At 68.3% G+C, this 115,343-nt stretch carries 91 protein-coding genes and 1 pseudogene (1 of these 92 running past the window's edge); 46 read left to right on the top strand and 46 right to left on the bottom strand.

What is annotated here, in order from left to right:
• Positions 1-1,192, bottom strand: the start of a protein-coding gene (gene metH, locus AUL32_RS06380) for a methionine synthase (RefSeq protein WP_062112784.1). 2,582 nt of this gene lie to the left of the window's left edge; only the first 1,192 of its 3,774 coding nucleotides appear in the window; its start codon is at positions 1,190-1,192; the stop codon falls past the left edge of the window.
• Positions 1,193-1,485: 293 nt separating this feature from the next.
• Here metH and AUL32_RS06370 point away from each other — a divergent pair, with 293 nt between their 5' ends.
• Positions 1,486-2,307 (top strand): cyclase family protein, encoded by an 822-nt coding sequence (locus AUL32_RS06370; RefSeq protein WP_062112779.1) that lies wholly within the window; start codon positions 1,486-1,488, stop codon positions 2,305-2,307.
• 168 nt (positions 2,308-2,475) lie between these two features.
• The gene (locus tag AUL32_RS06365; protein WP_062112776.1) at positions 2,476-3,906 is read left to right on the top strand and encodes a dicarboxylate/amino acid:cation symporter; all 1,431 of its coding nucleotides are present in this window, start codon (positions 2,476-2,478) and stop codon (positions 3,904-3,906) included.
• A gap of 207 nt (positions 3,907-4,113) precedes the next feature.
• On the opposite strand, the gene AUL32_RS06360 is transcribed toward AUL32_RS06365, so the two are convergent.
• From AUL32_RS06360 to tkt, 3 genes are all read right to left on the bottom strand, one after another.
• Positions 4,114-4,941, bottom strand: a complete 828-nt coding sequence (locus AUL32_RS06360) for a Cof-type HAD-IIB family hydrolase (protein WP_062112773.1) — start codon at positions 4,939-4,941, stop codon at positions 4,114-4,116.
• A 75-nt stretch (positions 4,942-5,016) separates the two neighbouring features.
• The gene (gnd, locus tag AUL32_RS06355) at positions 5,017-5,994 is read right to left on the bottom strand and encodes a phosphogluconate dehydrogenase (NAD(+)-dependent, decarboxylating) (RefSeq protein WP_062112769.1); all 978 of its coding nucleotides are present in this window, start codon (positions 5,992-5,994) and stop codon (positions 5,017-5,019) included.
• A gap of 119 nt (positions 5,995-6,113) precedes the next feature.
• Positions 6,114-8,213 carry a transketolase gene (gene tkt, locus AUL32_RS06350; protein ID WP_062112766.1) on the bottom strand — a complete coding sequence of 700 codons (2,100 nt, stop codon included), beginning with the start codon at positions 8,211-8,213 and terminating at the stop codon, positions 6,114-6,116.
• 289 nt (positions 8,214-8,502) lie between these two features.
• On the opposite strand from tkt, the gene exbB reads away from it, so the two are divergent.
• The 3 genes from exbB to AUL32_RS06335 are packed head-to-tail and all read left to right on the top strand — an operon-like array spanning position 8,503 to position 11,053.
• Positions 8,503-9,627, top strand: coding sequence for a tonB-system energizer ExbB (gene exbB / locus AUL32_RS06345; RefSeq protein ID WP_062112763.1), 1,125 nt, complete (start codon positions 8,503-8,505; stop codon positions 9,625-9,627).
• A gap of 5 nt (positions 9,628-9,632) precedes the next feature.
• Positions 9,633-10,088 (top strand): TonB system transport protein ExbD, encoded by a 456-nt coding sequence (gene exbD / locus AUL32_RS06340; protein WP_062112759.1) that lies wholly within the window; start codon positions 9,633-9,635, stop codon positions 10,086-10,088.
• On the top strand, positions 10,085-11,053 hold the full coding sequence (locus AUL32_RS06335; RefSeq protein WP_062112756.1) for an energy transducer TonB: 969 nt from the start codon (positions 10,085-10,087) through the stop codon (positions 11,051-11,053). Before exbD ends, AUL32_RS06335 begins: the two co-directional genes overlap by 4 nt.
• Positions 11,054-11,059: 6 nt before the next feature.
• Here AUL32_RS06335 and AUL32_RS06330 read toward each other — a convergent pair whose 3' ends face one another.
• From AUL32_RS06330 to AUL32_RS06320, 4 genes and pseudogenes are all read right to left on the bottom strand, one after another.
• Complete coding sequence (locus AUL32_RS06330) at positions 11,060-11,596, bottom strand: GNAT family N-acetyltransferase (protein WP_062112753.1); 537 nt, start codon at positions 11,594-11,596, stop codon at positions 11,060-11,062.
• Positions 11,597-11,600: 4 nt separating this feature from the next.
• Positions 11,601-12,155: a helix-turn-helix domain-containing protein gene (locus tag AUL32_RS06325; protein WP_374700929.1), complete on the bottom strand. Its 555-nt coding sequence runs from the start codon at positions 12,153-12,155 to the stop codon at positions 11,601-11,603.
• A 43-nt stretch (positions 12,156-12,198) separates the two neighbouring features.
• A pseudogene (locus tag AUL32_RS26410) lies at positions 12,199-12,471 on the bottom strand (VOC family protein); the annotation flags it as partial.
• Between the two features lie 133 nt (positions 12,472-12,604).
• Positions 12,605-13,936, bottom strand: coding sequence for an NAD(P)H-dependent oxidoreductase (locus AUL32_RS06320; protein ID WP_062112747.1), 1,332 nt, complete (start codon positions 13,934-13,936; stop codon positions 12,605-12,607).
• 218 nt (positions 13,937-14,154) lie between these two features.
• Between AUL32_RS06320 and AUL32_RS06315 the strand changes: the two genes are divergently transcribed.
• The 5 genes from AUL32_RS06315 to AUL32_RS06295 all read left to right on the top strand — a co-directional run bounded on the left by AUL32_RS06315 (position 14,155) and on the right by AUL32_RS06295 (position 20,994).
• Positions 14,155-14,871: a response regulator transcription factor gene (locus AUL32_RS06315; protein ID WP_062112744.1), complete on the top strand. Its 717-nt coding sequence runs from the start codon at positions 14,155-14,157 to the stop codon at positions 14,869-14,871.
• The gene (locus AUL32_RS06310) at positions 14,871-17,408 is read left to right on the top strand and encodes a sensor histidine kinase (protein WP_082659334.1); all 2,538 of its coding nucleotides are present in this window, start codon (positions 14,871-14,873) and stop codon (positions 17,406-17,408) included. Before AUL32_RS06315 ends, AUL32_RS06310 begins: the two co-directional genes overlap by 1 nt.
• A gap of 318 nt (positions 17,409-17,726) precedes the next feature.
• Positions 17,727-18,677, top strand: a complete 951-nt coding sequence (locus tag AUL32_RS06305; RefSeq protein ID WP_187301337.1) for a Bug family tripartite tricarboxylate transporter substrate binding protein — start codon at positions 17,727-17,729, stop codon at positions 18,675-18,677.
• Entirely contained in the window at positions 18,674-19,153 is a 480-nt protein-coding gene (locus AUL32_RS06300) for a tripartite tricarboxylate transporter TctB family protein (protein WP_062112741.1), read from the top strand. Before AUL32_RS06305 ends, AUL32_RS06300 begins: the two co-directional genes overlap by 4 nt.
• A gap of 230 nt (positions 19,154-19,383) precedes the next feature.
• The gene (locus AUL32_RS06295) at positions 19,384-20,994 is read left to right on the top strand and encodes a tripartite tricarboxylate transporter permease (RefSeq protein ID WP_062112738.1); all 1,611 of its coding nucleotides are present in this window, start codon (positions 19,384-19,386) and stop codon (positions 20,992-20,994) included.
• Positions 20,995-21,097: 103 nt separating this feature from the next.
• On the opposite strand, the gene AUL32_RS25055 is transcribed toward AUL32_RS06295, so the two are convergent.
• Positions 21,098-21,274, bottom strand: a complete 177-nt coding sequence (locus AUL32_RS25055; protein WP_156421125.1) for a hypothetical protein — start codon at positions 21,272-21,274, stop codon at positions 21,098-21,100.
• A 355-nt stretch (positions 21,275-21,629) separates the two neighbouring features.
• Here AUL32_RS25055 and AUL32_RS06290 point away from each other — a divergent pair, with 355 nt between their 5' ends.
• Positions 21,630-23,597 (top strand): AI-2E family transporter, encoded by a 1,968-nt coding sequence (locus AUL32_RS06290; RefSeq protein ID WP_244497692.1) that lies wholly within the window; start codon positions 21,630-21,632, stop codon positions 23,595-23,597.
• A 423-nt stretch (positions 23,598-24,020) separates the two neighbouring features.
• Here AUL32_RS06290 and glgX read toward each other — a convergent pair whose 3' ends face one another.
• A complete protein-coding gene (gene glgX, locus AUL32_RS06285; protein WP_082659340.1) occupies positions 24,021-26,294 on the bottom strand; it encodes a glycogen debranching protein GlgX in 2,274 nt (757 codons plus the stop codon).
• A 196-nt stretch (positions 26,295-26,490) separates the two neighbouring features.
• Here glgX and AUL32_RS06280 point away from each other — a divergent pair, with 196 nt between their 5' ends.
• Positions 26,491-26,919 (top strand): CBS domain-containing protein, encoded by a 429-nt coding sequence (locus tag AUL32_RS06280; RefSeq protein WP_062112732.1) that lies wholly within the window; start codon positions 26,491-26,493, stop codon positions 26,917-26,919.
• Here the strand turns inward: AUL32_RS06280 and AUL32_RS06275 are convergent.
• Genes AUL32_RS06275 through AUL32_RS06265 form a run of 3 tightly spaced genes read right to left on the bottom strand, consistent with a single transcriptional unit; the run spans position 26,897 to position 31,256 of the window.
• Positions 26,897-27,490, bottom strand: coding sequence for a DUF533 domain-containing protein (locus tag AUL32_RS06275; RefSeq protein WP_062112729.1), 594 nt, complete (start codon positions 27,488-27,490; stop codon positions 26,897-26,899). The two genes, AUL32_RS06280 and AUL32_RS06275, sit on opposite strands and share 23 nt — an antisense overlap.
• The gene (locus AUL32_RS06270) at positions 27,490-27,879 is read right to left on the bottom strand and encodes a response regulator (protein WP_061977386.1); all 390 of its coding nucleotides are present in this window, start codon (positions 27,877-27,879) and stop codon (positions 27,490-27,492) included. The genes AUL32_RS06275 and AUL32_RS06270 overlap by 1 nt, the downstream gene beginning before the upstream one ends.
• The gene (locus tag AUL32_RS06265) at positions 27,876-31,256 is read right to left on the bottom strand and encodes a response regulator (protein ID WP_061977388.1); all 3,381 of its coding nucleotides are present in this window, start codon (positions 31,254-31,256) and stop codon (positions 27,876-27,878) included. The genes AUL32_RS06270 and AUL32_RS06265 overlap by 4 nt, the downstream gene beginning before the upstream one ends.
• A 116-nt stretch (positions 31,257-31,372) precedes the next feature.
• Here AUL32_RS06265 and AUL32_RS06260 point away from each other — a divergent pair, with 116 nt between their 5' ends.
• Both AUL32_RS06260 and AUL32_RS06255 read left to right on the top strand, forming a co-directional pair.
• Entirely contained in the window at positions 31,373-33,145 is a 1,773-nt protein-coding gene (locus tag AUL32_RS06260) for an SLC13 family permease (RefSeq protein ID WP_062112726.1), read from the top strand.
• 149 nt (positions 33,146-33,294) lie between these two features.
• Entirely contained in the window at positions 33,295-33,924 is a 630-nt protein-coding gene (locus AUL32_RS06255; RefSeq protein ID WP_062112722.1) for an RBBP9/YdeN family alpha/beta hydrolase, read from the top strand.
• Between the two features lie 36 nt (positions 33,925-33,960).
• Here the strand turns inward: AUL32_RS06255 and AUL32_RS06250 are convergent, their stop codons facing one another.
• The 9 genes from AUL32_RS06250 to fni form a co-directional block, all read right to left on the bottom strand.
• Positions 33,961-35,415, bottom strand: a complete 1,455-nt coding sequence (locus AUL32_RS06250; protein WP_062112719.1) for an alkaline phosphatase D family protein — start codon at positions 35,413-35,415, stop codon at positions 33,961-33,963.
• 161 nt (positions 35,416-35,576) lie between these two features.
• The gene (locus AUL32_RS06245; RefSeq protein WP_062112716.1) at positions 35,577-36,704 is read right to left on the bottom strand and encodes an ABC transporter ATP-binding protein; all 1,128 of its coding nucleotides are present in this window, start codon (positions 36,702-36,704) and stop codon (positions 35,577-35,579) included.
• The gene (locus AUL32_RS06240) at positions 36,701-37,525 is read right to left on the bottom strand and encodes an ABC transporter permease (protein WP_062112713.1); all 825 of its coding nucleotides are present in this window, start codon (positions 37,523-37,525) and stop codon (positions 36,701-36,703) included. Before AUL32_RS06240 ends, AUL32_RS06245 begins: the two co-directional genes overlap by 4 nt.
• Positions 37,522-38,355 (bottom strand): ABC transporter permease, encoded by an 834-nt coding sequence (locus tag AUL32_RS06235; RefSeq protein WP_061977911.1) that lies wholly within the window; start codon positions 38,353-38,355, stop codon positions 37,522-37,524. Before AUL32_RS06235 ends, AUL32_RS06240 begins: the two co-directional genes overlap by 4 nt.
• A gap of 305 nt (positions 38,356-38,660) precedes the next feature.
• Positions 38,661-39,722 carry an ABC transporter substrate-binding protein gene (locus AUL32_RS06230; protein WP_374700930.1) on the bottom strand — a complete coding sequence of 354 codons (1,062 nt, stop codon included), beginning with the start codon at positions 39,720-39,722 and terminating at the stop codon, positions 38,661-38,663.
• A gap of 341 nt (positions 39,723-40,063) precedes the next feature.
• Entirely contained in the window at positions 40,064-41,119 is a 1,056-nt protein-coding gene (locus tag AUL32_RS06225) for a TerC family protein (RefSeq protein WP_244493206.1), read from the bottom strand.
• A gap of 379 nt (positions 41,120-41,498) precedes the next feature.
• Positions 41,499-42,170, bottom strand: coding sequence for a ribulose-phosphate 3-epimerase (rpe, locus tag AUL32_RS06220; RefSeq protein WP_061977402.1), 672 nt, complete (start codon positions 42,168-42,170; stop codon positions 41,499-41,501).
• Positions 42,171-42,173: 3 nt separating this feature from the next.
• The gene (locus AUL32_RS06215; protein ID WP_062112709.1) at positions 42,174-43,220 is read right to left on the bottom strand and encodes a class 1 fructose-bisphosphatase; all 1,047 of its coding nucleotides are present in this window, start codon (positions 43,218-43,220) and stop codon (positions 42,174-42,176) included.
• Between the two features lie 103 nt (positions 43,221-43,323).
• Entirely contained in the window at positions 43,324-44,364 is a 1,041-nt protein-coding gene (gene fni / locus AUL32_RS06210; protein WP_062112706.1) for a type 2 isopentenyl-diphosphate Delta-isomerase, read from the bottom strand.
• A gap of 228 nt (positions 44,365-44,592) precedes the next feature.
• On the opposite strand from fni, the gene AUL32_RS06205 reads away from it, so the two are divergent.
• Both AUL32_RS06205 and AUL32_RS06200 read left to right on the top strand, forming a co-directional pair.
• Positions 44,593-45,531 (top strand): polyprenyl synthetase family protein, encoded by a 939-nt coding sequence (locus AUL32_RS06205; protein WP_062112881.1) that lies wholly within the window; start codon positions 44,593-44,595, stop codon positions 45,529-45,531.
• Between the two features lie 48 nt (positions 45,532-45,579).
• Positions 45,580-46,092: a sterol desaturase family protein gene (locus tag AUL32_RS06200; RefSeq protein ID WP_062112704.1), complete on the top strand. Its 513-nt coding sequence runs from the start codon at positions 45,580-45,582 to the stop codon at positions 46,090-46,092.
• Between the two features lie 8 nt (positions 46,093-46,100).
• On the opposite strand, the gene AUL32_RS06195 is transcribed toward AUL32_RS06200, so the two are convergent.
• The 5 genes from AUL32_RS06195 to AUL32_RS06175 form a co-directional block, all read right to left on the bottom strand.
• Positions 46,101-46,772, bottom strand: coding sequence for an O-methyltransferase (locus AUL32_RS06195; RefSeq protein ID WP_062112702.1), 672 nt, complete (start codon positions 46,770-46,772; stop codon positions 46,101-46,103).
• Positions 46,773-46,860: 88 nt separating this feature from the next.
• Positions 46,861-47,814, bottom strand: coding sequence for a phytoene/squalene synthase family protein (locus tag AUL32_RS06190; protein ID WP_062112700.1), 954 nt, complete (start codon positions 47,812-47,814; stop codon positions 46,861-46,863).
• A complete protein-coding gene (locus AUL32_RS06185) occupies positions 47,811-49,328 on the bottom strand; it encodes a phytoene desaturase (RefSeq protein WP_062112697.1) in 1,518 nt (505 codons plus the stop codon). The genes AUL32_RS06190 and AUL32_RS06185 overlap by 4 nt, the downstream gene beginning before the upstream one ends.
• Positions 49,325-50,482, bottom strand: a complete 1,158-nt coding sequence (crtY, locus tag AUL32_RS06180; RefSeq protein ID WP_244497688.1) for a lycopene beta-cyclase CrtY — start codon at positions 50,480-50,482, stop codon at positions 49,325-49,327. Before crtY ends, AUL32_RS06185 begins: the two co-directional genes overlap by 4 nt.
• A gap of 8 nt (positions 50,483-50,490) precedes the next feature.
• The gene (locus AUL32_RS06175) at positions 50,491-51,750 is read right to left on the bottom strand and encodes a glycosyltransferase (RefSeq protein WP_062112691.1); all 1,260 of its coding nucleotides are present in this window, start codon (positions 51,748-51,750) and stop codon (positions 50,491-50,493) included.
• Between the two features lie 745 nt (positions 51,751-52,495).
• On the opposite strand from AUL32_RS06175, the gene AUL32_RS06170 reads away from it, so the two are divergent.
• Positions 52,496-53,077, top strand: a complete 582-nt coding sequence (locus AUL32_RS06170) for a DUF2585 family protein (protein ID WP_062112688.1) — start codon at positions 52,496-52,498, stop codon at positions 53,075-53,077.
• A 4-nt stretch (positions 53,078-53,081) separates the two neighbouring features.
• On the opposite strand, the gene AUL32_RS06165 is transcribed toward AUL32_RS06170, so the two are convergent.
• The gene (locus tag AUL32_RS06165) at positions 53,082-53,417 is read right to left on the bottom strand and encodes a DUF1476 domain-containing protein (RefSeq protein WP_061977422.1); all 336 of its coding nucleotides are present in this window, start codon (positions 53,415-53,417) and stop codon (positions 53,082-53,084) included.
• A 176-nt stretch (positions 53,418-53,593) separates the two neighbouring features.
• Positions 53,594-55,114 carry a helicase HerA domain-containing protein gene (locus AUL32_RS06160; protein WP_156421344.1) on the bottom strand — a complete coding sequence of 507 codons (1,521 nt, stop codon included), beginning with the start codon at positions 55,112-55,114 and terminating at the stop codon, positions 53,594-53,596.
• 419 nt (positions 55,115-55,533) lie between these two features.
• On the opposite strand from AUL32_RS06160, the gene AUL32_RS06155 reads away from it, so the two are divergent.
• Positions 55,534-57,690 carry a HAMP domain-containing methyl-accepting chemotaxis protein gene (locus tag AUL32_RS06155; protein ID WP_062112685.1) on the top strand — a complete coding sequence of 719 codons (2,157 nt, stop codon included), beginning with the start codon at positions 55,534-55,536 and terminating at the stop codon, positions 57,688-57,690.
• A 111-nt stretch (positions 57,691-57,801) separates the two neighbouring features.
• Here the strand turns inward: AUL32_RS06155 and AUL32_RS06150 are convergent, their stop codons facing one another.
• The 5 genes from AUL32_RS06150 to AUL32_RS06130 all read right to left on the bottom strand — a co-directional run bounded on the left by AUL32_RS06150 (position 57,802) and on the right by AUL32_RS06130 (position 63,248).
• A complete protein-coding gene (locus tag AUL32_RS06150) occupies positions 57,802-59,277 on the bottom strand; it encodes a UdgX family uracil-DNA binding protein (protein ID WP_062112682.1) in 1,476 nt (491 codons plus the stop codon).
• Positions 59,278-59,426: 149 nt separating this feature from the next.
• Positions 59,427-59,723 (bottom strand): hypothetical protein, encoded by a 297-nt coding sequence (locus AUL32_RS06145; protein WP_061977428.1) that lies wholly within the window; start codon positions 59,721-59,723, stop codon positions 59,427-59,429.
• Between the two features lie 201 nt (positions 59,724-59,924).
• A complete protein-coding gene (locus AUL32_RS06140; protein ID WP_062112679.1) occupies positions 59,925-60,596 on the bottom strand; it encodes a recombinase family protein in 672 nt (223 codons plus the stop codon).
• Positions 60,597-60,748: 152 nt separating this feature from the next.
• The gene (xylA, locus tag AUL32_RS06135; protein ID WP_061977432.1) at positions 60,749-62,071 is read right to left on the bottom strand and encodes a xylose isomerase; all 1,323 of its coding nucleotides are present in this window, start codon (positions 62,069-62,071) and stop codon (positions 60,749-60,751) included.
• 103 nt (positions 62,072-62,174) lie between these two features.
• A complete protein-coding gene (locus AUL32_RS06130; RefSeq protein WP_062112677.1) occupies positions 62,175-63,248 on the bottom strand; it encodes a LacI family DNA-binding transcriptional regulator in 1,074 nt (357 codons plus the stop codon).
• Between the two features lie 143 nt (positions 63,249-63,391).
• Here AUL32_RS06130 and aroQ point away from each other — a divergent pair, with 143 nt between their 5' ends.
• Positions 63,392-63,841: a type II 3-dehydroquinate dehydratase gene (aroQ, locus tag AUL32_RS06125; protein WP_062112674.1), complete on the top strand. Its 450-nt coding sequence runs from the start codon at positions 63,392-63,394 to the stop codon at positions 63,839-63,841.
• 237 nt (positions 63,842-64,078) lie between these two features.
• Positions 64,079-64,723, top strand: a complete 645-nt coding sequence (locus tag AUL32_RS06120) for a hypothetical protein (RefSeq protein ID WP_062112671.1) — start codon at positions 64,079-64,081, stop codon at positions 64,721-64,723.
• 42 nt (positions 64,724-64,765) lie between these two features.
• Here AUL32_RS06120 and AUL32_RS06115 read toward each other — a convergent pair whose 3' ends face one another.
• From AUL32_RS06115 to AUL32_RS06095, 5 genes are all read right to left on the bottom strand, one after another.
• Positions 64,766-65,104 carry a helix-turn-helix domain-containing protein gene (locus tag AUL32_RS06115; RefSeq protein WP_061977440.1) on the bottom strand — a complete coding sequence of 113 codons (339 nt, stop codon included), beginning with the start codon at positions 65,102-65,104 and terminating at the stop codon, positions 64,766-64,768.
• Between the two features lie 193 nt (positions 65,105-65,297).
• Positions 65,298-66,665 (bottom strand): HlyD family type I secretion periplasmic adaptor subunit, encoded by a 1,368-nt coding sequence (locus tag AUL32_RS06110; RefSeq protein WP_061977442.1) that lies wholly within the window; start codon positions 66,663-66,665, stop codon positions 65,298-65,300.
• A complete protein-coding gene (locus AUL32_RS06105) occupies positions 66,662-68,920 on the bottom strand; it encodes a type I secretion system permease/ATPase (RefSeq protein ID WP_062112668.1) in 2,259 nt (752 codons plus the stop codon). The genes AUL32_RS06110 and AUL32_RS06105 overlap by 4 nt, the downstream gene beginning before the upstream one ends.
• 87 nt (positions 68,921-69,007) lie before the next feature.
• Positions 69,008-70,960, bottom strand: a complete 1,953-nt coding sequence (locus AUL32_RS06100) for a hypothetical protein (RefSeq protein ID WP_062112665.1) — start codon at positions 70,958-70,960, stop codon at positions 69,008-69,010.
• Between the two features lie 143 nt (positions 70,961-71,103).
• Positions 71,104-72,174 (bottom strand): hypothetical protein, encoded by a 1,071-nt coding sequence (locus AUL32_RS06095; RefSeq protein WP_062112662.1) that lies wholly within the window; start codon positions 72,172-72,174, stop codon positions 71,104-71,106.
• A gap of 453 nt (positions 72,175-72,627) precedes the next feature.
• Between AUL32_RS06095 and AUL32_RS06090 the strand changes: the two genes are divergently transcribed.
• On the top strand, positions 72,628-73,227 hold the full coding sequence (locus AUL32_RS06090) for a hypothetical protein (protein ID WP_062112659.1): 600 nt from the start codon (positions 72,628-72,630) through the stop codon (positions 73,225-73,227).
• Positions 73,228-73,559: 332 nt separating this feature from the next.
• Here the strand turns inward: AUL32_RS06090 and AUL32_RS06085 are convergent, their stop codons facing one another.
• A complete protein-coding gene (locus AUL32_RS06085) occupies positions 73,560-74,264 on the bottom strand; it encodes a LuxR C-terminal-related transcriptional regulator (RefSeq protein WP_062112657.1) in 705 nt (234 codons plus the stop codon).
• Between the two features lie 642 nt (positions 74,265-74,906).
• Between AUL32_RS06085 and AUL32_RS06080 the strand changes: the two genes are divergently transcribed.
• The 4 genes from AUL32_RS06080 to AUL32_RS06065 are packed head-to-tail and all read left to right on the top strand — an operon-like array spanning position 74,907 to position 80,208.
• Positions 74,907-75,992, top strand: a complete 1,086-nt coding sequence (locus tag AUL32_RS06080; RefSeq protein WP_062112654.1) for a UDP-glucuronic acid decarboxylase family protein — start codon at positions 74,907-74,909, stop codon at positions 75,990-75,992.
• Positions 75,989-77,497, top strand: coding sequence for a UDP-glucose dehydrogenase family protein (locus AUL32_RS06075; protein ID WP_062112651.1), 1,509 nt, complete (start codon positions 75,989-75,991; stop codon positions 77,495-77,497). Before AUL32_RS06080 ends, AUL32_RS06075 begins: the two co-directional genes overlap by 4 nt.
• Positions 77,498-77,516: 19 nt before the next feature.
• On the top strand, positions 77,517-79,046 hold the full coding sequence (locus AUL32_RS06070) for a glycosyltransferase family 2 protein (RefSeq protein WP_062112648.1): 1,530 nt from the start codon (positions 77,517-77,519) through the stop codon (positions 79,044-79,046).
• 25 nt (positions 79,047-79,071) lie between these two features.
• Positions 79,072-80,208: an NAD-dependent epimerase/dehydratase family protein gene (locus tag AUL32_RS06065; RefSeq protein ID WP_061977458.1), complete on the top strand. Its 1,137-nt coding sequence runs from the start codon at positions 79,072-79,074 to the stop codon at positions 80,206-80,208.
• 2 nt (positions 80,209-80,210) lie between these two features.
• Here the strand turns inward: AUL32_RS06065 and AUL32_RS06060 are convergent, their stop codons facing one another.
• Both AUL32_RS06060 and AUL32_RS06055 read right to left on the bottom strand, forming a co-directional pair.
• The gene (locus tag AUL32_RS06060; protein WP_061977460.1) at positions 80,211-81,332 is read right to left on the bottom strand and encodes an endo-1,4-beta-xylanase; all 1,122 of its coding nucleotides are present in this window, start codon (positions 81,330-81,332) and stop codon (positions 80,211-80,213) included.
• A 126-nt stretch (positions 81,333-81,458) separates the two neighbouring features.
• A complete protein-coding gene (locus AUL32_RS06055) occupies positions 81,459-82,109 on the bottom strand; it encodes a tetratricopeptide repeat protein (protein WP_192847434.1) in 651 nt (216 codons plus the stop codon).
• 365 nt (positions 82,110-82,474) lie between these two features.
• Here AUL32_RS06055 and rpsT point away from each other — a divergent pair, with 365 nt between their 5' ends.
• The 6 genes from rpsT (at position 82,475) to moeB (ending at position 88,735) form a co-directional block, all read left to right on the top strand.
• Positions 82,475-82,744 carry a 30S ribosomal protein S20 gene (gene rpsT, locus AUL32_RS06050; RefSeq protein ID WP_061977464.1) on the top strand — a complete coding sequence of 90 codons (270 nt, stop codon included), beginning with the start codon at positions 82,475-82,477 and terminating at the stop codon, positions 82,742-82,744.
• Between the two features lie 781 nt (positions 82,745-83,525).
• Positions 83,526-83,960 carry a rhodanese-like domain-containing protein gene (locus AUL32_RS06045; RefSeq protein ID WP_061972639.1) on the top strand — a complete coding sequence of 145 codons (435 nt, stop codon included), beginning with the start codon at positions 83,526-83,528 and terminating at the stop codon, positions 83,958-83,960.
• Between the two features lie 116 nt (positions 83,961-84,076).
• Positions 84,077-85,534, top strand: a complete 1,458-nt coding sequence (gene dnaA / locus AUL32_RS06040; RefSeq protein ID WP_062112875.1) for a chromosomal replication initiator protein DnaA — start codon at positions 84,077-84,079, stop codon at positions 85,532-85,534.
• 143 nt (positions 85,535-85,677) lie between these two features.
• Entirely contained in the window at positions 85,678-86,796 is a 1,119-nt protein-coding gene (dnaN, locus tag AUL32_RS06035; RefSeq protein ID WP_061972640.1) for a DNA polymerase III subunit beta, read from the top strand.
• A 20-nt stretch (positions 86,797-86,816) separates the two neighbouring features.
• A complete protein-coding gene (recF, locus tag AUL32_RS06030; RefSeq protein ID WP_062112642.1) occupies positions 86,817-87,968 on the top strand; it encodes a DNA replication/repair protein RecF in 1,152 nt (383 codons plus the stop codon).
• Complete coding sequence (gene moeB / locus AUL32_RS06025) at positions 87,965-88,735, top strand: molybdopterin-synthase adenylyltransferase MoeB (RefSeq protein ID WP_062112640.1); 771 nt, start codon at positions 87,965-87,967, stop codon at positions 88,733-88,735. Before recF ends, moeB begins: the two co-directional genes overlap by 4 nt.
• Positions 88,736-88,756: 21 nt before the next feature.
• Here the strand turns inward: moeB and AUL32_RS06020 are convergent, their stop codons facing one another.
• Positions 88,757-90,349, bottom strand: a complete 1,593-nt coding sequence (locus tag AUL32_RS06020) for a methyl-accepting chemotaxis protein (RefSeq protein WP_062112637.1) — start codon at positions 90,347-90,349, stop codon at positions 88,757-88,759.
• A 200-nt stretch (positions 90,350-90,549) separates the two neighbouring features.
• On the opposite strand from AUL32_RS06020, the gene AUL32_RS06015 reads away from it, so the two are divergent.
• Positions 90,550-91,131, top strand: coding sequence for an SH3 domain-containing protein (locus AUL32_RS06015; RefSeq protein ID WP_062112634.1), 582 nt, complete (start codon positions 90,550-90,552; stop codon positions 91,129-91,131).
• A gap of 193 nt (positions 91,132-91,324) precedes the next feature.
• Here AUL32_RS06015 and irrA read toward each other — a convergent pair whose 3' ends face one another.
• Both irrA and AUL32_RS06005 read right to left on the bottom strand, forming a co-directional pair.
• The gene (irrA, locus tag AUL32_RS06010) at positions 91,325-91,801 is read right to left on the bottom strand and encodes an iron response transcriptional regulator IrrA (RefSeq protein ID WP_082639086.1); all 477 of its coding nucleotides are present in this window, start codon (positions 91,799-91,801) and stop codon (positions 91,325-91,327) included.
• Positions 91,802-91,928: 127 nt separating this feature from the next.
• Positions 91,929-92,393, bottom strand: coding sequence for a hypothetical protein (locus AUL32_RS06005; RefSeq protein WP_062112631.1), 465 nt, complete (start codon positions 92,391-92,393; stop codon positions 91,929-91,931).
• Positions 92,394-92,587: 194 nt separating this feature from the next.
• On the opposite strand from AUL32_RS06005, the gene fabA reads away from it, so the two are divergent.
• Genes fabA through fabI form a run of 3 tightly spaced genes read left to right on the top strand, consistent with a single transcriptional unit; the run spans position 92,588 to position 95,255 of the window.
• Positions 92,588-93,121 (top strand): 3-hydroxyacyl-[acyl-carrier-protein] dehydratase FabA, encoded by a 534-nt coding sequence (fabA, locus tag AUL32_RS06000; RefSeq protein ID WP_061972650.1) that lies wholly within the window; start codon positions 92,588-92,590, stop codon positions 93,119-93,121.
• Positions 93,122-93,181: 60 nt separating this feature from the next.
• Positions 93,182-94,405, top strand: a complete 1,224-nt coding sequence (gene fabB, locus AUL32_RS05995) for a beta-ketoacyl-ACP synthase I (protein ID WP_062112628.1) — start codon at positions 93,182-93,184, stop codon at positions 94,403-94,405.
• 13 nt (positions 94,406-94,418) lie between these two features.
• Positions 94,419-95,255 (top strand): enoyl-ACP reductase FabI, encoded by an 837-nt coding sequence (gene fabI / locus AUL32_RS05990; RefSeq protein ID WP_062112625.1) that lies wholly within the window; start codon positions 94,419-94,421, stop codon positions 95,253-95,255.
• A gap of 228 nt (positions 95,256-95,483) precedes the next feature.
• Here the strand turns inward: fabI and AUL32_RS05985 are convergent, their stop codons facing one another.
• Complete coding sequence (locus tag AUL32_RS05985) at positions 95,484-95,924, bottom strand: Lrp/AsnC family transcriptional regulator (RefSeq protein WP_062112622.1); 441 nt, start codon at positions 95,922-95,924, stop codon at positions 95,484-95,486.
• A 125-nt stretch (positions 95,925-96,049) separates the two neighbouring features.
• On the opposite strand from AUL32_RS05985, the gene alr reads away from it, so the two are divergent.
• The 11 genes from alr to addA all read left to right on the top strand — a co-directional run.
• The gene (alr, locus tag AUL32_RS05980; RefSeq protein ID WP_062112619.1) at positions 96,050-97,198 is read left to right on the top strand and encodes an alanine racemase; all 1,149 of its coding nucleotides are present in this window, start codon (positions 96,050-96,052) and stop codon (positions 97,196-97,198) included.
• Positions 97,195-98,448 carry a D-amino acid dehydrogenase gene (locus AUL32_RS05975; protein ID WP_062112616.1) on the top strand — a complete coding sequence of 418 codons (1,254 nt, stop codon included), beginning with the start codon at positions 97,195-97,197 and terminating at the stop codon, positions 98,446-98,448. Before alr ends, AUL32_RS05975 begins: the two co-directional genes overlap by 4 nt.
• 261 nt (positions 98,449-98,709) lie before the next feature.
• Positions 98,710-101,055 (top strand): diguanylate cyclase domain-containing protein, encoded by a 2,346-nt coding sequence (locus tag AUL32_RS05970; protein ID WP_062112614.1) that lies wholly within the window; start codon positions 98,710-98,712, stop codon positions 101,053-101,055.
• Positions 101,056-101,411: 356 nt separating this feature from the next.
• Entirely contained in the window at positions 101,412-101,813 is a 402-nt protein-coding gene (locus AUL32_RS05965) for a PTS sugar transporter subunit IIA (protein WP_061972662.1), read from the top strand.
• Between the two features lie 82 nt (positions 101,814-101,895).
• Complete coding sequence (locus AUL32_RS05960; RefSeq protein ID WP_148640111.1) at positions 101,896-102,168, top strand: HPr family phosphocarrier protein; 273 nt, start codon at positions 101,896-101,898, stop codon at positions 102,166-102,168.
• Between the two features lie 224 nt (positions 102,169-102,392).
• Positions 102,393-103,793, top strand: a complete 1,401-nt coding sequence (ahcY, locus tag AUL32_RS05955; RefSeq protein WP_062112611.1) for an adenosylhomocysteinase — start codon at positions 102,393-102,395, stop codon at positions 103,791-103,793.
• A 230-nt stretch (positions 103,794-104,023) separates the two neighbouring features.
• Positions 104,024-106,699, top strand: a complete 2,676-nt coding sequence (locus tag AUL32_RS05950) for a sensor histidine kinase (protein WP_244497686.1) — start codon at positions 104,024-104,026, stop codon at positions 106,697-106,699.
• The gene (gene tsaE, locus AUL32_RS05945) at positions 106,696-108,258 is read left to right on the top strand and encodes a tRNA (adenosine(37)-N6)-threonylcarbamoyltransferase complex ATPase subunit type 1 TsaE (protein ID WP_062112608.1); all 1,563 of its coding nucleotides are present in this window, start codon (positions 106,696-106,698) and stop codon (positions 108,256-108,258) included. The genes AUL32_RS05950 and tsaE overlap by 4 nt, the downstream gene beginning before the upstream one ends.
• Positions 108,255-109,043, top strand: a complete 789-nt coding sequence (locus AUL32_RS05940) for a nucleotidyltransferase family protein (protein ID WP_061972666.1) — start codon at positions 108,255-108,257, stop codon at positions 109,041-109,043. Before tsaE ends, AUL32_RS05940 begins: the two co-directional genes overlap by 4 nt.
• Before the next feature lie 249 nt (positions 109,044-109,292).
• Complete coding sequence (gene addB, locus AUL32_RS05935; protein ID WP_062112605.1) at positions 109,293-112,403, top strand: double-strand break repair protein AddB; 3,111 nt, start codon at positions 109,293-109,295, stop codon at positions 112,401-112,403.
• A partial coding sequence (addA, locus tag AUL32_RS05930) for a double-strand break repair helicase AddA (protein WP_062112602.1) occupies positions 112,400-115,343 on the top strand: 2,944 nt, incomplete at its 3' end. The genes addB and addA, both read left to right, overlap by 4 nt.

Here is a 115,343-nt window from a genome sequence, read left to right as displayed (position 1 = left end):
CGGCGGCATAGTCGCCGGCGGTGATCAGCTTGCGAAACTTGGCCGAGCCGGTGACGTTCGTGCGCTCGCCGACGTTGACGAAGGGAATGTCCTTGGTCAGCACGAAGGGCTCGAGGCCCGACAGGCGCATCAGCGGGGCGGGCTTGGGGATGGCGCGGGGCTTCAGGCCGGCGACCGCCTCGGCGATGGCGCGGATGTGCTCCGGCGTCGAGCCGCAGCAGCCACCGACGACGTTGATCAGCCCTTCCTCGGCAAAGCCGCGCACCTGTGCGGCCATGGCCTCGGGCGTCTCGTCGTACTGGCCGAATTCGTTGGGCAGGCCGGCATTGGGATAGGCGCAGACGAACGTGTCCGCGACGCCGGACATCTCGGACAGATGCGGGCGCATCGCCTCGGCGCCGAGCGCACAGTTCAGCCCGATCGTGAAGGGCTTGGCATGGCGCACCGAATGCCAGAAGGCCGTCGGCGTCTGGCCCGAGAGCGTGCGGCCGGAAAGATCGGTGATCGTGCCGGAGATCATCACCGGCAGCCAAAGGCCCTTCTCGGCAAACACCTCCTCGGCCGCGAAGATCGCCGCCTTGGCGTTCAGCGTGTCGAAGATCGTCTCGATCAGGATGATGTCGGAGCCGCCGTCCACGAGGCCTCTGACCTGCTCGGCATAGGCGACGCGCAGATCGTCGAAGGAAACGGCGCGGTAGCCGGGATTGTTCACGTCCGGCGAGATCGAGGCGGTGCGGTTGGTCGGGCCGATGGCGCCGGCGACGAAGCGGCGGCGTCCGTCCGCCTCCTCAGCGCGCAGGGCGGCACGGCGGGCGACGGCCGCGCCCTCGCGGTTGAGGTCGTAGACCACCGCTTCCATTGCGTAGTCGGCCTGCGCGATCGTCGTGCCGGAGAACGTGTTGGTCTCGACGATGTCCGCCCCGGCCATGAGATAGGCGAAGTGGATATCCTCGATGGCTTTTGGCTGGGTCAGCACCAGAAGGTCGTTGTTGCCCTTCAGATGACAGGCGCAGTTCTGGAACAGGTCGCCCCGGAAATGCTCCTCCTCCAGCCCCAGGCCCTGGATCTGCGTGCCCATGGCGCCGTCGAGGATCAGGATGCGCTCGGAAGCCGCCCGGCGCAGCGCGGTTCCCACATCCTCGCGCGGGGCGGCGGGGCGGGCGGCGAAGAGCGTGTCGGACGCGGAACTCATGGGGCACCTAACGGCAGGACTTGAACGGGTCGGCGTTCCGGCCATCAGGGGGCCGAACCATATAAGGACATCCTTATATGGTTTCGCAAGGCTTGGCGAGACACGGGTTTTCCACGGTCCCGACGGAGGCGAATGCGCCCGGCTTGCCAGGGGGCGCGCGCTCGGCCAAGCTTTGCGCTCGGCCAAGCTTGGCCTTGGCCCCGCTTCGCCCTCGGCCCTTGCCGGGCGGCGGTTCGCTGGAGGCCGGATGCGCCTTCGCCAGGATGGAATTTTCGGAAAGCGGGAGTTCGAGCATGTGCCATGCCTGCGTCATCGACAGCGTCAAGCATTCCATGCTGTCGCGCCGGTCCTTCTTCACGGCGGCCTCCGCTTCTGCGGGCGCGGCGGTCGTGGCCCCTCTCGCCATGGCCCGCCCGGCCCTGGCCGAGGTCACCCACGGCGGGCGGGTCGTGGATCTCACCCATGCCTATGACAGCGCCTTTCCGACCTTCGACGGCGTGCCGGGCATCACGCAGGAGGAGGCGGCGAATTTCGACAAGAGCGGCTACCAGCTCTACAAGCTGACGATCTTCGAGCACACCGGCACCCATATCGACGCGCCGCTCCATTTCAGCCGCGACGGGTTGAGCGTCGACGAGCTGGAGCCCTCGCGCCTCGTCTGCCCGCTCTGCATCGTCGACATCACGGCCAAGGCCAAGGACGATCCGAACGCCACGCTGGAGGCCGAGGACATCGAGCGCTTCGTCTCCGCCCATGGAGAGATTCCGGCCGGGGCCTGCGTCGCGCTGCGCTCGGGCTGGGCCGCCAAGCTCGGCACGCCGGCCTTCCGCAACGACGCGGCGGGGAATTTCGCCTTTCCCGGCTTCGCCAAGAGCGCGACCGATCTTCTGGCCGAGCGGGATGTCAGCGCCATCGGCGTCGACACGCTGTCGCTCGATCCCGGCAATTCGGCCGACTTCGCCGTCCACTCGTCCTGGCTGCCGAGCGGGCGCTACGGGATCGAGGGGCTGGCCAATCTGGAAGCCCTTCCCGTGACCGGCGCCACGATCGTCGTCGGCGCGCCCAAGCACAAGGGCGGCACAGGTGGTCCAGCGCGGGTGCTGGCGTTGGTCTAGCTCCGGCTAATGCTCCGAAACAGCCCTTCTGAGGAATGGTTTTCTCCGCGCGGGGCCGTGCGCGCAATCCACCGTCTCGGCGACTCTCCTGCACCCGCCTAGATAGAAGGCAAGACAGAACGAAGGCGCCCGGCCCTCCAGTGGCGGGCGCCGATCAGGACCTTGCCCATGGCCCCTCCCCGCTCCGCACCTTCTCGCTCCACACGTCGCCCCGCCCCTGGACGCCCCGTCTCGGCCGCCCCCAGGCCTCCCAAGCCGTTCTATCGCTCCTTCGGATTCCAGGTTCTCGTCGCGCTGGTGATCGGCCTCGCGCTCGGGCTCCTCGCCCGCGAGATGGGGCCGGCCCCTTCGGGCGGGCCGAACTGGCTGGTGCAGACGCTGGCGACCGTCGGCTCCTCCTTCGTTTCGCTTCTGCGCACCGTCGTGCCGGTGCTGATCTTCACCGCCATCGTCGCCTCGATCGCCAATCTGCGGGAGTTGAACAACGCCGCGCGGCTGGTCTGGCAGACGCTTCTCTGGTTCGCCGTGACGGCGCTGATCGCGGTTCTGATCGGCATCGCGCTCGGCCTCGTGCTGCAGCCGGGCCTTAACACCTCGGTGACGCAGGCCGCCGCCCATGCGCCTTCGCGCTCGGGCTCATGGCTCGACTTCCTGACCGGGCTCATTCCCTCCAACATTCTCGGCCTGCAAGCCTCCACCAGCCTGAAGGACGGCGCGGCGACGACGAGCCTCAACTTCAACGTCCTGCAGATCCTCGTCATCTCCATCGCGGTCGGCGTCGCCGCGCTGAAGGTCGGCGAGGCCGCCGAGCCCTTCCTCGCCTTCAACCGATCCTTCCTGCAAATCGTGCACAAGGTGCTCTGGTGGATCATCCGCTTGACGCCGATCGCCACCGTCGGCCTGCTCGGCAACGCGGTCGCGGTCTATGGCTGGACGACGCTGGCACAGCTCGGCACCTATGCGGTCGCGATCTATCTCGGCCTCGCCCTGGTGCTCCTCGTGGTCTACCCCGCGCTGCTTCTGGCGCATGGGCTCAGCCCCGTGCGCTTCTTCCAGAGCGCCTGGCCGGCCATCCAGTTCGCCTTCGTGTCGCGCTCCTCCATCGGCACGCTGCCGATCACCGAGCGCGTCACGGAAAAGGGCCTCGGCGTGCCGCGCGAATATGCCAGCTTCGCCGTGCCGCTCGGCGCCACCACCAAGATGGACGGCTGCGCCTCGATCTATCCCGCCATCTCGGCGATCTTCGTGGCGCAATTCTTCGGCCTGCAACTCGGGCTTACCGAATATGTGCTGATCGTCTTCGTGGCCGTGGTCGGCTCGGCCGCGACGGCGGGCCTTACCGGCGCCACCGTCATGCTGACGCTGACGCTCTCCACGCTCGGCCTGCCGCTGGAAGGCGTCGGCCTGCTGCTCGCTATCGACCCCATCCTCGACATGGGCCGCACGGCGGTCAACGTCGCCGGACAGGCGCTGGTGCCGACGATCGTCGCCAAGCGGCAGGGCATGCTGGATGAGGCGGTCTACAACCGGATCGGCGACATCGACGCGCTGGATGCCGGACCGGAGCCGCTGGGCGCAAAACGCGTCCCGGCCGAATAAGAGCGCCTAACAAAAACTCTGGGCGGAGGATGGTCGAGGGATTTTCGTCCGGGGACGAGGAGCGAAGCGCAGTCGATGCCGGCGGCATCGGCGAGCATTCGCAACGACGTGCACGGCGAAAAGACCCGACCAGCTGACCCCACGAGGCCTTGTTAGGTGCTCTAAGACCAGAAACGAAGAAGGGCGCCCCGAGCGCCCTTTTTTACGTCAAGAACGAGCGGCGATCAGTTGATCGAGAAACGCGGCCACGCCGTCCGCCTCGTTCGTGTCCGTCACATGCCGGGCGGCGCGGCGAACCTCGTCCGGCGCCTGCCCCATGGCGACCGAAAGGCCGACAGGCCCGAACATCGGCACGTCGTTGGGCATGTCCCCGATCGCGGCCGTCTCGCTCATGGGAATGCCGGCCGCCCCGGCCAGCGCCTTGACGCCCGCGCCCTTGTTGGCGACCGCCGTGGTCACGTCGAGAAAATAGGGCTGCGAGCGCACGACATTGGCGCTTGTGCCCAGCGCCTGCCCGATCTCGCGCTCCATCCGGGCGATCAGCGCGTGGTCGTCGCTGACGCCGACGACCTTGTCGGCGCGCGGAAGCCAGGTCTCGAAATCGGGCGCGATGGTCGGCTCCTGCCGCGCGGCGCGGCGCTCCAGATCACTGTGCGGCGAGTGGTCGTCGCGCGCGATCCAGAGCCCGTCGGCGAAAAGCCAGACCGGCACCTCGGCCTCGTCCAGAAGGGCGATGGCGCGGCGCGCGTCGTTTTCCTCCAGGCGATGCGCCTCGACGATCCGCCCGCCCGGCTCGAACAAGGTGCCGCCGTTGAAGGCGCCGACCGCGCCGGTGAGGCCCAGTCGATCCACGAGTTCGCCGAGGCCGCTCGGCGGGCGGGCGCTGATCAGCGTGAAGGCGATCCCCGCCTGCCCGGCGCGGCGCACGGCCTCCATTGTGCGCTCCGACAGCGTCTTGTCGTTGCGCACCAGCGTCCCGTCGATATCGGACACGACGAGGCGGATGGAGGCGGCGAGAGCCGGATCAAGGGTCATGGGAGCCTTTGTGCGGGGGATGGGCGCGGAAGGAAGGAGGGGCGCGGCAAGGAGAGCCGCGCCCGAGATCGGTTGCTACTGCGGGATTTCGACGTGGCCGCCGAAGCCGAAGCGCATGGCGGACAGCATCTTGTCGCCGAAGGTCGCGTCCTGACGCGAGCGATAGCGGGCATAGAGCGCGGCGGACAGGACGTTGACCGGCACCGCCTCTTCCATCGCCGCTTCCAGGGTCCAGCGCCCTTCGCCGCTATCGGCGACATGGCCGGAGAAGCGGGCGAGGTCCTTGTCGCCCGCCAGCGCGATGGCGGTGAGGTCGAGCAGCCAGGAGGAGATCACCGAGCCGCGCCGCCAGACTTCCGCGATGTCGGGCATGTTCAGGTCGAACCGCTCGTCCTCGGGAAGCTGGGGCGAGTTCTTGGACTTCAGGATGTCGAAGCCCTCGGCATAGGCCTGCATCAGGCCGTACTCGATGCCGTTGTGGACCATCTTGACGAAATGGCCCGCACCTGCCGGGCCGGCATGGATATAGCCGCGCTCGGCGCGATCGTCCGGCGCGTTGCGCCCATGGGTGCGCTCGATGTCGCCATAGCCCGGCGCCAGCGCGTCGAACACGGGGTCGAGATCGCGCACCGTGTCCTCCGGGCCGCCGATCATCATGCAATAGCCGCGCTCCAGGCCCCAGACGCCGCCCGAGGTGCCGACATCGACATAGCGGATGCCGTGCGGCGCCAGTTCCTTGGAGCGGCGCATGTCGTCCTTGTAGAACGTGTTGCCGCCGTCGATGATGACGTCGCCCTCGCCGCAGAGCGGGGTGAGGTCGCGGATCGTCGCCTCGGTCGGCTCGCCGGCCGGCAGCATGACCCAGAAGACGCGGCGCCCGCTAAAGCGCCCAGCCAACTCCTCCAGCGAAGCGGCGCCCGTCGCCCCGTCGCCGGACAGGGCCGAGACGGCCTCGGCGTTGCGGTCGAACACCAGGGCCTCGTGGCCGTGCTTCATCAGGCGGCGGGCGATATTGCCGCCCATTCGGCCAAGGCCGATGATCGCGATCTGCATGGAACTCTCTTCGACATCAGGGTTGCTTGGGAAGTCCCGGCCGCCCTCCCCTTCGGCCGAAGCTCTGTGGCTCCCTCCGCCCGGCGCGCTGAAAGGCGCCGGGCGGAGGGAGCGGATGGTCAGCTCTTGCGGGCTTCGATCTGCTCGCGCGCCTTCGCCACGACCGCATCCGGCGTGAAGCCGAACTTCTCCTGCAGCTTGGCGAGCGGCGCGGAGGCGCCGAAGGTCGACATCGTGACCTTGGCGCCCTTGGCGCCGACATAGCGGTCCCAGCCCATGGAGCCGGCCTGCTCCACGACGACGCGGGCCATGACGTCCGGCGGCAGCACGCTGTCGCGATAGCTGTCGTCCTGCTTCTCGTAGAGCTCCCAGGAGGGCAGCGACACGACGCGCGCCTTGACGCCCTCGGCCACCAGCTTCTCGTAGGCGGCAAGGCAGAGCGAAACCTCCGAGCCCGTGCCGATCAGGATCACGTCGGGCGTCTCGCCGGGGTCGCCGGCGAGGACATATCCGCCGCGCTTCAAGCCAGAGGCCGGGGCGTATTTCGTGCGGTCGAGCGTCGGCAGCGGCTGGCGGGACAGGATCAGCGCGGTCGGCTCGTGCGTCTGCTCCATGGCGATGCGCCAGGCTTCTGCCGTCTCGTTGGCGTCGCAGGGGCGGATCGTGTTGAGGCCGGGAATGGCGCGCAGGCTCGCCAGATGCTCGATCGGCTGGTGGGTCGGCCCGTCCTCGCCGACGCCGATCGAATCATGGGTGAAGACCCAGACCACGGGAATTTCCATGATCGCCGACAGGCGCACCGGCGCGCGCATATAATCGGAAAAGACCAGGAAGGTGGAGGCGTAGGGCCGAACGTAAGTCAGCGCCATGCCGTTGGCGATCGAGCCCATCGCATGTTCGCGAATGCCGAAATGCAGGTTGCGACCGGCGTAATTGTCGCTTTCGAACGAGCCCGCGCCCTCGAAGCCGAGCTTGGTCTTGTTGGAGGGGGCAAGGTCGGCCGAGCCGCCGATGAGATAGGGCACCTTCTCGGCGATGGCGTTCAGCACTTTGCCGCCGGAATCGCGCGTGGCGAGGCCCTTGGCGTCCGGCTCGAAGCTCGGGATCGATCCGTCCCAGCCGGCGACGAGCTTGCCCGAGCGCATGGCGTCGATCTCCGCGGCGAGTTCGGGATAGGCGGCGCGATAGCGCGCGAAGGCCGCTTCCCATTCCTCACGGGCCGGGCGGCCGCGCCCCTCGACGGCGGCGCGGAAGCTTTTGGCCGCCGCGTCCGGCACGAGGAAGTCCTTGTCCTCCGGCCAGCCGTAGAAGCGCTTGGCGCCCTTCACGTCGTCGGCGTCGAAGGCCTCGCCATGGGCCGAGGCCGTACCCTGCTGCTTCTGCAGGCCGTAGCCGATCACCGTGTCGACCACGATCAGCGTCGGCCGGTCGTCCGTCTGCCGGAACTCGGCGACGGCCTTCTCGATGGCGGCGAGATCGTTGCCGTCCGCGACATGCAGCGTCTTCCAGCCATAGCCCCGGAAGCGCTCGGCGACATCCTCGGAAAAGGCGAGGCTGGTGAAGCCTTCGATCGACACCTTGTTGTTGTCGTAGATCCAGCAGAGGTTGGAGAGCTTGAGGTGGCCGGCGATCGAGGCCGCCTCGGAGGACACGCCCTCCATCATGTCGCCGTCGCCGCACAGGACGATGACGTCGTGGTCGAAGACCTTCGCTTCCGGCTTGTTATAGCGCGCGGCGAGCCAGCGCTCGGCCAGCGCCATGCCGACCGAATTGCCGCAGCCCTGGCCAAGCGGGCCGGTCGTGGTCTCGACGCCCGTGGTCATCCGATATTCCGGGTGGCCCGGCGTCTTGGAGGAGAGCTGGCGAAACTGCTTGATGTCGTCGAGCGAGACGGCGGGCTTGCCGGTCTTGCGGCCATCGGCGTCGATCTCCTCGACGCCGGCCAGATGCAGAACGGAGTAGAGCAGCATGGAGCCGTGGCCGACCGAGAGCACGAACCGGTCGCGATTGGGCCAGTCGGGCGCGGTCGGGTCGTAGCGCAGAAACTGCGTCCACAGCGAATAGGCGACCGGCGCAAGGCCGAGCGGCGCGCCGACATGGCCGGAATGGGCCTTCAGAACCGCGTCCATCGACAGGGTGCGGATCGTGTCGATCACCAGTTGGGGCGAGCCGTTCTCGCCGGTGCGGGTCTCGGACGGGGTTTTGGGCAGGGCGCTCATGGGCGAAATCCTTCGTCGTTCGGGACGAAACGTTTCCACGGCGAATTCGGCTGCTTCCTCCTGAAAGGCGACAACCGGCAGGCCGGAAACTCGTGGCCTGAGATGGAGCGCGAAGGCCGCGCGTCGATGGGCGGCAACGCGAAAATCCGTGCGCAAAAAGGGGCTTGATGCGGGGACGGCGCTTGCCTAATGAAAACATGACATATGAAATCATGTATTGGCGCTTGCGCGACGGCTTCTCCCGGCTTCGTCGCCGCGCCCCCGCTTCAACAGACCGGAAGGCCCCGCCATGATCGGACCTCGACACACCGCGACGCCGGCGATGGCCGCCGCGAAAACGAGCCGACGCCTCGCCGCCCCAGCCCTTCTCGCCACGCTGCTGATGATGGCGCCCGCCCTGGCGCAGGACGGCGCCTCCCCAGCGCCGACCACTGCAACGCCCGCAGCCGGCGGCACGCCGAGCGCGCTCCCCGCTGCATCTTCCTCCCCCGCGCCTGCCGCCCCCGCATCGACCTCGCCTGCGCCCGGCCCTTCGGCGGCCCCGGCGGCGCCCGCAACCGCGCCAGTGCAATCCGCGCCCATGACGCCGGCACCCGAAGCGTCCGCCCCCGCCTCTCCGGCGGCCGAGGCCGGCGGGCAGACGACGCTGCCGGCCTTCGTCAGCGAAAACGAGGGCACGCTGCCGGCGGAACCCGCCAATGCCACGGGCCACGACCTGTCCCCCTGGGGCATGTTCATGGCGGCCGACATCGTGGTGAAGGCGGTCATGTCCGGCCTCGCCTTCGCCTCCGTCGTCACCTGGACGATCTGGCTCGCCAAGGTCCTGGAACTGATCGGCGCGCGTCGCCGGGCCCAGTCGGGCGTCCGGCGCCTTGCCGAGGTCAGCGGCCTGCCGCAGGGCGAGGGCGTCGAGGCCGCCGGCTGGCGCGGCGGCCCGGTGGCGGCCATGGTGCGCACGGCGAGCGCCGAGCGCGAGCGCTCGGCCGGCCTGCCCTCCGAGGGCGTGAAGGAGCGTGTCGCCACCGCGCTGCAGCGCATCGAGGCGCGCGCCGGCCGGCGCATGGCGCGCGGCACGGGCCTTCTCGCCACGATCGGCTCAACCGCGCCCTTCGTCGGCCTGTTCGGCACCGTCTGGGGCATCATGAATTCGTTCATTGGCATCTCGAAGGCCAACACGACCAATCTCGCCGTGGTGGCGCCGGGCATCGCGGAGGCGCTGCTCGCCACTGCGATCGGCCTCGTGGCGGCCATTCCCGCCGTCATCATCTACAATGTCTTCGCCAGGGCCATCGCCGGCTACAAGGCGGTGCTGGCCGATGCCTCGGCCGGCGTTCTCCAGCACCTCTCGCGCGATCTCGACCGCGCCAAGGCGGGGGCCACGCTGCGCGGCCCGGCCCGCATGGCGGCGGAGTAAGCGGCATGGGGGTCAGCCTTCGCTCCGGCGACGACGACGACACCGGCGAAGTCGCCGACATCAACGTCACGCCCTTCATCGACGTCGTCCTAGTTCTGCTCATCATCTTCATGGTGGCCGCGCCGCTTTCCACGGTGGACGTGCAGGTGGACCTGCCAGTTTCCAACGCGCAGCCGCAGGAGCGGCCGGACGAGCCGCTCTTCCTCACCGTGTCGAACGATCTCGACCTCGTCATGGGCGAAGCGCCGGTGGAGCGCGGCGCTCTCCAGGCCGCGCTGGACGCCAAGACCGGGGGCAAGCGCGACGAGCGCATCTTCCTGCGCGCCGACGAGAAGGTGGCCTATGGCGACCTGATGGAGGTGATGAACCTCCTGCGCACGGCGGGCTATCTCAAGATCGCGCTGGTGGGGCTGGAATCGGCCCCCGCCCCGAGCGAAGCGGCGCCCGCTCTCCAGCCATGACCCTCGTTTACGACAAGACAGCGGAGCGCGGCGGCTCGCTGCTCGGCGCGATGCGCTGGGGCACGGCCGCCCTTGCCGTCGCCGCGCTACACGCGGGCGCGGCCTTCTACGTTTCCAACATGCCCGCGCCGGAAGCGCCCCCGCAGGGCACGCCCGAGGCAGCCGTGCTGATCGACCTCGCGCCGCCCGCCCCGCCGCCGAGCGCGCCGGCCGTCGAGGCGCCGCCGGTCGAAGCGCCGCCCGAGGCGGTGCCGCCGGAGCCCCAGCCAGAGCCGACACCCGAGCCGGTTCCGCCGCCGCCCGAGCCGGTGGCCCCGCCGCCCGAACCCGCGCCCCCCGAGCCGCCGCCCCCGGAGCCCGTGGCCGAGCCGGAGCCTCCTCCGCCTGAGCCGATCCCGGAACCCGAGACTTTGCCCGAACCGCCTCCGCCGGAGCCGGTGGTAACGCCCGAGGTGCCGAAGATGGAAGCGCCGCCGGAGGTCGCCGAGCGCGCGCCCGTACCGCTGCCGCGCCCGACGCCCCCTCGCCCGCGCGTGGCCGAAAAGCCGCCCGAGCGCCCGACGCCGCCCAAGCCACGCCGGGAGCGCCCGCGCGAGGAGGCGCGTCCGCGCACGCCGCCGCGCGCCGCGCCGCCGCCCTCCCGCGCCTCGCAGGCGTCCAGCGCTCCCACGACGCAAGGGGCAGCAGTGTCCTCGTCCGCGGTGGCGCGCTGGAAGTCGCAGGTTCAGTCGCGCCTCAACCGCTTCAAGCGCACGCCGCCCGGCGGCGCAGTGGGTATGCCGAGCGTGACCTTCACCATCGGCCCATCGGGCGCCGCGTCCAACATCCGCATCGCGCGGTCCTCGGGCAATCCTATCCTGGATCAGGCGGCGCTCGATCTCGTGCGCCGAGCCAGCCCCTTTCCAGCGCCGCCCTCCGGAGAAAGCGTGTCGATCCCGCCGTTTGCGATCAACTACAAGCGGTAGGCGCCCTCAGGGATGGTCCGGCAGCGGCGCGATCTGCTTCCATAACAGAACCGTGCCGGTCAGCCCGCCCTGCGGCTTGAAGGCGTAATGCGGGATCAGGCCAGCCCGGACATAGCCGAGGCGCTCGTAGAGCGAGGCGGCCCCCTCCTCCTCGGCGGTGTCGAGAACGAGAAGGCTCTTGCCGCGCTCGCGCGCCAGGGCTTCGGCCGCCGCCATCAGGGTGCTGGCAATGCCCCGGCCGCGATGCGAGACGGCGGTCATCAGCTTGCCGATCTCGCCGCGATGCGGCTGGTTCGGCGGCAGCGCGAGAAACACCGTCACCGTGCCGACGATCCGCTCCCCGTCGAAAGCGCCGAGCACTATGCGCTCGCCGCTTGCCGCCGCCGCCAGCGCGCCGGTCCAGAACGCCTTGGCCCGCCCCTCGTCCAGCGGATGGAGAAAGCTGACCGACCCGCCGCTCGCCACCGTCTCGATCAGGAGATCGGACAGGTCGTTGAGCGACCGGGGCGAGGCGTCCACGGGGCGGATCACGGCATCGGGCATAGCTTCAACTCCTTGTGAGGGCGACGAGATAGAAGCAGGGGGCGTCGCTCTCGTTGGAGAAGGTGACCTCGCCCGGCGCGCCGAAGCCGAGGCAATCGCCCGGGCCGAGATCGAACAGCTCGCCCCCTTCCGAAAGGCGCAGCCGCCCTTGCGTGACGCGCACGACCTGCCGGATGCGGCTGTAGGAAGAGGCGGGCAGCACCACACGCCCGCCGGGCGGCAACTCGACATCGACGATCTCGACGGGATGCCAGGACCGGGCGAAGGCTTGGCGCCGCCGATAGCCGGTTTCCGGATCGGTCCACCAACACTGGTCCCCGCTCCTCTGAAGACGCGCCTCGTCGCCTTCGGCCCGAACGAGCAGGCCCGCCAGCGTCAGCCCGAAGGCCTCGGCCAGCCGCACCAGCACGCCGGCCGTCGGGCTCACTTCGCCGCGCTCGATCTTGCTGATCGCCGCCTTCGACACGTCCGAGCGCGCGGCCAATTCGCTCAGCGACCACCCCCGCGCCTCCCGCTCGCGCCGGATATGCTGCGCCAGCCGCCGCTCCGAATCATCCACTAAAATATCCATTCGTCTTTTTTAAGAGACGAACGCTCTTTCGTCAAACGACGTCCAGCAGAGGCCCCACCGCGACGAACTCAACCTTGGTCCGGTCGGGGTCCTCGACGAAGAGCGCATAATAGTCCTCGCCGCCATTCGCGAAGGGATAGCAATCGTCGTAGAGACAGAGGATGCCCCGCGCCTCGCAATGAGCCCATAAGGCATCGACGGCCGCCCGGCTGTCGAGCGTGAAAGCGAGATGGTTTAGCCCGACGCCCGCGCGGTGATAGGGGCGATCGGCATGGTCCGGCCGGACCTGAACGAACGTGAGATAGGCGTCCTGCCCGTTGGCGAGCGTGAAGCCTTCGCCCTAGCATGACAGACCCTGCCGAGAGACCACGGTTCGCCCAGTTCGATCAGTCCCCGACGCGCTCTTGCCGCGGGCCGCGTCGGGGAACTTGCAGCGATCAGGCGGCGGCGGTCAGAAACCGCGCATCCGCCTCGTCCAGCAGCTTGCGGATTTGCGTCACCTCCTGCGCGGCGTCGGGGGTGCAGTTGGCGTAGGTGATCTTTTCGCCGGCCTTGATCGCCGCCGTCACCACCCCGCCCTCGGCAAGGCCCAGCGGCAGGCCGCCGGCCAGGCGCGCGTCTTCCCAGGTCATGGCGAAGCCGCGATATTGCGTTTCGCCGATGCGCCCGAGCACCTCGCCCACGGCGAGGTCCCGCTTGGCCACCGCGATGCATTCGCCGACCGGCCGGTCCAGCGGCTCCAAATGCGGCGCGCCTCGCATGACGGCGTGGATGGCGGACAGCGGCACTTCGATCGAGGTGAGGTGGAAGGGGCGGAACAGGGCGAAGCACGGGCCGGGGCCGACCTTCAGATCGGCGATCCGCTCCAGAACGCGGGGATGCTTGGGCTTCACGATGCAGAAGACGCCGGGCGCGACGCCCTTACCGATGGAATAATCGACGCAGCCCGAGCGCGACAGGATGCCCCCGTCCTCGCGCGTGCAGAGAACCTGCGCCAGATCCTCTGCCGTGGCGTTCGGCCCGTGCATGCCGGGAACGTCGGGGCGCAGCCCCGTGGCGTTGGCGATGGCGGTCATCTCCACCATGGTCTTGGAGCCGTCCACGAACTCCACCAGCATCCGGGCGTTCATGTTGCGTCGGGCGGCCTCTTCCTCGTAGTCCGCCGGCACGGCGGAGAAGTCGAGCGGGTTGTTCTTGCCCTTGCCGGCCGCCACGATCTCAAGCCCCAGCGACTGGGCAAGGCCGATCAGCTCGATCGTGGATTGCGGCTCGTCGCCGGCCGCTCCCGTGTAGACGACGCCGGCGCGCCGGGCCTCGGCCTTGAGATAGCGGCCGATCGTGATGTCGGCCTCGACATTGAGCATGACCACATGCTTGCCGTTGCGAAAGGCGTCGAGCGCGATGCGCGTGCCCGCGCTCGGGCTGCCCGTCGCGTCGATCACCACGTCGATCCGGCCCGCCGCGCAGAAGGAGCGGAAGTCCTCCACGATCGCGACCGCGCCGGCCTCGATCGCGGCGTCCACGCCGGCCGGCGTGTCGGCGCTGCGCACGGCCGCGTCCTCGTAGCCGGCAAAGCGCAGCGTCTCGCGGGCGCGGTCGGCCTTGGAAGTGGAAACCGCGCCCAGCCGGACGCCCGGCATCAGAAGAAGCTGCACCATGAGATCGGTGCCCATCTGCCCGGCGCCGGCAAGACCCACCGTGACGGGACCGCGCGCCTGCGCATAGGCCAGAAGTTCGGCCGCAAGGCCCACCCGCGCGATGCCATCCATGCTTCCAGCCTTCTTCCTGTTTCGCCGCAGAGGGCGCGGCACTTCGTCGGTTCGGGGGATAAGGGGTGACCCGCTCCGGGATCAACCGTCTTCGTAACGTGCGGCGCATCACGCGCCCTTGTGTCCCGCCCCTCCCCGGACGGTTTCCAAAGCCGGACGGGCTCCCTATGCTCCGCAGGCTCGAGCATCACAAGAGATCGGACAGGCAGCCCGTCGCCATGCGCATGCTTCTGGTGGAAGACAATGAAGGGCTCGGCGACGCGGTGAACCGGCACCTGCGCAATGCCGGCCATTCCGTGGAATGGGTGCGCAGCGGCGAGGACGCGCTGGAATGCCTCGGGCTGGAGCGGTTCGACGCGGTTATTCTCGACCTGTCGCTGCCCGGCCGCGACGGGCTTTCGGTGATCGCGGAGCTGAGGCGCGGGCGCTCCAGCGTGCCGGTATTGGTCGTCACCGCGCGGGCCGAAATCGACGACAAGGTGAGCCTTCTCGACCAGGGGGCGGACGACTATCTCGTGAAGCCCTTCGACCTGCGCGAGCTGGAAGCGCGGCTGCGCGCCCTTCTGCGCCGGCCGGCCGGGCAGACCACGAGTCTCGCCCGCGTCGGCGACGTGGAAATGGACATGGCGGGCCATCTCGTGACCGTCGGCGGCCGGCCGGTGGAACTCGGCCGGCGCGAGTTTCGTCTCCTTGAAATCCTCCTCTCCAAACCCGGCGTCGTGGTGCAGAAGGAGCAGCTGATGGCGCAGCTCTTCTCCTATGACGACATGGTCTCCACCAATGCCTTGGAGCTCTACGTCTCGCGCCTGCGCCGCAAGCTGGAGGGCGCCTCGGTCGAGATCGCCACCGTGCGCGGGGCGGGCTATGTCGCGCGCGTGCCGGGCAGCGGCCCGGCGCTCGACCCGAAGGCGGCCGGCGAGCGGAAAAACGGCTGATGCCGCTGCGCTTCGCCCCGGCCCATGTCCGCGCCGCCGCCGCCGCCGACGCGCCCGCCGCGAAAGCGCCGCGCCCGGTCTCGATCCGGCGGCGCATCCTGGTCTTTGCCGGCGCGCTGCTCTTGATCGCCGCCTTCGGGCTGGTTCTCTTCATCCGCGACTATGCCGAGCGCTCGTCCGACCGCGCCTTCGACCGGCTGCTCGGCGCCTCGGCGCTCACCATTGCCGGCGCGGTGCAGCTGGAGGACGGGCGCGTCACGGTGGAGCTGCCGCTCGCTTCCTTCGCCATGTTCTCGGGCGAGGATCGCATCTTCTACGCCGTGGAATCGCCGGCCGGCGAAAACGTCACCGGCGAGAGCGACCTTTCCGCCGGCTTGAGCCCCGCCACCAGCAGCGACCCCGCCTTCGCCGACAAGACCTATCGCGACGAGGGGGTGCGCGTGGCCAGCGTCGGGCGCCTCGTCTCCACGGCGGAGGGCACGGGCTGGGTGACGATCCGCGTCGCGGAGACGCGGGGCGAGCGCAACGCCCTGGCGCGCGAGATCCTGAACAACGCCATCCTGCCCGTTCTGCTGATGACGCTGCTGGCGCTGGTTCTCCTGTGGATCGGCATCGGCCGCGTCTTCGCCCCGCTGCTTACCCTGGAGCGGCACCTGCGCGGGCGTTCGCCGGACGATCTCTCGCCGGTCGACCTGCCCGCCCCGCTGGAGACGGCGCAGCTCGTCGGCGCGCTGAACGGCTTCACCGCGCGACTGAAGCTCGCGCGCGAGCGGCTGGAGGCGCTGGTGGCCGAGGCCGCGCACGAGGTCCGCACGCCGCTGGCGAGCCTTCGCGCCCAGGCCGAGCTGGCCTTGGGCGAGCGCGACCCGGCGGCGCTGCGGCGCGATGTCGAGCGCATCCACGAGGGCGCAGTGCAGGCGAGCCAGCTCGTCTCGCAGCTTCTGATGGACGCGACCGTGACGCACCGCCTGGAAAACCAGCCCGAACCCACGCCCGTCGCGCCGCTGGCGCAGGAGGTCGTGCGCCGTCTCAGCCCCGACATGGCCGAGCGGGTGCGCCTGTGCATCGCCCCCGAAGCCGCCGAGGCGGAACTGCCGATCGACCGGGTGGTGCTGCGCGAGGCCATCCGCAACCTCGTGGACAATGCCCTGCGCTATAGCGACGAGGCGGTGGAAATCCGCATCGAGCGGGACGGATCGTGGCTCGCCATTCGCGTGCTGGACCGGGGGCCGGGCATCCCCGAGCACGAGCGGCCGCTGGTCTTCCAGCGCTTCCGGCGCGGCGAAACGGGCTCGCGGCGGGACCGGGGCGGCTCGGGGCTCGGCCTTGCCATCGTCGCGCGCGTGGTGGAGGCGCATCGCGGCGAGGTGCGTCTCGGCGAGCGCGAAGGCGGCGGCCTCGACATGCATCTGCGCCTGCCGCTCGCGCCGACTGCTACGCCCCTAGCCGGGCCGGGGGCGACGCGAAGCGGGCGCGCCCTCCCGGCCCTTCTCCTGTTCGCGGCCTTCGCCGCCCTCCCCCTGCTCACCGGCCGGGCCGAGGCCGCCGCCGAGTTCCAGGCGCGCGAAAACCCGCCCTCCGCCACGCTGCGCATCCTGGGCGCGACGGACACGGGCCTGTTCTCGCATTTGATCCGCGCCTTCCAGCGCGAGCGGCCGGACATCGCCATCACCTACGAGGAAGACGAGAGCCGCACGGTCTACGACCGGCTGGTCGCGCCCGGCGCCGCGCCGCCCGATCTGGTGGTGAGTTCGGCCTCCGACCTTCAGGTGAAGCTCGTCAACGAAGGGCTGGCGCGCGCCTATCAGCCACCCCGGCTCGCCGCCATTCCCGACTGGGCGCACTGGCGCTCGGAGGTCTTCGGCTTCAGCTTCGAGCCGGCGGTGATCGTCTACAACCGCAATCTCATGAGCGATGCGGAAGCGCCGCGCACGCATCTCCAACTTGCCGAACTCCTGGAGCGCGAGCCCCGGCGCTTCGCCGGCCGGGTCGGCACCTACGACGTGGCGCGAAGCGGGGTCGGCTATCTCCTGGCGACGCAGGATCAGGCGATCTCCTCCTATTTCTGGCGCCTCGCCGCCGCTTTCGGGCGCACGCAGGTTCAGCTCAGCGCCTCCAGCCCGGCGATCCTCGACCGGCTGGTGACGGGCGATCTCGCCATCGGCTACAACATCATCGGCTCCTACGCCTTCGCGCGGCAGGACGCGGGCGCTGATATCGGCATCGTGGTGCCGGACGACTACGTGCTCGTCTTCTCCCGTTCCTTTCTGATCCCCGAGGACGCGCCGCAGCCCGCGCTGGCCGAGGCCTTCATCGATTTCACCCTGTCGCCTCAGGGCCAGGCGGTTCTGGCCGGCCCCGCCGCCTTCGGCGCGCTTCTGGATGGCGAAGGGCGCTGGACGGCCGCGCGCATCACCGCGCTCGGAAAGGGGGCGGTGCAGCCCATCCGCTTCGGCCCCTCGCTGCTGGTCGGCCTCGACCGGCAGCGCCGCGAGCGCTTCCTCGCCACTTGGAGCGAGATCGTCTCGCCGCACTAAGAGACCGTCTAGCCCCCTTAACGAATTTGGAACGTTTCGAGGGATGGGGCGAAGCTGACAGGTTTTTGACAGGTCGAACGGGCTAGTCTGAAAGGGATGGCCGGGGAGGCTTGAGGCACAGTCTTGGGAGAGCCGACGAAACGCTCGCAGCGTTTCGCGCCGCTCGAATGTCTGGAGGGACATTCTTGCGGCCGGTCGATCCCCATTCGTTTCCGTTGTCTTTCCCTCGCGACTCGTGCCCCGCGCACGAGCCCGGCCCAAAGAACATCCGGCCCCGTTCGGCGGCCTTTCGTTTTGGGAGAAACACCGATGAAATCCATGGTCTTCGGCGCCTTCGTCGCGCTTGCCCTCGCCTCCACCTCGGCCTTTGCGCAGAGCGCGCCCGCCTACGAGATCATGGCGCCGGCCTCGCCCGGCGGCGGTTGGGACCAGACCGCCCGCGCCATGCAGAACGTGCTTCAGGAAACCAAGCTCGCCAGCAACGTGCAGGTGGTCAACGTTCCCGGCGCCGGCGGCACGATCGGCCTCGCCCAGTTCGCCTCAACCAAGTCCGGCAATCCCAACGCGCTTCTCGTCGGCGGCTACGTGATGGTGGGCGCGATCCTCACCAACAACTCGCCGGTCAGCCTGGACGACGTGACGCCCGTGGCGCGCCTGACGGGCGAGGACGAGGCGATCGTGGTGCCGGCCTCCTCGCCCTACAAGACGATCGCCGATCTCGCGGCGGCGATGAAGGAGAACCCGGGCGCCGTCGCCATCGCTGGCGGCTCGGCCGGCGGCACGGACCATATCGCGGCGGGCCTCTTCGCCCAGGCCGTGGGCGCCGACCCGAAGGGCATCAACTACATCGCCTTCTCGGGCGGCGGCGAGGCGCTGGCGGCCATTCTCGGCCAGCAGGTCGCGGCCGGCATTTCCGGCTACGGCGAGTTCGAGGCCCAGGTGAAGGCCGGCACGCTGCGCCTTCTCGCCACGACCGGCGAGCAGCGCGTGCCCGGCTCGGAAGCGCCGACGCTTAAAGAGGCGGGCATCGACATGGCGCTGCAGAACTGGCGCATGGTCGCCGCCGCGCCCGGCGTCTCCGCCGATCAGACCGCCGCGCTCGCCGCCAATCTTGAGAAGATGGTCGGCACGCCGGAGTGGAAGGCCGTTCTGGAGCGCAACAACTGGCAGAACACGTTCCTGGCCGGCGACGCCTTCAAGACCGAACTCGCCAAGAACATCGCGGACACCAAGCAGGTGCTGACCGCGATCGGCCTCGTCCAGCAGTGAGCGCCTCGCTCGCTCCCGCGCGCCGCCCCGACAGGGCGGCGCTTGCCATCGGCATCGGGCTCGGCGTTCTCGGCCTCCTGGTCGGTTGGGACGCGCGCAATGTCGGCGGCGGCACCTATGCGCGCATCGGGCCGGCCACCTTTCCCTATGTCATCTCCGCCGTGCTGATCGCCCTTTCGATCTGGACGATGGTGGAGGCCTGGCGCGGCCAGTTTCCCGAGCGCGACCATGACGAGGGCAAGCCCGTTCTCTGGATCGTGGGAGGCCTTGCCGCGCAGCTCGTGCTCCTGAACACGGCGGGCTTTTCCATCGCGACGGGGCTTCTCTTCGCTGCGACGGCGCGCGCCTTCGGCAAGCGCAAGCTGCATGTCTCGGTGCCGCTCGGCATCCTCATCAGCTTCGCGATCTGGATTCTGTTCTCGCAGGTCCTGCGCCTGTCCTTGCCGGCCGGCCCGCTGGAGCGCCTGTTCTTCTAAGGCAAAGGCATAAGAGCCGGGCGGCGCGCCTGCCACCCGATCGATCGGAAAGGCCGGCTCGGCTAAACGCCCACGTCGCCCGCGACGCCGGCGTCTCGCCGAACCTGCAAAGACCCGCTGCCCGGCTGCGGCAGAGGCCGGACAGAAATCCGGCCCACCCCCACCGGACCGCCCCGCTTCCGCCCCGCCTCGCCGCGGTTCGCCCCTTCCTCGTCGCATTGGTTCAGCCGATGGATACATTCGCCCTTCTGGGCCAAGGCCTGCTTACGGCCGCCCAGCCCATGAATCTCTTCTACGCCCTGATCGGCGTGACGCTGGGCACGGCGGTCGGCGTTCTGCCGGGCATCGGCCCGGCGCTGACGGTGGCGCTGCTTCTGCCCGTCACCTACCAGCTCGACGCCGCCGGCTCGCTCATCATGTTCGCCGGCATCTACTACGGCGGCATGTATGGCGGGTCGACCACCTCGATCCTGCTCAACACGCCGGGCGAAAGCGCCTCGATCATCACGGCGCTGGAGGGCAACAAGATGGCGAGAGCGGGCCGAGGCGGCCCGGCGCTCGCCACGGCCGCCATCGGCTCCTTCGTCGCCGGCCTGATCGCGACGCTGGGCCTTGCCTTCCTCGCGCCCGTCATCGTCTCCTTCGCCCTGTCCTTCGGGCCGGCGGAGTATTTCGCGCTGATGATCTTGGCCTTCGTCACCGTTTCGGCCGCCTTCGGCGACTCGGCGCTGCGCGGGCTGACCAGCCTCGCGCTCGGCCTGACGCTTGGCCTCGTCGGCATCGACCTGCAGACCGGCCAAGCGCGCCTGACGCTGACGCCCGTCGCCAAGTATTTCCGCGATCTCGCCGCCGATCCGGCCGCGCCGCTCCACGCGGTCTGGGCCTCGCTTTCCTCCTTTTTCGGCGGCATCTCGGCCAATCTTCTGGACGGCATCGAGGTGACGACGCTGGCCGTCGCGCTCTTCGCCATCGGCGAGGCTCTGGTGGTTGCCGCCGCCGCCAGTCGCACGCCCGACACGATCCAGGCCGTGAAGGGCTCGCTCTGGATGACCAAGGAAGACTGGAAGCGCTCCTGGAAGCCCTGGCTGCGCGGCACGGCAGTCGGCTTCCCGATCGGCGCCATGCCGGCGGGCGGCGCCGAGATCGGCACGTTCCTGTCCTATTCCATGGAAAAGAACCTTTCCAAGCACCCGGAAGAGTTCGGCCATGGCGCGATCGAGGGCGTGGCGGGACCGGAAGCCGCCAACAACGCCTCGGCCGCCGGCACGCTGGTGCCGCTCCTGACGCTCGGCCTGCCGACCTCGGCCACTGCCGCGATCATGCTCGCCGCCTTCCAGCAGTTCGGTCTCCAGCCCGGGCCGCTGCTCTTCATCACCTCGCCGCAGATCGTCTGGGGTCTGGTCGCCAGCCTCCTCATCGCCAATCTCATGCTGGTGGTGCTCAACCTGCCGTTGATCGGCGTCTGGGTGCGTCTTCTCACCATTCCCCGCCCCTGGCTCTATGCCGGCATCCTCGTCTTCGCGACGCTGGGCTGCATCGGCGCCAATCCTTCGGCGGTGGAACTGGGAATGCTGCTCCTGTTCGGCTTGCTCGGCTACATGCTGCGTCGCTTCGGCTACCCGATCGCGCCGGTCGTGGTCGGCCTCATCCTCGGCCCCATGGCTGAGCAGCAGCTGCGCCGCGCGCTGGCGATCAGCCAGGGCGATCCGAGCGTGCTGGTTCACTCGATCCTGGCGGTGACGCTTCTGACGCTGGCGCTTCTCGCGCTGGTCGTACCGATGATCCTGCGCGCCCGGGGCCGGGGCAAGCTCCTGGCGGCCATGGCCTCCGACGAGGATTGATCGCTCCCGATCCGGGAACCCGCAATGAAAAAGGGCAGCGCCTCGCGGCGCTGCCCTTTTTTCATGACCGGTTTGGAGTGGAGGGTCCCGCCCTCGCCCCAGCTTACTTGCGGTTGATGCCGTAATAGGCCTCGGGGTCGATGCCCACGGCCGTCAACGCCGCGCGGCTGGGGCTGCGGCCCGCTTCGGCGGCGGCGGCACAGGCGGCAGCGCCACCAATCGTACCGGCGATGCCGCGCAGCTGGCGGCCGAAGGTGCGGATGCGGGAGGTCTGGGTCATCGGTCTCGTCCTCGATCTGTTGCACCGAAGATGAGCCTTCGAACCCTTGCTTTGAAGAGCCAAAGCCGCTGGGGAGCCATGCGCCAATGCATGGCTTATGGATTGGATGGGTAACTATCAGCGCTCGGCCACCACATTTTCGGCCTTACACGTGGTCCGACGTGACCACTTTATGCTTCCAGCGCATCCCTTAAATCGGTTGAACTGACGTTTCCCTGCCCCGAGCAGGTCTCGCCGGCTACCGGGCTCCTCGGTTTTCACCCGCGCGAGGGAACCTCCATCGCGCCCGTGCATTGGGCGCGGTCGACGCTGCGAACAAATTCGCGTGCGAGCAAAGGATGCTGCCTTGGATATCGTGACGTCGCAGATGCTCAAGAAGGCGCTTCCGCTGTTCACCGCCCTTGCGGTGACGGTGCTGATCCTGACGGTGTCCTCCATCCTCTATCTCGGCCGCGAAATCTTCGTTCCCTTCGCGCTCGGCATTCTCCTGTCCTTCATCCTGGCGCCGATCGTCATCAAGCTGCAGCGCTACCGTGTGCCGCGCATCCTGGCGATGTCCGGGGCTATCCTGGCCGCGACTGTGGTGATCCTCGCGCTCGGCTTCCTCATCGCGACACAGGTGACGGGCCTCGTCGGCGAAATCCCGTCCTACCGGGTAACGGTGGAGCAGAAGCTGCGCTCTCTATCGGAATCGGCCCAGGCCGAGGGCAACGGGCCGTTCAGCCGCGCCGCCGTGGCGCTGGAGGAAATGGCAGCGGACATCCAGAAGCTCGCGGCCCCCGCCGAGGCCGACGCCAACCAGCCCAAGCCCATTCCGGTGACGGTGGAGAACAACGGCAGCGTCTTCGCCACCTTGAGCGCCGTCGCCGTTCCGCTTCTCTCGCCCATCGCCACGTTCGGCGTCGTCATCATCTTCGCGATCTTTATCCTCCTCCAGCGGGAGGATCTCAGAAACCGCTTCATCCGCCTCGCCGGCACGGACGATCTGCAACAGACCACGGCAGCGATCGACGACGCAGCCAAGCGCCTTTCGAAGCTGCTTCTGTTTCAGCTGGGCGTGAACGCCGCCTTCGGCGCGATGACCGCGCTCGGCCTCTGGCTCTTCGGCGTGCCGAGCCCGATTCTCTGGGGCATTCTCGGCGGCATCCTGCGCTTCATTCCCTATGTCGGCGGCTTCGTCGGCGCGGGCCTTCCCATGCTGCTCGCCTTTGCGGTCGATCCCGGCTGGTCCATGCTGATCTGGACGGCGGTTCTCTATCTCGGCGCCGAGGCGCTGCTCAGCAATGTCGTGGAGCCCGTGCTCTACGGCCACTCCACCGGCCTCTCGCCGGTCGCCATCCTTCTGGCAGCGACGGTCTGGGCGCTGCTCTGGGGCCCGATCGGCCTGATCCTGGCGACGCCCCTCACCATCTGCCTCGTGGTTATGGGCCGGCACGTGCCGCGCCTGGCCTTTATCGACGTGATGTTCGGCGACCGGCCGGCGCTTTTGCCGGCGCAGATCTTCTACCAGCGCATGCTGGCCGGCGCGCCGCAGGAAGCGGCCGATCAGGCGCGCGAGTTCCTGCGCGAGCGCGAACTTGCCACCTATTACGACGAGGTGGCACTGGACGGGCTGCGCATCGCGCACGAGGACGTGGCGCGCTTCGCGGTGAAGGGCGAGCGGCTGGAAACGCTGCGCGCGGCGACGCTCGAACTGGTGCGCGAGGTCGGCGCGATCAACCCGTCCAAGCGCCGGCGCAAGGCGCATCTGACGGCGGAAGCGGCAGCGGCCGTGGACGCGGTCGGCCCCGACCAAGAGGTGACGCGCATCGTGCAGCGGAAGGGCGATCTCGCGCCGGAATGGCGCGGGCAGACACCCGTCATCTGCCTATCCGGCAACAATGCGCTGGACGCCGCCGTCACCACCATGCTCGCCCAGGTGTTGGAGCGGCACGGGCTCGGCGCACGCCACATCGCCTTGTCGGAGCTGCGCGAGAAGCCGCCGACCGCCAAGGATGCGGAAGGCGTGGCGCTCGTCGTCCTGTCCTTCATCGAGCCGCTGTCGACCGTCCATCTCCGACAGGCGGTGCGCGCGGTGCACCGCGTCGCGCCTAAGGCGCGCATCATGATCGGCATATGGCGCCAGCGCGACCCCGCCATGCTGCAGGAGTTGCAGCGCCGCGTCCATGCCGACGCGCTGGTGACCACGCTGAACAAGGCGCTGGCCGCAGCCCTCGAAATGTCGGGCCAGCGCATGGCGCAGGCGCCCGAACCCCGCCCCGCTCCGCGCCCCGAACGGCCGGGCAACAAGGTCGAACCGGAAGCCGCCGCCGTGGCGCTCTGAGGCGCGCTCAAGCAGGTGCCGGATTGCATCGGCGTCGGAGTGCGTGAAGAGGACCGGAGTTGATACCCGCCGCGCGCTGGCGGGCCGAAATCTTCAAACGCGAAAAGGCCCATCCTATCGGATGGGCCTTTTTCGTATGGGGGTGGCGATCCCCCAGGCGCGCCGCGTCCGGCTGAACTCAGGGCCACGTGGAGCGCGACGCGGTGGCTTGAACGGTAGCAGTCTCAACAAGTCCATGCTCAGCGCCTCTGCCTCCACTCGGCCTGACAGCCGCCGACTTGGGAGGATGGCGACGAGACAGGTTGCTCCCATTGGCCACGGTCCCCGCGCCGCCCCTTTCACGCACTCCGAAACCGCACCCCAAACGAAAAAGGCCGCGCTCGAAAGCGCGGCCTCTCCAGAAGTCTTGAATCTCGGACGAGATCAGTCCTGCGACTCGGGGCGCATGAAATGCACCCGGTCCACCGCCGACTTGCGGAAGGCTTCCGCCACATGGGCAAAGGCTTGATGGGCGGCGTCCGAGACGTCGTCGTTCTGTTCCGGCTCCAGAAGGAAGACCAGGAACGAGCGACCCGTCGCCATGTAGTCCGTGCCGAAGTCGAAGTGGGCGAGCTCGCTACGGTTCGGCAGGTTGGTGTCGATGATGGAGACCCAGCGCTTGCCCCCGGGTGCGGAGGGAAGCTTGAAGTTCACCACGTCGTCATGCGCGTTCAGGACGAGAAGCATGGTGGCGTCGCCGCCGAGGCGCCGGATGCCCTCCGCCTGCGCGCGGCCGTCCAGCAGCAGACCGAAGCAGCGCGCGCCAGCATCCTGCCATTCCCCGTCCTGCATCTCGGAGCCGGAGGGCGAAATCCACGTCACGTCCTTGGCGCCGATCTCCTCGTCGAACGTGCCATGCAGGAAACGACCCCGGCGCAGCATGGGCAGCGACTGGCGCAGCATGATGAGCTTCTGGACGAACTCGGCGAGTTCGACGCCCTGTTCGGTGACGTTCCAGTCGACCCAGCCGATCTCGTTGTCCTGCGCATAGGCGTTGTTGTTGCCGTTCTGCGTGCGGGCGAACTCGTCGCCCGCCAGGATCATCGGCGTGCCGCGCGAGAAGAGCAGCGTCGTGAAGAAGTTGCGCAGCTGGCGGAAGCGGACCTCGTTGATCGCGGGATCGTCCGTCAGCCCTTCCACGCCGTAATTGTAGGAGAGATTGTGCGAATGGCCGTCGCGATTGTCCTCGCCGTTCGCTTCGTTGTGCTTGTCGTTGTAGCAGACCGTGTCGTGCAACGTGAAACCGTCATGGGCGGTGATGAAGTTCACCGAAGCCCACGGCCGGCGGCCGCGCTTGTCGAAGAGATCGGCCGAGGCTGAAATCTTGGAGGCCACGGCCGGAATTTTTCCCTGCTCGCCCTTCCAATAGGCGCGGATCGTGTCGCGATAACCGTCGTTCCACTCCGCCCAGCCCGGCGGGAAGCGGCCGACCTGATAGCCGCCCGGACCGCAGTCCCAGGGCTCGGCGATGAGCTTGACGCGGGTGAGCAGCGGGTCCTGCATCGTGGCGTGGAGGAAGGAGGACTCCTCCGAGAAGCCATGCGGCTCGCGCGCCAGAATGGTGGCGAGGTCGAAGCGGAAGCCGTCGACATGCATCTCGCCGGCCCAGTAGCGCAAGCTGTCCATCACCAGCTGCATGACGCGGGGATGCGAGGTGTTGACCGTGTTCCCCGTGCCGGTGTCGTTGATATAGTAGCGCTTGTTGTCCGGCATGAGCCGGTAATAGGAGGCGTTGTCGATGCCCTTGAAGGAGAGCGTCGGCCCGTTCTCGTTGCCTTCCGCCGTGTGGTTGTAGACGACGTCGAGGATGATCTCGAGACCCGCATGGTGGTAGGTCGAAACCATTTCCTTGAATTCGTTGACGAAGGGCGAGCCCATGTAGCGCGGGTCGGGCGCGAAGAAGCCGAGCGTGTTGTAGCCCCAGTAGTTCCGCAGGCCCTTCTCGACGAGATAGCTGTCGTCCACGTAGGCGTGGATGGGCAGCAGCTCGACCGACGTGACGCCGAGGCTCTGGATGTAGCGAACGACGTCGTGATGGGCGAGGCCGGAGAACTTGCCGCGATCACGCTCCGGCACGGACGGATGGCGCTGCGTGAAGCCCTTCACATGGGTTTCGTAGAAGATCGTCCGTTCCCACGGCACGTTCGGGCGGGTCTCGGTGCCCCACGTAAAGGCGGGGTCGATGACCTGGCTCTTCGGCACGAAGGGCGCAGAGTCGCGCTCGTCGAACGAGAGGTCGCCGTCCGGGTGGCCGATCGTGTAGCCGAACAGCGCGTGATCCCATTTCAGCTCACCCACATGCTGCTTGGCATAAGGGTCTAGCAGCAGCTTGTTGTGATTGAAGCGGTGGCCGTTCTCGGGCTCGTAGGGGCCGTGGACGCGGTAGCCATAGACCTGGCCGGGGCGCGCGTCCGGCAGATAGCCGTGGAACACCTCGTTCGTGTATTCCGGCAGGACGATGCGCTCGAGCTCGTTCTCGCCCGTCTCGTCGAACAGGCAAAGCTCGACCTTGGTGGCGTTGGCCGAGAAAAGGGCGAAGTTGACGCCGAACCCATCCCAGGTCGCGCCTCGGGGAAAGGGCTGGCCCGCCTCGACCCGCGTGCCGCCGCGCCCGGCGCGCGGAAGGCTCTTCAGCAGGGAAGCTGTCGTGTTTTGGATGTTCACGGACGATAACTCGCGTCAGGAGGAAGACTGCGAGCGAGGAAAGGCGGGAAGCGCGGTTTGGTTCCGCGCCTTGGATGGAACGATTTTTCGCTGAAGGCGAATGCGATCGTCCAACCTCGGGTTCGGCCTGAACTCTTCGCGGGCTGCGGCGTTGAGGCGCGGCAGGAATGGCCAAGGGGGAACACCATCCATGAAGATCGAAGCCGTCATGACCCGGCATGTCGAATATGCCGCACCGGACGATGCCGTCTCGGACCTCGCTGTCATGATGGGGGATCTCGACGTGGGGGCTCTTCCTGTCGGCTCGGACGACGAGTTGCTGGGTGTCATCACCGATCGCGACATTCTCTTCCGCGTCGTGGCGCGGGGCCTGCACCCCGCGCAGGTTGCCGCGCGCGAGATCGTGTCGACGCCGGTGATCGCCTGCCACCCCGGCGACAGTCTCGGCGCGGCGATGGACCTGATGGCCAGCAACCATGTGCGCCGGTTGGCGGTGCGGGGCGAGAGCGGCAAGGTCGTCGGCTGGGTGACGCTGGCCGATCTCTCTCGCAAGCTGCTTCTGGATTCCGACGTCGTGCAGAACGGCTTGGCCGAGATCAGTCGCGATAGCGGCGGTTGACGCTGCCGACCACCTCCTGCGACAGGCCGAGGCGTGCTGCGAGATAAGTGAGATAGAGCTGGCCGGCAGCCTGCCGCGAACCGGCCGCCAGAAGCGAGACGGCATAGGCATGGGCGGCCCGGTCGCTCGCCTGCGCCCGGATGACAAGTGCGTTCACCGACAGGGGCTCGGCGGCGGAGGCGCGAAAGCGCTCCAGAACCGCCGCATCCGCCCCGCGCCGCGCGAGCCGCGCTTCGGCGGCGGCAAGCGCCGCCTCTCCGCCGCCGCCGGCCATCGCCGCTGCGGCCGCGACATCCACCAGGCAATCCCGCTCCGCTCCGGCCAGCGTGCGAAAGTCGATCGTCAGCGGGTAGGAGATCTGGTGGCGGTTCGCCAGATGCGCTCCCAAAAGCTTGGCCGAAAGAACCTTCAGCGTTTCCGCGCGCTGGCGGCGCATGGACTGTGGGAGGGGCAGCGGCTCGGCGAGCGTCGCCAAAGCCGTGTCCGGGAGGATCGTCTCCAGCGCCAGCCCCTGCCCGTCACGCGGGCCGGCGGCGCGGCCGGCAAAACGCCAAAGCCAGCCGAACGCCATTACTGCGCCGCCGCCTCGGTGGCGGTGGCCGGCAGCAGCGCCTCGATCTGCCCGAGCAGGCGCGAGAAATCGACCGGCTTGGCATGATAGTCGTCGCAGCCGGCCGCCAGCGTCTTTTCCCGGTCGCCCGACATGGCATGGGCAGTGAGCGCGATGATCGGGATGCGCGGGATGGAGGGATCGGCGCGGATGGTGCGCGCCGCCGTCCAGCCGTCGAGAATGGGCAGGTTCATGTCGAGCAGCACGATGTCGGGCGCGGCGACCTTGGCCTTGTCCACCCCGTCCTGCCCGTCATGGGCGAGAATGACCTCGTAGCCCCGGCGCTGCAGGCGCCGCGACAGGAAGTCCCAGATTTCCTCGTGATCTTCCACCAGCAGGATACGGGTCATCGGATGGGCTCCAGTTCGGATTCCTGCCCCGCGGGCAGAGCTTCGCTCGGTGTCTTGCGTGTCATAACGCGGATCTGGCCCGCAAGCTCCCGAAGGTCGACATCTCCCTTCATGAGAATGCGGGAGGTCTGTCCCTGCAGCCGCTCGAACTCCTCGCGGGTGAGGTCCTTCGAGGTCAGGACGAGCACGGGAATGTCGCGCCATTCGGGACGCGAGCGCAGCGCGTTGAGGAAGCCGAACCCGTCCATCACCGGCATGACGAGATCGAGAAGGATGAGGCCCGGCTTTTGAACGGCGACGCGCTCCAGCCCTTCCTGCCCGTTCACCGCCGTCACCACGTCCAACCCCTCGCGCTCCAGGAGCGTCGCGGTACGCTGCAGGGCGTCCTCGTCGTCGTCCACCGCCAGAACCAACGAATTGTCGGGCGTGCGATAGCGCGTCATGACGCTTTTCAGCTTGGTCCATTCCACCGGCTTCAGGAGATAGTCCGAGGCGCCGAGCGCGAAGCCGAGACTGTGCTCGTCGATGATGGTGATCATGATGACGGGAATGTCCGTCAGCTCCGGGTCGGCCTTCAACTCGGTCAGCACCGTCCACCCGTCCATCTTGGGCATGGTGACGTCGAGAAGGATGACATCGGGCTTGAGCATCCGGGCCATTTCCAGCCCGCTCAGGCCGTCCGCCGCCGTGCGGACCGAGAAGCCTTCCTTGCTGAGGAAGCGCATCATCAGCTCGCGCGCATGCGGATCGTCGTCGATGGCGAGGACCAGACCTGCCGCGCCGTGCGGCGTCGCTTCGCCGATCGTGACCGGCGCCGTCAACTCCGCCTCCTCCGGGGGCACTTCCACCTCGGCGGGAATGCGAATGGTGAAGGTCGTGCCGGCGCCGGGCTCGGAGCGCACGCCGATGTCGCCGCCGAGCAGGCGGCAGAAGGCGCGGGTGATGGCAAGGCCGAGGCCCGTGCCGCCGAACTTGCGCGTTGTGGAACTGTCGGCCTGCGCGAAACGCTCGAACAGGCGGCCGACCTGCTCCTGCGTCATGCCGATGCCGGTGTCCGACACCTCGAAGGTGATCCAGTCGCGCCCATCGCCCGCCGAGCGCTTCGCGTGGAGGGTGATGACGCCGTTCTCGGTGAATTTTGAGGCATTCGACAGGAGGTTGATGAGGCACTGGCGCAGCTTCACCTGATCGGTGTGCATCGGCCCCAGCTCGCCCTCGCGCTCCACCACGAGACGGTTGTTCTTCTTGGCGACGAGCGAGCCGACAGTGGAGGCCACCTCGTCGATCACCGTGCCGGTCTCGAAGGTCTCGGCGAAGATGTCCATGCGCTCGGCCTCGATCTTGGAAAGGTCGAGCACGTCGTTGATGAGGCTGAGGAGATGGCGGGCGTTGCCCTCGATCTTCTTCAGGTCGGACAGGAGATGCTCGTGGCCGAGATCCTCGACCTCCTCCTCCAGCATCTCGGCATAGCCGATGACGGCCGAGAGCGGCGTGCGCAGCTCGTGGCTCATATTGGCGATGAACTGCGACTTGGCGCGGTTGGCGTTCTCAGCCGTCTCTTTGGCGGCGGCCAGCTCGTCCTCGGCCTCGCGCTGGCTGGTGACGTCCGTGTTGGTGCCGAACCAGCGCCGGATCACGCCCTCCTCGTCGCGGATCGGGATCGCCTGGCTGAGGAACCAGCGATAGGAGCCGTCGGCGGCGCGCAGGGGGAACGTGTCCTCCCAGGGCTGCCCCTCGGAGAAACGCTGCATCAGCCCCTGGCGCACCCGTTCGAGATGGTCGGGATGGTGGACCTTGGTCCAGCCGAGGCCCTTCATCTCGTCCATCGTGGCGCCGGTGTAGTCGAACCATCTCTGGTTGTACCAATAGATCTCGCCGTTCGAACTGGCGGTCCAGGCGAACTGGGGGATGTTGTCTGCGATGGCGCGGAACTGCTCGTTGGTCTCGCCGAGTTCGGCCGCCGTGCGCTTCTGGTCGGTGATGTCGGTGTGGGTGCCGATCCATTCCAGGATGTCGCCCTCGGGGCCGAAGATCGGCACCGCACGGGCGATCATGTCCCGCCACTCGCCGTCGAAGCGGCGCACCCGGTGCTCGATCTTGTAGACCGACTTGGACTTCACCGCCTCGTTCCAGATGTCGGCCGAGCGCTGCCGGTCTTCCGGGTGGAGGGCGTCGATCCAGCCGAAATCGCTGTAGGCTTCCTCGCTCTGGCCGGTGAAACGTGCCCAGCCCGGCTGCTCCCCGCTGAAGCGGCTGGAGCTCGGCACCGACCAGACGATGGCCGATGTCGCCTCGATCAGCGAGCGGAAGCGGCTTTCGGACGCGGCGAGCCGCGCTTCGGCGCGCATGCGCTTGGTGGCGTTGACGAGAGCGACGCCGGCGCCGACGACCTCCGGCCCCGCCCGGCGCCCTTCGGCATGAAGCGGGTAGAGGCTGGCGAGATAGACGCGCTCGTCCTCCCCTTCGCCGACCCGCAGTTCCACGTCGTTGTGCACCGCGCCGCGCCGCAGCGTTTCTTCGAACAGGCGCGACAGGCGCTTTCGGTCGGCGGGGAAGAGATCCAGCACGTTCGCGCCCGGCTTCGGAGCAAGGCCGCCTTCGCCTGAGACGGCGCCGAAGGCGGCGTTCATGCGCCCCAGCGTCAGGTCGCGCGATACGAAGGCGGTGCCGATCGGCGCGTTGCTGATGACGGAGCTGAGGAGATCGGCGTTGCGCCGACCCTCGATCTGCCGGCGAAAGGCCAGGATGGCGAGCGCGGCGGCCGAGGAAATGGCGAGAAGAAAGGCGAGGTTGGAGATGAGGTCGGTTCGCCGCCCAGCCGCCATGGCCTGATCGACTCGAATCTGCGCGTTGCGCTGAACGGTGGCCACCTCGGCGCGGATCTGGTCCATCACCTCCCGGCCCTGGCCCGAGCGAACCAGTTCGGCGGCAGGCTCGAAGCCCCCGTCGGTGCGCAGGCGCACCACCTCGGCCTCGAAGGCGCGCTCGGCCGCCGTCAGTTCGGTCAGGCGCCGGAGCCGGGCCGGGTCGGCGCCCGCCGCCTCCCAGTTCTGGCCCATCCGGTTGAGCTGCGCGTCGAGCCCGGCTTCGGCCAGGCGATAGGGCTCCAGGAAGACTTCCGTGCCGCCCAGAACGAAGCCGCGCGCCGAGGTTTCCAGCGTCACGATCATCGACAGGAAGCGCTCGGTCTGGGTTCCCACTTCCGTGTTGGCGGTCACCCGCACGTCCCGCATTCGCGTCTGCCACACCGTCCATCCGAAGGCGGCGATGGCCAGAACCAGAAGCACCGCGGCCGTCAGCCCGGTCCGCCCCATGCCGTCCATGCGTTTGCGGCCGGTGTCATTGTCGGATGCGCTTCCGACGCCATTCTTGATCATCGTCGTCCCCCGGACGCGGGCGAAACACCTGCGCGACGGGCGGAACAACGCATCGTCCCTCCTTTCGTTCAGCCGCCGGGCGCCCCCGGCGGCAATTTTGTCGCGAGTTCCCTCTGATGACACTCGATCAAGCCCTGGCGTTCGGACTTGTCGGCCTGACCGTGGCCGGGTTCGTCTGGGGGCGGCTGCCCTATGACCTGATCGCGCTGGCCGGCCTCCTGGCGGGCGTCGTGACCGGCATCGTCCCGGTCAAGGCGGCCTTCACGGGCTTCTCGGACGACGTGGTGGTGATCGTCGTGGCCGCGCTTCTGGTGAGCGCGGCGATCGCGCGCTCGGGCGTGGTGGAGGACATCATGCGCCCCTTCATGCCCTTCATGAAGACGCCGCAGCGGCAGGTCATGGTGCTGGTCGGCACGGTGACGCTGCTCGCCATGTTCACCAAGAATGTCGGCGCGCTCGCCATGTTCATGCCCGTCGCCGCGCAGGTCTCGCGCAAGAGCGGCACCTCGATCTCGCAGCTTCTCATGCCCATGGCCTTCGGCTCGCTGATCGGCGGCCTCGTGACGCTGGTCGGCACCTCGCCCAACATCATCGTCTCGAAGATCCGGCAGGACATCACCGGCCAGCCCTTCGCCATGTTCGACTATGCGCCGGTCGGCCTCGGCGTCGTCGCGGTGGGCTTTCTCTTCCTGTGCTTCGCGTCCAACCTCATTCCCAAGCGCAAGCCGGCGGGCGCGGCCGGCGACGCCTTCGCGCTCGACGCCTACACGGCGGAGGCACAGGTGCCGGAGGGCTCGGCCTTTTCGGGGCGCACGGTGGCCGATCTCGAAGCGGCCGCCGACGGCGACATCGCCGTGCGCACGGTGATCCGCGAGCGCTTTCGCCGGCTGGAGCCGACCCCGAACCTTCTGATCCGCGAGGGAGACGACCTTCTTCTGGTGGGCGAGCCGGAGGGCATCGAGCGCGCCGTCGCCCGCGCCGGGCTGCGCCTCACGGGCGAGCCGACGACGCAGGCCGGCGACATCGAAAGCGAAAGCGTGGTGGAGGGCGTCGTCACGCCCCAGTCGCCCATCGTCGGCTCGCGCATCGCCAAGCTTTCGCTCCCCTCCGCCCATGGCGTGACGATCCTCGCCGTCAGCCGATCGGGAACCGAAATCCGCCAGCGCCTCCATTCGCTGCGCCTGCGCGAGGGCGACGTGCTGGTTCTCAAAGGCACCAGCGAGACCGTGCCGGAGGCTCTGGCGGCGCTGAAGATCCTGCCGCTGGCCGAGCGCTCCATCGTGCTCGGGCGCAACCGGCGCTCCTTCATCCCTTTGGGTGTGCTCGCCGTCGCCATGCTTCTCACGGCGACCGGGCTCGTCAGCGCGGTCGCGGCCTTCTTCGGCGCCGCCGTGGTGCTGCTTCTCCTGCGCGTCATGAGCATGCACGAGGCCTATTCCACGGTGGAGGCCTCGGTGATCGTGCTCCTGGCCGCGCTGATCCCCCTGTCGGAAGCGATCCAGACCACGGGCGGAACGGACCTCATCGCCGGCTGGCTGTCCACCGCGCTGCACGGGCTTTCGCCCCTCACCTCGCTCTTCATGGTGACGCTGCTCGCCATGTCGGTGACGCCCTTCCTCAACAATGCCGCGACCGTGCTCATGCTGGGGCCGATCGCGGGCAGTCTGGCGCAGCGGCTCGGCCTCAATCCCGACCCGTTCCTGATGGCGGTGGCGCTGGGCGCGGCCTGCGACTTCCTCACGCCGATCGGCCACCAATGCAACACGATCGTCATGGCGCCGGGCGGCTATCGCTTCGGCGACTATTGGCGCCTCGGCCTGCCCTTGTCGCTGATCGTTCTCTTCGTCGGCGTGCCGCTGATCGCCTTCTTCTGGCCGGTGGCGGTGTGATGTCGCCGCACGAAGGTTTGGGGGAACCGCCGTTCGCGATGGCTCGCGAATTCAGCATGGGATTGTTCGGAAAAGCCCCTTCCCGCCGCTAGGTTCTGCGGCAGAAACGGACCGCCGCCCCGGCGGCGTCCCTGGAGGGAAGGCAACCCATGGCTCGCATTCTCGTCGTTCCCGGCTGGCGGGGCTCCGAAAACGGACATTGGCAGCGCCATCTCGCGGAAAGCGACCCGGACGCGCTCCTGGTGGAACAGGAGGATTGGGAGAACCCCATCCTCACAGACTGGCTGCACACGCTGGAGGCGCACCTAGCGGCAGCGCCCGGCGCCGTGCTGGTCGCCCACAGCCTCGGCGCGGTGCTCGTGGCGCATCTGGCCGCGCGACCTTCGGCCCAGCATGTGGCGGGCGCGCTTCTGGTGGCGCCGGCCGACACCGCCCGGATGGCGCGCGGCGACCCGCGCTTCCTGTCCTTCGCGCCGATCCCCCGCGCGCCCCTGCCCTTCCCCTCCGTGGTGGTGGCCTCGCGGGACGATCCGTTCATGAGCCTGTCCACCGCGCGCTCCTACGCGGGCGCCTGGGGCTCGGGTTTCATCGATCTCGGCCATGCCGGGCACATCAACCCGGCCAGCGGCTTCGGGCGCTGGCCCGAGGGCGAGACGCTGGCGCGCGACCTCGCCAACGGCTGGGATCACGAGGGGCCGCATGCGGCGGGCCCAAGCCTCTCCTCGGTCGCCCATGCGCCGATCTTCTCGTTCGGCGTCAACATGGCGTCGGGCGGATAAGAGCCAGCGGCGGGCGGGAAAGCCCGCGCGCCGCCTTCAGCCCAGCGCGAGCGCCGGCGTGCGCCCGTGGTCTTCCAGCTCCCAGACGGCGTGCCAGGCCCCGGCCTGACGCTCCACCACGAGATAATTCCGGTCGGCGGTGTAGACGGGCCGTTGGCCCGGCAAGGGGCGCAGGCGGATCTTGCGGCCCTTGAGCGGCGATTCGCCGAGCCGCGACAGGAGCCCCAGCCCGATCGCCATGGCGCGCGGCGGCTTGGGATGGGTGATGCCGGAGGCGACGAGCTGGTGCAGCTGGCTGCCGTCGCGAAGATGCATCGTGCCGCGCGTCGCCAGATGGATTTCGCCCGAGACGACGGTGACGGGCGAGCGGCGGCAAACCGCCTCGCCCTCCATGAGCGCGAGAAAACGCCGCCATTCCGCCCGGTGCGCCCGGCTCTGCCACTGGTCGCGCAGATCGTCCTCGTATTGCTGCGGCCGGGGGTAGAAGTCGAGCAGCGCTTCCACGAGGCTGAGGCGCGGCCCGAGCGCCGGCACGCTGGAAACGACGATGCGCCGCGCGCCTTCGGGCGCCGCCATCAACGTGGCCTCGAAGGCCGCCCAGCCCGCCTCGCCCATGACCCGGTCGGGCCGGCGCTCGGAGCGCAGGTCCGGCAGGAGAACCGACAGGCCTGGGAAATGCGCCCCTTGCGTGAAGCTCCGCCCGGTCCGGTCCGGGCAGGTTTCCGGCAGCAGGCCGTCGGCGGCGCCGAGCTGGAAGAGAAGGAACATCTCGCGCGCCGCCGCGAACAGGCCGAGCGCCACCGGGCTCTCCTGCAAACCGGGCGGATGGCTGCCCCAGCCGTCGAAAATGTCGTGATCGTCCCAGATCATCAGCGAGGGAACGGCGGCAAAAAGCGCGGCCGCCGCCGGCTGGCGCAGGAGGTCGAGATAGCGGCGGAAGAAGTAGGAGCGAACGGCCTCCGCCATCTCCGCCGTCCAGGCGACGCCGGGCCTCTCCTCGTTGGGCAGTTCGCCCCAGCGCTCGACCTCGGGATGGGCCTTGATGGCCTCGTCGGCATAGAGCTGGTCGCCGCCATGAAGGAGAAGCGCGAAGGGCCGCCTCCCGTGCTCGCTTTCCAACCGGCGCCACATGACGTCGCGATCCTCGTGCGAGCGTGCCTCGTCGTCATGCTCCTGCCCGTTGCAGGACACGAAGCCGACCGCGAGGTCGCCGCTCATGTCGGTGGCGACGCGAAAGCTCCGGCCGTTCACGCCATAAGCGGCGGTCGGGGACAGGGGAAGCCGGAGATCGCAGCGCCAGACCTCGTGGCCGAACAGGGCACCGAGACGAACCGGCTCGCCCGCCGCCCCGCCGGGCGCCTCGAAGACCGGGGTCGGATCGCCCTGGCGCGTGACGGCGACCGCCGCCATCCGCGCCCCGTGCTCGTCCGCCCCGCGCGCGAAAAGGATCGGCCCTGCCGCAAGGCCGGTCTTTCCGTCATGTCCGGTCAAGAGAATCCCCTTCGCCGCCCTGGCTCGTTTGCCGGCTCCCAATGTCGGAAGTCGGCGGGCGGATGCAAGGGCAGCGCGCCCACACCAAGCGCGCTGGTTGCAGGGTCAGAGCCCGTTTGACAACTCGGTCGGGTCGGCCCGACGCGTTGTCAAACAGTCCCTTAGAGAATGGGCGAAAGGCTGCGCGCCGCCTCGTTTCGGGCGAGGCCGCCGGGAAGAGGGCGGTGGCTGGCGCCGGTTTCGGCGTTCAGGCACTGCACGTCGTCGGGCGAGAAGAAGACGCTGAGCCGCTCGCCGCGCGGCGGCGGAGGCGCGGCAGGGTCGTTGAACGTGTCGATCAAAAGTTCGTTAACGCCAAAGCGGGCGCGGATGCGCACGACCGAGCCGAGAAACGCCACATCGACGATCTCGCCTTCCAGCCGGTTGCGCCGGTCGGGCCCGGCCTGAAGCGACAGAGCCTCGGGGCGCAGCGCCAGCGTGACGCGGCTGCCCGGCTGGGCACCCGGCGTCTCGGCATGGATTTCCTGCCCCGCCACGATAACCCGGTCGCCATGCGCCGCTTCGCCTTCCAGAAGGCCCAGCGTGCCGACGAAGGAGGCGACGAAGCGCGTGCGCGGCCGGTTGTAGATCTCGAAGGGCGTGCCGACCTGCTCCATCCGCCCTTCGCTCATGACCACGATCCGGTCCGACATGGACAGGGCCTCTTCCTGATCATGCGTGACGAAGATGGTGGTGATGCCGAGCTCACGCTGCAACTCTCGGATTTCCTCGCGCAGCGACACGCGGATCTTGGCGTCCAGCGCCGAGAGCGGCTCGTCCAGAAGCAAGACGCGCGGCTTGGGCGCGATGGCGCGGGCGAGCGCGACGCGCTGCTGTTGGCCGCCGGACAGCTGGTAGGGATAGCGGTCCTTCAGATGCTGGAGCTTGATGAGGCCCAGCATCTCGTCCACCCGCGCGGCGATCTCGGCCTTGCCGAGGCCGGCGATCTTGAGCCCGAAGGCGACATTGTCCCCGACGCTCATGTTGGGAAACAGCGCATAGGCCTGGAACACCATGCCGATGCGCCGCGCGTTGGGCGGGGTGTCCGTCACGTCCTCGCCGGCGATGCTGACGCGGCCGGCGCTGGGCGTCTCGAAGCCGGCGACGATGCGCAGCATCGTGGTCTTGCCGCAGCCGGACGGGCCGAGAAAGGAGATGAACTCGCCGCGCTCGACCTCCAGATCGAATTCGCGCAGCACGGGCACGCCGTTGAAGCTCTTGCGAACGCCCTCGATCTTCAGAAAGCTCATGGCGTGGCCCGTTTGCGAAAGGGAAGGGAAAACAGGCGCGCGCGGGGCCGACCCGGCCCGCGACCGCCCGCGACCTGCAGAAGCACCATGCAGGCCCAGGTGACGAGGAAGGAGATCACCGCCAGCGCCGCCGGCTCATAGGCGCGGTTGGCGCCGACATTCTGCAGATAGGGCCCGAAGGCCGGCCGGTTGAGAAGGCTGGCCAGCACGAACTCGCCGATCACGATGGCGAAGGTGAGAAAGGCGCCCGACAGGACGGCCGGGCGCACATTGGGCAGGATCACGTTCCAGAGGATGGCGCCGCGCTTCGCGCCCAGGCTCTCGGCGGCTTCCGTCAGCATGCGGATGTCGATCGCCTGCAGACCGGTGTCCACCGCGCGATACATGTAGGGGAGCGCCAGCACGCTGTAGCCGAAGACCAGAAGCACGTTGGTGCCGGGCACTGTGGCGGTAAACGGCAGCCAGGACGAGGAATTGTAGAGCCGGAGATAGCCGAAGACGAGCACGATCGGCGGGATCACCAGCGGCAGGAGCGTGACGAACTCGACCACCGGCCGCATGCGCGGCAGGCGCAGGCGCACCCAATAGGCCGTGGGCACCACGAGCGCGGCGCCGATCACGATCGTGGCGAGCGCCGCCACGGCCGAGAACAGGAACGTCTCCTGAAAGCGCTGGTCGGCGAAGACGACGCGGTAGGCCTGGAAGCTCCAGGTGCCGCGCAGCATGGACAGCGAGAACTGGAAGGTCGCCCAGAGCGGAAGCAGGAAGTAGAGCGCCGCCAGAAGCACGATGAGGGTGGAGACGATGCGGCGCGGCTTCATTTCAGCCACCGTTCGGCGCGGGCGCGCAGCCAGATGTAGAGAAGATTGGAGCAGCCGGTGATGACGATCATGCCGAAGGCCAGCGCATAGCCGAGATTGGGATTGTAGAGCACATCGCCCCGGATCTGCGCGTAGAGGAGGATCGGCACGATATTGAGCGAGGAGCCTGTCAGCGCATAGGCCGTGGCGATGGCGCCGAAGGCGTTGGCGAAAAGGAGCAGGAAGCAGCCGAGAAGGCTGGGAAACAGCACCGGCAGGCCGATCATACGCCAATATTGCCAGTTGGTTGCGCCCAGGATCGAGGAGGCCTCGCGCCATTCGCGCTTCAACCCGTCCAGCGCCGGCGCGATGATGAGCACCATCAGCGGGATCTGGAAATAGAGATAGGTAAGCGTCAGCCCCCAGAAGCTTAGGAGATTGAAGCCCATCCGGTAGATGTTGATGCCGAAGGCCTCGTTCAGGAACCAGGTGACGAGGCCGAGCCGGCCGACCGTCGCGAGAAAAGCGAAGGCGAGCGGGATGCCGGCGAAGTTGGAGGCGACGCCCGAGAAGGTGACGACGCTGGAACGCACGAAGGACGGCAGCCCTCCGTGCACGATGGCATAGGCGACGAAGAAGCCGATCAGCGCGCCGAGCCCGGCCGAGGCGAGGCTGATGCGGATCGAGATCCAGTAGGCGGCCAGGATCTGCGGCTGGAAGAGAGCCGTGAGATTGGCCAGCGTGAACTCGCCGGCCGGATTCTGAAAGGCACCGATGATGAGATAGAGCGTCGGCCCCACCAGGAAGAGGAGCGCGAAGAGGAGGAAGGGCACGACGCCGAGCCAGGCCATGGACAGGCGCGCGCGCCGCTCGGCCAGCGGACCGGAGGCCCCTGCCCGGCCCTGGGCCGCGCCGCTTTGGCCGAGGCCACCGGGGCCCGCTCCGCCCTGCGGCGCTTCAAGAAGTCCGACGCTCGATGCCAAGGCCACTCCGCGATCTTGCCGAAGGCGCCCCCGCCCCTCCGATCAGACGCGGAAGACGAGAGCTGCCTGTTGGAACGATGTCCGTTCCCCGCCCACCAGCCCACGGCGCGAGAGCCGAGGGGTCGGAACGGGAAAAGGCCGCCGGCGAGCGGCGGCCTTTCAGAAGTTTGGTGTTACTGGACCTTGGCGCCCACGACCTGATCCCACTTGGTGGTGATCTCGGCCTTGGCGCCGTTCTGCTCGTCCAGCGTCGGGAACTTGGCCCGCTCGTAGGCGGCGGCCGGCGGCAGCTTGGCCAGAAGGTCCTGCGGGATCTTGCCGGCCTTGGCCATCGCGTTGAAGCGGATCGGGTGGCAATAGCCCTTGAGGTAGTTGATCTGCCCCTCGTCGGAATAGATGTATTCCATCCAGAGCTTGGCGGCGTTCGGGTGCGGCGCGTAGGCGCTGATCGCCTGAACGTAGACACCGGCGACGACGCCGGACTTGGGCACCACGACCTCGACCACAGGATTGCCGGCCAGCGTGTCGCGGCCTGCCAGGGCGTTGTAGTCCCAGCGGATCATGATCGGCGTCGTGCCCTGCGCGAGCGAGGCGGGCTTGCCGATCACCGGCACGAAATTGCCGGCCGCGTTCAGCTGCTTGAAGAAGTCGAGGCCGGCATCGGCGATCTCGGTGGCCGAACCGTTCGGCTTGGCGGAGAGGCCGGCGGCGTAGACCGCCTGGATCGCCTGCGCCGAGGCGCGGGGGTCACCCGCCAGCGCGACGGAATTGGCATAGTCGGACTTCAGGAGGTCGGACCAATCCTGCGGCACGTCCTTCACGATGTCCTTGTTCACCTCGAAGGTGAGGACGCCGTAATAGTCGCCGTACCAGAAGCCGTCGGCATCCTTGGCGTCGTCGGGGATTTCGCTCCAGGTCGCGACCTTATAGGGCTGGACCAGCTTGTCGGTCTTGGCCTGCGGGCCGAAGGACAGGCCGACGTCGATCACGTCGGGCGCTTGCGGGCCGGTGTTGCCCTGGTTGGCCTTGATGGCCTCGATCTCGTCGGCCGAGCCGGCGTCGGGGTTCAGCTCGTTGACCTCGATCCCGTACTTGGCCTTGAAGCCCGAGATCATCTCGCCGTAGTTGCACCAGTCGTGCGGCAGGGCGATCGTGGTGAGCTGGCCTTCCTTCTTGGCGGCGGCCACCAGCTCGTCCATCGACTGAGCCCGCGCGGCAGGCGCGGCGGCGGCCATCGCGAAGGACGCGACCGCCAGAATGGAAACACCGCGATTCAATGTCCGGCTCATGTCAGCCCTTCTCCCTTGATGCCGCCCTTTGGCGGATCCGCGCTGCGAGCCGATGCCCGCCGTCTGCGGCTAGCACGCTCGCATGACAGTTCGGTGTCAGTTGAACAGGCCTTCAACCGCCCCGGCTCCTGGGTGACATGTGATCGGCTTATCGAAAACGAGGCAAGCAAAAAGAAAAGGCAGGCTGTGCGTTTCCCCAAGGGAGCCACGGCCATTGAAAAAAAGGGCCGGCTTGGCGCCGGCCCTTTCAAAGGTTTGGGTTGTCGCGTCTTCGAGGCGCGTTCGGCTTACTGGCCTTTGCGGGCGTCCGAACGGCTCTTGAGCAGACTCGCCACCGTGGTCACCACGAGGATGCCGACGATCACCGAGAGCGAGAAGCTCGTCTCGATATGCGGCAGGCCCTGGATCGGCTGGCCGCCGTTCAGGAAGGGCAGCGTGTTGGCTTCCATGGCGTGGATCACCAGCTTCACACCGATGAAGGCGAGAATGAGCGACAGGCCGAGGCCGAGATAGACCAGCCGGTCGAGCAGGCCGCCGAGCAGGAAGTAGAGCTGTAGGAGGCCGAGCAGCGCGAAGGCGTTGGCGGTGAAGACGATGTAGGGCGCGTCGGTGAGACCATAGATCGCGGGGATGGAGTCCAGCGCGAAGAGAAGGTCGGTCATGCCGAGCGCGATGATGACGATGAACATGGGCGTGAAGAAGCGCTTGCCGTTCTCGATCACCGTCAGCGCGTTGCCGCGATAGTCGTCGGTGGTCGGCAGGTGGCGCTGGAAATACTTCACCAGGGCGTTCGGCTCGTATTCCTCGTCGGTCGACTTGGCGCCGTGCGAGAAGCTTTCCACCGCGAGCTTGTAGGCGGTGTAGAGCAGGAAGGCGCCGAACAGGTAGAAGACCCAGGAGAAGCGTTCGATGGCCGCCGCGCCGAGCGCGATGAAGATGCCGCGCATGATGAGCGCGATCACGATGCCGATCAGAAGCGCCTTCTGCTGATAGGCCGCCGGCACGCGGAAGCTCTTCATGATGATGACGAAGACGAAGAGATTGTCGACCGAGAGGGACTTCTCGGTGATGAAGCCGGCGAAATACTCGATGCCGTGCTCGCGGTCCCAGAAATGCCAGACGCCCCAGCCGAACAGGAGGGCGAGCGCGACGTAGAAGGTCGACCAGAGCGCCGCTTCCTTGAAGGTCGGCTCATGCGGCTTGCGCACATGGGTCAGGAAGTCGAACACGAAGAGCGCGGCGATGCCGCCGATCGTCGCGAGCCATACCCAGGTCGGCACCACATCGGGGGAAATCCCCGTCAGGGCGGTCTCCGCCGCGGCATTCGATATCGTCTGGTCCAACTATCCCTCCTTGGCGACGGACGACATGTCCGCATGGCCCAATCCGTCCCGCGCGGGCCGCCACCGGCTGTCCCGGCGGTCTCGGCAGGCTGTGGGCGGTCGGCTCGTTCGCCAACCGTCCCCACGCCGCGACGCGGCGCATAGGTGTGTTGTTTTTTTCGCGGTGCAACGGCGCCGCGCGTGAATTCGGACAGTGTGTGGGAAACAACGCCGCCGATTCGCGCGCCGCGCGACAGATCAAACCGGTTTAACCGGCCGAGCGCTTGGGTTTTTCCGCTGGAAAGACAAGACGATCAGCCCGTCTTATCACATCGATTTGAGGAAGACTTGAAGCGGCACGGAGCGCCGCTTCCTCTTCTTGCCCTTCTGGAACGCCTGTTCAGGCCGCGTTTGCATGGGCGCGCAGCGCGTCCATATTGGCGCGGTAGCTTGCCTCGTTGCCGCCCTTGTAGACCGCCGAGCCGGCGACGAACGTGTCGGCACCCGCCTTGACGATCTCGCCGATCGTCTCGGGCGAAACGCCGCCGTCCACCTGGAGGCGGATCGGCCGGTCGCCGATCCGGGCGCGCAGGCGGCGGATCTTCTCCAGCGTCGAGGGAATGAAGCTCTGGCCGCCGAAGCCGGGATTGACCGTCATCACGAGGATTAGGTCCACCCGGTCGAGCACGTATTCGACGGCGCTTTCGGGCGTCGCGGGGTTGATCGCCACGCCCGCCTTGCAGCCCAACGCGCGGATGGCCTGGAGCGAGCGGTCGAGATGGCGCGTCGCCTCGGCATGGACGGTAATCCCGTCGCAGCCCGCCTTGGCGAAGGCTTCGAGATAGGGATCGGCCGGTTCGATCATGAGATGGGCGTCGAAGAACTTCCGGGACGCCCCGCGCACGGCCGCCACCACGGGCGGGCCGAAGGTGATGTTGGGCACGAAATGCCCGTCCATCACGTCGAGATGGATCCAGTCCGCCCCGGCGCGGTCCACCGCCGCGATCTCCTCGCCCAGGCGCGAGAAGTCGGAGGAGAGGATGGAGGGGGCGATGACGAGGTCTGCGGCCACGGCTCAGATCCCTCCGGTCGGGCGGTGGAGAAGAAGCGGCGATTCGGCGGCGAGACTGTCGGGATCGGCGAAGGTGCGGCCGATCTCCAGCACCTCGTTGCGCGAGCCGAAGACTACCGGCGTGCGCTGATGCAGGCCCTCGGGCACGATGTCGAGAATGGGATGGATGCCGTCGGTCGCAGCGCCCCCCGCCTGCTCGGCGCAGAAGGCCACCGGGCTCGCCTCATAGAGAAGCCGGATGCGGCCCTGCGCATAGCCCTTGCGGCTATCGCCGGGATAGAGATAGACGCCCCCGCGCACGAAGATGCGATAGGCGTCGGCCACCATGGAGGCGACCCAGCGCATGTTGAAGTCGCGCCCGCGCGGGCCGTCCTTGCCGGCAAGGCACCGGTCGACATAAAGGCGAACCGGCGCGTCCCAATGGCGGACATTGGACGCGTTGATGGAATATTCCTTGGCGTCCTCGGGAATGCGCAGCGTCTGCGCGTAGGTGAAGCGCTGCGTCTGGGACGACCAGCCGAACACATGCGTCCCCTCGCCCACGGTGACCACCAGCAGGAGCTGCGGCCCGTAGACGAAGAAGCCGGCGGCGAGCTGCCGGCGGCCGGGCTGGCGGAACACCGAAGCCGGATCGGCCCGGTGCTCGGCCTCCACCGGCAGGACGGAGAAGATCGTGCCGATCGAGACATTGGTCTCGATGTTGGAGGAGCCGTCGAGCGGGTCGATGGCGAGCGCCAGCGTCCCTTCCGCGTTCATCGCCACCGCCTCGTCCTGCTCCTCGGAGCCGTAGAAGGCGACGGGCGCGTTCCGCGCCGCCGCGACGAAGAGCCGGTCGGCCTCGAGATCCAGCACCTTCTGCACGTCGCCGCCGCCATTGGCCGCGCCGTCGGCCGAGGTGGCCTGGCCGCCGCCGAGCGCACCGCCGGAGCTGATGAGGATCTGCAGCCGGGTCGCCGCCTCGGCCAACTGCGAGAGAAGCGACACGACATCCCGCCCGATCGGGCTCTTGGCCGAGATGGGCGCGAAATACTCGTCGAGCGTGGCGGTCATGCGTCGTCCCTCAGGTCCCCTCGGATAGGCTGTGGATATAAGGATGCGCCAAGCTTCGCAAACCGGAAAATGGCGGGACGGCCCTTCGGGCGGGCCCTCCCCTCTATCCCTCCCCGCCCTCCAGAAGCGGCGCGTGGCGCAGGGCGGCGAGGTTGAGGGAGCCGGTGCAGAAGCAGGCGATGCGCAGTTGCGCGATGACGTCGGAGAAATGCGCGACCACCGCGTCCGTGGACTGATCCGCGCCGGGCAGCGCGGCGGCGGCCTGGCCGGCGAGATCGGCGCCGAGGCGAATGGCCCGCGCCGCGTCCAGCCCATGGCGCACGCCGCCTGAGCCGATCACCACCGCATCGGGGCAGGCGGCGCGCACGTCGGCAATGGCGCGGGCGGTGGGAATGCCCCAGTCGGCAAAGAGCAGCGCCGTGGCGCGCGCGCCGGGATCGGCCAGACGCTCGGCCTCGATCGCGGCCCAGCTCGTGCCGCCCGCGCCCGCCACATCGATGGCGCCAACGCCGGCCTCCACCAGCCGCCGCGCCAGCCGGCCGGAAATGCCGTTGCCGACCTCCTTGGCAACGATCGGCCGGCCGAGGTCGCGGGCCAGCGCCTCGATCGCGCCGAGAAGCCCGCGCCAGCGCCGGTCGCCCTCCGGCTGCACCGCCTCCTGCAGCGGGTTGAGATGGACGATCAGCGCGTCCGCCTCGATCATGTCCACCGCCCGGCGCGCCTCGTCGAGGCCCCAGCCGGCCAAAAGCTGCGCCCCGCCGATATTGGCGAGGATCGGCACGCTCGGCGCCAGACGCCGCAGCGAGCCGTCGAGCCCGCCCTGGCCGCGCCCTTCGAGGGCGATGCGCTGCGAGCCGACGGCGAGCGCAAGGCCCAGCGCTTCGGCCGCCTCGGCCAGCCGCTCGTTGATGCGGGCCGCGCGCTCCATGCCCCCGGTCATGGAGGAAATCAGAAGCGGCGCGCGCAAGGGGAGGCCGAAAAGCGCCGTGGAGAGATCGACCTCGTCGAGGTCCAGTTCGGGCAGCGCGGCGTGCTCGAATCGCACGGCGTCGAAGCCGGATTCCACACGCGGGCTCGCGAGCTTGGGGCGCAGGACGATATCGAGGTGATCACCCTTTCGCGAGCGGATGTCGGCGTCTGGCACGGCGTGTCCTCTTGGCGGGTGCGAATCGGCGCGGGCGAGGCGCCCTTCTACTCCTGTTTGCGGCCGGAGGCATGGAACGGGGCGCTATGTCCTTTCGTCGCAGACATAGGTCGCATCGGGCGCGGCGCACTTCCCGCCGCGACTTGGAGTGCTACTAATTCCTGTTCAGCTTGGATTTCCCATGAAATGCTGGCCACGAAGACGCTTGAACAAGGTTACGACGCGACGATGATAGCCGGACCGCAGACGACCCGCGATCTTCTGGCCGAGGTGGATGGCCGGCTGGCCGCCCTCACCCCCGGCGTGATCGAGGGACAGTCGCCGCTGGACCTCGCCCTGCGCGACGGCGTGCTGGCGCCGGGCAAGCGGCTTCGCCCGCTGGTGACGCTTCTGGTGGCCGAGGCGCTGGGCGGCGCGCGCGCGGCGGCGCTGGACGCCGGCTGCGCCTTGGAGATGATCCATGCCGCCTCGCTGATCCTCGACGACCTGCCCTGCATGGACGATGCCGAGCTGCGGCGCGGCCGCCCGACCCTGCACCGCGCCCATGGCGAGGATGTCGCGGTTCTCTGCGCCATCGCGCTTCTTTCGGAGGCCTATGGCACGCTGGCGCGCCTGGAAGGCGTGGACGGCGCGCGGCGCGGCGAGTGCGTGGCGGTTCTGGCCGAGGCGGTGGGCACGCGCGGCCTCGTCGCCGGCCAGTATCAGGACCTTCGCGGCGGGCGCGGCCCGCGCCCGGTGAGCGAGATCGACGCCGCCAACGGCCTGAAGACCGGCTCGCTCTTCACCGCAGCCGTGGAGCTCGGCGCCATCCTGTCGGGCGCGGGGGCGGAGCGACGCGCGCGCCTCAGGGGCTTTGCCAGCGAACTGGGCCTTGCCTTTCAGCTGCTGGACGATCTTCTCGACGCGGCCGGGCCGAGCGCCGTCGTGCTCGGCAAGGATGTCGGCAAAGACGCGGCCAAGTCCACCATCGTCTCCATCATCGGTCCCGAGCAGGTGGGCCGGCGCATCGACCGGCATGTGGACGAGGCGCGCTCGCATCTCTCGGCCGCGCTCGGCCCCGCCTCGCGGCTGGAAGCGCTGGTGATGGACGTGTTCGACCGTTCGCTGGGCGCCCGCCATCTCACCGAGGCCGCGCGAGAGCGCGAACCCGAGCTCGGCGCGCTATAATGCCCGCAATGGGGCCGCAGGCCCCGCCGACTGTCTGAAAGCATTGCCATGACCACGAGCTGGCTCGCACTGACCCTTATCGCCATCGGCGTCTTTCTCGTGATGGAGATCGTCGCCTGGGCCGCGCACAAATACATCATGCATGGCTGGGGCTGGGGCTGGCACGAAAGCCACCATGAGCCGCACGAAGGCCTGTTCGAGAAGAACGACCTTTACGCCGTGGTCTTCGCCATCTTCGCCATCGGCCTCTTCGCGCTTGGCACCTTCGCCGCGCTACCGATCGTCACCGCCATCGCAAGCGGCATCACGCTCTACGGGCTGTTCTACTTCATCGTCCATGACGGTCTGGTGCACCAGCGCTGGCCCTTCCGCCACATCCCGCACAAAGGCTACGCCAAGCGCCTCGTCCAAGCGCATCGGCTGCACCATGCGGTGAAGGGGCGCGAAGGCTGCGTGTCCTTCGGCTTCCTCTACGCCCCACCGGTGGAGAAGCTTTCGGCCGAACTCAAGTCGTCCGGCCGGGTGCGCGAGGAACAGGGCGATAGGCGGCCGACGAACTGAGCCCGCCCCTACTCTCCGACCACGGCGAGGGCGAACCCGTCCCAGCCCTTGGCGCCCACGGTCTGGATCGCGGTGGCCCGGAGCCTTGGGTGGTTGCCGAGCAGGCGCAGGGCGGCCTGCGATCCCTGGACGTTCGGGTCGGCGCTGCCGGTGTCGGCCACTGCGCCGCTCCGGATCACATTGTCGAAGACGATCGTGGTGCCGGGCCGCGAGAGGCGCAGCGCCCAGTCGAAATAGCCGGGATTGTTGAGCTTGTCGGCGTCGACGAAGACAAGGTCGAACGGCCCTTCGAGGGTGGGCAGCACGTCCAGCGCCGCGCCGACCCGAAGGTCGATTCGATCCGCCATCCCGGCGCGCTCGAAATTCCGACGCGCGACTTCGGCATGGGCCGCCTCGCGCTCGATCGTCACCACCTGCCCGCCCGCCGGCAGGGCGCGCGCCAGGCAGATCGTGCTGTAGCCGCCGAGCGCGCCGATCTCGAGCACGCGCTTCGCCCCCGTCATGGCGACGAACAGCGCGAGCATTCGCCCCTGCGCTGCCGACACGTCGATCGGCGGCAGACCGGCCGCCGCATTGGCCGCCAGCACGGCGTCGAGCACGGGGTCGGTGAGGTTCAGGACCTCGCCGAGATAGGTGTCCACCTTCGCCGACACGGCCGGGTCGGTTTCGACATGCGACATGGGCTTCTCTCCGAAGGCGAATCGGCGAAAGCTTAGGCGCCACCGGCCGCCTACGGCAATCCTCTGGCCAAGGGAATTCCAAGGAGCGTCAGCGCCCCGGGTCGATCCTCGGCCTTTGCCAGAGCGCCGGGTCGCGCGGGGCGTTGGCAAGCCTGCGGGGGCCGAAGGCGGTGCTGGCGCCGCGAAGGATGGCGCCGAGCTTTTCGCCCGTGCCGGTGGAGATGCGCCGGCCATGTGCGGCCGCGCCGCGTTCCACGAGCTTCAGGCCGATGCGGCGATAAACGAGGGCGGCGGTCGCCACCGCCCAGGCCGAGCGGCGGGGGAGATGGTCGATGCCGATGCGGGCGGAGGCGTAATAGGGCTCGGCCGCTGCGACCAGCCGAGCCTGAAGGCGCGCGACGGGTTCGGCCTTTGCCGGGTCGAGGAGGTCGGCAGGCGTCAGCCCCTCCTCGCGCAGCCAGCCGAGCGGGAGATAGACCCGCCCCTCCCCCGCGTCGGCCACCACATCGCGCGCGATGTTGGTAAGCTGGAAGGCGAGGCCGAGATCGGCGGCGCGATCCAGCACCGCCTCGTCGCGCACGCCCATGACGGCCGACATCATGACGCCGACGACGCCCGCCACATGCCAGCAATAGGTGAGCAGCGCGTCCAGCGTCTCGTAGCGGCGCCCGTCCACATCCAGCGCGAAGCCTTTCAGATGCTCCTCGAACAGCGCGGCGGGCATGGAATGGCGATGCGCAACGCTGGCAAGCGCCAAAAAGCTGGGATGGAGACGCGCCGTCTCGCCGGCCAGCGCGCGCGCCGTGTCCCCCTTCAGACCCGCGATGCGCGCCTCCGGCGGCTCGGGCGCGTGGACACGGCCCTGCCCGCCCTCCTGCCCGTCCACAACATCGTCGCAATGGCGGCACCAGGCGTAAAGGCGCATCACGTCGCGCCGCGTCGCGGGGTCGAACAATTGGGCGGCGGCGGCGAAGCTCTTGGAGCCCTTGGCGATGGAGTCCTCGGCGAAGCGGTCGAGCGCCTCGCCCTGCGTCTGGCTCATGCGGCGGGGTCGAGGATAAGGCCCGCCGTCGCCTTGGCCGAGCCGACGACGCCCGGCACGCCGGCGCCGGGATGCGTGCCCGCGCCGACGAAGTAGAGATTGGGAATCTCGTCGTCGCGGTTGTGCGTGCGGAAATAGGCGGACTGCGTCAGCACCGGGTCGAGCGAGAAGGCCGAGCCGTGATGGGCGTTCAGCTCGGACTTGAAATCGTCCGGCGTGAAGATGCGATGGGTCACGAGATCGGCGCGCAGGCCCGGCATGTATCGTTGCTCGAGATAGTCGAAGATGCGCTCGGCATAGCGCGGCCCTTCCACGCTCCAGTCGAGCGGCGCGTTGCCCAAATGCGGCACGGGCGAGAGCACGTAGTAGCTGCCCGCCCCGTCGGGCGCGAGCGAAGGGTCGGTGGCGCAGGGGCTGTGGAGATAAAGCGAGAAGTCGCCGGCCAAGGTCTTGGCCTTGAAGATTTCGTCGATCAAGGCGCGGTAGCGCGCGCCGAACAGGACGGTGTGATGCGCCAGCTGCGGCTGATGCCGCTTCAGGCCGAAGTAAAGGACGAAGAGCGACATGGAAAAGCGCTTGGTCTTGAGGCGCTTGGCCTCGCTCAACCCGCGCGGCGTGTGGCCGAGCAGCGCGTCGTAGGTGTGGACCACGTCGGCATTGGAGGCAACGAGATCGGCCGCGAGGAGCCTGCCGTCGTGCAGGGTGACGCCCGTCGCGCGGCGCCCCTCCGTTTCGATGCGCGCGACCTCGGCCGAGAGTTCGACCCGCCCGCCGATATCCTCGAACAGCTTGACCATGCCGGCGACCAGCGCGCCGGTGCCGCCCTTGGGAAACCAGACGCCCCATTCGCGCTCCAGCGCATGAATCAGCGCGTAGATCGAGGAGGTCGCGAAGGGATTGCCGCCGACCAGAAGCGAATGGAAGGAGAAGGCCTGCCGAAGCTGGTCGTCCTTGATGAAATCCGAAACCTTGGCATAGACCGAGCGCCAGGCCTGCAGCTTGGCGAGCTTAGGCCCAGCGCGGATCATGTCGCGGAAATGGAGGAAGGGCACGGTGCCGAGCTTGAGATAGCCCTCCTCGAACACGGCGCGGCTATAGGCGAGAAAGCGTTGGTAGCCCTCGACATCGGCGGGGCTCTTGGCGCCGATCTGCCGGTCGAGCTCCGCCTGGTCGTTGGCATAGTCGAACTGGTACCCGTCCTCCCAGCAGAGCCGGTAGAACGGGCTGACGGGCAGAAGCGTGACATAATCCGCCATGCTGCGCCCAGTGGCCTGCCAAAGCTCTTCCAAAGCGCTGGGATCGGTGATGACGGTCGGCCCCGCGTCGAAGACGAAGCCCTGATCCTCGTAGACATAGGCGCGGCCGCCGGGCTTGTCGCGCTTTTCCAGAAGCGTCGTCGCGATGCCCGCCGCCTGGAGGCGGATCGCCAGCGAGAGCCCTCCGAAGCCCGACCCGATCACGATGGCCGTTTGCGGCCGGGACGGGACGGGCGAAGGCGGCGATGCAGATGTCATGCGGTATCCCTGAGGCGAGACGGCGCGGCGAGGATGCGCAAGGCACCGCGCACCGACACGGGCGGCTTGCCCACGAAGATGCGCAGCTTGTCGGAAAATTCCAGCCGTGCGGCGTAGAACCGCGCCACCAGCGGATCGGGCAGCCGATAGAAATGCTCCAGGATGCGGTAGCGCTCGGCCGGCTCGCCCGCCCCGAAGAGAAGCCTGTTCAAGAGCCGGAAATAGGCGCGGTCGCTCCAAAGGTTTCGAGCGTGCTGTGCGAGCAGCCGCGACAGGGCCTCGGCCGAAAGGTCGGGCGCGGAGGAGACGAGATCGGCGACATGCACGGCGTCGGGCAGCGAATAGCCGGTGGTCGGGTGGAACAGGGCGCGGGCGAGGCCCACGGTCGGCACGCCGGCGGCCTCCTCGATCAGTCGCTCCATGTCGCCGCCGAGCGCGATAGGCAGGACGCCATCCTCCTCGCGCGTGAGCCGGGCGAGCTGCCAGCCCTGCCGCTTCGCATAGGCCGCGATCTCGGCGCGCAGCGTTTCGCGGTCGAGTGCGGCGTCGTCGGCGTAGTAGGTGTCCTCGATCAGGAGCCGCGTCGGGGAAAAGGGCAGGACATAGACGAAGCGATAGCCGCCGGCCTGCGGCACGGTGGCGTCCATCACCACGGGGCGCGTCACGCCATGCGGGACGGCGGTCTCCCATTCCTGGCCGAGGAACTTCTGGAAGCCGAGCGAGAGATGGGCGCTGCGGCGCTGCCCTCGCCCGTCGATCACCGCGCGGGAGCGCAGCACCTCGCCGTTTTCCAGCGTGACGCTGCTCGCCGTCAGCGCCCGAACCGGCGCGCCGAGCTTGAGGCGCTCAGTCAGCCGCTCGCGCAGCACCGAGGCGAAGCGCTCGGAGGAAACCGAAGCATAGCCAGTTTCCACGCCGCGCGCGCGGCGGGGAAAGCGCACGTCGTAGCCCGGCCAGCGGTGGGCGACGAAGGGCTCGATCCAGCCGTGCTCGACGGGCGAAAGATCGCCGTCGTGGAAGCTCCAGGTGTGGTTGCCGCCAAGCTCCGCGGCGCTTTCCACCACAAGTACGTCGAGGTCGGGCCGCCGCTCACTCAGACGATGGGCGATCAGCCCGTTGGCGAGCCCGCCGCCGGCCAGAATCAGGTCGAACACCCGCTCCCTCATGCCGGTTCGGGCTCCCGGGCCCGAGCGGGAACGGGCGAGACGAGGAGCCTTTCCGCCCAGTCGGCCGCCGCCTCCGAACCGCCGGCCGAGAGGATCTCGCGGCCGATCCGCGCCGCGTTGCGGCGGAAGCTGGGGTCGCGCAGCATCAGGGCGAGCGCGTCGGCCACCTCGCCCGCGTGAAGGCGGCGATGCGACAGGCGAAGCCCCGCGCCATGGTGGAGCAGCCGCGCGGCGACGCCCGGCTGGTCGTAGGCGATGGGCAGCGCCAGAACGGGCACGCCGGCCTCCATCGCGTCTAGCACCGTGTTGAGCCCGGCATGGGACACGCAGAGATCGGCCTCGGCCAGCACCGCGCGTTGCGGTAGGAAGTCGGTCACCACATCGGCGTCGATCAATCCGGCCTCAGCGGCCGAGAGCCGGCCGCAATGGGCGACGGCCAGCTGCGCGCCGATGCGCCGGCAGGCGCGGGCAACGGCCTGGAACACGCCCAGGCGATGGCCCTGCAACGTGCCGAGCGAGGCGAAGACGAGCGGGCGCGCGCGGTCGCGCCGAAAGGGCAGCTCCTCCCCTGCGCCGCCGCGCGCGCGAAACGGCCCGAGCGCATGAAGCCGCGACGCGTCGGGGCGCGGATAGTCGAAGCCCGGCACGGTCTGCGACAGGGTGGCGAGCGGCGACAGGCAGTCCTCCATTCGCTCGCGCGGGCGAAGGCCGAGATCGAAGCAGGCGGCGCGCAGCGTCTCGCGCTGGCGGCGCAGGAGCAGGCGGGCGACGCGCTCGCCGCCGCGATTGCGCTTGCGGCCCTCGGGCGAGGGATCGAAAGGCCAGCCGAGAAAGGGCGAGGGAATCGCCGGGTCGGGATCGATCGGCAGGGCGGCGGCGATCGACAGGAAGGGAACGCCCTGATGCTCGGCCAGAAGCGCGCCCGCCGGCTCCATCTGATCGGCCAGCACGGCCTCAGCGCCCCAGCGCGCGGCCAGGCCAGGGCCTTCGCGGCAGAGGCTCGCCGTGCGCGCCGCCCCTTCGCGCACCGTGCGCAGGATGCCGAACAGGCCGGTCGGCCGATCGGTCAGCGCGGGGCCGGGCTCGAACGCGCCGGTCTCCCAGACCGCGACGCGGGGCGAGCCGACCAGCGCCCCGCCCCCGGCATTGAGAAGAAAGGCCACGGCATGGCCGCGCGCCACCAGCGCCTCGCCCACCGCCTCGAAGGCGCGGACATGGCTGACGAGCGGCGGGCAGACGAGAAGGAAACGGGTCATGAGGCAAAAGCGGCGGGCAAGGGTCCGCGAACACCGGGACCTCGCGCACCATATGGCGCAGACCCGCCCGCGATCCATCGCGGCGCACCGATGATTTCGCCGGAGTCCGGAGGGGCCGCGCTGGCGCCTCGGCGGTTTTCCAGCGTGGTTTTCACGCAGAGTGGCGAAGTTGCCGAGACGGGCGCGTTGAAGACCCCTGGTCGCTTTGCGGCGGGAAGTGTGTGCTGGCGTTTCCGTGCTCGCGAGACGCCGGATACGAAAGACGCGCGGGCGTCTGGACGACGATCGGCAACGGCCCCGAGTGAGGGACTGGTCCCCAATGCGCTCTGAGAAACCGCGAACAAGCCTCAAGGACCGCTGGCCACGCACGACGCAAAGGCAACCTGGGGAGCCCTGAACACAAGGCGACCGGCGAGTATCGGGAGGTGTCTACGCTCTCGGCTCATGACGGTGAAGGCAGGCGGGTGGGGAGATGGACACGACAAGCTTTGCCGCCCTGGTCGATCTCTGACGTCAGCAAGCCATCGCGATCAGATGGGAAACGGGCATGCTTGGCGCACGCGAGCCGAATCGGAAAGCGCCCGCTGCATTGTCCCACCCAAGGTTCGCGCGCGGCTTGCGCGATCGGCCGCAGCGCGTCGGCGCAACCCTTGGACGGAACGGCGCGTTGGGCTGGAATATTGGGTTCGGATCGGTCGGCACCCGTGGGAGCCGGACGCGCCGGTGGGTGTGGAGTGCGACGACGATGAGCGACATGTCCCATCCCCATCGGCCCGAAGGCCTGTTCGCCCTGCCCGCCGGATTGGCCGGACAGGTGATGGTGGGATTGGGCATCCTGGCGGCGATGGCGGCTTGGCTCGCCTGGATGGACCGCCCGCTGACCTGCCCCTGCGGCACGGTCGCGCTATGGGACGGCGATCCACATTCGCCCGGCGCCTCGCAGCAATTTGCGGACTGGTATTCCGCGCTGCATGTCATGTACGGGATCGGGCTCTACGCCTTCATTCGGCGGATGGCGCCGCGCTGGCCCTTGAGCTGGATGTTCCTGGCGGCTCTCGCCTCCAGCGCGATCTGGGAGGCGATGGAGAACACGCCGGCGATGATCGCCCTGTTCGGGGACACGCCGGGAACGCCGAGCTACGAGGGCGACAGCATTCTCAACGCCTTCGGCGACACGCTATTCGTGGTGCTCGGCTTCTTTGCCGCGCGCGGGCTTCCGGTTCCCGCCACGCTTTTCCTCGCGCTGGCCCTGGAAGGCGCCGTCGCCTTCACGATCGGCGACGGCTTCATCCTGGGGAGCCTGCGTCTTCTGGGCGTCGGGGTTTGAGCCCTCAGGCGTAGAGCGGATTGGCCGAGGCGATGGAATAGGTCGGGCTCATGCCCTCGTCCATGGCGATGGCGTAACGGGCGCGGACCGTTTCGTTCGAGATGCCGATGGCGGCGAGATCGGCCGCGACCTTGTCGAAACCGCCGCGACCACCGGGCTTGGCGACGCCCGCGCCGATCACCGAACCCGCATAGGCATCGATCTCCTGGCCCTCGAGGCCGAGCTGGCGCGCGGCCCACAGGCCGACGATCCGGTCCGCGCGGGCGCGGTCCTGGAACGAGCGCCGCTCGCGGGCGGCGTAGAGATTTTCCTGCATTTCGCGGCGACGATCGATCGACATCTGGCTTTTCCTTTTCCCCTCGCCGCCTCTCTCTGCGGCATGGGAGGACTTTGCCTTGGAACGCCTCAAATTCGACTTTTCAGAATGGAGTCAATTGAATCGATCGCCGAAAAAAGAGTGTTGCGAAATCCTTAACGGGCTTCACTCTCTTCCCTCACGATCCCGCGAGCGAAAACTCAGGCCCGCCGCATGCGGGGCGTCGTGCCCGGCGCGCGCTTGCCCGAACTGCCCGCGCCGGTGCGCCAGTCGCTGCCCGCGATGGACACGACGCGGTTGCCGCGAAAGTCCGTTTCGGCCGCAATATAGCCGCGCTCGGCCATGTAGGTGAGCAGGAAGCGCCCGCGCGAGGGCGAATGGCTGCCATAGGCGCGGGCCAGCGTCTCGTCGCTGGGGCAGGGCTCGCCGTCGCGCGCCGCCTTGGCGAGCAGGAGATAGACGCCCTGCATGTCCTCCGGCAGCTCTTCCGAGCGGCGCACGACCTCGATCCAGTTCTCGTCCTCGCCCGCCGCGCCGATGCCAGCGCGCGCCAGGGCGAGGCGGCGGCGGAAACCGGCCATATCGAGGCCGCCGTCGCCCACGCGCTTGAGGCGGCAATGGGTGACGAAGTCCTGGTAGAGCAGCTGCACGGGGCGGAACGCCGCCTCGGGATCGGCCATCAGATCGGCGAAGATCGCGTCCACCACGACCTGCCGCTCGGCCTCGGCCTCCGGGTCGGGCTCGCTTTCCTCCTCCAGCCGGGCGGGCGCGGGCGCGCCGGCGCGGTTGGCGGCCACGCGCTCCAGAAGCTCGCGCGTCGGCAGCGGCTCGCGCCGCACGGGCGCCGGCAGGGTCTCGGGCTCGTCCGCCCCGGCGGTGAAGATCAGGTCCGCCATGGCCTCGGGGCTGGAATCGGGCAGCGCCATGAGAACCGGGCGACCGGAGCGGCCGGCGGTTTCCACCGGGCCGATGCGGATCGGGATCGGCCGGCGCGACAGGGCGGGGCCGAGCGCCACGAAATGGCCGGGCTCGAGATCGCGAAACCGCTCGGCCTGCCGCCGGTCGAGGCCGAGAAGATCGGCCGCGCGCGCCATGTCGATGTCGAGGAAGGTGCGGCCCATCAGGAAGTTCGAGGCCTCGGCCGCGACGTTCTTGGCGAGCTTGGCGAGGCGCTGCGTCGCGATCATGCCGGCGAGGCCGCGCTTGCGGCCACGGCACATGAGATTGGTCATGGCGCCGAGCGAGATGCGCCGCGCCTCGTCCCCCACTTCGCCCGCCATGGAGGGCGCGAAGATCTGCGCCTCGTCCACCGCAATCAGCATGGGGAACCAGTAATGCCGGTCGGCGTCGAACAGGCCGTTGAGGAAGGCCGCCGCGCAGCTCATCTGCAACTCGGCGTCGAGCCCTTCGAGGTTGAGCACGACGGAGGCGCGGTGTTGGCGAATGCGCGCGGCGATGCGTCCGAGCTCGGACGGGGTGCGGTCGGCATCCACCACGATATGGCCGAAGCGCTCGGAAAAGGAGACGAAGTCACCCTCCGGGTCGATGATCGCCTGTTGAACCCAGCCCGCGCTCTGCTCCAGCACGCGGCGGAAGAGATGCGACTTGCCGGAGCCGGAATTGCCCTGAACGAGAAGGCGGGTCGAAAGAAGCTCCTCGAGATCCATCTCCGCCGGTTCGCCCGTTGCGGTGGTTCCGAGATCGACCGCGACCTTGGTCAAAGCGCACCTCTTCGGAAAAACAGGCCTGAGCGCGCGGCAAGCCACGGCGCGGGGGACGGCCCGACAGGGGTTGGATAGTTCTATCTAGCGGGCGCCATTCACCATTCATAGCGGACCGAGTGTCCCATCCACAGTTTCACGAACGGTCGCTCGTCATCGGTCATCCCTGGCTACGACGCGAGTTCGGATGACCTCGCCTCAGAGCACAGACTTTGGGGAACCCATGCATCGTGAACCAATCCATCGCAGACTATCCAGCGTATAGATCGTTTACGATGCAAGCCGGGTCGTTGGAATTAGAGCTTCGTTTACGAGTAGCTACTCGCTTGCTTCACCTGCAATTAAGTTGCTTCAAGTTATATACTTCCAGGGGATCAGGAGATTACCCAGGGAAACTTACGAACGCAGAGGGCGTTTCGATGCGCTTGACGATAAAGTCCAAACTTGCCGCCAGCTTCGGATGCATCCTCGCCCTGAGCGGGGGCATCGGCTATTTCGGAATGGCGAGCCTTGATCGGGCGAACTCCACCCTGGACAATTTTGCAGCCGGACCCTTCGTCCAGTCGAGCGCGGCCAAGGATTTCCAATCGTCCCTGCGCGCGATCCGGCTCGACATCCGCCGCATGACCGACAGCGCGGACCCGGCCGTGATCGAGACCATCAAGCGCCAGTATGATGGGGACTGGGCCAACATGGAGGCGGCGCAGAAGGCGCTGCTCGCGTCCATGCCCGCCGCCGAGCGGGATCGGTTCAAGGATCTCGATGGGCTGCTCCACGACTATCGCCCGCTGACGGACGAGGCCATCGCCGCCGCCTCGCAGGCCGACGCCAACGAGGGCAACACCGCGCTCACCAAGACCGCTCCGGCCGCAGAGGCCTATCGCGCCGCCCTGAACGATCTGGAAGCGCGCGGCAAGGAGGCCCAACTCGACGCCGCCACGCTCACTCAATGGCGAGTGCAGCTCGACGCTCTGGCCAGCGGCGCGCAGCTGGACATGTTGAAGACGATCAACCTTTCCGACAGTACGGCCATCCTCGCCGCGAGCGACCGGCTGAACGCGACCAATCAGGCCTTCGAAACGGCCCTTAGCGGCATGACCGCCGCCGCGCCCGCCCTGTCGCGAGAATGGGACGCGGTGCGCCAGCGCTGGCAGGACTCCTTCGCGGCGACGCGCAAGGCAGCCGATCACGGCGCGGAGAACTGGTCCGAGAAGGTCACCCTTCTCCTCGGCAAGATCCGCACCGTGGAAAGCAAGCTGTCCGAGCAGTTGGATACGGCGGCCGCGCGCGCCAACGAGGTGACGCAGGCGTCTCTGGCCGATGCCAAGACCTCCTACGACCAGACCCGATTCTGGCTTCTGACCATGCTGGTGGGCTCGGTTCTCGCCGGAACCGCCGCCGCCGCCTGGATCGCCCTGTCCATCTCGCGCGGCCTCGGCCGCTCCGTGAAGCTGGCCGAGGCAATCGCGCAGGGCGACCTGACGCAGCGGGTCGAGGCCAAGGGGTCGGACGAGATCGCCGATCTCCAGCGCGCCATGGGCCGCATGGTCGTCAACCTGTCCGAGATCGCCTCGGACGTGACGACCTCCGCCTCGCAGGTCGCCGCCGGGTCGACGCAGGCAGCCGTCACCGCCGAGCAGTTGTCCGCCGGCTCCACCCAGCAGGCCGCGACCACGCAGCGCCTTTCCTCCGGCGCCAGCGAGCAGGCCGCCGCCACCGAACAGGCCTCGGCCGCGATGGAGGAAATGGCGGCCAATATCCGCCAGAACGCCGAGAACGCCACCACCACGGAAAAGATCGCGACGCTCGCCGCCACCAATGCCGCGCGCAGCGGCGAGGCCGTGCAGAAGTCGGTGGACGCCATGCGCACCATCGCCGCCAAGATTTCGGTGGTGCAGGAGATCGCCCGTCAGACCGACCTTCTGGCGCTGAACGCGGCGATCGAGGCCGCCCGTGCCGGCCAGCACGGCAAGGGCTTCGCCGTGGTCGCCTCCGAAGTGCGCAAGCTCGCCGAACGCTCGCAGCACGCGGCGCTGGAAATCGGCGCGTTGTCCGGCGAAACGCTGGGCGTGGCCGAGGAGGCCGGCACCATGCTCGGCGCGCTGGTGCCCGACATCCGCCGCACGGCGGAGCTGGTAGCCGAAATCTCGGCCGCCTGCCGCGAGCAGAATATCGGCGCCGAGCAGATCAACCAGGCGATCACGCAGCTCGACCAGGTGACGCAGCAGACCGTCGCGTCCGTCACCGAGCTCGATCAGGTGACGCAGGCGTCGAGCGGCGCCGCCAACGAAATGTCGGTCACGGCCGAGCAGCTTTCGGGCGAGGCGCGGCGTCTCGCCGAACGGGCGAGCTTCTTCCGCGTCGATCCGGCTCACACCGCGAAGGGCGCCGAGACCGCCGCGACCCAGCCCGTCCGCATCCAGATCGGCCCCTCCGTCAAAGCCAATGTCCGCGAGTTGCAGGCGGCGGCCCAGCAGTTCGCTCCGGCCGCTGGCGCGGTCAAGGGCAAGGAGGCCGGGAAGGCGAACGGGTTCAACCTCGAACTCGACTCGAACTTCGAGCGCATGAGCGCCTGACGGCCGAGCCGGAAGGCTGATCGGAAAAGCAGACGGGGCGGACGATCGGATCGTCCGCCCCGTCTTTCGTTCGGGAAGTGGTTCGTTGGAGGGCTTGAGAGCGCCCGTCCGTCAGTCGACGGCGATCTCCGGCACTTCCCGCTTCACCCGTGCCATATCCTCTTCGAAAGCCGCCGTCTCGCGACGCTGCGCCTCGGGGTCGGGCAGGCGTAGGATATAGGCGGGGTGGACCGTGACGAGGAGCTTGGTCTTCCCGTCGGGCAGGTCGATCAGGCGTGAGCGCGTGTCGCGGATCGTCACGGCATGGCCGAGCACCGAGGCCGCCGCCGTTGCGCCGAGAGCCACGATGAGCTTGGGCTGGATCAGCTCGCGCTCCTGCTCCAGCCACCAGCGGCAGACCTTCACCTCACCCATATTGGGCTTGGCATGGATGCGCCGCTTGCCGCGCGGCTCGAACTTGAAATGCTTCACCGCGTTGGTGACATAAGCCTGGGTGCGGTCGATGCCCGCCGCCGCCAGCGCCGCGTCGAAGACCTTGCCGGCCGGGCCGATGAAGGGCTCGCCCGCCAGATCCTCCTGATCGCCCGGCTGCTCGCCGACGAAGATGACCGGCGCGTCTGCTGGCCCCTTGCCGAACACGGTCTGCGTCGCCGGCTCCCAGAGCGGGCAAGCCTTGCAGTGCATCGCCTGTTCCCGCGCCTCTTCCAGATCATCCGGCGCTTTGTTGAAGCCGTTGAAGACCGGAGCCTTCGCAACCCTTGCCATCTCGCCGCGCTCCTTTGCCCGTTCGTGACGAAAACTCGGCAAGGTCGGCGCGGTTTCGATCATGCGGCGCGATGCCTCTTCCGCCCCGCGCACGAGCGGTTCAATCAGCGCGGCCTCGGGCAGGTTGTGCCAGTATTTCTTCGGCATCTCGGCCTGCATCGCCTTCACCTTCAACCGCGCCGGGTTGAAGATCGAGCGGTAGTACGTGAGCCAGAGCGCCTCCATCGCATCCTCCGGCGGCTTGTCGGCGGGGTCGGCGCCGGGGGCGAAGGTCAGTTCGGCCCCGTCCCAATGGACGGAGCGCTTAGGGGTCAGGATGCTCCAGATCATGCCGGGGAAGCGGCGCATGAAGAAGGGCGCGGTGAACTCGACCACATGATGGAAGGGCTCGAACCAGGCGACATAGAGAAAGCCGCCCGCCTCCGTCTCGATCTCGCGAAAGCGCACGAAGGCCTTCATCTTGTGGCTGTCGCGCCGAACCGCCTTTTCCATCTCGTGCGCGTGGGCGACGTCGGGGTCGGCCAGGATTTCCAGGAGCTTGCGCTCGGCCTGAAGGCGCCACAGGAGCCGATAGGCGAAGCTGAATCGCTCGGGGTCGCTATGGCAGACGAGCTTGCGGGCGAGATCGGGAAAGCTGCGCGGCACGGAAAAAGGCGGCGCGTCGGCCGGAGCTGGCGAAAGCGGCTCCGCGAAGAGCCCGCCCGCACCCTCTCCCACTTGGAAGCTCAGCGCCTCGGGCCCGATACCGAGCGCCAGCGCGCTTCGCGCGGCGTCGCGCCAACCGTCGAAATCGGCGGGAAAGGCCAGCCTCGCCTCGAACATCGCGCCCTCTCCCGCCTGAACCTTTCGGCCTCAACGTCGGGTCGCGCCGTTCGGCTCCAGCGCCGTTGGTTGTCTGCGGCATCCCGCCGCGAAGCGATAGACCTCTAATAAGAACGGGGCGGCTGACGGCCGCCCCATCCCGAACCGTATTAGTTGGAAGAGGGCTTGGCGGCCTTGCCGTCGGCCTCTTCTTCCGCCTCGTCTTCCTCGTCTTCGTCCTCATCCTCCTCCAGATCTTCTCCGAAGGGGAAGGACTCCACCATCTGCTCGACGTCCTCGTAGATTTCGTCGAGGAATTCCATGGCCGCGTCGGCGTCCTCGGTGCCCTGCGTCACCAGCATCGCGAGCTGGATCTTCAGGACGCTGGCGACGTCGTCCAGTTCCATCCCCTGGAAGATCGCCGCGATCTTTTCGGAGATCTCGTCGGTCTTGGCTTCGGTCAGCATGGTCGGGTCTCCTTGGGTTCGGCTGGAGAGAAGAAGGCGATCGTCGGCCGGTGGTTCCGGGTTTCCCGGTCTCGCGCATCCTCTTTGGGCAAGCAGGGCTCCGCTCACCTGGGGCGCCTCTAGCAGAAAGCGAGCGGGCGCACCGGCTTTTTAGCCGCCATCAACGGCAATTTCACGAAACAGGCCTTGGGCAAGCCGACCTCAGGCCGGCGAAGCCCGGCGCGGCGGGCGGCGGGTGCGCGCGGGAGAAGCCGGCGAGGCAGCTGGCGGCGCGGCGGCGGGCGCGGGAGCCCCATCCCCCGCCCCGGCACCAGCCGGAGCCTCCCCGCCCTCCGGCGCCAGTGCGCGATAGACCGTCATGCGCGAGACCTTGAGCGCGCGGGCGATGTCGGTCACGCCCTCCCCGGCCGCGCGGCGGCGGCGGATCTCGGCATTGGGCGCGGTGCGCGGGCGGCCCTTGTAGATGCCGCGCTGCTTGGCGGCCTCGATGCCGGCGCGCTGGCGCTCCAGAATGAAGCGATGCTCCATCTCGGCCACCATGCCGAGCACGGTGACGACGATGCGGCCGAGATCGCCGCTGGTGGTGAGTTCGGGATCGAGGACCCTCAGCGAAGCCCCGGCCTTGTCGAGATCGTGGACGATGTTGAGCACGTCGCGCGTCGAGCGCCCGAGCCGGTCGAGCCGCACCACGACGAGTTCGTCCCCCTCCCGCAGGAACTGAAGGACCGTTTCCAGCTCGTCCCGCCCGGCCATCGACTTTCCGGACTGCTTTTCGGAGCGGACGATGGTGCAGCCCGCCGCCTTCAGCCGCTCCACCTGAAGCGTCAGGTCCTGGTCGGCGGTGCTGACGCGGGCATATCCGATTCGAGCCATGGGCGATCCGTCACGCTAGGGTCCCCTGGTGTGCGACGCGCCCGGCCAGGGGTCAAGCCGCGTCGCCCCCCGGCGCTTCGCTTGGCCGCGGACGCGAAAAGGCCGGGCGGAGAGAGCTCCGCCCGGCCTTTCGTTTCAGCGATAGCCCGTCGTCAGTAGACGTAGCGGTTCACGACGCCTTCCAGATATTCCTGGCGGCCCGAACGGGGCTGCGGCTGGAGGCCGAGGCCGCGCTCGGCCACCGCCTCGAAGCTCGATCCGCCCGAAAGGATCGTCTGGTTCTCCGGCTTGTCCCAGCCGGCATAGCGCTCGGCCAGCGGCTTCTCCAGCGCGCCTTCGTTCAGCATGCGCTCGGCCGAGATCAGCGCTTTCGCGCAGGCGTCCATCGAGGCGACATGGGCGATCACGAGATCCTGCGGGTCGATCGACTGGCGGCGGATCTTGGCGTCGAAGTTCAGGCCGCCCGTGGTGAAGCCGCCATGCTTCAGCATCTCGTGGAAGACCAGCGTCATTTCCTTGACGTCCATGGCGAACTGGTCGGTGTCCCAGCCGAGCAGGTCGTCACCACGATTGATGTCGAGCGAGCCGAACAGGTCGTTGGCATAGGCGAGCTTCACTTCGTGGTCGAAGGAATGGCCGGCGAGGATGGCGTGGTTCTGCTCGAGGTTGAGCTTCACGTCGTTGACCAGATCGTACTTCTGCAGGAAGCCGAAAACGGTCGCCGTGTCGAAGTCGTACTGGTGCTTGGAGGGCTCCTTGGGCTTGGGCTCGATCAGGATCGGACCCTTGAAGCCGATCTTGTGCTTGTAGTCGACCAGCATGGACAGGAAGCGGCCGAGCTGGTCCAGCTCGCGCTTCATGTCGGTGTTGAGCAGGGTCTCGTAGCCCTCGCGCCCGCCCCAGCAGACATAGTTCTCGCCGCCCAGACGATGCGTGACGTCGATCGCCGCCTTCACCTGGCCGCAGGCATAGGCGAAGACGTCCGGGTCCGGATTGGTCGCCGCGCCCGCCATGTAGCGGCGGTTGGAGAAGAGGTTCGCCGTGCCCCAGAGAAGGCGCGTGCGATGGGTCTTCATCTTCTCCTCGAAGATGTCGGCGATCACGTTAAGGTTCTTGATCGACTCGCCCAGCGTCTCGCCCTCGGGCGCCACGTCCACGTCGTGGAAGCTGAAGAACGGCGCGTCGAGGATCTGGAACAGCTCGAAGGCGACCTCGGCCTTTTCCTTGGCCTTGGCCAGCGGATCGCCGCCCTGGCGCATCCAGGGGCGGTTGAAGGTCTCGCCGCCGAACGGATCGCCGCCCGGCCAGGTGAAGGAGTGCCAGTAGCAGATGGCGAAGCGGAGCTGGTCTTCCATGGACCGGCCCATCACCTGCCGGTTCTTGTCGTAGAAGCGGAAGGCCAGGGGATTGGTGCTCCCCTCCCCTTCGAAGCGCACGCTGGAATCGAGCCCGAAGTAACCGTTCGCTTGGGTCATGGCGGTCCTGGAGTGACGGGCGCGGCGACAAGCCGAGCCTCTTGATTGAGCTACGTACCTCAAAAACCCCTTACACCGCAATCCCGCACCGATCGGGCGCGGCTCACGGCAGGTTGTCCTTCATGAGGATTTCAATGCGGATGCGCTCCTGCGCCTCGTCCAGCTGGGTGCCGGTGAGTTCCGCCGAAAGCGCGCGCAGCGCCGAGCGGGCCTCGTGGCCGGGGTCCTGAACGATCAGGACGTCGATCGCGCCGCTCTCGATCAGAGGCCGGGTTTCGGCGGTCAGCTCATGCGCGATCACCAGCGGCTGCAGGTCGTATTCCGACAGGGCGGCGGCGAGCCCGGCATTGCCGGCGCCGGCGCTGTAGATCGCGGCGGGCGGGGCGGAGCGATGCAGGAAGCGGCGCACGGCCTCCTTCGTCAGGTCGGGATCGTCCTGCCCCTCCATCACGGCGTCGAGCCGCAGCAGCGGGTAGCGCGCGGCCAGCACCTCCTGAAACCCGTCCAGCCGATCGCGATGGTCGCGCAGCGCCCGCGCGCCCAGAAGCACGGCGACCGAGCGCGGCTCCGATCCGCTGAGGCGCCCGGCGAGCGCCGCCGCGACGCGGCCCGCCGCGCGATTGTCGACGCCGACATAGCGCGCCCGCGCCGAGCCCGGCACGTCGGAAACAAGCGTCACGACGGGCACGCCGCGCGCGCCGGCCGCATCGATGGCGGCGGCGACAGTGGGATGGTCGAGCCCGACCGCCAGAACGGCGTCGTGCGAGCCGCCGGCGCGCTCGATCTCGGCGGCAAGGCCGGCCGGGTCGAACGTGTCGACCTCCATCAGGTCCAGCGCCAGGGCGCGGGCGGCGGGGCGGCGCGAGGCGCGCTCCAGCTCGTCCCGAAGCCGCAGCATGAAGGGATTGGAGCCGCGCGGCAGAAGCGCGGCGACGCGAAACCGCGCCCGGCGGGCCAGCGCGGCGGCGCCGGGATGGCGCTCGAAGCGCAGAGCCGCCATGGCCGCCTCGACCTTCTCGACCGTGGCGAGGCGCACGCCGGGACGCCGGTTGAGCACGCGGTCCGCCGTGGCGAGGCTGACGCCCGCCGCCCTCGCCACGTCGCTCAAGGTCGGCGCCGGGCGCTCGCTTTCCTCCGCCTCGGAGGTCGAACGCCTCGCGCCATCCCCTCCATCCATGCCAGCCCCCGCGCTTGCGCTTTTTGGGCTAGACTCGCATGGGCCGCCGCGAATGTCGCCAGTTTTCCCGACGCCGTCCGCAGCTTTGACAATCGGGAGGCGAGACGACAGGAAGACGGGAGACCGAACGCCCGGGGGAGCGCATGAGCCTGATCTTCGTCCTGAACGGACCGAACCTGAACCTTCTCGGCAAGCGCCAGCCGGAGATCTACGGGCGCGAGACGCTGGCGGATGTCGAGCGCGACTGCCGCGAGCTCGCCGGGGAGCTGGGCCACGAGATCCGGTTTCACCAGTCGAACCGCGAATACGAGATCATCGACTGGGTGCACGAGGCGCGCGAGACGGCGGCCGGCATCGTCATCAACCCCGCCGCCTTCACCCACACGTCGGTCGCCATTCTCGACGCGCTCAACGCCTTCGAAGGCGTCGTGGTGGAAGTGCACATTTCCAACGTCCACAAGCGCGAAAGCTTCCGCCACCATTCCTTCGTCTCGCTGCGGGCGGACGGCGTGATCGCCGGGCTGGGCACGGAAGGCTACCGGCTGGCGCTCCGCCACGTCGTCTCGCGCTTGGCCGCGAAGGCGACCGGCTGACACGGCAAGGCCCAGTGCGGCCGGGCTTTCGGGCTCGGGCCGAGACGGGCGCTGAGACGTGCGCCGGGGCTGCGTGAAGCCTCGGCGATTGTCATGTGCGAAGCGAGCTTGCATCTCGACGCGGTCGATTCACCAAAAACGAGGGTGCTGGACGATTTGTTTTGCTTAGCATACTAAATTGGATCGATCGCGCCGGCCCGCTCTTGCCCGGCATGGCTTTCCTACCGAGTTCACGTCATGCGTATTGCCCAGGGTCATCTGGCGTCCTGGCCCCAGACCCCACGTCCCGCCCCCTTTCCCTGGATCAGTTCGGCACTTCTGATCGGCTGTCTGGCGCCGCTTCTAGGCCATGCGCTCATGGCGCTGTCCGCCTCGATCTTTCAGGAGAACGGCGCCATCGAGGATGCGCAGGCGCTGCTTCTGGCCTTTGCCGCGCTCGGCTTCCTCAACGCCTATCGCCGGGCGGGCGATGCCAAGGCGCTGTTCTGCATCGCGATGGGCGCGCTGTCGATTCTCGCGCTCCAGCGTGAAATCCCGGCCTGCGAAAGCGCCTTCTTCGAAGGGGGCCTTTGCGTGCCTCGCGCGGCCAAGATTCCTTTGTCCGGCGCGGTCGCCCTTATCGCGGGCATGCTGGCGCTCGCCAAGCGGCCGCGCTGGCGCAGCTTTCTCGACCTTCGCAATCTCGCCTGGGTCTGGCCCGTGGGCATCGCCGCCCTTCTGCTCGGCGCGGCGGAGCTTGCCGAACACGCCCTGCATCAGGAGATGGAGGAAACGCTGGAATTCGGCGCCTATGCCTATCTCGCGACCTTCGCGATCTGGATCGCCCGCGCGCCTGCGGTCGATAAGGCCCACCGGAAAGCGGTGAAGCCCGAAACACGATAGGGCCTGTTAAGCAAAAGGCGGAGAGGCCGAGGCCGCGCCACGTCAGGACGCGTCGCCGCCTTCGATCAGGCCCCGCAGAAGGCGCTCGTCCGGCCTCGTCCCGGGCTCGGCTTCGCCATCGGCACCGGGCCGTCCGTCCAAGAGACCGTCGAGATCCAGTTGCGCGATCTCGTCGTAGAAGCTTTCGGGCGAGACCTGAAGCTGGCGGCTGATGCGAAACAGGCGGCTGGTAGACAGGCGGCTTTCTCCCGCCTCGTAGCGCAGGATCTGCGCCTCCGAGACCCCGATCCCCTCGCCGAGGCGCTCGGGCGACCATCCCAGCGCTTCCCGCAATTGTTTCAGGCGCTTGCCCAGCAGCAGATCGAGAGGGTCGTTCGGCACGTGGTCCTTCGCGCAATCGATAAAGCGTCGAGCGTTCGACGCACCCGCCGCCGCGTTCGCGCGGGCGGCCCGGAGCCCTGCGACGAGAGACAGCCGTGCGTTGTTTCGGCTCCCCTTTAGGTCGTATTTTCGCCGAACTCAAGGGAGCGGACCGCCGCAGGACCCGGCGGCGGCCGCGATGGAGCGACCGCCCCTAACGCTCCAGGAAGGCGCGGTTCATGCTGTCCTGCACGGGCTTCACGAGATAGTTCAGGAAGGTGCGGTGCGAGGTCTCGATGAAAATGTCGGCCGGCATGCCGGGATTGACGCGAAGGCCCGGCACGCGCTCCACCTCATGCTCCTGCAGGGTGACTCGCACGACATAGACATCGCCCATGCGGCCCGGCCGAGGGTCGGGCACCGTGTCGGCCGAGACATAGGTGACGAGGCCGCGCATCTGCGGCGTCGTGCGCTGGTTGAAGCTGGTGAGGCGCACGCCCGCCGGCTGGCCCGAGCGCACGCCGTTGATATCTGTCGGGTTGATCAAGGTCTCGATCACCAGCTTCTCGTCGCGCGGCAGGATCTCGGCGATCTGCCGGCCGCTTTCCACGACGCCGCCGGCCGTGTGGTAGTTCAGCTTGACCAGTGTGCCCGAGACGGGCGCGCGCACCTCGGTGCGGCCGAGAACGCTCTGGGCGGCAAGCAGCTGCTCGCGCATGTCGTCCATGTCGGCCTCGATGCCCTGCAGCTCCTGCGTCGCGCCCTGCTGGACCTCCTGGCGCGCCTGGGCGATCTGCCCGTCGAGCCGGGCGATCTGCGAGCGCATGTCGCCCAGTTCCCCTTCGATCCGGCCGAGCGAACCCTCCGCCTCGGCCGCCGCCCGCTCCACGGTGAAGAGATCGGAGCGGCGATAGAGCCCTTGTTTGAAGAGGATGGTCTTGGCGGCCAGTTCCTGCCGGATCAGGCTGCCCTGCCGCTCCACCGCCTGGCGCTGGGCCTGCGAGCCCTCCATACGCCGGCGCAGCGATTCCTGATTGCGCAGGAGCACTGCGATCTGGCCTTCCAGCGCCCGGCGGGCGGCGGCGAAGACGCTGCGCTGCCCTTCGAAGACGCGGTCGGCCTCCTTGCGGTCCTCGGCGTCCACCTCGATCGCGCCGAAATCGAGCGTCTCCTCCCCTGAGATCATGGCCTGGAGGCGGGCGGCACGCGCCTGATAGCTGGCAATGCGCAGGAGAAGGCGGCGGACATTCGTGCGCGCCGCCGTCTCGTCCAGCATCACGAGCGGCTGGCCCTTCTCTACCCTGTCGCCCTCCTCCACCAGGATGGCGCGGATGATGCCGCCTTCGAAATGCTGCACCTGCTTGTTCTTGCCGGTGGCGACGAAGGTGCCGTGCGAGACCACGGCGGCGGCGAGCGGGGCTGTGCTCGCCCAGGTGCCGAAGCCGCCGAAGATGACGACCGACAGCGCGAGGCCGCCGATCACCGTGCCCCGGATGGTGCGCGGCACGCCGACATACCAATCCTCGATCACCTCGCCGGGCCGGGCCGGGCCACGCGTCGCGCCCCCATTTTTCGCGCTCATGGGACTCTCCGCTGAACGGGAACGTTGCTCTCGCCGGCCGTCTGGCCGGAGATCATCGCCAGGATCTGGTTGCGCTCGCCGATGGCCGAGATCGCGCCCTTGTCCATCACCATGATCCGGTCGACGCAGCGCAGGAGCGAATGACGCTGCGTGATGGCGACCACCGTCGTGCCGTTGGCCTTGGCCTTGGTCATGGCGAGCGCCAGGGCGCGCTCGCCATCCGTGTCGAGATTGGAGTTCGGCTCGTCCAGCACGACGAGGCGCGGATTGCCGAAGAAGGCGCGCGCCAGGCCGATGCGCTGCTTCTGCCCGCCCGAAAGCGGCGCGCCGTCGGCGGCGATCACCGTCTCGTAGCCCTGCGGGAAGGAGGCGACGAGCTCGTGGATATCGGCCAGCATGGCCGCCTCGAATACGTCCTCGTCGAGGGCGTCGTCGCGCATGCGGGCGATGTTGACCTTGATCGAGGCGGGGAAGAGCTGCACGTCCTGCGGCAGGTAACCGATGCTCTCGCCGAGCTGGCGCGGGTCCCAGTTCTTGAGGTCCATGAGGTCAAGCCGGACATTGCCCGCCGTCGGCACGATGGAGCCGACCAGCATGCGGCCGATCGTGGACTTGCCGGCGCCCGACGAGCCGATGATGCCCAGCGCCTCGCCGGGCTTTAGCGAGAAGGAAAGGCCGTTGAGGATCACCTTCTTGTTGGGCGGCGGCACGTAGAGCACGCGGTCGACGTCGAGCCGCCCTTCCGGCCGGGGCAGGCGCAGGCGCTCGACATTGAGCGGCGAGTTGAGGAGGAGATGCGAGATGCGACCATAGGCGGCGCGCGACTGGATATAGGTGCGCCAGCCCTCGATCGTGCCCTCCACCGGCGCCAGGGCGCGGCTGGAGATGATCGAGGAGGCGATCACCATGCCGCCCGTGAGCTGGCCGTCGAGCGAGAGATAGGCGCCCCAGCCGAGCATGCCGACCTGCGCGAAGAGGCGCAGCGCCTTGGACAGGGACGAGAAGAAGACGTTGCGGTCCTGCGCCGCGACCTGCGAGCGGAGCGAGGCCGCGTTGTCCCGGCCCCAGAGGCGCACGGCCTCGGGGATCATGCCGAGCGCGTTGATGATCTGCGCGTTCCGCGACAGGGCGTCGAGCGTCATGTTGGAGCGGGCGTTGTGGCCGGCGGCTTCCGCGAAATGCACCGCCGTCGCGCGCTTGTTGAAGAAGGCGACCGTCAGAAGCACCAGGACCGAGACCACGACGATGGCGCCCATATGCGGATGCACCAGCCAGACCGCGAAGATGAAGAGCGGCGCCAGCGGCGCGTCCAGCATGGCGAGCAGCGTCGAGCCGGTGAGAAAGGCGCGGATGTGCTGGAGGTCGGCGAGGATCTGGTAGTCCTTGCCCGAGCCCGACAGCGCCGAGCGCGAGGCGGCCGCCAGAATGGGCGAGCCGAGCCGCGTTTCCACCTCGACGGCGGTGCGCATCAGGATCGTGCGGCGGATGAGGTCGAGCGTCACCTGCCCGATGATGGCGCCCACCACGATCAGCGTCAGCATCACCAGCGTGTCGAGCGAGCGCGAGGTGAGCACACGGTCCGAGATCTGGAACAGGTAGATCGGCACCGCCAGAACCAGGACGTTGACGAGGATCGTGAAGGCGAAGACCCAGGCGATGTTGCGCCGGACGCGCGCCTTGGTCTGCTCCAGCGCCACGCGGAAGTTCACCTGCTGGCTCTTGCGGGTGATCTGCGAGGCGCCATCGTTGGCGGCGGCGCGGCCCTCGGGCAGGAGCGGGCCGCCCGCCTCGCCCTCGATCGTGGTGCCGCGCAGCGGCGGCGGGCCGCCACGCTTGGGCTCGGGCGCGCCTTGCGCGGCGGCCGCCGCGGCGGGCGGCCGGACGGGCTCGGCGGCGGCCGGCGCGAGCGGCGGCGCCTCGATCTCGATCAGCGGCGGCGCGGCGGGCGGAGTGGCAGGCGCGCGCGGCGCTTCGGTACGCGGGGCCGCTGAGGCAGTGGCTCCTGCGGCCGGTGCGGCGGCGGCCGGAACCGGCGCCCCCTGCGGCGCGGTGGCGGCAGGCGCGGTGGCGGCCCGTGCTGCCGTCGGCTGCGCGGGCACTGGCTCGGGCACGGACACCGGCACGGGTGCCGGGAATGGGTCCTGCCCCTCGGCACGCATGGCGCTCACCGCCGCCTGCATGGAGGCGAAGATTTCGCGCTCACGCGCGTCGCGCTCCGGGTCCGACAGGCGCGGGCCGGGCTTGTCCTCGTTCATGGCTTGGATCCCCCTCTTTGGTCGTCTTCTTGGTCTTGGATCGGTTGCGGCGCGGCCCTTTCGGCCGCGCCGGGACAGGCGGCCGCCTCAGGAAAGGATGCCGCCCACCCCGTCCGCCCCCGCATCGTGGGCAAGGGTCGCGTGGCTCTGCGACAGGGCGTTGGAGAAATGGTTCGCCCCGTCGCCCTGGATGTCGGAGACGAAGGCGATCACCTCGGGCGCCAGCGTCCCGGTGTCGAAGGTCTGGATGTCGGGCCCGCTCGCCACGAGATCGGCCTGAAGCAGCATGGAGCCGGAATAGTATTCGCCGCCGAGAAAGCGGACATGGCCGGCATCGTCGACATCGACGATCCTGGCCTCGTTGAGCAGCGTGTTGCCGCCGGTCGTCACCGTCCACTGCGCGTCGGGCGCCACCGCGTTGGCGATGCGCGCCAGCGTGCCGTCGGCCATGCGCACTGTGTCGGCATCGTCCACGATGTTGATCTGCGAGATGACGTTCATCTCGATCACGTCGCCGGTGATGTAGAGAACGCGGACATTGTGGGCGCCGAGAAAGGCGAGATCGGCACCCAGACTCGGGTCGCCGCTGGCGAGCTTGCTCTGGAAGGCGGAGACGAGGTCGCGCATCTCCGGCGAGAAGGCCGCGAAATCCCCCACCGCGCCGACATTGTGGATCGAGGCGTGGTTGATCAGGAGATTGCCCGAGGTCGAAACCGAGCCGCCCGTGCCGGCGGCGTCGGAGACGATCCGGTCGCTGTCGTTCAGGACGTTGATCTGCTGGATGAAATTGCCCTCGTAGACGCTGCCGCCGACGATCACGAGGTCGTAGGAGCCGAGAAGCTTGGAGAGCTGGGCGATGTTGAGGCTCTCGTTGCCGCCGGTCGCGGCGCGCACCGTGGACTCCATTGAGGAGAGAACCACCTGGTCGCCGTCCAGCGTCAGCTTCACCTGCCGCAGGAAGTTCGCGATCTCCAGATTGCCCTCGATCACGTCCACCTTGTAATTGGCGGGAAAGCCGTCGCGCGGATCGAGACCGGGCCTGGCGCCGGGTGTGTCGTCGGTGCGTTCGAAGACGGCGATGTTGAGGCTGCGCGTCGTGTCGGCGATCGCGGTGGACACGGCCTGGCCGAGCCCGTCGGCCGTGTCGGCATCGGCATGGATGTTGAGCTGGCGGATCGAGTTCACTTCGAACCAGTCACCCTTGACGGCGGTCACGGCGCCGAGATGCCCGACATTGATCAGGATCGCTTGGTTCACCGAAAGATTGCCGCCGGTCGTGAGGTAGGGCTGATCCTCCAGCAGATCGGCGGGTTTGCGCATGTCTTCGACCAGCGCGGCGATGTCGGGAGCGGCCTCCAGCCGCTCGCCATTGACGAAGACGCCCTCATGTCCGACCGGCGCGCCGAGCGCGGAGGGCTCCTCGCCGGCGGAGGCGGCGGTCTCGCGCAGCACGCCGGCCAGTTCCGTCGGCATGTGCGGAATGCTGGGGAGGGACATGAAGTCCTTGGCCGCCGTCAGCATCGCCTCGAACTGCTGCGTCACATGCCCCACCACGGCGAGCGGATCGGCGTCGGGGTCGAGGATCAGCGTGTCGCGATCGTCGAGAAGGCCGATCTGGTCCTGGATGGCGAAGAGCGAGTCGGAGGGAACCGAGCGGTAGTGATAGAGCGCGTCGTGCGGCGCCGAGCCCATCGCTTCCCAACCGGCGGAACTGGGAAGATCGGTGGTCGCGGGAACGCGGGCCAGCGGCAGATGCAGCGGGTCGATCGACACCTCGACATGGGGCGGCGCAAGGCGCCGGCCGGTTACCTCTTCGATCTCGAACCGATCGTTGGCGAGGCGGATGTGAGGATCGCTGACGGGAGGGGAAAGGCCGGCGCTTCGTGCCTCCGGGGCTTCGTCCCGCCCGGCCAGCGGATGGACCCTGGCGAGATGCGGGCTGCCGGACAGGAGCCGGTCGTGACTCCCGGGATCGACCTCGTTGACGCGGAACAGGCCGATGAAGCGCGCGATGGTTTCCTGGGCCTCGATCATGAGCATCGGATCGCTCCTTTCGAAACCTCGGTTCTAGGCGGAGGGCTAGGCGGGGCTTAGGAGGAAAAAGGGCCCACGCCGCTCCGGGGAGACGACGCGAGCCCAAGGGTGGAGCGCCCGAGGGGGGCAAGGGCGCTCCGGCTGGAGATCTAGGCGTCGCCGAAGTCGGCCCCGCCCGCGTCGCCGCCCACCACGGCCATGTCGACGCTGGTGAACTGGATGTTCGCGCCCATCGAGATGTCCATGTTGAGAGCTTCATGGCCGGCCGAGACGCCCGCCGCCGCGCTGTTGCCCGCCGAAAGCGTGGAGCTGTCGCCAGCGGTCAGCGTGCCGTTGTGCATGGCATCCGCCGTGCCGCCATAGAGGCCCGAGGAGCTGAGGGAGAAGCTGCCGCTGCCGCTCTGCATCTGCAGGCTGGTGCTCGGCTGGTTCAGCCAATCGCTGTCGTTGAGCGTCGCGATCTGCTGGATGGAGAAGACGTTGCCGTCTCCAAGCAGTGCCTGCCCGCCTTCCGCGTTCAGGGCGTCGCCGCCGATCGTGCCGATGATGCCGTCGAGCTTGTTGCACAGGCCTGTCACGTCGATCAGGTCGTCGTCGGAATTGAACGAGTCGGCGACATGGGTGCTGCTGTCGTTCAGCGAGTCGGCCAGCGAGACGTTGGTGCTGGCGTCGTTGTTCGAGTGGTTCGTGCTCGAATTGGAGTTGTCGTTGCCAGAGTCGGAGACGCTGTTGTCGCTGTAGTCGTTGCCGGTGTTCGAATTGTCCGAATTGTCGGAGTTGTCCGAATTGTCGTTGTTGGAGTCGGTCGTGCTCTTGTCGTTGCCGATGTCGGACACGCCGCCCACATCCAGCGAGGTCGAGTTGTCGTTGCCCGAATCCGCGACGCTGTTGTCGCTGTAGTCGTTGCCCTGGTTCGAATTGTCCGAATTGTCGTTGCCCGAATCGTTCACGCTCTTGTCGTTGCCGATGTCGGACACGCCGCCCACGTCCAGCGACGTCGAATTGTCGTTGCCGGAGTCGTTGACGCTCGAATTGTTGCCCTGGTTCGAGTTGTTCGAATTGTCGTTGTTCGAATTCGTGTCGCTGTTGTCGGACAGGTCGCTGCTGACGTTCGAACCATCGGCCGACTGGTCGTTGCCCTGGTTCTGGTAGCTCGGCGAATTGACATAGGCTTCCGCGACGGAGCCGGCCAAGGCGGTGGCGTTGCGATCGACGCTCATGATTCTCTCCCGTTGAAGGATAAGGGCCGCCGTCGCTCCTCTTCTGCGGGAGACGGACATCCGGCCATGTTGGATGGAATGGGGTTGGTCCTCGCCTTCCTGCCCTCCGGCCCGATACGATTGCGGCGATCCGGGACGTCGGCAAAAAGGTTACGCAACTCGAAGCCCTGTGGCCGAAGCCGCTTGGGCAGTTTTCCCGGGGCACTTTACTCCGCCCCTTGCGTCCGCCCTGGTCTTTCGAACTGGTTAAGACATCGTTAAGATTGCTGAAGATTAAGCGTTTGTCTTGCGGGGAAGAACCCAGCGCATCGTCGGGAGTTTTCCGTCAGGAAGAGAAAGAAGATCGACCGCCCCTAGAATGAGAGGCCAAGTCTCTTCGCATTCGCAGCAAGATTTTCGGCCGGATCGACTTGGGCACAGCCCATCGATTCAAAGAAAAAAGGGAAGCCTCGCATGAAGCCGCTGAGCCAATTGCCGCCGAGGCCCGATTTCGAGACGATCGAGGCGGCGGCGCGCGATGCGGGCGCCACGGCCGCGCGGGGCGACGTCTTCACGCTGATCGGCCAGCTCTCCTTCAGCTGGTCCAACAACGAGAGTCTCCTGGTCTATTTCATCATGCTGCTTCTGGGCTGCGACCGAGAAGCGGCGCTGATCGTCTTCGGCACGCTCAACACCAGCCGGGCTCGGGTCGATCTCGTGCAACGGCTCGCCCGTGTGAAGCTGACGGACCGTGCCTTGTCGGGCGAGATCAAGCGACTCATGACCCGCTTCGACACGGGCACGCGGCTGCGCAACGACCTTCTCCACGCCATGTTCACGGTGGACCCGGCGGGGCGCATCACCCACACGCACGCGATGCGGCTGGAGGAGCGCGCCAAAGGCCTGCGGTTTGGCGCGGCCAAGTCGATGGATGGCGAGCGCCTGGAGGCCATCCGCGGCGAGATCAGGGCGATGAACGAATTGAACCGGGATCTTTGGACGTTTCTTCCCCGCCTGGAAGCCAGCCTGCGCGCCGGCCCGCGCGGGCGCTCAAGAGAGGATGGCGGCGCCTGAGGGACGATTTTCAGTCTATAGTTGTATGAACGGCTGACGCCGTGTGGAAGGAGATGTCCATTCCCTTCTCCTCACTGCAGTTGCATCACCCAAAATTCCTGGGGAACGGCGTGTCTGGGTGTTTTCATCGAGGCGCCGGGAACGCCTGACGAAGCCTTGGGGAAGGATGGTCAAACCGGGCTGTCCGGGGGTTAGAGCGCAAGGCTCGGAGGGCACGCGGACGCGTGACGGCTGATCCATGGCAAAGTCTATGACGACAACAAAAAGCCCCGCGCTTTCAAGGGCGCGAGGCTTTCAGGGGTTCCGAGCCCAAGCTCGTCGACGATGCGGGATCAGTGCGGCCGGCGCTCGTCCTGCTGGGTCTCGAACTCGGTGATCGAGTTGAACCAGCCGGCCCTGTGCGCATAGCGGATGATGTCGGAGCGCGAGGCGAGGCCGAGCTTGGCGATGGCCCGCGCCTTATAGGTCTCGACCGACTTCTGGCTGATGTCGAGATCCCTGGCGATCTCCTTGGCGCTGTAACCATAGGCCGTGCGGCGCAGGACCGACATCTCGCGCGCCGAAACGCGGCTCGGCAGAGCGCCGAAGGGCGTGTAGATCGCCTTGTCGAGCCGCGCCGGCTGGGGCGCGGTCATGATCGGCACGAGGCGCGGATCGAGATAGGTTTCGCCGCCGCCGACGCGCCGCGCGGCGTCCACGAGGTCGGGCTCGCGCGCCGACTTGAGGAGATAGCCCCGCGCCCCCGCCGAGAAGGCCGCTTCCACCGCCTCGCGCGTCTTGGCATGGCCGAGCAGCAGAAGCCCTGAACGCCCGTTCAAGGCACGGCAGAAGGCGACGAGCGCGTCGTTGTCGAAGCCCGGCATGGCGGCGTCGACCGCCACCACGTCCGCGCCGGGAAGCCGAGCCGCCTCGATCCCGCCGGGAAGGTCGGTGACGCAGGCTTGAACCTCAAGGCCTGGCTCGTCCTGCCGCTCCATCACGCTGACGAAACCGGCCGCGAAACAAGGCTCGTTCGTAACCAGCAAGACGATGCACATGCCCCCTCCCTTTCTTGGGTTGTTTTTCTTGTGTCGGGAAAATCCCCGCTACAACTTATCCCAACGTCCCCACATCTTTGTCGTGCAATTCCTGATATAAGGGCGTCAGGTTATGAGAAAATCAAGCATATTCAGTTCCCAGCGAACAGCATTTTCCATTCTCAAGCGCGAATGACATGCGCCGAACTGGTTTATTGCACTTGCTCGAGCTCCGCTTCACCCAAAGGGGGGAAGCACGCCTCGCAATTGTATAAAACCCGAAGTTGTTACGCGCCGTCGCGAGCGCTGAAAAGTAGAAAGCGCGTCTACTCGTGTGTGGCCGTTGCGGAACCGCCGGTTGATCACCCGGCGAGGCTTGACTGCTCCCGCTCGCTTTTTGCGAAACGGCGGGAAAGGCACCTTGAAGAAGCCTTCAATCCCCCTCGCCGCACCCCTTTCTGCCCAAGAACGGGGCAGCATGGAGCGGCGGCTGTGCGGAGCTTGCCCAAGGCTTGCGCGCCAAAGGTTCCTGTGTAAGTAATCAAAGCACGATTGCGGCGTTTGACAGGTCTTCTCTCGGCTCTCGCTGGGTTTTTGACCCGATCTTGAAGAAACCCGTCAGGGAAATCCTGACGATCCTTCCTCGAACGTCGGCGGTTTATCATGAAACTTAACGATTGGCCGGCATCGCCGGCCCCTGCCATGCCGCGAAATCCTTCCGGCAAAAGCATCGCCGTGACCGGTGGCGCCGGTTTCCTGGGAACGCATCTTTGCGAGGCGCTCCTGGCGCGTGGCCATCATGTCGTGTGCCTCGACAATTTCGCCACGGGCAGCCGCGAGAACCTGCGCGCGCTCGTGGCGACCAATCGCTTCACGCTGGTGGAGCAGGACGTGGTTCTGCCCTTTCCGGCCAGCCTGCCGCGCTTCGACGAGATCTGGAATCTCGCCTGCCCGGCCTCGCCGCCGCACTACCAGCGCGACCCCGTGCGCACGCTCTTCATCTGCGCGGACGGGGCGCGGCGCGTTCTGGAGCGGGCGGCCGAGGACGGGGCGCGGGTGTTCCACGCCTCGACCTCGGAAGTCTATGGCGACCCGGACATCCACCCCCAGCCCGAGACCTATGCCGGCCACGTCAACCCGGTCGGCCCGCGCGCCTGCTACGACGAAGGCAAGCGCTTCGCCGAAGCCGTGTTCACCGATGGCTGCGCCCGCGCGGGGATCGAGCTGCGCATGGCGCGCATCTTCAACACCTACGGGCCGCGCATGCACCCGGACGACGGGCGCGTCGTCTCCAACTTCGTGGTCCAGGCGCTGCGCGGCGAGGACATCACGGTCTATGGCGACGGGTCGCAGACGCGCTCCTTCTGCTATGTCGACGATCTGATCGCCGGCTTTCTGGCGCTCATGGCGCTGGACACGGACCCACGCGGCCCGGTCAATCTCGGCAATCCCGTGGAAACGCGGATGGACGAGCTGGCCGATCTGGTGGTGGAGCTGACCGGCTCGCGCTCGCGCATCGTGCGCCGGCCGCTGCCGGTGGACGATCCGCGCCGCCGCCGGCCCGACATCGGCAAGGCGAGAGCCTTGCTGGACTGGGAGCCCCGCGTGCCGCTGCGCACCGGGCTGGAGCGCACGATCGCCCATTTCGCGGAAGGCGTCGCGGCCGAGCCCGCTCCGCGTCTCGTGCCGGGCTTTCTCGCAGCGGCCAACACGGCTCGCCCTCTGACCGAGGGAGCGCTGGCGTCATGAAGATCGTCGTCATTGGAACCGGCTATGTCGGTCTCGTCACCGGCGCGTGCCTGTCGGAGCTCGGCCACGAGGTCGTCTGCTTCGACACGGACGCCGCCAAGATCGCCCGCCTGCGGCGCGGCGAAATGCCGATCTACGAGCCGGGGCTGGAAGAGCTCGTTCTCGCCCATTCGGCGAGCGGGCGCCTCGGCTTTGCCACCGGCTCGCTGCCGCTGGACGCGGACACGCAGGCCGTGTTCGTGGCCGTCGGCACCCCGCCTTCCGCGCTCGACCATTCGGCCGATCTTTCGGCGGTCTTCGCGGTGGCCGAAGCGATCGGGCGCGCCGGCGTCCGCTCTCTCGCGGTGATCGTGAAGTCTACCGTCCCGGTCGGCACGGGCGAGGCGGTGGAGCGCATCCTGCGCGAGACCAGGCCCGAGATCGAGTTCGACGTCGTGTCGAACCCGGAGTTCCTGCGCGAGGGCTCGGCGCTGGCCGATTTCCGCGCGCCGGACCGCATCGTCGTCGGCACGGGCTCCTTGCGCGCCCGCGCGATCCTCGCCGAGATCTACCGGCCGCTGACCGAGGGCGGCGCGCCGCTCGTCTTCACCGAGCGCGCCTCGGCGGAGATGATTAAATACGCCGCCAACGCCTTTCTGGCCGCCAAGATCGCCTTCATCAACGAGATCGCCGATCTCTGCGAGGCGGCGGACGCCGATATCGAGGAGGTTTCGCTCGGCGTCGGTCTGGACCGGCGCATCGGCGCGGCCTTCCTGCGGCCGGGACCGGGCTTCGGCGGCTCCTGCTTTCCCAAGGACACGGAAGCCCTGCTCGCCACGGCGCAGAGCCACGGCGTGCAGCTGCGCCTCGTGGAAAGCACGGTGGCGGCCAATGACGGGCGCAAGCGCGCCATGGGCCGGCGCGTCATCCAGGCGATGGGCGGGGTGCGGGGCCGCACGCTGGCCGTGCTCGGCGTGACCTTCAAGGCCGGCACGGACGACATGCGCCAGGCGCCCTCGCTGCCGATCCTCGCCGCGCTTCGGGCGGCGGGGGCGAGGCTGCGCATCTTCGACCCCGAAGGCATGGGCCAGGCACGGGCCTTCCTGCCCGACGCCGACTATGCCGACAGCGCCTATGGTTGCCTGGAAGGGGCCGACGCGGCGCTGCTGCTGACCGACTGGCCGGAGTTCGCCGCGCTGGATCTGCCCCGCGTGGCGGAGCTGATGCGGGGCGACGTGTTCGTGGACCTGCGCAATCTCTTCCCGCCGGAAGAGCTGCGCGCGGCGGGCCTTCGGGCCTTCGGCATCGGGCGGCGCTCCCGCCTCGCCGTGCCGCAGCCGGTGCGCGGGCGCGCGGTGGAGGACCTGCGCCAGGGGCTTGCCAACCCGGCGTCGCCGCCGGTCGCCCCCAGCGTCCTGCCCGTTGCCGGCGTCCTGCCCGAGCCCTCGCCCGCCGACCTGCCGCCGCTCGCGCTCGTCGCGGCAGCGAAGGCGGCCAAGGCCGGGCTCAACGGCCACGCCGTCTGACGCGAAGGGAGACGGCCCCATGCACGCTCAAGCGTGGGCGGGGGGCGCGGACACGATTCTCGTGTCCGCCTTCCTCCTGTCCCAGATCCTCTATGCCCTCTCGCTCGGGCTCGGCCTGTTCTTCCTGCGTCTGCCGGTGGACTGGGTGGACCCGCGCGAGGCACAAGGCCGCCGGCCGGAGGAGCACCCCTATATCGTGCTCTTCTACCCCGTGCTGCGCGAACTCGAATCCACGATGCGGACGACCTTCCTGTCGCTCGCCCGCATCGACTATCCCGCCTCGCGCTACCGCGTGGTGGCCATTCCCAACGCCAACGACACAGCCACGGTAGAAAGCCTGCGGCGCCTGGCGCAGGAGTTCGCCTTCCTGCAGATCGTCGAGGTTCCCGCGACGAGCGATCCGTCCTGGCAGGTCGTGTGGGACAGCTGGAACGCCAATCCGAAGGCCTATTGGTGGCACAAGGGCAAGCGGGCGGGCGTCAGCGCCCTGCCGCCCAAGAAGACGCGCCAGCTGATCTACGCCTTCTACACGCTGGCCGAGGACATGGCCGGCGGGGAGGACTTCCTCGTCAACTATATCGACGCCGACAGCTGCCCGCCGCCGGACCATTTCCTCGCCGCTTCGGCGGGGATGCGGCACTACGACGTGCTGCAGGCGCAGAACATCGCCGGCAATCTCCTCACCTCCATCTCGGCCTCCTGGCACGCCTTCGACCACATGGCCTGGGACGGGTTCCTCTATCCCCATCTCTCGGCCGGTGGGCGCCAGCCCTATTGGGTGCTGGGCAAGGGCCTGTTCTTCCGGGCCTCCGACCTCGTGGCGCTGGGCGGTTTCCATCCCTGGATCACGATCGAGGACCCGGAGGTCGGCATGCGCTTCTGGGCCAACGGCAAGCGCATCGGCATCATCGAGAACCCGCTGATCGAGGAGGTTCCCTCGACGCTCGGACACGGGATCACGCAGCGCAAGCGCTGGGTCTGCGGCTTCTTCCAGAGCCTCGCCCAGCCCTTGAAGGACATGGGGATGACGCCTTGGCAGCGCCTGCGCGCGCGGCTGAACTTCGGCCCCTGCCTGTCGCTCTCGGCCCATGCGATCGGCCTGCCGATGGGGCTCTGGGCGCTCGCCGCCTGGAGCGCCGGCGACAGTCCGGTGCCGCCCTGGACGCTGGGCCTCGCCGCCGTGAACCTCGCGATCTTCGCGCTGACGCTCGGCGCGATCTACCGCTCGGTCTGGCAGCGCGCCGCGCTGATCCTGCCCGAGCGGGCCGATCGGCTTCGCTATCTCCTGCGCGTCAACCCCGCCTCGCTCGTCGTCTGGTGGCTCCTCTGGCTGGTCCCGCTTGCCATCGGCTTCTGGATGTTCCTGCGCGATCGCGGGCTGGTCTGGGAGCGCACGGTGAAGATCGACGCCAACCACGAACTCGTGCGCGCCGTCTCCGGCTCGCAGCCCGCCGTCGTAAGGCTCGGGGCAGACCTCGCCCCGCCCGCCCCCGCCAATCGCAATCGCATAGTGGAAGCCGAGGCCCCCGTGCCCGGCATCGCCCTCTGACCTCCTGTTTCAAAGGAAAACTCCCATGTCCAAAGGTCATGTTCTCGTCACCGGCGGCGCCGGCTTCATCGGCTCCCACCTTGTCGACCAGCTTCTCGAACGCGGTTTCGAGGTCAGCGTGCTCGACTGCCTCAAGCCCCAGGTCCACGCCGACGCCGAGGTGGACGCCGACGGCTGGCCCGTCTATCTCGACCGCCGCGCCCGGCGCATCCGGGGCGATCTCCTCGACGACGGCGTGTTCGAGGCTGCGCTCACCGGCGTCACGCATCTGGCCCATCTCGCCGCCTCGGTCGGCGTCGGCCAGTCCATGACGAATATCACGGACTATGTCCGCAACAACGTCATGACCGCCGCGATCATGCTGGAGACCCTGTCGCGCCGGCCGCACGGGATTCAGCGCATCGCCGTCGCCTCCTCCATGTCGATCTATGGCGAGGGCGCCTATCGCGGCCCCTGCGGCACGGTCGCCCCGCCGCTGCGCCCGCACGAGAAGCTGCTGGCCCGCGAGTGGGAGCTGGAGGACGAAGAGGGCAACGCGCTCGCCCCTGTGCCGACCAACGAGGAGAAGCTGCTTCAGCCCGCCTCGATCTATGCCGTCAACAAGCGCGACCACGAGGAGATGTTCCTGTCCGTCGGCCGGGCGCTCGGCATCCCCACCGTGGCTCTGCGCCTGTTCAACGCCTACGGCTCGCGCCAAGCGTTGTCCAACCCCTATACCGGGGTCGCGGCGATCTTCATCTCGCGCCTTCTCAACGACCAGCCACCGCTGGTCTTCGAGGACGGCTCGCAGCGGCGCGACTTCGTGCATGTGCACGACGTCGCCAACGCCTTCGCCACGGTTCTGGAAAGCGAGCGCTCGGTCTGGGACTATTACAATGTCGGCTCGGGCCGCTCGATCACGGTGCGCGAGATCGCCAGCGTGCTCGCTCGGCTCCTGCACAAGAACATCGCGCCGGAGATTCTGGGCCGCTACCGCGTCGGCGACATCCGGCACTGCTTCGCCGACATTTCCAAGCTGGAGCGCGATTTCGGCATCGCGCCCAAGCGCGGCTTCGAGGAAGGAATGGGCGAGTTGATCGAATGGGTGGCCTCGGCCCGCCGGCCGGTGGACCGCGCCGCAACCAGCCTTGGCGAGTTGCAGGGCTCGCGGCTCGTGGTCTGACGTCAGAAGCCGAGCGGGCGCCGCTCGAAGGCCGCCAGAATCGCCTCGCGCATCGGCGCGGGGCGCATGTCGGAATCATAGGGCAGGCCCCGGTTGAAGCCGGGGCCTTTGCCTTGTCCGCCGACGAGGCGCCAGTAAAAATCCAGATCCTCCGGCTCGATCGCCAGCCAGGAATGGCGCGTCGACAGGCCCCAGGTGGAGACGGCGCGTACGGCCGCGCAATCCAGCGCCACGTCGAGATAGCGCTTGGCGATCTCGGCCACGAGCCGGTCGCGCACCAGGGGCGGCGCGGTCAGGTCGTGCTCGCGTACGTCGAGTTCGGTGATGTGGATTTCGAGGCCGAACCCGCTGAGATCGCGCAGAAAACCGGCGAAGAGGGGTTCGGAAAACGGCCCCTTGCGCAGGTCGAGATGGCCCTGGAGGCCGATGCCGCCGAGCGGCGCGCCGGCTTGCCTCAGCCGCTCCACCAGCTTCAGGAAGAGATAACGCCGGTCCCGCTCCACGGGAATGTCGTAGTCGAGCCCGTATTCGTTGAGGAACAGGACGGCGCCGGGCGCATGGGCGCGCGCCTCGTGAAAGGCGCGCTCGATATACCCTTCCCCGAAAGCGCGCAGGAACGTGCCGTCCCGCAAGCCGTCCATCCGGTGTCCCGTGTCGATTGGCTCGTTCACCACGTCCCAGGTCGCGATCTCATTGCCATAGCGGCCGAGCACGGCCTCGAAATGGGCCGCGACCGGCGCCCAGCCCGCCCCCTCCGCCAGCGCGGCCTCCGCCCAGGGCGGAATGCTTCGGTGCCAGATCAGGGTGTGGCCGTGCAGGGCGCGCCCGTTCTCGGTGGCAAAGCGCAGAAGCGCGTCGCTGCGGGAAAAGTCGCGCCGACCCGGCTCGGGCTCGATCGCGTCCCATTTCATCGAGATTTCCGGGGTCAGCGCGTCGCATTCGACAAGCAGCGCTTCGGCAAGATCGGGCTCGGCGGCGATCTGCTCGGCCCGCGCGGCCGCGCCGAAGCGCCGGCCAGAGCGCGCCGCCGCTTCTCGCAGGGAGGCGCGCTCTGGCGCGCGCGCCCGCTCAGTGGGAAGCGTGAACAGGGCGCCCGCCCCCAGGAGGAGGTTGCGCCGGCTCAAGACGGGGGAATCTGCGGGTGGGGAAGCGTCCGCCTCCCCCGCCGCCCCTTCAGGCCCGCGCCGACGCTCGCGTTCGGCCCGCGGCCGCCCGGCCCGTCCGATGGTTTCGGGGGGCATGATCTCAGGTCATCGCATCGCCGACAGGACCCGGCGTGCCTCCGTGTTCCCCTGGGCTGCGGCCTCGCTGTAGAGGCTGCGGGCGCGCTCGGGCTCGCGCGCCTTCACGAGTTCGGCGAGCTTCCACTTGGCCCAGGAATCGTTCGTCTCGCGAACCGAGATCTCGAGATATTGGCGCGCCTTGGCGGGATCGCGCCGGACGCCTTCGCCATCGGCCAGCATGAAGCCCAGCATGTGGTAGCCCCAGGGATTGCCTTGGTCGGCCGCCCGCTGATACCAGCGCGCCGCCTCGCGCGAGGACTGGCGCACGCCCATGCCCTTCTGCAGGAACCAGCCGACCTTGAACTCGGCATAGCGATCCCCCGCGTCGCCGGCCCGGCGATACCAGCGATAGGCCTCGCGATAGTTGCGCGTGACGCCGACGCCGTTCTCGTAGTGCTCGCCGAGCTTGTACTGGGCCGAGACGTTGCCGCGCTCGGCCGCCTTGCGGAAATAGCGCGTCGACAGGGCGGGATTGGGCACCTTGTAGCGAAGATAGGTCTCGCCCGACTTGTACCAGTCCCAGGTGATTTCCGGGGGGCTCGGCCGCGCCGGCTGGCTTGCCGCCATCGCCTCCCCGCCCGCGATCGCCCCCGAAACACAGACGATCCACCCCGCCATGACCCAAGCCACCTGCCGCATCGCGCCCTCCCGCCGCCTCGGGGACGGGCTGCCCGCCCCGCTCGTGGTCAAGGTTAACGCCGCGCCCGGCCAGGGTTAAAGACGGGAGGAATCCGACAGGCCGGCGCCCGGCCTTTCGCATGGCCGCCGGCCCGGGCTTTCGGTTGACGCGGCCGGGATGTCGGCCTATAAGGCGCGCAGATTTCCGGCGGCGTCCTCGGATGCGGCCTGTTCTGCCGTGGCGAACCCGATACCAGACGATACCCTGGTTTGGTGCCTTCCTCGGCGATCGATCCCTTCGCGTCGGATGCTGGTCGGCCTGTAGCCGCCCGGGTCCGCCTACGAGAACACGAGAGACACGACACATGGCCAATACGCCGTCGGCCAAGAAGGCCGCCCGCAAGATCGCCCGCCGGACCCTGGTCAACAAGGCTCGCCGCTCGCGCATGCGCACCTTCCTGCGCAAGGTCGAGGAAGCGATCCTCTCGGGCGACAAGGAAGCCGCCCGCGCCGCCTTCAAGGTCGCCGAGCCCGAACTGGCCCGTGCCGCCGCCAAGGGCGTGCTCCACAAGAACACCGCCTCGCGCAAGATTTCGCGCCTGTCGAGCCGCGTGAAGGCGGTCGGCGCCGCCTGATCCGAGCCCTTCCAGCGCTCATCGACCATCAAAGGCCCGGAGCATCGCTTCGGGCCTTTCTTTTTGTGCCCGATGCTCCGCGCTTTGGACACCCAATGGGCGAGCCCCAAAGCGTCATTCAATCGTCACACGGAGCGAGGCGCGCGACACGCGCCCTTCACGCAACCGTCACAGTGGACGACTCGCCACAATCCGCCCCATCTCGCTTTGTTCCCGATTTTCCATCTTGATTTCTGGGAATCCCCGGATTCCGGGCGATTCCATAACATTTGAATTTCGCCATAGAAATCATAGGCTTAAGGAAGGCCCTCGCAGGGCTCGCGAGTCTGCCGGCCGGCGTGGCGGGGTGCCCAAGAGTCAACCGGGATGCGACAAAAAAAACTCATATTCCCGCCTCAATCCACGACCATCTTGAAGGCCTCGTTGAATCCGCAAGTGAATCAGACGATTACGGTCGGCGAGCTTTGCGACATTGCCGTGAACGCGCCACACCTATTGCCGCGACCCAATCGGAATCGCGATTCAAAGCTTGCTCGAGGCTGGGCGGTTTCGTAGCTTTTGTCTCACGACAAGAGCCGCCGAAGCCGAAGGATGGGGACAAGATGCGTTTTCCATAAGAAATCCGCATCCTGGCCGACCCTGAACGTCCATCGCCGTTCTCGCTGATCTGTTTTTATTCTGTCCGATCCCGTTCCCCGGATTCCTGCAATCGGGGACGAGGGTCGGTTGTTGCCGCGTTTGACCGGTTTCGTTTCCCGGAGCCGAGTTGTTGGAGTCCCACATGAACCGTTCCTACAAGGGCGACGTGACGCCGGCCGAGTGCTGGTCCGCCCTCGACAGCGACGAGCCCGCCTTTCTCGTCGACGTTCGCACCACAGCGGAATGGAATTTCGTCGGCTTCCCGCTGACGCCGGCCGGTCGGGCCCAGCCGCTCTTCGCGGAATGGCAGACCTACCCCAGCATGTCGGTCGACGGCAGCTTCGCCGCCCGCGTCGCCGAGGCCATCACGGCCGCCGGCGGCAGCCCGGCCTCGCCGGTCTACTTCCTGTGCCGCTCCGGCGCGCGCTCCATGTCGAGCGCCGCGGCGCTGACCGATCTCGGCTTCGAGAACTGCTTCAACATCCTCGACGGGTTCGAAGGCCCGCCCGACGAGGAGGGCCATCGCGGCCAGATCGCGGGTTGGAAGGCCACCGGCCTTCCCTGGAGGCAGAAATGACCGGCCTCCTCCCCGCGACCCCGCCCAAGGCTCCCCGCGCGCCCGTCCGCGCCGGCGCCCCGCGCACCGCGCCGTCCGCCCTGACCGCCGCCCGCATCCAGCCCCAAGAGCCTGTCATGAGCCCTGCGCACGGTGATGCCGAGATCCTCGACCGCGTCAACGCGCGCCTCAAGGCCCATCTCGGACCGGACGTGTTCGCCTCCTGGTTCACGCGCATGAAGCTGGTCAACGCCGGCAAGGGCGTGGTGCAGCTCTCGGTGCCGACCGCCTTCCTGCGCACCTGGATCAACGGCCACTACAAGGACCTCCTGCTGCAGATCTTCTCGGAGGAGATCCCCGGCACGCTGAAGGTCGACATTGCCGTTCGCTCGGCCGTGCGCGGCCCGGCGGCGCCCGCCGCCCCGGCTCAGATCGCCCGCCCGCGCGACGCGGCATTGCCAACGCCGGTCGCGCAAAGCCTGCCAGCGACGGCCGCACCGCGCGCTAATACCGAGCGCGCCCAGGCCGGGGAGACGCCGCGCCAGCAGAGCGATTTCGGCTCGCCGCTCGACCCGCGCTACATTTTCGAGAGCTTCGTGGAAGGCGCCTCGAACCGCGTGGCGCTGGCCGCCGCGCGCTCGATCGCCGAAAACGGCCCGCAGTCGGTGCGCTTCAACCCGCTCTTCCTTCACGCGACCGTCGGCCTCGGAAAGACCCATCTTCTGCAGGCCATCGCCAACGCCGCGCTGGAGCGGGAAGACCGGCCCCGCGTCGTCTATCTCACGGCCGAATATTTCATGTGGCGCTTCGCCACCGCGATCCGCGACAATCAGGCGCTCGACTTCAAGGAGAACCTGCGCGGCATCGACATTCTGATCATCGACGACATGCAGTTCCTGCAGGGCAAGTCGATCCAGCAGGAGTTCTGCCACCTTCTGAACGCGCTGATCGACTCGGCCCGCCAGGTCATCGTGGCGGCCGACCGGCCGGCCTTCGAGCTGGAATCGCTGGACAGCCGGGTGCGCTCGCGTCTGGCCGGCGGCGTCGCGATCGAGATGGTCTCGCCCGATTTCGAGATGCGGCGCGGCATCCTCTCGGCGCGCGTCGAAGCGATGCGCGCGGCCGATCCGAGCTTTGCCATCAACGAGGGCGTGCTCGACACGATCGCCCGGCGCGTCACCGGCTCGGGCCGAGACCTCGAAGGCGCCTTCAACCAGATCGCCTTCCGTCATTCCGTCGGCCAGCCGCTGTCGAGCCAGCATCTCGACGATCTCCTGAACCAGCTGACGCGGGCCGGCGCCGAGAAGCGGGTGCGGATCGAGGACATCCTCAAATTCGTCTCGCGCCACTACAACATCTCGCGCACCGACATCCTCTCGGCCCGCCGCACGCGCACCATCGTGCGCCCGCGCCAGATCGCCATGTATCTGGCCAAGACCATGACGCCGCGCTCGCTGCCCGAAATCGGCCGTCGCTTCGGCGGGCGCGACCACACGACCGTGCTCCATGCCGTGCGCAAGATCGAGGCCGAGCGCGCCATCGACCAGAAGCTGGCCGAGGAACTCGACGTCATCCGCCGCATGATCGAGGAATAAGAGAAGTCCGCACACGCGGAGGTCCCGGCCGGCCGGCGCTTTTTCTTTGCGCCCGCCCGCCGTCCTGCTCTAAAAGGTTGGGACCTCCCGCGTGGGTGCCGGTTCTCGGCGCATCCTCAAGTTCCCGAACGGTCCATTTCGCCATGCGTATTCTCATCGAGCGGTCGAACCTCCTGAAGTCGCTGAGCCATGTCCAGCGCGTGGTGGAGCGGCGCAACACGATTCCGATCCTGTCCAACGTCCTCCTCAAGACCGAGGACGGCGGCATGCGCCTGAAGGCGACCGATCTCGACATCGAGATCACCGAGACCGTGCCGGCGGTGAGCGAGCAGCCCGGCGCCACCACCGTTCCCGCCCATCTCCTTTACGACATCGTGCGCAAGCTGCCCGACGGGTCGGAGGTCAAGCTGGAGACGGACGGCAATGGCGGGCAGATGACGGTCGCCTCCGGGCGCTCGAACTTCCGCCTCCAGTGCCTGCCCGAGGCGGATTTTCCCGACATCACCTCCGGCAGCTTCACCCACGCCTTCACGCTGAAGACGGGGGATCTCGCCCGTCTCATCGAGCGCACGCAGTTTGCGATCTCGACCGAGGAAACGCGTTACTATCTCAACGGCATCTTCTTCCACACGCTGGAATCGGGCGGCGCGCTGCAGCTTCGCGCCGTGGCCACCGACGGCCACCGCCTCGCCCGCGCCGAGACCGACGCGCCGGCCGGCTCGGAAGGCATGCCGGGCATCATCGTGCCGCGCAAGGCCGTGTCGGAGATCCAGAAGCTGCTCGGCGAAGGTGCCGAGACGGTGGAGGTGGAGCTTTCCGATTCTAAGATTCGCTTCACGATCGGCCCGGTGGTCATGACCTCCAAGCTGATCGACGGCACCTTCCCCGACTATCAGCGCGTCATCCCGACCGGCAACGACAAGGCGCTGACGCTCGACCGGCAGAGCTTCGCCCATGCGGTGGACCGTGTCTCGACCATCTCCTCCGAGCGCGGCCGCGCGGTGAAGCTCGCCGTGTCCGACAGCCAGCTCGTGCTCACCGTCAACTCCCCCGACGCCGGTACGGCGACCGAGGAACTGGCGGTCGGCTACACGTCGGAAGAGCTGGAGATCGGCTTCAACGCCAAATACCTCCTCGACATCACCGGCCAGTTGTCCGGCGAGTCCGCCGTCTTCATGCTGGCCGATCCCGGCTCGCCCACGCTGATCCGGGACGGCGGCGACGAGCGCACGCTCTACGTCCTGATGCCGATGCGCGTCTGACGGGCGCCTTCGAGCGCCTCATGCCCGACCCTTCCCCGCTTGCCGGCGACGCGCGCATTCGCGTCGCCGGTCTCGGTCTCGTGGACTTTCGCAACTACGCGACCTTGAGCCTGCCCCTCACCTCCCGCTTCGTGGTGTTTCACGGCGACAACGGCGCGGGAAAGACCAATCTCCTCGAAGCCCTGTCGCTGCTTTCGCCCGGCCGGGGTCTGCGCCGCGCGAACTACGGCGAAATCGCGCGCGGGGGCGGCTCCGGCGGCTTTTCCGTGCGCGCGCGGCTGCGCGAGACGGATGGCGAGATACGCGATCTGCTGACCCTGGTGCGGCCGGACGAGGAGAACGGGGCGGCGCGCATCCTGCGCGTCGACGGGGCGCAGGCCCGCTCGGGCGAGGAGCTTCTGGATTATCTGCGCGTCGTCTGGCTGACGCCGGCCATGGACGGGCTCTTCACCGGCCCCGCCGCCGAGCGTCGCCGCTTTCTCGACCGCATGGTGCTGACCGTCGATCCCGGCCACGGCCGGCGCGCGCTCGACTACGAGAAGGCCATGCGCGGGCGCAACCGGCTTCTGTCGGAAGACCGGATGGACGACAGCTGGCTGACCGGCATCGAAGCGCAGATGGCCGAACTTGGCTTGGCCATCGCGCTGGCGCGCGCCGATCTGGTGGAGCGGCTGCGCGGATCGATCGAGAGCATGGCCGGCTCGCCCTTCCCGGTGGCCGAGCTGCATCTCCAATCCGGCTACGAGGATTTCGGCCTGGAAGGCGCGGCCGTCGATCTGGAAGACCGGATCGCGGCGCGGCTGCGCGCGCGGCGCGGGCTCGACCGCGCGGCGGGCCGCACGCTGGAAGGGCCGCATCGCGGCGATCTCGAAGTGCTGCACCGGGCCAAAGCCATGCCGGCCTCGCTGTCCTCCACCGGCGAGCAGAAGGCGCTCTTGATCGGCCTCGTGATCGCCCATGCCCGGCTGGTGGAGGCTGCGAGCGGCATGACGCCGCTTCTTCTTTTGGACGAGATCGCCGCCCATCTCGATCCCGGCCGGCGGGCCGCCTTGTTCGACATTCTGGACGAGCTCGGCGTTCAGGCCTTTCTGACCGGAACCGACGCCGCCCTGTTCGAGGCGATCGCGGGGCGCGCGCAGATGGTGGAAATCCGCAACGGAGCCGTCGCATGACCGATGCCCCTCCCCTTTCCACCGACGAGCTGCGCCGCTACGCCCGCCATCTCGTTCTGGCCGAGATAGGCGGCCCCGGTCAGCAGGCGCTGAAGCGGGCGAAGGTCCTGGTGATCGGCGCGGGCGGCCTCGGCTCGCCCGTCGCGCTCTATCTCGCCGCCGCCGGCATCGGCACGCTGGGGCTCGCGGACGACGACACGGTCTCGCTCTCCAATCTCCAGCGCCAGATCCTGCACGGCACGGCGGATATCGGCCGGTCCAAGCTGGACAGTGCGCGGGAGGCGATCGGCCGGCTGAACCCGCATGTGGAGGTGGTGCCGCACGCGCTTCGCCTGGACGCCGAGAACGGCGCGGCGGTGGTCGGCGCCTATGACATCGTCATCGACGGTTCCGACAACTTCGCCACACGCTATGCGCTGGCCGATCTCTGCGAAGCGCAGGAGAAGCCGCTGGTGACGGCGGCGGTGCAGCGCTTTTCCGGCTCGCTCACCGTGCTCGCGCCCTTCCGGCGGGATGGGGCGGGTCAACTTCTGCCGCGCTACCGCGACCTTTTCCCCGAGCCGCCGCCCGCCGGGCTGGTTCCGACCTGCGCGGAGGCCGGCATTCTCGGCGTGGTGACGGGCATTCTCGGAACCTTGGCGGCGGCCGAGGCGATCAAGCTCGCGACCGGCGCGGGCGAGCCACTGCTCGGCCGCCTGCTTCTGGTCGATACGCTGCGAATGCGCTTCGAGGAAATCCGCTACCGCCGGCCCAAATCCGCGCGCTGACGAAGGCCGCCGGGCGTGCCGTCAGGCCCGGCGGCGCGCGCGAAACCGGCCCAGCATGGTTTGCGTCCTCGCCGGGGCGCGGGCGACATTGGAATTGTCCGCCGCAAGCAGCGGCTTCCCGGCATCGGCGTCGATCTGAAAGAAACCCGTGCGCTCGTTCAGGCGGTTGGCCTCGCCGGCGAGCTGGACGGCGGTGGCCGAGAGCTCGGTGGCGGCGCCCGCGTTGGTCTGCGTCACCTGATCGAGCTGCTGGATCGCGAGGTTGATCTGCGCGATGCCGGCCGACTGTTCGCGCGAGGCGGCGGAAATCTCGGAGACGAGCTCGGCGGTGCGCGTGATGTCGGGCACCATATCGGCCAGCTTGCGACCCGCCTCGTCGGCGGCATGAAGCGTCGCCTCGGATAGGCTGGCGATCTCGCTTGCCGCAGTCTGGCTGCGCTCGGCGAGCTTGCGCACTTCCGAGGCCACCACCGCGAATCCCTTGCCGTGCTGGCCCGCGCGGGCAGCCTCGATCGCCGCGTTGAGCGCCAGGAGATCGGTCTGGCGCGCGATGTCCTGAACGATCCGGATGCGATCGACGATCGTGTGCATGGCCTGGACCGAGCCGGCCATGGCCGCGCCGGTGTCGCGCGCGGCGAGCGAGGCGCGCTGCGCCATGCGCTCGGTCTGCACGGCGTTTTCCGTGCTTTGGCGGATATTGGCGGTCATTTCCTCGACGGCGGCCGAGGCCTGTTCGGAGGCGGCGGCCTGTTCGCTCGCGCCGGACGACAGCTGCTCGGCGGCCACCGCCGACTGGCCGGAGCCGGCCGCGACCTGATCGGCCGACACTCTCACGCCCGAGAGCACGAACCGCAACTGACGCCGCGTATCCTCCAGCCGGTCGAGCAAGGTTCCGATCTCGTCCCGCCGCCGATGAACGATCTCGGTCGCGATCTCGCCGCGCCCCAGCCGCTCGGTCTGCTCCACGGCGAAGGACAGCCCTCGGTTGACGAGAAGGCTGAGCCAAACGGCGGCGCTAAGGCCGAGCAGCACCGCGCCGGCGACGATTGCCATCAGCATATCGCGCGTCGAGGCGTAGACCTCCTCCGACGTGCGGGTCGCCTCCGCCGCCACCTGCCGCTGCAGGTCGGTGAGCGCGGCGACGCTCTCGAGGATCACCTGCATGGCGGGCACCGCCTCCGCCTCGATCAGGCGCAGGGCCTCCTGCGGCGCGCCCTGGTCGCCGAAGTCGATGGCCTGCGAGGTCGCCTTGTCGTAGCGGCCGACGGCCTCGCGCAGCGTGTCGACCTTGTCCACCGCCAGATGCGTGTGGCTGCGATAGGCGTCGATCTCGTCCCGCGCCTTTTGCAGCGCCTCGTGGACGGACTTTTCAAGCTCGGCGCGCCGCGCGGCGTCGGTGACGATCAGCGACCGGTTGACGAGTCGGCCGGCGTTCAGGAGATCGGCCCTGATATCGGACAGACGCATGGCCTGCTGGAAGGGGCGATCATGAAAATCCACGAAGCGGTCGTTGGACTTTCCGAGCCGGTCGATTCCGAGAAACCCGACCAGGGCCATGGCCCCGACGACGAGCGTAAAGCCGCCCGCGAGCTTCTGCTTGATCGTGAACCGCATTGCCATGCCCTTCCACATAATCCTGAGTTATAACAACCCAGCCGGGTTTAGATTTCCCTTCCAGACAGTGCGATTTCCCACCGGCCCTGTGAAATCATGTGAATCGAGGCGCGGCGCATCTTGCCCGGACAAGGCTCGGGAAGGGTTCGTTAACCGCCTTGGGGGATAGTGAAGCGATCCCTGACGGAGTTCATAAAGCCTTGACGTCCCTCCCCGTTTCGCTCCGCCGCGCCGCCCTGTCCGCTCTTGCCCTTCTCGCCCTCGGTTCCGCCTCGCAGGCGCAGACGCCCGCCGCGGCCGCGACCCGTCCCGAGGCCGCCGCCGAGGAAGGGCAGGACGCGGAGATGAGCCGGAAGCTTCCCCTTCCCCGTTTCGTGTCGCTGAAGTCGGCGCGCGTGAACCTGCGCGTTGGCCCGGGCAAGGACTACGCCGTGTCCTGGCTCTACATGAAGCCCGGCCTTCCGGTGGAAATCATCCAGGAGTTCGACCAGTGGCGCCGCATCCGCGACGCGGAAGGCACGGAAGGCTGGGTCTACCATTCGCTTCTGTCGGGCGAGCGCACCGCGCTGGCCGCTCCCTGGCTTCGGGCCAAGAAGGGCGCGCTGGTCACGGTCCACCGCTCGGCCGCCGCAGACTCGACCGTGGTGGCGCAGATGGAGCCGGGCGTCGTCGCCAAGGTGCGCGAATGCTCGTTCAGCTGGTGCGAGGTCGAGGCGGGCGGACGTCGCGGCTTCGTCTCGCAGAACGAGATGTGGGGCGTTTATCCCGACGAGCGCTTTTAAGCGGTCGTCCGACGAGCGATTCTGATCGGTCGTCCTGACGAGCCGTTTTAAGCGACTTTCCGACGAGCGATTTCGACAGGTCCGAATGGCGGGTGGCTTTGGCCCCCGCCGTTTTCGTTTGTCCCTCAGACAAGGAAAAGGCCGGACCCAATAGGACCCGGCCTTTCTCTCATTCGAAACTGTCGCGGCGCGGTCAGGCCAGCTTGAGCTTGTCGCGCTTGCGGCGCACGCGCACCACGACGTCGATATTGACGATTTCCATGCCCTCGGGCGGCTCGGGAATGTTGGCCACGTTGATCGCCCCGTCCGGGATATCGATCATCGTGTTGTCGGACTCCACGAAGAAGTGGAAATGGTCCGACGTGTTCGTGTCGAAATAGGTGCGCTGGCCTTCCGCCGAGAGCGGGCGAACGAGACCGGCATCCGTGAACTGGTGCAGCGTGTTGTAGACGGTGGCGAGCGAAACGGGCTCGCCGGCGCGGTGCGCTTCCTCGTGCAGCTCTTCAGCCGAAAGGTGCCGGTCGCCCGCGCCGAAGATCAAATTGCACAGGGCCACACGCTGGCGCGTCGGACGAAGACCCGCGGAGCGCAGGCGTTCGAACACGCAGAACGACGAGTGCCGTGCGGAGTCGCGTGAGTCGAGCTGCGAGGGCTTGGCCCGGTTGTCCATGATGCGTCGCCGTTTAAACTTGAGTTCCTGAGTCGTGTTTACGACCTTGCGTGCTGCGCTGCAAGACCGCGTCATCGATCAGATATAATCCCGATCCACTGAAAGAACAATTGCGATGGACGATGGCTCAACCGCAGCGCTCGCCCAGAAGGCCGAGCGCCTTGCCCGATCCCTTGAGCGGCAGGCGGAAGGAGCCGGCCGGCCCGGAAAGTTCCAGCTCGCGCCCGCGCTTCAGCCGCTCGAACAGGGGCTTCAACTCGGCCGCCGCGTCCGTGCGGGCGAAGCGCGAGCCGGCTCCGTGCGGCTCGGCTTCGGCTTTGGCGGACAGGATCGTCGCCACGCCGTCGACGCTGAAGACGAGCGTCGCCCCCTGCCCTTCGGGATAGCGCGCGCCGCTGCCGGCGACGATCGTGCGGATGCGCCCCGGCCCGTCGCATTCGAAGCTGATGCCGGCGGGCTTGCCCTTCAGCACGAAGCCGGCGCGCACCGGGCCGCCCGCCGCCTCGCCGCGCCATTCCTGCGCAGCGCTGGGGCCAAGCCCCGCGAGAAGAACCGCCAGCGGCAGCACGAGGAAAAGCCGTCCTGCCCGCATCCTCGATACTCCCCTTCCCTGCCGCACGCCGCGACCGCTTTCCCGCGTGATGCCACGGGCGCGAGCGAAGGGAAAGTTTGATGAACCGTTGATTTGATCCGTGAGGTGACGCATTTGCCCTCTGGCGCGCCCGTGCTAAGGGCATCCGCAACGAACGCGGCCTTTCGGAGAGCTGCGAGGAAACGGGCAAGGTGATGACGACAGGCAAGACCCACTTCGACAAGGACGATCTTCTGGCCTGCGGCCGGGGCGAACTGTTCGGTGCGGGCAACGCGCAATTGCCGCTGCCGCCCATGCTCATGTTCGACCGCATCACCGAGGTGACGACGGACGGCGGCGAGTTCGGCAAGGGCTCGATCCGCGCCGAGTTCGACGTCTCGCCCGATCTCTGGTTCTTCGACTGCCATTTCCGGGGCGATCCGGTCATGCCCGGCTGCCTCGGCCTCGACGCGCTCTGGCAGCTGACCGGCTTCTATCTCGGCTGGCTCGGCGAAGAGGGGCGCGGCCGCGCGCTCGGCGTCGGCGAGGTGAAGTTCTCCGGTCAGGTGACGCCCAAGGTCAAGCTCGTGGAATACGGCGTCGAGTTCCGCCGCGTCATGCGCTCAAAGCTGAAGCTCGGCATCGCCGAGGGCTGGATGAAGGCCGACGGCGAGGTCATCTACCGCGCCAGCAACCTGCGTGTCGGCCTGTTCAAGGACGGCGAAGCGGATGCGACCGTCGGCGGCTGAGCCGGCGCTTCTGGAATGTGAAGAGGGTCCCGCAAGCGGACCCCGAAAAGGAGTGTGGCCATGAGGCGGGTCGTCGTGACCGGAATGGGCATCGTGTCCTCGATCGGCAACGATCTCGGCGAGGTCACCGCCTCGCTGCGCGAGGCGAGGTCCGGCATCAGCTTCTCGGAGGACTTCGCCGAGCACGGGTTCAAATGCCGTGTCTGGGGCAAGCCCAATCTCGACGTGACCGATCTGGTGGACCGGCGCGCCATGCGCTTCCTGTCCCAGGGCGGCGCGTGGAACCATGTCGCCATGAAGCAGGCGATCGCCGATTCCGGCCTCGAGGAGAAGGACATCTCCGGCAACGAGCGCACCGGCATCATCATGGGCTCGGGCGGCCCGTCGACGCGCACGCTGATCGAGGCCGCCGACATCACGCGCAAGAACACGAGCCCCAAGCGAATCGGCCCCTTCGCGGTTCCCAAATCCATGTCGTCCACCGCTTCGGCGACGCTGGCGACCTGGTTCAAGATCCACGGCGTGAACTACTCGATCTCGTCCGCCTGCTCGACCTCGGCCCATTGCATCGGCAATGCGGCGGAGATGATCCAGTGGGGCAAGCAGGACGTCATGTTCGCCGGCGGCCACGAGGATCTCGACTGGACCATGTCGAACCTCTTCGACGCCATGGGCGCCATGTCCTCCAACTTCAACGACACGCCGAACGTCGCCTCGCGCGCCTATGACAAGGACCGCGACGGCTTCGTGATCGCCGGCGGCGCCGGCGTCGTGGTGCTGGAGGAATACGAGCGGGCCGTGGCGCGCGGCGCCAAGATCTATGCCGAACTGGTCGGCTACGGTGCGACCTCGGACGGCTACGACATGGTGGCCCCGTCCGGCGAGGGCGCGGTGCGCTGCATGCGCCAGGCGCTCGCGACGGTGAAGGGCAAGGTGGACTACGTCAACACGCACGGCACCTCGACGCCGGTCGGCGACTCCAAGGAGATCGGCGCCATCCGCGAAGTGTTCGGCGACGCCATTCCTCATATCCAGTCCACCAAGTCGCTCACCGGCCACTCGCTGGGCGCCGCCGGCGCGCAGGAGGCGATCTACTCGCTTCTGATGATGCAGGCCGGCTTCATCGGCGAAAGCGCCCATATCCACGAGCTGGACCCGGAATTCGCCGGCGTTCCCATCGTGCGCCAGCGCATCGACGACGCGAAGGTCGACATCGCCCTGTCCAACTCCTTCGGCTTCGGCGGCACCAACGCAACGCTCGTGTTCCAGCGCGTCTCCAACTGAGGAAGCCTTGCCGATGAACGACCTGATGAAGGGCAAGCGCGGCCTCGTGATGGGCGTCGCCAACCACAATTCCATCGCCTGGGGCGCGGCACGCGCGCTGGCTGCGCAAGGCGCCGAGATCGCCTTCAGCTACCAGGGCGAAGCGTTCGGAAAGCGCCTGCGCCCACTGGCGGCCGAGATCGGCTCGACTCTCCTCGTCGACTGCGACGTTGAGGACATCGCGTCGGTGGATGCACTCTTCGCCACGCTGGAAAAGGAGTGGGGCAAGATCGATTTCGTCGTCCACGCCATCGGCTTTTCCGACAAGAACGAGTTGAAGGGCCTCTACGCCGACACGACGCGCGAGAACTTCACCCGCACCATGGTGATCTCCTGCTTCTCCTTCACGGAGATCGCCAAGCGCGCGGCCGGCATGATGAACGAGGGCGGCTCGCTGGTGACGCTGACCTATGGCGGCTCGATGCGCGTCATGCCGAACTACAACGTGATGGGTGTCGCCAAGGCGGCGCTGGAGGCCTCCGTGCGCTATCTCGCGGCCGATTTCGGCCCGCGCGACATTCGCGTCAACGCCGTTTCGGCCGGCCCCCTGCGCACTCTGGCAGGCGCGGGCGTCTCGGATGCGCGCCTGATGCTGAACTACCAGCGCCGCAATGCGCCGATGCGCCGCAACGTGACGCATGAGGAGGTTGGCAATTCGACGCTCTATCTCCTGTCGGACCTGTCCAAGGGCGTGACGGGCGAGATCCACTATGTCGACGCCGGCTACAACATCATGTCCATGCCGGCGCTGGACGAGTTGAAGGCGCAGGAGCGCCGCGCCGTCGCGGCCGGCGAGACCGTCTCCGAATAAGGCTCGGCCTCTCCCCCTCTTTCGAAAGGCCCGTCGCTCGTTCGAGCGGCGGGCCTTTTTTCTGTAGAGCCCGTCCGAAAAGCCCGCCGGGTCGGCTCGGGGGGCCTTTTTACCGCTCTCATCGTTGCCGATCCTCGCCGATGCGCCCTCGCATCGACTGCGTTGGGCGCCTCGATTGCGACGAAAACTCCTCCCCGATCCTCCGCTGCGGACTTTCCGGACGGGCTCTCATAGAACGCTGCGGATGGCGAAGCTGGAGTTGATGCGCTGGACGCCCGGCAGGCGCGACAGCACCTCCTTGTGGATGCGCTCGTAATCCCCCGCCCCGGCCGCTTCCAGGCGCAGGAGATAGTCCTCCTCGCCGGTCATCAGGTAGCATTCGCGGATCTCGGGATGCTTCAGAACCTCTGCCTCGAAACGGCGCAAGACATCCTCCGTCTGCCGCTCCAGGCTGATGCGCACGATCACCACATGGCCGTCGCGTCCCTCCGGCCCGGCGATGATGGCGGTGTAGCCCCGGATCGTGCCGCCCTCCTCCAGCATCTGCACACGGCGCAGGCAGGCCGATGGTGACAAACCGACCTCCGCCGCCAGCGCGACATTGGTGATGCGCCCGTCGCGCCGAAGGGCGCGCACGATCTTCCGGTCGGTGTTGTCGAGCGTCGGCATGATGATGCGCAGCTTCCGTGGATCGTTGCGTGAACGCGTGTTCTTTCGAACATTCTGCGGCGAATAGAGCGTACATTCAAGGATGGTTGCGCCACACTTCGGGCATGGTCCGCTTGGAGGCACGCATGTCCGTGGTTTCGTCCCGTCCCACTCCCGATCTGCCTGTTTCCGCGGCAGGGGCCGCCAGCGCCGGCGCGGTGCTGACCGTGGATCTCGCCGCCCTGCGGGCCAACTATCGCCGCCTCCGGTTGGAGGCCGGCGGCGCGGCGGTGGCCGGCGTCGTCAAGGCGGACGCCTACGGGCTCGGCGCAGAGCGCATCGCTCCGGTGCTCTGGGAGGAAGGCTGCCGCTCCTTCTTCGTCGCCCATCTCAGCGAGGCGCTGCTGCTGCGCCCCGTCCTGCCCCATGATGCGGAAATCTTCGTCTTGAACGGGCTGGCGCCGGGCGACGAGGCGCGCTGCGCGGCGGCCGGCATCGTGCCGGTGGTGAACTCGGCCAGCCAGCTCGCCGCCTGGAGCGCGCTCGGCCGTGCCCTCGGCAAGCGTCTTCCCGCCGCGCTTCAGCTCGACAGCGGCATGGCGCGGCTCGGCCTTTCGCCGGGTGAGGTGCTCGCCATCGAGGCCGAGCCGGAGCGGCTGGAGGGCGTCGAGACCGTGCTGGTCATGAGCCATCTCGCCTGCGCCGACGAGCCCGCGCACCCGGCCAACCCCGCGCAGCTCGCCGCCTTTCGCGCCCTTGCCGCCCGGCTGCCGGCGGCGCGGCGCTCGCTCGCCAATTCTGCCGGCCTGTTTCTCGGCTCCGACTACCGCTTCGACCTCTGCCGGCCCGGCATCGCGCTCTATGGCGGCAAGCCGACGGAGGGTCCGGTCAACCCGATGCGCGCGGTGGCGCGGCTCGACGCGCGCGTCATCCAACTGCGCGACGTGCCGGCCGGCACCGGCGTCGGCTACGGCTGGAGCCTCGTCGCGCCCGGCGCCATGCGGCTGGCCACGATCGGCATCGGCTATGCCGACGGCTGGCCGCGCAGCCTGAGCAACCGGCTCGGCGCCTTTCTGGACGGGACAAGGCTCGCGGCGGCCGGCCGCGTTTCCATGGATTCGGTGATCCTCGACGCGGGCGGGGCGCCGCTTTCGCCCGGCGATCTCGTGGAACTGATCGGCCCGCATCAGACGTTGGAAGAGGTGGCGGCGGCGGCCGGCACGATTCCTTATGAAATCCTCACCGCGCTCGGCCAACGCTTCGAGCGGCGTTATGTCGAAGGACGACTGGCATGAAGATCGCGGTTCTCGGCGCTGGCGTCATTGGCGTCACCTCGGCTTGGTATCTCGCCCGCGCCGGCCACGAGGTCGAGGTGATCGACCGGCAGGCCGGCCCCGCGCTGGAAACGAGCTTCGCCAATGCCGGCGAAGTCTCCTTCGGCTATTGCAGCCCCTGGGCGGCGCCCGGCATTCCCAAGAAGGCGGTGAAATGGCTCCTGATGGAGCACGCGCCGCTGATCCTGCGGCCCAAGCTCGATCGCGCCATGCTCTCCTGGCTGACGCGCATGCTGCGCAACTGCACGGCCGAGCGCTACGCCGTGAACAAGAGCCGCATGCTGCGTCTGGCCGACTACAGCCGGGAGAGCCTGGCCGAGCTGCGCCGCGAAACCAACATCGAATACGACCAGCGCATGAAGGGCACGCTGCAGCTGTTTCGCACGCGCGAGCAGCTCGACGCCTCGCTGAAGGACCAGAAGGCCCTGGCCGAGGACGGGATCGCCTACGAGGTGCTCGACCCCGCCGGCTGCCTGCGCATGGAGCCGGCGCTGGCGCATGCGCGCGAGCGCATCGTCGGCGGATTGCTGACGCCCAACGACGAGACGGGCGACTGCTTCAAGTTCACCAATGGCCTCGCCGAACGGGCGGAAGCGCGCGGCGTGAGCTTCCGATACGGCCATTCGATCCAGGGCCTGCGCGTCGAGGGCCGGCAGTGCCTCGGCGTCGAGACAGACAAGGGCTTCATCGCCGCCGACGCGGTGGTGGTGGCGCTCGGCTCCTATTCGCCGCTTCTGGTGAAGCCCTTCGGAATCGACCTGCCGGTCTATCCCGTGAAAGGCTATTCGCTGACGATCCCGATCGTGAACGAGGAGTTGGCGCCCGAGTCCACCGTCATGGACGAGAGCTACAAGATCGCCATCACGCGCCTGGGAAGCCGCATCCGCGTCGGCGGCATGGCGGAGATTTCCGGCTTCACCAACGATCTGGCCGAGGCGCGCAGGCGCACGCTGGAGCATTCCGTCACCGACCTCTTTCCTGGCGGCGACCTGTCGAAGGCGAGCTTCTGGTCGGGCTTGCGCCCGATGACGCCGGATGGAACCCCGGTGATCGGACCCACCCGAATCGGCGGCCTGTTTCTCAACACCGGCCACGGCACGCTCGGCTGGACCATGTCCTGTGGTTCCGGCAAGCTTCTGGCCGACCTCGTCGGCGGCATGGTGCCCGATATCGACGCGCGGGACCTGGCGGTCGCGCGCTACGGCCGGTAAGGCGTGGAGCGCAAGGGCGGCGCCAACGCTCCGTTTACCAGTTCGGCGGGAGAGCGCCCACGTGGCGCGCTGCGCTAGGACGTTCATACGGTTTCTTCAACAGGCCGGGCCAATACTGGCGGTAGCATATCGCAGTCCGCCATTTCCATTCCCGACGCTTCCGGCCCCGCTCCCGTGTCACTTGAAATCAGCCCCTTCCTCCGACCTTTTCGCGCGTCGGGCCTCTCTCGCACGGGGGGCCTCCGCCTTCCGTCCGCCGGGATGCCCGAACGGCTGCGGGGGCGCGCATTCTGGGCGCTGCTGATCCTTCTTCTCCTGTCCTTCTGCGGCGTGTCCGCCGCCACGCTGATCGACCTGCGCCAGGATGCCTGGATGCAGGCGACCAACGGCGCGCGCAGTCTGGGCGCGGCCCTGTCGCAAGAGATCCGGCGCACCCTTCGGACCTACGACGCGGCTCTCATGCGCGTCGGCACCTCGCTGAGCGATCCAACCGTGAAGCGGCTCGATCCCTCGACGCGCCAGATCGCCCTGTTCGAGGGCACGTTCGTGGACGCGTTTCTGGCCGGCGTCTTCGTCACCGACGCGTCGGGCAACATCATCTGGGATCGGGACCGCGAGCCCTCTCGCCTGCCCAATCTCGCCGACAAATCCTTCTTCAAGGCCCAGCGCGACGCGGCCGATGTCGGCCTGTTCATGAGCGAGCCTTTCGTGCGTGAGGACAACGGGGCCGATCACGTCGTCGCCCTCAGCCGCCGCGTGCGCACCGAGGACGGTTCCTTCAACGGCGTGGTGGTCGGCCTCGTCCGCCTCGACGCCTTCGTGCGGATCCTGCACGGAAGCCTCCTGGCGCCGGGCGACTCGATCAACCTGTTCACCCGCGAAGGCGTCCTCGTCGCGCGCGTTCCGGACAAGCCGGACGCGATCGGCCGGGACATGTCCCACACCGTCAACGTGGCGAAGTTCATGCAGGCCGAATCCGGCGTGTTCACCGGCGTCTCGGCGATGGACGGGGTGTCGCGCATCTACAGCTTCGTTCATATGAGCGACGTGCCGATCATTCTCGACGTCGGATTGGCCGAGAAGAACGTCTATGCCTCGTGGAACCGGCGCGCGTTGACGATCGGCCTCGTGCTGGTGCTCCTGTCGGGGCTGACCTTGTGCCTTGCCGTATTGATCCGCCGCGAGTTCCGGCGCCGGCTGGAGACCGAGCGCGTGCTGCGCCACAGCGAGGAGCAGTACCGGCTGCTGGCGGACCATTCCACTGACCTCATCATCCGCCTCGACGCCGATCTGGCCCGCCGCTACGTCTCGCCCGCCGCGATGCCGATGCTGGGATACACGCCCGACGAAATGATTGGGCAACTCTCGCGCAGCCTCATCCACCCCGACGACTGGACCGAGGTGCAGCGCATCGCCGCCAATGCCCGGCAGTCCGACAAGGGCACCGAAACCGCCTATCGCCTGCGAACCAAGGCGGGAGACTATGTCTGGGTGGAAGGGCGCTACAGCTACGTACCGGCCGATGGCGGCTTCATCGTCGTGTTGCGCAACATCAGCAAGCGCCGTCAGGTGGAGGAAAAGCTCGCCGCCGCCCATGCCGAGCTGACGGGCCTCGCCAACACCGATTCGCTGACCGGGCTCGCCAACCGCCGCCGCTTCGACGAACAGCTGAAGAGCCTGTGCTCGGCGCCCGGCAGAGCCCCCTTCTCGCTTCTGATGATGGATATCGACCGGTTCAAGCTCTTCAACGATCGCTACGGCCATCCCAGCGGCGATCGATGCCTGCGGCAGGTCGCCGAGGCCATCAAAGGAGCCTTTCCCGCCGAGGAGGCGCTGGCGGCCCGGATCGGCGGCGAAGAGCTCGCCGTTCTCCTGCCTGGATGCGATCTCATCGAAGCGCAGCGAACCGCCGAGCGGATCTGCCGCGCGGTGGAAGCGCTCGCCATCGCCCATGAAGGCAACCTGCCCAATGGCGGCGTGGTGACGATCAGCATCGGCTGCGCCGAGCGCAGCGAATCCTGCGATCTCTTCCAGCAGGTCACGGGCGAGGCCGACCAGATGCTCTACGAGGCCAAGCGCTCGGGCCGCAACCGCGCCTGTAGCCGCCTCACCCTCGCCCAGAGCGACGAGATCGACGTCTCGCAGACCGAGGCGCTGCGCCAGGAAGCGATCGAACGTTTTCGCGCGCTCCGGCTAGGAAGGGGGTCCGTGGAACTCGACGCGCTCACCGCGCGCCTCGCCAAGCTCCTGCAGGCGCCGATCGGCTTCATCTCGCTCTACGCATCGGAGGTCGAGATCGTCGGGCGCTACAACATATCGCTCGCCACCACGAGCCGCGACACGTCCTTCTGCCGGCTGACCGTACAGAGCGCCGAGCCGATCGTGGTGCCCGACCTCAAGGCCGATCCGCGCTTCGAGCAGAACCCGTTCGTGACCTGCGAGGAGGGTTCGCGCTTCTACGCGGCGGCCCCGCTGATCGACCCTCACACCGGCGTGTCGATCGGCGCGATCAGCGTCTGCGATGCAAAGCCGCGCTATGCCTTCGGCGCGGAAGAGCGCACACTGCTCACCACCTTCGCCCATGTGGTCATGCACGGGCTGGACTAAGCCCGTCCCAATCTAGGTCCGGTCGAGCGGCGCTCGTTCACTTTGTCGCGACGCCCCTACCTCCTGGCGCGTGCAAAGGCGGAGCTGGGCGCTCAAACCCTCCTTAACGGAACCGGCCCTGATTCTCTTGGGGGTTGGCCGAGGGGACCCGGGCGGGGTGCCCAAAGCCTCGTCATCGCTGCCCACGAGCGCGGCATGCGACATTTACAACCGAGGGGCGTCCCTCTGATGCCATGGTTACTCTTTAGAATAAGAATTCCTCGAAGCTGGCCCTCTTGCTGCCTTGCGGGGGAACGGCAGCAGGCGCACAATCACCTGCCCATGAAAGTGGCGTCGGAGCCCGGAGCGGACAACGAATGATAGGACTTGTGCTGGTGACTCACGGCCAGCTCGCGCGCGAATTCAAGCTCGCAGTCGAGCATGTGGTGGGTCAGCAGGAAGCGTTCGAAACGATCTGCATCGGCCCCGACGACGACATGGAACAGCGCCGCCTCGACATCGTCCAGGCCGTGCGCGACGCCGACCGGGGCAAGGGCGTCATCATCCTCACCGACATGTTCGGTGGAACGCCGTCCAACCTTGCCATTTCCGTGATGGACGAGGGGCAGGTGGACGTGCTGGCCGGGGTCAACCTGCCGATGCTCATCAAGCTCGCCAGCGTGCGCGGCGAGAAGCCGATGGACCAGGCTCTGGTCGCGGCGCAGGAGGCGGGGCGAAAATACATCGCCGTGGCGAGTCGAATCCTCAATGGGCAGTGATACCATGACCTATGTCAGCGAAGACGCCGCTGGTGCGGGGACCCAGGCGATGGACCGCGCGGATCAATTGGACGAGACCCCCATGTCGGCAGCCCGAACCCTGACGATCGTCAATCGCAAGGGGCTTCATGCCAGGGCTTCGGCCAAGTTCGTGCAGCTGGCGGAAAGCTTCGACGCCGAGATCACCATCGCCCGCGACGGCATGACGGTGGGCGGCCAATCGATCATGGGCCTGATGATGCTGGCCGCCGGCCAGGGAACGACGATCGACGTCAGCGCCGAGGGGCGTGAGGCGGAAGCCGCCATGCAGGCCATCGCCGATCTCGTCGCCAACCGCTTCGGCGAGGAATGCTGAACCCTGGGATCTGAGACAAGCCACCGCGGACCTCCCGCATTCGGGTCTCGCCTGCGCCTTCGGCACACTCAGATAAGCATATAAGCAATTCGTTATATCCTTTCGGCGCGAGGGCTGCTAAAGCCCTGGCGAGCCCTGGGCCGTGCTTTGCCGCAGCCCGATGTTTTGCGAGCGGGCGCTCGAACCTAGACCGCGCCCCATCCGCAGCCCAAGGAGAACGTGGCATGAGCGCAGCAGCCGATTACGTCGTGAAGGACCTTTCGCTGGCCGACTGGGGCCGCAAGGAACTCGACATCGCCGAAACCGAAATGCCCGGCCTGATGAGCTGCCGCGAGGAATTCGGCACCGACAAGCCGCTGACCGGCGCGCGGATCGCCGGGTCGCTGCACATGACGATCCAGACCGCCGTCCTGATCGAGACGCTGCAGGCGCTGGGCGCCAAGGTGCGCTGGGCCTCCTGCAACATCTTCTCGACGCAGGACCACGCGGCCGCCGCCATCGCCGCCACCGGCACGCCGGTCTTCGCCGTGAAGGGCGAGACGCTGGACGAATATTGGGACTACACCGACCGCCTCTTCCAGTGGACGGACGGCCAGCCCGCCAACATGATCCTGGACGATGGCGGCGACGCCACGATGTACATCCTGCTCGGCGCGCGCGCCGAAGCGGGCGAGGACGTCCTGTCCAACCCCGGCTCCGAGGAAGAGGAAATCCTCTTCCGCCAGATCAAGAAGCGCATGTCGCTCTCGCCCGGCTTCTTCGCGCGCCAGCGCGACGCCATCAAGGGCGTGACCGAGGAGACGACCACGGGCGTCAACCGCCTGTACCAGTTGCAGAAGAAGGGCCTCCTGCCCTTCCCCGCCATCAACGTGAACGACAGCGTCACCAAGTCGAAGTTCGACAACAAGTACGGCTGCAAGGAATCATTGGTGGACGGCATCCGCCGCGCCACGGACGTGATGATGGCCGGCAAGGTCGCCGTGGTCTGCGGCTATGGCGACGTCGGCAAGGGCTCGGCGGCTTCGCTGGTCGGCGCGGGCGCCCGCGTCAAGGTGACGGAGGTCGATCCGATCTGCGCGCTTCAGGCGGCGATGGACGGGTTCGAGGTCGTGACGCTGGAGGAAGCGGCTCCGACCGCCGACATCGTCATCACCACGACGGGCAATAAGGACGTCGTGACGCTGGACACGATGCGCAAGCTCAAGGACATGTGCATCCTCGGCAATATCGGCCATTTCGACAACGAGATTCAGGTCGCCGCCCTGCGCAACCTGACTTGGACCAACATCAAGCCGCAGGTCGACATGATCACCTTCCCGGACGGGCGGCGCATGCTGCTCCTCTCGGAAGGGCGTCTTCTCAACCTTGGCAACGCGACGGGTCACCCGTCCTTCGTGATGTCGGCCTCGTTCACCAACCAGACGCTGGCGCAGATCGAGCTGTTCACCAAGGGCGGACAGTACCAGAACAAGGTCTATGTCCTGCCCAAGCACCTGGACGAGAAGGTCGCCCGCCTGCATCTCGGTCGCCTGGGCGCCAAGCTCTCGACCCTGTCGGAAGAGCAGGCCTCCTATATCGGTGTGACGCCGCAAGGTCCGTTCAAGCCTGAGCACTACCGCTACTGATCCGTAGCCACGACGCGGCGCCGCCTGGCGCGGCAATGCGCCGGAGGCAAGGCCTCCGGCGCATTTCTTTTTTAACATCTGTGCCGTTCTCGCGCTTTCTCTGAGGTTATCCACCGTTTAAGTTTTACGAATCGTCGCTCGGTTGGGGAGCGGGGCGGCGGTACGGGGACAACTGTCTTTTCTCGAAAGGCGGCGGAGAAGGACGGGGGATGATACACAAGACATCGACGATGAAAGCGGGTCCGGCGGCCCGCTTCGTGCAAAAGCTTGGCCTTGGAGCCCTCCGTGCGGACGGGCGAGTTCGGGCTGGCGAGCGGGAGACGGGCGCGCCGCATGGCATGCGCTTTGGCGCCCGGAGCGCCGCTGGCGCTCTTCTTCGCCTCGCGCCGCAGCTTCGCGCCCATCGCCTGCCCCGCCCGCTTCGCGCCGTCGGCCGGGCGCTGCGTCGCGGCACCATGCTGTGCGGCGCGCCCGTGCTTCTGGCCGCTATCAGCGTCACCGGCGCACAGGCGCAGGACGCTGGCGGCCCGATGCGGCCGGAAACGGTTCTGAATCTCGCCCTGATCGGGCTTACCATCGGCGCGGCGATGATCGCCGCCGTCTGGCTGATCCGCCAACAGGCCGCGACCGCGGAAGAGAACAAGCGCCTGCGCGCCGATCTCGCCGACGCGCTGAACGAGGCCGACCGGCGCGGGACGCTGCTCGCCGAGGACAATCAGCGGCTTCTGGTGTTCAGCGGCCCCGGCGCGCCCGATCTCGTCGGCACGCTGCCCAAGCGCTTCGGCGCGCCGCCCGAGACCGCCGCCTTTCTCGACTTCGAAGGCTGGATGACGCCCGACGAGGCGCGCGAGCTGACCCGCGCCCTGTCGCAGCTGCGCAACCGCGCCGAAGGCTTCCGCATGGAAGTGGAAAGCGCGGGCGGCCATGTGCTGGAGATCGTTGGTCGCACCGCCGGCGCCTTGGCCGTGGTGCGCTTCACGCCGCTGTCGGGCCTGCGCGAGGAGATCGCGACGCTGCGCCTGGAGCAGAACCGCGCCAATGGCATGATCGAGACCATGCAGGCACTGTTCGACGCCGCCCCGCTGCCCATGTGGCTGCGCGGCGAGGACGAACGCCTCGTCTGGGTGAACGACGCCTATGCAAAGGCCGTGGACGCGCCTGGCGTCATTTCGGCGGTGGACGCGCAGACCGAGTTCCTGAACGAGCAGGACCGGGCGCAGATCATCGCCGCGCGCGCCCAGAACAGCCGCTTCCAGAACCGGCTGAGCGCCGTGGTGGACGCCGACCGGCGCAACTTCCTGGTGGTGGACGCCGCCGGCCCCTTCGGCTCGGCAGGCGTCGCGATCGACATTTCCGAGACCGAGAGCGTGCGGCGCGAGCTGCGCGAGACCGTGCGCTCGCATTCCGAGACGCTGGATCATCTCACCACGGCCGTGGCGCGCTTCGACGACAAGACGCAACTCGCCTATCACAACGCCGCCTTCGCCAAGCTCTTCGGCCTGTCGGCCGCCTATCTCGACAAGGCGCCCGACCTCGTCTCAATTCTCGACCATCTGCGCTCGCGCGGGGTCCTGCCGGACGACCGGCCGCTGCGCGACGTGAAGGTGGAGATCCAGGCCGCGCACCGCGCCACGGAGCCGACCGACGCGCTCTGGCACCTGACCGACGGGCGCACCTTGCGCGTCTTCACCAGCCCCGAGCCCTCGGGGGGTGCCAGCTGGGTGTTCGAGGACCTCACCGAAAAGCTGCAGCTGGAATCGCGCCTCAACGCGCTGGTGCGACTGCAGGGCGAGACGCTGGACTACCTCCGTGAGGGTGTCGCCGTGTTCGGCCAGGACGGGCGACTGCGCCTGTCCAACCCGATCTTCGCCGAGCTCTGGGGCCTGTCGGACGAGTTCCTGGCGGCCAAGCCCCATATCCGCGCCTTCGCCGGCACCGCCACCGTCTCGATCCGCCGCCCGGCGGACGGGTCGGAGCCACAGGCAAGCTGGGCCGGCTTCTCCCATGCCGTCACCGCCTTCGACGAGGCGCCGCGCGAGGCGCAGGGGGGCGAGTTCGAGCTTTCCGATGGCCGGGTTCAGGCCTATGGCATCGTGCCGCTGCCCAACGGGCAGACCATGCTGACCTTCTCCGACATCACCGACGCGCGCCAGGCCGAGCGGATGCTGCGCGAGCGAAACGAGGCGCTGGAACACGCCGCCCGCCTGAAGAGCGACTTCGTCCAGCATGTGAACTACGAGCTTCGCTCGCCGCTCACCAACATCATCGGCTTCTCCGCGCTCCTGCGCTCGGCCGAGACCGGGCCGCTCAACACGCGCCAGAGCGAATATCTCGACTATATCGGCACCTCGACCTCGACACTTCTAACCATCGTCAACGACATCCTCGATCTCGCCACGATCGACGCCGGCATCATGGATCTCGATCTCGGCGAGGTCGACATCGCCTATACCGTAGACCATGCGGCGGAAGCGGTGCGCGAGCGGCTGCGCGACAACGAGATCCGCCTCGACATCGACATCGCTCAGGCCGGCACGAGCTTTCGCGCCGACGGGCACCGCGTCACCCAGGTTCTGTTCAACCTCCTGTCCAACGCGGCCAATTTCGCGCCGCAGGGCTCCGCCATCCAGCTTTCCGCGCGCCGGCGGGGCGACAGCCTGTTCTTCGCCGTGGCCGACGAGGGGCCGGGCATCTCGCCCGCCAATGTCGAGCGCGTCTTCGAACGGTTCGAGACCGATCCGGCTGGCGGCCGGCAGTCCGGCGCGGGCCTCGGCCTTTCGATCGTGAAGAGCTTCGTCGAGCTGCATGGCGGTGACGTGTCGGTCACCTCCGGTCCGAAGGGCGGCGCGGTCGTCACCTGCCGCTTCCCCCTCATGCGGCAGGAGCGGGATCTCGCCGCCGAATGAGCGCCGTGCCCTTTCCGCCGCAGACCCCGGACGCCGATTTCGATCTCCACCTGCCCGACGAGGCGGCGACGGCGCGTCTGGCGGCCGACCTCGCGCTGGTGCTCGGGCGGGGCGACGTGGTCGCCCTGTCGGGCGATCTTGGCGCGGGCAAGACGCATCTCGCTCGCGCCTTCATACGGGCGCTGAGCGGCGACCCCGACTTGGAGGTCCCCTCCCCCACCTACACGCTGGCGCAGATCTACGAGACCGTTCCCAAAGTCACGCATTTCGACCTCTACCGCCTTGGCGACGAGGAAGAACTGGAGGAACTCGGCTTCGACGAGGCGGCCGAGACAGGCCTCGTGCTGGTGGAATGGCCCGAGCGCGCCCCGGCGACGCTCCGCGCCGCGACGCTCCGCCTGGAACTGACGGACGCCCCCGGCGGCGGCCGGCGGGCGCGGCTTACGGCAACCGTGGACGCCGCGCGGCGCATCGCCCGCACCTTGGGCGCGCGCGCATTCCTACGTGAAGCCGGCTTCCCCGACGCGCTCCGGCTGCCGTTTCAAGGCGACGCTTCGGCTCGGCGCTACGAGACCGTCGCCGCCAAGGGCGCCTCGCCGCTCATCCTGATGGATTCGCCCGCGCTCGTGCTCGGCCCTCCCGTGCGGGGTGGCCTGCCCTATGCCCGCATCGCGCACACGGCCGAAACCGTCCTGCCCTTCGTCGCGATCGCCGAGGCGCTGGAGGCGGCGGGGCTCGGCGCGCCGGCCATTCTCTACGCCGATCTCGATTCCGGCTTCGTGCTCATGCCCGATCTCGGGCGCGAAACGGTGCTCGACGCCGAGGGGCGCCCGATCCCGGAGCGCTACGAGGCGGCCATGGCGGCGCTCGCGCATTTCCATGCGCAGCCCCCGCGCCGCGACCTGTCGACCCGCGAAGGGCCGGTTCATAGCGTGCCGCCCTTCGACCGGGGCGCGCTGTCGATCGAGGTGAGCCTGCTTCTCGACTGGTACTGGCCGCACAGGCGCGGCGCGCCGGCGAGCGAGGCCGAGCGGGCGCGGTTCGATGCCGCCTGGGGCGCACTGTTCGACAGGCTGGAAAAGGCCGAGCCCGCGCTCGTGCTTCGCGACCTGCAATGGCCCAACCTGATCTGGCGGCCGGGCGAGACCGGCCATCGCCGCGTTGCCTTCCTCGATTTTCAGGACGCGATGATCGGCCCCTCGGCCTATGACGTGGCCTCGCTGGCGCAGGACGCGCGGGTGGACATGCCGGCCGATCTGGAAAGGCGGCTGGCCGATCACTACATGAGCTTGAGAGAGACGGACGGAACCGGCTTCCGCCGGGCCGCCTTCGAGGAGGCGTATGCGATCATGGCGGCGCAGCGCGCCACCAAGATTCTCGGCATCTTCGTCCGCTTGTTGCGCCGGGACGGCAAGCCGCAATACCTCCGTCACATTCCGCGTATTCAATCGTATCTTCAGCGCAGCCTCGCGCATCCGGTCTTGAGCGATCTGGCCGGCCTCTACCGCGCGTGGGCTCTTCTCGACGACGAACCTATTACCCGACCGCAGGACTTATGACGCTCCAGCCCCTTGCCCCGACGCCGCTCCACGCCCGCCCGCCCCGCCGCGCGCCCAAACCCAAGACGGCGATGATCCTGGCGGCGGGCCTCGGCAAGCGGATGCGGCCGATCACTTCGATGATTCCGAAGCCCCTAGTCGAGATCAACGACAAGGCGCTGATCGACTACGGGCTCGACGCGCTCGCGCGCAACGGCGTGGAGCGTGTGGTGGTGAACGTCCATTACATGGCCGAGCTTCTGCGCGCGCACCTGCGCAAGCGGCGGGACATCGAGGTCGTCATCTCCGACGAGAGCGACCGGCTGCTGGAATCGGGCGGCGGCATCGTGCGCGCCCTGCCGCTTCTGGGCGACGATCCCTTCTACCTCATCAATTCCGACACGTTCTGGATCGACGGCTACCGCGACAATCTCGATCTTTTGGCCGATCTCTGGAACCCGGCCGAGGCGGACATGCTGCTGCTCATCGCCGAGATGCGGCAGGCGACGGGCTATGAGGGCCGGGGCGATTTCACCATGGACCGCGAAGGCCGGCTGCGCCGCGTGGCCGAGCGCGACATGAGCCCCTTCATCTATGCCGGCGCCGGCATCCTGAAGCCGGACCTGTTTCGCGAACTGCCCGAAGAGGTCTTCTCGCTGAACCGCGTATTCGACAGCGCGATCGACGAAGGGCGCCTGTTCGGCGGCCGGCTGGACGGGCTGTGGCTGACGGTCGGCACGCCGCAGGCGATCCACGACGCCGAGGCCGCCTTCGCGGCCAGTGCGACGCGCGTCCAGCACGGCTGACGGCGGGCGTTTTCCGCCTACTCGGACGCGGGTCGGCGGGCGCATTAGCCGGCTTATGAGACAGAGTTCTCATGACAGGCCCTGCGGCGGATGGGATAGGCGGCCCTGCGGCCTTGGTCCCGGCGGCAGGGCGTCTGGAGCATTTCCTGTGAATATGCATTCACCGGAAACGCTCCAGGTTTCTGATCTTCGCATTATCCCACGGCAAAGCGTATCCGCTTCGCCTGGAAATGTTCTAGACTTAACGCCATGCGTCCCAACGTCTTTTCCATCTCGCCGGGCCTGCCCTTCCTGCCCACGCTGGCCGAGGGGGTCCTCTCGGGGCGCTTTCTGCCGGACCATCGCTTCGCCAACGATCCGCTGGCGCTGGCGGGGCTGACCATCCTCGTGCCGACGCGGCGCGCCGTGCGCGCGCTGGCCGAGGAGTTCACGCGAAGGCTGGGCGGGGCGGCGGCGATCCTGCCGCGCATCCGCCCGCTCGGCGACGCGGACGATCCGAGCGCGCTGTTCGAGGAGGGGCCGGGCGCCGAACTGATCGCCGAGATGAATGTGTTGGAGCGCCGTCTGCTGCTGGCGCGCCTCGTGCGCATCTGGAAGGAAAGCATCAACCAGCAGGCGCTGCGCCTGCTGGCCGGCGAGGAGCTGATTCTGCCCGCCTCCAGCGCCGACGCGCTCTATCTCGCGAGCGATCTCTGCGCCTTTCTGGACGAGGCGGTGAACGAGGAGGCGGGCCTTGCCAATCTGGCGCAGCTGGCGCCCGACCGGCTGGCCGAATGGTGGCAGCTGACGCTGACCTTCCTGCAGATCCTCACCGAGCAATGGCCGGCGATCCTCGCCGAGCGGGGGCTGCAGGACCGCGCGGCGGCGCGCGTGCGCTGGTTCGACGCCGAGGCCGAGCGGCTGCGCCGGGCCCGGCCGGGCGCGCCGCTGATCGTCGCCGGCACCACGGCCACCGCCCCCTCCACCGTGCGCTTTCTCCAGGCCGTGGCCCAGCTTCCCGCCGGCGCGCTGGTGCTGCCCGGCATCGACTGTCATCTCGACGAGGAAAGCTTCCAGGCGATCGACGCCAAGCGCTCCATCGCCGCCCCCGGCCATCCCCAGCACGCCATGCGGCGCATCCTGACCGGCATCCTGATCGGCCGCGATCTCGTCCACTCCATCACCCCGGCCGAGGGCGATCCGCTTCTGGCGCGCGAGCGCTTTCTGTCGGACGCGCTGCGCCCGGCCGAGACCACCGATCTCTGGGCCGCCCAGGCCGAACGGCACGGCACGGCGGCGCTGGACGGGCTGGAGCTGATCGAGGCGGCGGACGAGCGCGAGGAGGCGCTGGCCATCGCCGTCGCCATGCGCGACGCCCTGTCGGACCCCGCCGCCAAGGTGGCGCTGACGACGCCGGACCGCAATCTCGCCCGCCGCGTCGAGGCCGAGCTGGAGCGCTTCGGCATTCTCGCCAACGATTCCGCCGGCCGCCCTCTCTGGGCGACGCCGCCGGGCACGTTCACGCAGCTTGCGCTCACCGTCGCGATGGAGCCGGGCGATCCGGTGGCGCTCCTGTCGCTGCTCAAGCACCCGCTGCTGCGCCTCGGCTTTCCCGCCGCCGACGCGCGCGACGCCGCGCGCGTGGTCGAGCTCATCGCTCTGCGCGGCGGCACGGGCGTCGCCGACGGCGCGTCGCTGGCCGCGCTTTTTGCGCGCCGCCGCGCGGAAGCCGAGGCCGAGGACGGACGCGCGCCCCGCCCCGTGCGCTTGCTCGGCCAGGACGACCGCGACAAGGCGGCGATCCTCTGCGCCCGGCTGGAAGAGGCGTTGCAGCCGCTGGCGGGCCTTCGGGGCGACGGCGAAGGCGAGGTCGGCGACTACGCGCTCTGCCTCACCCGCGTTCTGGAAGCGCTGTCGCGCGACGAGGAAGGCAGGCCGAACCCGCTTTATGCCGAGGAAGCCGGCATTGGGCTGCGCGATTTTCTGCGCTCGCTCGTTTCGGCCCCCGAGACGGGCTTCAGCTTTCGCCCGGAAGAGCTTCCCGACGTCGTGCGCGCGCTGATGAGCGACGTCACCGTGCAGCCGCGCGGCGGCCTGTCGCAACGGGTCTTCGTCTGGGGCGCGCTGGAGGCGCGCCTGCAGAATGTGGACGTGATGATTCTGGGCGGTCTCAACGAAGGCGTCTGGCCGCGCACGGCGCGCTCCGATGCCTTTCTTTCGCGTGTCATGCGCACCGAGATCGCGCTCGACCCGCCCGAGCGCCGCATCGGTCTTGCCGCGCACGATCTCTGGATGGCGCTCGGCAACCCGCGCGTCGTCATGGCCCGCTCACATCGCTCGGGCGGGTCGCCCACGATCCGCTCGCGCTGGCTACAACGTATCCTGACGCTGGCCGGCAAGGAGGGCGAAAAGGCGCTGCTGGAACGCGGCCGGGTCTATCTCGACCATGCGCGGGCGCTCGGCGCGGTGGAGCCGCAAGCGCCCACCCGCCGGCCCGAGCCCTGCCCGCCGCTGGCGGTGCGCCCGCGCCGCGCCTCCGTCACCGAGGTCGAGACCTGGGTGCGCGATCCCTATGCCGTCTATGCCCGGCGCGTGTTGAAGCTCGACCCGCTGCCCGAGATGCTGCGCGCCCCCGGCGCCCCGGAGCGCGGCAATCTCTACCACGCCATCCTGCATCGCTTCGTGGCCGAAGGCGTCGACCCGGCGGCCGAAGACGCGGAAGCCCAACTTCTCGCGATCGCGCGCGAGGAGTTCGAGAGGGAGAAGCTGCCGGCGGAGATCGAGGCGATCTGGTGGCCGCGCATGGAAACGCTGGCGCGCAACATGATCGAATGGGAGCGCGAGCGCGCGCCCGCCATCGAGACAAGCCTCACCGAGATTCGCGGCGAGCACGCCTTCCCCGATCTCGACTTCACCCTCACCGGTTATGCCGACCGGATCGACCGGTTGAAGAACGGGCGCATCGAGATCGTCGACTACAAGACCGGCACGAACCCTTCGGTGAAGCAGGCGCGCACGCTACTCGCGCCGCAATTGCCGCTGGAAGCGGCGATGGCGCGCCTCGGCGCCTTCGAGGCGCTGGGGCCGGTCTCCTCGGTCGCCGATCTCCTTTACGTGCGCCTGCGCGAACGCGAGTTCTACGAGGAGCGCCTGGCGCATTCGGGGGGGCGCACGGGCGAGCCCCAGTCGGGCGACGATCTCGCCACCGCCGCGCTCGCCAGCCTCCGCCGGCTGATCGCGGCCTATCGCTCGGCCGACAAGACCTACCCCTCGCGCGCCCGGCCCTTCCTGGCCGGGGACACGTCGGGGCCTTACGACCATCTGGCGCGGGCGAAGGAATGGTCGGTCGCCGGCACGGCCGAGGAAGGAGAGGCGCTATGAACATCGTCGTGCAAAGCGCCGAGGATCCGCAGCGCATCGCCTCCGACCCGTCCCGCTCCGTCTTCGTGGCGGCCAATGCCGGCTCGGGCAAGACGCATGTGCTCACCGAGCGCGTGGTGCGCCTGCTGCTGTCGGGCGCCGAGCCCTCGCGCATCCTGTGCCTGACCTACACCAAGGCCGCCGCCGCCGAGATGCAGACCCGCGTCTTCGCGCGCCTCGCCGCTTGGACCACGATGGAGGAGGAAGCGCTGGCCCGCGCGCTGGAGGCGCTGGAGCGCAAGCGCCCGTCGCGGGAGCGGGTCGCCAAGGCGCGCCGGCTCTTTGCCTGTGCGCTGGAAACGCCGGGCGGCTTGAAGATCCAGACGATCCACGCCTTTTGCGAGGCGATCCTCCACCAGTTCCCGATCGAGGCCAATATCCCCGGCCATTTCGAGGTGATGGACGAGACCGAGAGCGCCCTGCTCCTGGCCGAGGCGCGACGCATGTTCGTGGCCGGCTCCACGGACGATCCCGCCGACCCCGAGCGCGCCGCCCTGACGCTGGCCTTTGCCGACGCGCTGACGCTGGCGGGCGAATGGGGGCTCGACGCGCTGCTCGGCGAGATCGTCTCCAAGCGTGATCGCATCCGCCGCCATCTCGGCGCCGTTGGCGGTCTGGAGGGCGCGGTGCCCGTGCTGCGCAAGGCACTGGGCCTCAAGGAAGGCGACGACGAGGCCGCGATCCTCGCCGGCGCGATCGACCCGCCGGGCTTGGAGGAAAGTTTTCGCGAGGCGCTGGCCGAGGCGGCCGGGCGCTCCAATAAGGCGACCGACGCCAAGCTTCTGGAAAAGCTCAACGCCTTCGAGGCGGCCGAAACGCCGCTGCGCCGCTTCGAGGCGCTGCGCGAGCTCGTGCAGAAGAAGGATGGCGGGCGCTACAAGCCCTCCTCCGTCGCCACCAAGGCAGTGGCCGACACGTTTGCCGACTTCGCGGATCGGCTGGAAGAAGCGGCGGACTATGTGGACGCCGCCTGCGAGCGGCTCGCCACGCTGCGTCTCTTTCGCGCCAGCCGCGCCGCGCTCGCCATCGCCGAGAAGTTGGAGGGCGACTACGGCGCCTTGAAGCGCAAGCGGGGGAGGCTCGATTTCGAGGACCTGATCGTTCGCACGGCTGACCTCCTCCTGCGGGCGGAAGCGTCGAGCTGGGTGCATTTCAAGCTCGACCAGGGCATCGACCACGTGCTGGTGGACGAGGCGCAGGACACGAGTCCGCGCCAGTGGGAGGTGGTGCGCCAGCTGGTCGAGGAGTTCTTCGCCGGCGGCGCGGCGCGCCAGATGCCGCGCACGATCTTCGCGGTGGGCGACGAGAAACAGTCGATCTATTCCTTCCAAGGCGCCTCGCCCGCCATGTTCACCAACGAGCGGCTGAACCTCCAGCGCTTGGCGGAAGCCGCCGGCCTGCCCTTCGAGCGGGTCGAACTGCACCGCTCCTTCCGCTCGGTGGCGGACGTGCTCAACGCCGTGGACCAGGTCTTCGCCGAGCCGGCCGACCGGCGCGGCCTCACCTTCGGCGGCGAGCCGCCGGTGCATGTCTCGGCGCGCGGCGCGGAGCCGGGGCTGATCGAGGTCTGGCCGGCGGTGGTGCCGAGCGTACGCGTCCAGTCCGACGACTGGCTCGACCCGATCGACCACGAGCCCGAAGCCTCGCCCGCCAACCGGCTCGCCCGGCGCATCGCCGGCACGATCCGCGACTGGATCGGCCAGCCCATCAGCGTGAAGGGCGAGCGGCGGCCGATCGGGCCGGGCGACGTTCTGGTTCTCGTGCGCAAGCGCTCCGGCTTCGTCGGCGCCATGGGCGCGGCGCTGCGGGAGGCCGCGATCCCCGTGGCCGGCGCCGACCGGCTGACGATCACCGACCATATCGCAGTGTCCGACCTCGTGGCGCTCGGGCGCATCGTCTCCAATGCGGAGGACGAGCTGTCGCTCGCCGCCGTCCTAAAAAGCCCGCTCTTCGGCTTCACCGACGACGACCTGATGGCGCTGGCGCTCTCGCGATCGACGGAAAGGCGCGCCGAGCCGCTCTATCTCGCGCTGCGCCTTCTCACCTTCCGGGGCGCGGAAAAGCGCTTGCCGGACTTCGTCAAAGGCCCGGCGCGCGAGGCGCTGCTGGTCAAGGCGAGCGCAGCCTTCAAGCGACTGGAGGAGCTGCGCCGGCGCGCCGGCTTCGAGACGGTCTTCACCTTCTTCGCCCGCATTCTCGGCCCCGAGGGCGGGCGCGCCGCGCTGGTGGCCCGGCTCGGGCGCGATGCCGGAGACGTGGTGGACGCGTTTCTCGACCTGGCGCTGGCCGAAGAATCGGCCGGGCGCGGCGGGCTCGACGCCTTCCTCTCCGATCTCGAAGCCTCGCCCCCCGAGATCAAGCGGGAGACCGAGGGCGGGCGCGGCGAGGTGCGCATCATGACCACCCACGCCTCCAAGGGGCTGGAAGCGCCGGTCGTGTTTCTGGTGGACCCCGGCTCGGCCCCGTTCAGCCACAGCCACGGCGCCAAGCTTCTGGAATGGAGCGACATGCCGGGCCTGCCCCCTGGCCAGCCGCCGGGCTTTCTCTGGTGCCCGGAATCGGCGCTGCGCAACGACGTGGTGCGCGCGTTGCAGGAGGGAGAGCGGGCACGGGCCGAGGACGAATACCGCCGGCTTCTCTATGTCGGCATGACGCGCGCGGCCGACCGGCTGGTGGTCTGCGGTCTGTCGGGCACGCGCGGGCCGGACGACGCCTCCTGGCTGCAGCGCGTGGAGGCCGCGCTCGGCCCCCATGCGCGCGAGATCAAGGACCCCGAGACCGGCGAGCGGATGGCACTGCGGCTCGGCGGCGATCCGCTGGGCGAAAGGCTGGCACCGGCTGCGCAGGCGCCCGCGCAGCCCCGCTCCCGCGCCATCGACCTCTCCCCCCTCCCGCCCGAGC

The organism is Aureimonas sp. AU40 (assembly GCF_001463785.1).
GTDB lineage: Bacteria > Pseudomonadota > Alphaproteobacteria > Rhizobiales > Rhizobiaceae > Aureimonas.
Note: the sequence above shows the minus strand (reverse complement) of the source record. Positions and strands in the feature narration are given on the sequence as shown.

What these genes read in the sequence shown, in the direction of transcription:
- AUL32_RS06245 (WP_062112716.1), bottom strand. Translation starts at nt 36,704, where the DNA reads ATGAGCTTTCTGAAGATCGAGGGCGTTCGCAAGAGCTTCAACGGCGTG.
- AUL32_RS06175 (WP_062112691.1), bottom strand. Translation starts at nt 51,750, where the DNA reads ATGACCCGTTTCCTTCTCGTCTGCCCGCCGCTCGTCAGCCATGTCCGC.
- AUL32_RS06090 (WP_062112659.1), top strand. Translation starts at nt 72,628, where the DNA reads ATGAAGCCGCTGAGCCAATTGCCGCCGAGGCCCGATTTCGAGACGATC.
- AUL32_RS06315 (WP_062112744.1), top strand. Translation starts at nt 14,155, where the DNA reads ATGCGCATGCTTCTGGTGGAAGACAATGAAGGGCTCGGCGACGCGGTG.
- AUL32_RS06150 (WP_062112682.1), bottom strand. Translation starts at nt 59,277, where the DNA reads ATGTTCGAGGCGAGGCTGGCCTTTCCCGCCGATTTCGACGGTTGGCGC.
- AUL32_RS06335 (WP_062112756.1), top strand. Translation starts at nt 10,085, where the DNA reads ATGACCCTCGTTTACGACAAGACAGCGGAGCGCGGCGGCTCGCTGCTC.
- AUL32_RS06195 (WP_062112702.1), bottom strand. Translation starts at nt 46,772, where the DNA reads ATGTCGCATGTCGAAACCGACCCGGCCGTGTCGGCGAAGGTGGACACC.
- gnd (WP_062112769.1), bottom strand. Translation starts at nt 5,994, where the DNA reads ATGCAGATCGCGATCATCGGCCTTGGCCGAATGGGCGGCAATATCGCC.
- AUL32_RS05985 (WP_062112622.1), bottom strand. Translation starts at nt 95,924, where the DNA reads ATGCCGACGCTCGACAACACCGACCGGAAGATCGTGCGCGCCCTTCGG.
- AUL32_RS06165 (WP_061977422.1), bottom strand. Translation starts at nt 53,417, where the DNA reads ATGTCGATCGATCGTCGCCGCGAAATGCAGGAAAATCTCTACGCCGCC.
- AUL32_RS06105 (WP_062112668.1), bottom strand. Translation starts at nt 68,920, where the DNA reads ATGAACGAGGACAAGCCCGGCCCGCGCCTGTCGGACCCGGAGCGCGAC.
- AUL32_RS06170 (WP_062112688.1), top strand. Translation starts at nt 52,496, where the DNA reads ATGAGCGACATGTCCCATCCCCATCGGCCCGAAGGCCTGTTCGCCCTG.
- AUL32_RS05960 (WP_148640111.1), top strand. Translation starts at nt 101,896, where the DNA reads ATGTCGGCAGCCCGAACCCTGACGATCGTCAATCGCAAGGGGCTTCAT.
- dnaA (WP_062112875.1), top strand. Translation starts at nt 84,077, where the DNA reads ATGAGCCCTGCGCACGGTGATGCCGAGATCCTCGACCGCGTCAACGCG.
- AUL32_RS06305 (WP_187301337.1), top strand. Translation starts at nt 17,727, where the DNA reads ATGGTCTTCGGCGCCTTCGTCGCGCTTGCCCTCGCCTCCACCTCGGCC.
- recF (WP_062112642.1), top strand. Translation starts at nt 86,817, where the DNA reads ATGCCCGACCCTTCCCCGCTTGCCGGCGACGCGCGCATTCGCGTCGCC.
- AUL32_RS05970 (WP_062112614.1), top strand. Translation starts at nt 98,710, where the DNA reads ATGCCCGAACGGCTGCGGGGGCGCGCATTCTGGGCGCTGCTGATCCTT.
- AUL32_RS06020 (WP_062112637.1), bottom strand. Translation starts at nt 90,349, where the DNA reads ATGCGGTTCACGATCAAGCAGAAGCTCGCGGGCGGCTTTACGCTCGTC.
- AUL32_RS06270 (WP_061977386.1), bottom strand. Translation starts at nt 27,879, where the DNA reads ATGACCCGTATCCTGCTGGTGGAAGATCACGAGGAAATCTGGGACTTC.
- AUL32_RS06235 (WP_061977911.1), bottom strand. Translation starts at nt 38,355, where the DNA reads ATGGCCTGGCTCGGCGTCGTGCCCTTCCTCCTCTTCGCGCTCCTCTTC.
- AUL32_RS06155 (WP_062112685.1), top strand. Translation starts at nt 55,534, where the DNA reads ATGCGCTTGACGATAAAGTCCAAACTTGCCGCCAGCTTCGGATGCATC.
- AUL32_RS06130 (WP_062112677.1), bottom strand. Translation starts at nt 63,248, where the DNA reads ATGGATGGAGGGGATGGCGCGAGGCGTTCGACCTCCGAGGCGGAGGAA.
- AUL32_RS06310 (WP_082659334.1), top strand. Translation starts at nt 14,871, where the DNA reads ATGCCGCTGCGCTTCGCCCCGGCCCATGTCCGCGCCGCCGCCGCCGCC.
- tsaE (WP_062112608.1), top strand. Translation starts at nt 106,696, where the DNA reads ATGAGCGCCGTGCCCTTTCCGCCGCAGACCCCGGACGCCGATTTCGAT.
- AUL32_RS06190 (WP_062112700.1), bottom strand. Translation starts at nt 47,814, where the DNA reads ATGAGCCAGACGCAGGGCGAGGCGCTCGACCGCTTCGCCGAGGACTCC.
- AUL32_RS05950 (WP_244497686.1), top strand. Translation starts at nt 104,024, where the DNA reads ATGAAAGCGGGTCCGGCGGCCCGCTTCGTGCAAAAGCTTGGCCTTGGA.
- exbD (WP_062112759.1), top strand. Translation starts at nt 9,633, where the DNA reads ATGGGGGTCAGCCTTCGCTCCGGCGACGACGACGACACCGGCGAAGTC.
- exbB (WP_062112763.1), top strand. Translation starts at nt 8,503, where the DNA reads ATGATCGGACCTCGACACACCGCGACGCCGGCGATGGCCGCCGCGAAA.
- irrA (WP_082639086.1), bottom strand. Translation starts at nt 91,801, where the DNA reads ATGGACAACCGGGCCAAGCCCTCGCAGCTCGACTCACGCGACTCCGCA.
- AUL32_RS06215 (WP_062112709.1), bottom strand. Translation starts at nt 43,220, where the DNA reads ATGACCGCCACGCTCGACGAGTATTTCGCGCCCATCTCGGCCAAGAGC.
- dnaN (WP_061972640.1), top strand. Translation starts at nt 85,678, where the DNA reads ATGCGTATTCTCATCGAGCGGTCGAACCTCCTGAAGTCGCTGAGCCAT.
- fabB (WP_062112628.1), top strand. Translation starts at nt 93,182, where the DNA reads ATGAGGCGGGTCGTCGTGACCGGAATGGGCATCGTGTCCTCGATCGGC.
- aroQ (WP_062112674.1), top strand. Translation starts at nt 63,392, where the DNA reads ATGAGCCTGATCTTCGTCCTGAACGGACCGAACCTGAACCTTCTCGGC.
- AUL32_RS06200 (WP_062112704.1), top strand. Translation starts at nt 45,580, where the DNA reads ATGACCACGAGCTGGCTCGCACTGACCCTTATCGCCATCGGCGTCTTT.
- moeB (WP_062112640.1), top strand. Translation starts at nt 87,965, where the DNA reads ATGACCGATGCCCCTCCCCTTTCCACCGACGAGCTGCGCCGCTACGCC.
- AUL32_RS05940 (WP_061972666.1), top strand. Translation starts at nt 108,255, where the DNA reads ATGACGCTCCAGCCCCTTGCCCCGACGCCGCTCCACGCCCGCCCGCCC.
- addB (WP_062112605.1), top strand. Translation starts at nt 109,293, where the DNA reads ATGCGTCCCAACGTCTTTTCCATCTCGCCGGGCCTGCCCTTCCTGCCC.
- AUL32_RS06080 (WP_062112654.1), top strand. Translation starts at nt 74,907, where the DNA reads ATGAAACTTAACGATTGGCCGGCATCGCCGGCCCCTGCCATGCCGCGA.
- AUL32_RS06095 (WP_062112662.1), bottom strand. Translation starts at nt 72,174, where the DNA reads ATGAGCGTCGATCGCAACGCCACCGCCTTGGCCGGCTCCGTCGCGGAA.
- AUL32_RS06265 (WP_061977388.1), bottom strand. Translation starts at nt 31,256, where the DNA reads ATGATCAAGAATGGCGTCGGAAGCGCATCCGACAATGACACCGGCCGC.
- AUL32_RS06110 (WP_061977442.1), bottom strand. Translation starts at nt 66,665, where the DNA reads ATGAGCGCGAAAAATGGGGGCGCGACGCGTGGCCCGGCCCGGCCCGGC.
- AUL32_RS06005 (WP_062112631.1), bottom strand. Translation starts at nt 92,393, where the DNA reads ATGCGGGCAGGACGGCTTTTCCTCGTGCTGCCGCTGGCGGTTCTTCTC.
- AUL32_RS06275 (WP_062112729.1), bottom strand. Translation starts at nt 27,490, where the DNA reads ATGGCGTTCGGCTGGCTTTGGCGTTTTGCCGGCCGCGCCGCCGGCCCG.
- AUL32_RS06370 (WP_062112779.1), top strand. Translation starts at nt 1,486, where the DNA reads ATGTGCCATGCCTGCGTCATCGACAGCGTCAAGCATTCCATGCTGTCG.
- AUL32_RS06120 (WP_062112671.1), top strand. Translation starts at nt 64,079, where the DNA reads ATGCGTATTGCCCAGGGTCATCTGGCGTCCTGGCCCCAGACCCCACGT.
- AUL32_RS06260 (WP_062112726.1), top strand. Translation starts at nt 31,373, where the DNA reads ATGACACTCGATCAAGCCCTGGCGTTCGGACTTGTCGGCCTGACCGTG.
- AUL32_RS06255 (WP_062112722.1), top strand. Translation starts at nt 33,295, where the DNA reads ATGGCTCGCATTCTCGTCGTTCCCGGCTGGCGGGGCTCCGAAAACGGA.
- AUL32_RS06205 (WP_062112881.1), top strand. Translation starts at nt 44,593, where the DNA reads ATGATAGCCGGACCGCAGACGACCCGCGATCTTCTGGCCGAGGTGGAT.
- AUL32_RS06100 (WP_062112665.1), bottom strand. Translation starts at nt 70,960, where the DNA reads ATGCTCATGATCGAGGCCCAGGAAACCATCGCGCGCTTCATCGGCCTG.
- fabA (WP_061972650.1), top strand. Translation starts at nt 92,588, where the DNA reads ATGACGACAGGCAAGACCCACTTCGACAAGGACGATCTTCTGGCCTGC.
- AUL32_RS06185 (WP_062112697.1), bottom strand. Translation starts at nt 49,328, where the DNA reads ATGACATCTGCATCGCCGCCTTCGCCCGTCCCGTCCCGGCCGCAAACG.
- AUL32_RS05965 (WP_061972662.1), top strand. Translation starts at nt 101,412, where the DNA reads ATGATAGGACTTGTGCTGGTGACTCACGGCCAGCTCGCGCGCGAATTC.
- ahcY (WP_062112611.1), top strand. Translation starts at nt 102,393, where the DNA reads ATGAGCGCAGCAGCCGATTACGTCGTGAAGGACCTTTCGCTGGCCGAC.
- rpsT (WP_061977464.1), top strand. Translation starts at nt 82,475, where the DNA reads ATGGCCAATACGCCGTCGGCCAAGAAGGCCGCCCGCAAGATCGCCCGC.
- AUL32_RS06045 (WP_061972639.1), top strand. Translation starts at nt 83,526, where the DNA reads ATGAACCGTTCCTACAAGGGCGACGTGACGCCGGCCGAGTGCTGGTCC.
- AUL32_RS06055 (WP_192847434.1), bottom strand. Translation starts at nt 82,109, where the DNA reads ATGGCGGGGTGGATCGTCTGTGTTTCGGGGGCGATCGCGGGCGGGGAG.
- AUL32_RS06240 (WP_062112713.1), bottom strand. Translation starts at nt 37,525, where the DNA reads ATGAAGCCGCGCCGCATCGTCTCCACCCTCATCGTGCTTCTGGCGGCG.
- tkt (WP_062112766.1), bottom strand. Translation starts at nt 8,213, where the DNA reads ATGAGCGCCCTGCCCAAAACCCCGTCCGAGACCCGCACCGGCGAGAAC.
- AUL32_RS06280 (WP_062112732.1), top strand. Translation starts at nt 26,491, where the DNA reads ATGAAGATCGAAGCCGTCATGACCCGGCATGTCGAATATGCCGCACCG.
- AUL32_RS06075 (WP_062112651.1), top strand. Translation starts at nt 75,989, where the DNA reads ATGAAGATCGTCGTCATTGGAACCGGCTATGTCGGTCTCGTCACCGGC.
- AUL32_RS25055 (WP_156421125.1), bottom strand. Translation starts at nt 21,274, where the DNA reads ATGACCCAGACCTCCCGCATCCGCACCTTCGGCCGCCAGCTGCGCGGC.
- AUL32_RS06145 (WP_061977428.1), bottom strand. Translation starts at nt 59,723, where the DNA reads ATGCTGACCGAAGCCAAGACCGACGAGATCTCCGAAAAGATCGCGGCG.
- AUL32_RS06360 (WP_062112773.1), bottom strand. Translation starts at nt 4,941, where the DNA reads ATGACCCTTGATCCGGCTCTCGCCGCCTCCATCCGCCTCGTCGTGTCC.
- xylA (WP_061977432.1), bottom strand. Translation starts at nt 62,071, where the DNA reads ATGACCCAAGCGAACGGTTACTTCGGGCTCGATTCCAGCGTGCGCTTC.
- AUL32_RS05975 (WP_062112616.1), top strand. Translation starts at nt 97,195, where the DNA reads ATGAAGATCGCGGTTCTCGGCGCTGGCGTCATTGGCGTCACCTCGGCT.
- fabI (WP_062112625.1), top strand. Translation starts at nt 94,419, where the DNA reads ATGAACGACCTGATGAAGGGCAAGCGCGGCCTCGTGATGGGCGTCGCC.
- AUL32_RS06070 (WP_062112648.1), top strand. Translation starts at nt 77,517, where the DNA reads ATGCACGCTCAAGCGTGGGCGGGGGGCGCGGACACGATTCTCGTGTCC.
- AUL32_RS06330 (WP_062112753.1), bottom strand. Translation starts at nt 11,596, where the DNA reads ATGCCCGATGCCGTGATCCGCCCCGTGGACGCCTCGCCCCGGTCGCTC.
- AUL32_RS06085 (WP_062112657.1), bottom strand. Translation starts at nt 74,264, where the DNA reads ATGTGCATCGTCTTGCTGGTTACGAACGAGCCTTGTTTCGCGGCCGGT.
- AUL32_RS06230 (WP_374700930.1), bottom strand. Translation starts at nt 39,722, where the DNA reads ATGGCCGCCGCCGCGCCTGCCGCGCGGGCTCAGTCGATGGACGAGCTG.
- AUL32_RS06140 (WP_062112679.1), bottom strand. Translation starts at nt 60,596, where the DNA reads ATGGCTCGAATCGGATATGCCCGCGTCAGCACCGCCGACCAGGACCTG.
- AUL32_RS06365 (WP_062112776.1), top strand. Translation starts at nt 2,476, where the DNA reads ATGGCCCCTCCCCGCTCCGCACCTTCTCGCTCCACACGTCGCCCCGCC.
- AUL32_RS06320 (WP_062112747.1), bottom strand. Translation starts at nt 13,936, where the DNA reads ATGGATGGCATCGCGCGGGTGGGCCTTGCGGCCGAACTTCTGGCCTAT.
- alr (WP_062112619.1), top strand. Translation starts at nt 96,050, where the DNA reads ATGTCCGTGGTTTCGTCCCGTCCCACTCCCGATCTGCCTGTTTCCGCG.
- AUL32_RS06295 (WP_062112738.1), top strand. Translation starts at nt 19,384, where the DNA reads ATGGATACATTCGCCCTTCTGGGCCAAGGCCTGCTTACGGCCGCCCAG.
- AUL32_RS06065 (WP_061977458.1), top strand. Translation starts at nt 79,072, where the DNA reads ATGTCCAAAGGTCATGTTCTCGTCACCGGCGGCGCCGGCTTCATCGGC.